The 83,271-nt window shown below is 60.8% G+C and carries 79 protein-coding genes; 63 read left to right on the forward strand and 16 right to left on the reverse strand.

Features of this window, described 5'->3' with window-relative positions; genetic code table 11:
• Positions 1–128 precede the first annotated feature (128 nt).
• The 6 genes from WKI89_RS10185 (at position 129) to WKI89_RS10210 (ending at position 5,563) form a co-directional block, all read left to right on the forward strand.
• Entirely contained in the window at positions 129–254 is a 126-nt protein-coding gene (locus WKI89_RS10185; protein ID WP_337869322.1) for a hypothetical protein, read from the forward strand.
• A gap of 189 nt (positions 255–443) precedes the next feature.
• Positions 444–1,469: a 4-hydroxy-3-methylbut-2-enyl diphosphate reductase gene (gene ispH / locus WKI89_RS10190; protein WP_337869324.1), complete on the forward strand. Its 1,026-nt coding sequence runs from the start codon at positions 444–446 to the stop codon at positions 1,467–1,469.
• A 17-nt stretch (positions 1,470–1,486) separates the two neighbouring features.
• Positions 1,487–2,512, forward strand: coding sequence for a tRNA dihydrouridine(20/20a) synthase DusA (gene dusA / locus WKI89_RS10195; protein WP_337869326.1), 1,026 nt, complete (start codon positions 1,487–1,489; stop codon positions 2,510–2,512).
• Between the two features lie 281 nt (positions 2,513–2,793).
• Positions 2,794–3,450 carry a response regulator transcription factor gene (locus tag WKI89_RS10200; RefSeq protein WP_337869328.1) on the forward strand — a complete coding sequence of 219 codons (657 nt, stop codon included), beginning with the start codon at positions 2,794–2,796 and terminating at the stop codon, positions 3,448–3,450.
• A 3-nt stretch (positions 3,451–3,453) separates the two neighbouring features.
• Positions 3,454–4,782, forward strand: a complete 1,329-nt coding sequence (locus WKI89_RS10205; protein WP_337869330.1) for a HAMP domain-containing sensor histidine kinase — start codon at positions 3,454–3,456, stop codon at positions 4,780–4,782.
• Positions 4,775–5,563, forward strand: coding sequence for a hypothetical protein (locus WKI89_RS10210; protein ID WP_337869332.1), 789 nt, complete (start codon positions 4,775–4,777; stop codon positions 5,561–5,563). The genes WKI89_RS10205 and WKI89_RS10210 overlap by 8 nt, the downstream gene beginning before the upstream one ends.
• 108 nt (positions 5,564–5,671) lie before the next feature.
• Here the strand turns inward: WKI89_RS10210 and dprA are convergent, their stop codons facing one another.
• On the reverse strand, positions 5,672–6,685 hold the full coding sequence (dprA, locus tag WKI89_RS10215) for a DNA-processing protein DprA (RefSeq protein ID WP_337869333.1): 1,014 nt from the start codon (positions 6,683–6,685) through the stop codon (positions 5,672–5,674).
• A gap of 69 nt (positions 6,686–6,754) precedes the next feature.
• Here dprA and era point away from each other — a divergent pair, with 69 nt between their 5' ends.
• The gene (era, locus tag WKI89_RS10220; RefSeq protein ID WP_337869334.1) at positions 6,755–7,669 is read left to right on the forward strand and encodes a GTPase Era; all 915 of its coding nucleotides are present in this window, start codon (positions 6,755–6,757) and stop codon (positions 7,667–7,669) included.
• 3 nt (positions 7,670–7,672) lie between these two features.
• Complete coding sequence (locus tag WKI89_RS10225; RefSeq protein WP_337869336.1) at positions 7,673–7,894, forward strand: DUF2905 domain-containing protein; 222 nt, start codon at positions 7,673–7,675, stop codon at positions 7,892–7,894.
• Here the strand turns inward: WKI89_RS10225 and WKI89_RS10230 are convergent.
• On the reverse strand, positions 7,866–8,285 hold the full coding sequence (locus WKI89_RS10230; protein WP_337869338.1) for a group III truncated hemoglobin: 420 nt from the start codon (positions 8,283–8,285) through the stop codon (positions 7,866–7,868). The genes WKI89_RS10225 and WKI89_RS10230 overlap by 29 nt on opposite strands.
• 243 nt (positions 8,286–8,528) lie before the next feature.
• Between WKI89_RS10230 and WKI89_RS10235 the strand changes: the two genes are divergently transcribed.
• From WKI89_RS10235 to WKI89_RS10295, 13 genes are all read left to right on the forward strand, one after another.
• Positions 8,529–9,068 carry a hypothetical protein gene (locus WKI89_RS10235; protein ID WP_337869340.1) on the forward strand — a complete coding sequence of 180 codons (540 nt, stop codon included), beginning with the start codon at positions 8,529–8,531 and terminating at the stop codon, positions 9,066–9,068.
• Between the two features lie 427 nt (positions 9,069–9,495).
• Positions 9,496–10,014, forward strand: a complete 519-nt coding sequence (locus WKI89_RS10240; protein WP_337869341.1) for a GspH/FimT family protein — start codon at positions 9,496–9,498, stop codon at positions 10,012–10,014.
• 11 nt (positions 10,015–10,025) lie between these two features.
• Positions 10,026–10,601, forward strand: coding sequence for a type II secretion system protein (locus tag WKI89_RS10245; protein ID WP_337869342.1), 576 nt, complete (start codon positions 10,026–10,028; stop codon positions 10,599–10,601).
• On the forward strand, positions 10,602–11,288 hold the full coding sequence (locus WKI89_RS10250) for a type II secretion system protein (RefSeq protein WP_337869344.1): 687 nt from the start codon (positions 10,602–10,604) through the stop codon (positions 11,286–11,288).
• A 13-nt stretch (positions 11,289–11,301) separates the two neighbouring features.
• Positions 11,302–13,041 carry a hypothetical protein gene (locus tag WKI89_RS10255; RefSeq protein WP_337869346.1) on the forward strand — a complete coding sequence of 580 codons (1,740 nt, stop codon included), beginning with the start codon at positions 11,302–11,304 and terminating at the stop codon, positions 13,039–13,041.
• Positions 13,042–13,271: 230 nt separating this feature from the next.
• Positions 13,272–14,249 (forward strand): deoxyhypusine synthase family protein, encoded by a 978-nt coding sequence (locus tag WKI89_RS10260; RefSeq protein WP_337869348.1) that lies wholly within the window; start codon positions 13,272–13,274, stop codon positions 14,247–14,249.
• Positions 14,250–14,334: 85 nt separating this feature from the next.
• Positions 14,335–15,147, forward strand: coding sequence for an IclR family transcriptional regulator (locus tag WKI89_RS10265; protein ID WP_337869350.1), 813 nt, complete (start codon positions 14,335–14,337; stop codon positions 15,145–15,147).
• Between the two features lie 9 nt (positions 15,148–15,156).
• Entirely contained in the window at positions 15,157–16,125 is a 969-nt protein-coding gene (locus tag WKI89_RS10270; RefSeq protein ID WP_337869351.1) for a TRAP transporter substrate-binding protein, read from the forward strand.
• Between the two features lie 84 nt (positions 16,126–16,209).
• Positions 16,210–16,716 carry a TRAP transporter small permease gene (locus WKI89_RS10275; RefSeq protein WP_337869352.1) on the forward strand — a complete coding sequence of 169 codons (507 nt, stop codon included), beginning with the start codon at positions 16,210–16,212 and terminating at the stop codon, positions 16,714–16,716.
• A gap of 2 nt (positions 16,717–16,718) precedes the next feature.
• Positions 16,719–18,023, forward strand: coding sequence for a TRAP transporter large permease subunit (locus WKI89_RS10280; protein ID WP_337869353.1), 1,305 nt, complete (start codon positions 16,719–16,721; stop codon positions 18,021–18,023).
• Between the two features lie 7 nt (positions 18,024–18,030).
• Positions 18,031–18,783 carry a 5-oxoprolinase subunit PxpA gene (locus WKI89_RS10285; protein ID WP_337869354.1) on the forward strand — a complete coding sequence of 251 codons (753 nt, stop codon included), beginning with the start codon at positions 18,031–18,033 and terminating at the stop codon, positions 18,781–18,783.
• Positions 18,784–18,878: 95 nt separating this feature from the next.
• Positions 18,879–20,369, forward strand: a complete 1,491-nt coding sequence (pxpB, locus tag WKI89_RS10290; RefSeq protein WP_337869356.1) for a 5-oxoprolinase subunit PxpB — start codon at positions 18,879–18,881, stop codon at positions 20,367–20,369.
• A gap of 120 nt (positions 20,370–20,489) precedes the next feature.
• Entirely contained in the window at positions 20,490–23,303 is a 2,814-nt protein-coding gene (locus tag WKI89_RS10295) for a hypothetical protein (RefSeq protein WP_337869358.1), read from the forward strand.
• 6 nt (positions 23,304–23,309) lie between these two features.
• Here WKI89_RS10295 and pyrF read toward each other — a convergent pair whose 3' ends face one another.
• Positions 23,310–24,089 (reverse strand): orotidine-5'-phosphate decarboxylase, encoded by a 780-nt coding sequence (pyrF, locus tag WKI89_RS10300; protein ID WP_337869360.1) that lies wholly within the window; start codon positions 24,087–24,089, stop codon positions 23,310–23,312.
• Positions 24,090–24,180: 91 nt separating this feature from the next.
• Between pyrF and WKI89_RS10305 the strand changes: the two genes are divergently transcribed.
• Positions 24,181–25,443 carry an esterase-like activity of phytase family protein gene (locus tag WKI89_RS10305; protein ID WP_337869362.1) on the forward strand — a complete coding sequence of 421 codons (1,263 nt, stop codon included), beginning with the start codon at positions 24,181–24,183 and terminating at the stop codon, positions 25,441–25,443.
• Between the two features lie 382 nt (positions 25,444–25,825).
• Here WKI89_RS10305 and WKI89_RS10310 read toward each other — a convergent pair whose 3' ends face one another.
• Entirely contained in the window at positions 25,826–26,821 is a 996-nt protein-coding gene (locus tag WKI89_RS10310) for an asparaginase (protein ID WP_337869364.1), read from the reverse strand.
• A gap of 98 nt (positions 26,822–26,919) precedes the next feature.
• Between WKI89_RS10310 and WKI89_RS10315 the strand changes: the two genes are divergently transcribed.
• The 4 genes from WKI89_RS10315 to WKI89_RS10330 all read left to right on the forward strand — a co-directional run bounded on the left by WKI89_RS10315 (position 26,920) and on the right by WKI89_RS10330 (position 30,320).
• The gene (locus WKI89_RS10315) at positions 26,920–27,747 is read left to right on the forward strand and encodes a hypothetical protein (RefSeq protein WP_337869366.1); all 828 of its coding nucleotides are present in this window, start codon (positions 26,920–26,922) and stop codon (positions 27,745–27,747) included.
• A gap of 69 nt (positions 27,748–27,816) precedes the next feature.
• Complete coding sequence (locus WKI89_RS10320; protein ID WP_337869367.1) at positions 27,817–29,328, forward strand: alkaline phosphatase; 1,512 nt, start codon at positions 27,817–27,819, stop codon at positions 29,326–29,328.
• Between the two features lie 61 nt (positions 29,329–29,389).
• Complete coding sequence (locus tag WKI89_RS10325) at positions 29,390–29,827, forward strand: Rieske 2Fe-2S domain-containing protein (RefSeq protein ID WP_337869368.1); 438 nt, start codon at positions 29,390–29,392, stop codon at positions 29,825–29,827.
• A gap of 154 nt (positions 29,828–29,981) precedes the next feature.
• Entirely contained in the window at positions 29,982–30,320 is a 339-nt protein-coding gene (locus WKI89_RS10330) for a YegP family protein (protein ID WP_337869370.1), read from the forward strand.
• On the opposite strand, the gene WKI89_RS10335 is transcribed toward WKI89_RS10330, so the two are convergent.
• Entirely contained in the window at positions 30,315–30,656 is a 342-nt protein-coding gene (locus tag WKI89_RS10335; protein ID WP_337869371.1) for a DUF309 domain-containing protein, read from the reverse strand. The genes WKI89_RS10330 and WKI89_RS10335 overlap by 6 nt on opposite strands.
• A 99-nt stretch (positions 30,657–30,755) precedes the next feature.
• On the opposite strand from WKI89_RS10335, the gene trxA reads away from it, so the two are divergent.
• From trxA to WKI89_RS10375, 8 genes are all read left to right on the forward strand, one after another.
• A complete protein-coding gene (gene trxA, locus WKI89_RS10340) occupies positions 30,756–31,088 on the forward strand; it encodes a thioredoxin (protein WP_337869372.1) in 333 nt (110 codons plus the stop codon).
• Between the two features lie 86 nt (positions 31,089–31,174).
• On the forward strand, positions 31,175–32,401 hold the full coding sequence (locus WKI89_RS10345; RefSeq protein ID WP_337869374.1) for a cytochrome P450: 1,227 nt from the start codon (positions 31,175–31,177) through the stop codon (positions 32,399–32,401).
• A 25-nt stretch (positions 32,402–32,426) separates the two neighbouring features.
• A complete protein-coding gene (gene plsX / locus WKI89_RS10350) occupies positions 32,427–33,413 on the forward strand; it encodes a phosphate acyltransferase PlsX (RefSeq protein ID WP_337869376.1) in 987 nt (328 codons plus the stop codon).
• An 11-nt stretch (positions 33,414–33,424) separates the two neighbouring features.
• Positions 33,425–34,480 carry a mechanosensitive ion channel family protein gene (locus WKI89_RS10355; protein ID WP_337869377.1) on the forward strand — a complete coding sequence of 352 codons (1,056 nt, stop codon included), beginning with the start codon at positions 33,425–33,427 and terminating at the stop codon, positions 34,478–34,480.
• 265 nt (positions 34,481–34,745) lie between these two features.
• Positions 34,746–35,972, forward strand: coding sequence for an L-2-hydroxyglutarate oxidase (gene lhgO, locus WKI89_RS10360; protein WP_337869379.1), 1,227 nt, complete (start codon positions 34,746–34,748; stop codon positions 35,970–35,972).
• Between the two features lie 491 nt (positions 35,973–36,463).
• The gene (gene pgm, locus WKI89_RS10365; RefSeq protein ID WP_337869381.1) at positions 36,464–38,110 is read left to right on the forward strand and encodes a phosphoglucomutase (alpha-D-glucose-1,6-bisphosphate-dependent); all 1,647 of its coding nucleotides are present in this window, start codon (positions 36,464–36,466) and stop codon (positions 38,108–38,110) included.
• A gap of 8 nt (positions 38,111–38,118) precedes the next feature.
• The gene (locus WKI89_RS10370; protein WP_337869383.1) at positions 38,119–38,559 is read left to right on the forward strand and encodes a DUF4180 domain-containing protein; all 441 of its coding nucleotides are present in this window, start codon (positions 38,119–38,121) and stop codon (positions 38,557–38,559) included.
• A 91-nt stretch (positions 38,560–38,650) separates the two neighbouring features.
• On the forward strand, positions 38,651–39,883 hold the full coding sequence (locus WKI89_RS10375) for a PEGA domain-containing protein (protein ID WP_337869385.1): 1,233 nt from the start codon (positions 38,651–38,653) through the stop codon (positions 39,881–39,883).
• Between the two features lie 256 nt (positions 39,884–40,139).
• Here WKI89_RS10375 and WKI89_RS10380 read toward each other — a convergent pair whose 3' ends face one another.
• Complete coding sequence (locus tag WKI89_RS10380; protein WP_337869387.1) at positions 40,140–41,294, reverse strand: class I SAM-dependent rRNA methyltransferase; 1,155 nt, start codon at positions 41,292–41,294, stop codon at positions 40,140–40,142.
• 389 nt (positions 41,295–41,683) lie between these two features.
• Between WKI89_RS10380 and WKI89_RS10385 the strand changes: the two genes are divergently transcribed.
• The 9 genes from WKI89_RS10385 (at position 41,684) to WKI89_RS10425 (ending at position 50,329) form a co-directional block, all read left to right on the forward strand.
• Entirely contained in the window at positions 41,684–41,998 is a 315-nt protein-coding gene (locus WKI89_RS10385) for a V-type ATPase subunit subunit G family protein (RefSeq protein ID WP_337869389.1), read from the forward strand.
• A gap of 8 nt (positions 41,999–42,006) precedes the next feature.
• On the forward strand, positions 42,007–43,989 hold the full coding sequence (locus WKI89_RS10390; protein ID WP_337869391.1) for a V-type ATPase 116kDa subunit family protein: 1,983 nt from the start codon (positions 42,007–42,009) through the stop codon (positions 43,987–43,989).
• A gap of 102 nt (positions 43,990–44,091) precedes the next feature.
• Positions 44,092–44,388 (forward strand): F0F1 ATP synthase subunit C, encoded by a 297-nt coding sequence (locus WKI89_RS10395; RefSeq protein ID WP_337869393.1) that lies wholly within the window; start codon positions 44,092–44,094, stop codon positions 44,386–44,388.
• Positions 44,389–44,458: 70 nt separating this feature from the next.
• The gene (locus WKI89_RS10400; protein ID WP_337869395.1) at positions 44,459–45,025 is read left to right on the forward strand and encodes a V-type ATP synthase subunit E; all 567 of its coding nucleotides are present in this window, start codon (positions 44,459–44,461) and stop codon (positions 45,023–45,025) included.
• Between the two features lie 2 nt (positions 45,026–45,027).
• Positions 45,028–46,002, forward strand: a complete 975-nt coding sequence (locus WKI89_RS10405) for a V-type ATPase subunit (protein WP_337869397.1) — start codon at positions 45,028–45,030, stop codon at positions 46,000–46,002.
• Entirely contained in the window at positions 45,999–46,319 is a 321-nt protein-coding gene (locus WKI89_RS10410) for a V-type ATP synthase subunit F (RefSeq protein WP_337869399.1), read from the forward strand. Before WKI89_RS10405 ends, WKI89_RS10410 begins: the two co-directional genes overlap by 4 nt.
• 61 nt (positions 46,320–46,380) lie before the next feature.
• Complete coding sequence (locus tag WKI89_RS10415) at positions 46,381–48,165, forward strand: V-type ATP synthase subunit A (RefSeq protein ID WP_337869401.1); 1,785 nt, start codon at positions 46,381–46,383, stop codon at positions 48,163–48,165.
• Between the two features lie 10 nt (positions 48,166–48,175).
• The gene (locus tag WKI89_RS10420; RefSeq protein ID WP_337869403.1) at positions 48,176–49,576 is read left to right on the forward strand and encodes a V-type ATP synthase subunit B; all 1,401 of its coding nucleotides are present in this window, start codon (positions 48,176–48,178) and stop codon (positions 49,574–49,576) included.
• 87 nt (positions 49,577–49,663) lie between these two features.
• Entirely contained in the window at positions 49,664–50,329 is a 666-nt protein-coding gene (locus tag WKI89_RS10425) for a V-type ATP synthase subunit D (RefSeq protein ID WP_337869405.1), read from the forward strand.
• A gap of 94 nt (positions 50,330–50,423) precedes the next feature.
• On the opposite strand, the gene WKI89_RS10430 is transcribed toward WKI89_RS10425, so the two are convergent.
• Positions 50,424–51,125, reverse strand: coding sequence for an integrase core domain-containing protein (locus tag WKI89_RS10430; RefSeq protein ID WP_337869406.1), 702 nt, complete (start codon positions 51,123–51,125; stop codon positions 50,424–50,426).
• Positions 51,126–51,463: 338 nt separating this feature from the next.
• On the opposite strand from WKI89_RS10430, the gene WKI89_RS10435 reads away from it, so the two are divergent.
• The 3 genes from WKI89_RS10435 (at position 51,464) to rplT (ending at position 52,434) form a co-directional block, all read left to right on the forward strand.
• Positions 51,464–51,760 carry a hypothetical protein gene (locus WKI89_RS10435; RefSeq protein ID WP_337869408.1) on the forward strand — a complete coding sequence of 99 codons (297 nt, stop codon included), beginning with the start codon at positions 51,464–51,466 and terminating at the stop codon, positions 51,758–51,760.
• A 109-nt stretch (positions 51,761–51,869) separates the two neighbouring features.
• The gene (gene rpmI, locus WKI89_RS10440) at positions 51,870–52,070 is read left to right on the forward strand and encodes a 50S ribosomal protein L35 (protein ID WP_337869410.1); all 201 of its coding nucleotides are present in this window, start codon (positions 51,870–51,872) and stop codon (positions 52,068–52,070) included.
• Positions 52,071–52,086: 16 nt separating this feature from the next.
• The gene (gene rplT / locus WKI89_RS10445; protein ID WP_337869411.1) at positions 52,087–52,434 is read left to right on the forward strand and encodes a 50S ribosomal protein L20; all 348 of its coding nucleotides are present in this window, start codon (positions 52,087–52,089) and stop codon (positions 52,432–52,434) included.
• 56 nt (positions 52,435–52,490) lie between these two features.
• On the opposite strand, the gene WKI89_RS10450 is transcribed toward rplT, so the two are convergent.
• From WKI89_RS10450 to WKI89_RS10460, 3 genes are all read right to left on the reverse strand, one after another.
• On the reverse strand, positions 52,491–52,793 hold the full coding sequence (locus WKI89_RS10450) for a transcriptional regulator (protein ID WP_337869412.1): 303 nt from the start codon (positions 52,791–52,793) through the stop codon (positions 52,491–52,493).
• Complete coding sequence (locus tag WKI89_RS10455) at positions 52,793–53,761, reverse strand: sodium-dependent bicarbonate transport family permease (protein WP_337869413.1); 969 nt, start codon at positions 53,759–53,761, stop codon at positions 52,793–52,795. Before WKI89_RS10455 ends, WKI89_RS10450 begins: the two co-directional genes overlap by 1 nt.
• A gap of 479 nt (positions 53,762–54,240) precedes the next feature.
• Complete coding sequence (locus WKI89_RS10460; protein ID WP_337869415.1) at positions 54,241–56,013, reverse strand: tetratricopeptide repeat-containing diguanylate cyclase; 1,773 nt, start codon at positions 56,011–56,013, stop codon at positions 54,241–54,243.
• Positions 56,014–56,302: 289 nt separating this feature from the next.
• On the opposite strand from WKI89_RS10460, the gene WKI89_RS10465 reads away from it, so the two are divergent.
• The 10 genes from WKI89_RS10465 (at position 56,303) to WKI89_RS10510 (ending at position 70,495) form a co-directional block, all read left to right on the forward strand.
• On the forward strand, positions 56,303–56,938 hold the full coding sequence (locus WKI89_RS10465) for a hypothetical protein (protein ID WP_337869417.1): 636 nt from the start codon (positions 56,303–56,305) through the stop codon (positions 56,936–56,938).
• 86 nt (positions 56,939–57,024) lie between these two features.
• Positions 57,025–60,459, forward strand: coding sequence for an AAA family ATPase (locus tag WKI89_RS10470; protein ID WP_337869419.1), 3,435 nt, complete (start codon positions 57,025–57,027; stop codon positions 60,457–60,459).
• Between the two features lie 69 nt (positions 60,460–60,528).
• A complete protein-coding gene (locus WKI89_RS10475; protein ID WP_337869422.1) occupies positions 60,529–60,669 on the forward strand; it encodes a hypothetical protein in 141 nt (46 codons plus the stop codon).
• A 133-nt stretch (positions 60,670–60,802) separates the two neighbouring features.
• On the forward strand, positions 60,803–63,352 hold the full coding sequence (locus WKI89_RS10480; protein ID WP_337869424.1) for a fibronectin type III domain-containing protein: 2,550 nt from the start codon (positions 60,803–60,805) through the stop codon (positions 63,350–63,352).
• Positions 63,353–63,469: 117 nt separating this feature from the next.
• On the forward strand, positions 63,470–64,213 hold the full coding sequence (locus tag WKI89_RS10485; RefSeq protein ID WP_337869426.1) for a DUF6683 family protein: 744 nt from the start codon (positions 63,470–63,472) through the stop codon (positions 64,211–64,213).
• A gap of 16 nt (positions 64,214–64,229) precedes the next feature.
• Complete coding sequence (locus WKI89_RS10490; RefSeq protein ID WP_337869427.1) at positions 64,230–64,412, forward strand: hypothetical protein; 183 nt, start codon at positions 64,230–64,232, stop codon at positions 64,410–64,412.
• A gap of 44 nt (positions 64,413–64,456) precedes the next feature.
• On the forward strand, positions 64,457–65,548 hold the full coding sequence (locus WKI89_RS10495; RefSeq protein WP_337869429.1) for a hypothetical protein: 1,092 nt from the start codon (positions 64,457–64,459) through the stop codon (positions 65,546–65,548).
• Between the two features lie 13 nt (positions 65,549–65,561).
• On the forward strand, positions 65,562–66,668 hold the full coding sequence (locus WKI89_RS10500; RefSeq protein ID WP_337869430.1) for a YncE family protein: 1,107 nt from the start codon (positions 65,562–65,564) through the stop codon (positions 66,666–66,668).
• An 8-nt stretch (positions 66,669–66,676) separates the two neighbouring features.
• The gene (locus tag WKI89_RS10505; RefSeq protein ID WP_337869432.1) at positions 66,677–68,548 is read left to right on the forward strand and encodes a carboxypeptidase regulatory-like domain-containing protein; all 1,872 of its coding nucleotides are present in this window, start codon (positions 66,677–66,679) and stop codon (positions 68,546–68,548) included.
• Between the two features lie 21 nt (positions 68,549–68,569).
• Positions 68,570–70,495 (forward strand): tetratricopeptide repeat protein, encoded by a 1,926-nt coding sequence (locus WKI89_RS10510; RefSeq protein ID WP_337869433.1) that lies wholly within the window; start codon positions 68,570–68,572, stop codon positions 70,493–70,495.
• A 170-nt stretch (positions 70,496–70,665) separates the two neighbouring features.
• Here the strand turns inward: WKI89_RS10510 and WKI89_RS10515 are convergent, their stop codons facing one another.
• The 3 genes from WKI89_RS10515 to WKI89_RS10525 form a co-directional block, all read right to left on the reverse strand.
• Positions 70,666–71,907: a YeeE/YedE family protein gene (locus tag WKI89_RS10515; RefSeq protein WP_337869435.1), complete on the reverse strand. Its 1,242-nt coding sequence runs from the start codon at positions 71,905–71,907 to the stop codon at positions 70,666–70,668.
• Positions 71,908–72,005: 98 nt separating this feature from the next.
• Positions 72,006–72,464, reverse strand: a complete 459-nt coding sequence (locus WKI89_RS10520) for a DUF427 domain-containing protein (protein ID WP_337869437.1) — start codon at positions 72,462–72,464, stop codon at positions 72,006–72,008.
• A gap of 6 nt (positions 72,465–72,470) precedes the next feature.
• The gene (locus WKI89_RS10525) at positions 72,471–72,932 is read right to left on the reverse strand and encodes a hypothetical protein (RefSeq protein ID WP_337869439.1); all 462 of its coding nucleotides are present in this window, start codon (positions 72,930–72,932) and stop codon (positions 72,471–72,473) included.
• A 145-nt stretch (positions 72,933–73,077) separates the two neighbouring features.
• On the opposite strand from WKI89_RS10525, the gene WKI89_RS10530 reads away from it, so the two are divergent.
• From WKI89_RS10530 to WKI89_RS10550, 5 genes are all read left to right on the forward strand, one after another.
• On the forward strand, positions 73,078–74,370 hold the full coding sequence (locus tag WKI89_RS10530; protein ID WP_337869441.1) for a sensor histidine kinase: 1,293 nt from the start codon (positions 73,078–73,080) through the stop codon (positions 74,368–74,370).
• Positions 74,367–75,011, forward strand: a complete 645-nt coding sequence (locus WKI89_RS10535) for a response regulator transcription factor (RefSeq protein ID WP_337869442.1) — start codon at positions 74,367–74,369, stop codon at positions 75,009–75,011. Before WKI89_RS10530 ends, WKI89_RS10535 begins: the two co-directional genes overlap by 4 nt.
• Before the next feature lie 323 nt (positions 75,012–75,334).
• Entirely contained in the window at positions 75,335–75,841 is a 507-nt protein-coding gene (locus WKI89_RS10540) for a peroxiredoxin (protein ID WP_337869443.1), read from the forward strand.
• A 47-nt stretch (positions 75,842–75,888) separates the two neighbouring features.
• A complete protein-coding gene (locus WKI89_RS10545; protein ID WP_337869444.1) occupies positions 75,889–76,389 on the forward strand; it encodes a peroxiredoxin in 501 nt (166 codons plus the stop codon).
• 167 nt (positions 76,390–76,556) lie between these two features.
• Positions 76,557–78,059 (forward strand): NAD(P)/FAD-dependent oxidoreductase, encoded by a 1,503-nt coding sequence (locus WKI89_RS10550; protein ID WP_337869445.1) that lies wholly within the window; start codon positions 76,557–76,559, stop codon positions 78,057–78,059.
• 166 nt (positions 78,060–78,225) lie between these two features.
• Here WKI89_RS10550 and WKI89_RS10555 read toward each other — a convergent pair whose 3' ends face one another.
• The 3 genes from WKI89_RS10555 to mreC all read right to left on the reverse strand — a co-directional run bounded on the left by WKI89_RS10555 (position 78,226) and on the right by mreC (position 81,551).
• A complete protein-coding gene (locus WKI89_RS10555) occupies positions 78,226–79,983 on the reverse strand; it encodes a penicillin-binding transpeptidase domain-containing protein (RefSeq protein WP_337869446.1) in 1,758 nt (585 codons plus the stop codon).
• Between the two features lie 125 nt (positions 79,984–80,108).
• Complete coding sequence (gene mreD, locus WKI89_RS10560) at positions 80,109–80,585, reverse strand: rod shape-determining protein MreD (RefSeq protein WP_337869447.1); 477 nt, start codon at positions 80,583–80,585, stop codon at positions 80,109–80,111.
• Positions 80,586–80,759: 174 nt separating this feature from the next.
• Complete coding sequence (mreC, locus tag WKI89_RS10565; RefSeq protein ID WP_337869448.1) at positions 80,760–81,551, reverse strand: rod shape-determining protein MreC; 792 nt, start codon at positions 81,549–81,551, stop codon at positions 80,760–80,762.
• A gap of 233 nt (positions 81,552–81,784) precedes the next feature.
• Between mreC and WKI89_RS10570 the strand changes: the two genes are divergently transcribed.
• Positions 81,785–82,876 carry a phospholipase D-like domain-containing protein gene (locus WKI89_RS10570; RefSeq protein ID WP_337869449.1) on the forward strand — a complete coding sequence of 364 codons (1,092 nt, stop codon included), beginning with the start codon at positions 81,785–81,787 and terminating at the stop codon, positions 82,874–82,876.
• An 8-nt stretch (positions 82,877–82,884) separates the two neighbouring features.
• Complete coding sequence (locus WKI89_RS10575; protein ID WP_337869450.1) at positions 82,885–83,181, forward strand: Maf family protein; 297 nt, start codon at positions 82,885–82,887, stop codon at positions 83,179–83,181.
• Positions 83,182–83,271: the final 90 nt, after the last annotated feature.

Genomic DNA, 83,271 nt, shown 5'->3' on the forward strand with positions numbered 1-83,271 from the left:
GGCCCGGTCGTTTGCAGGTTTCCTGGCGCGGGTGAACCTGATTCTGCTGGTGCACAACCTCATCCGCAGCCGTCTTCTGCTCAGGATGGCGGGGGTGGAAGGGTAGACTGCAGGTAGCACACGAAGGAATGGCCTGGTTGCAAGAACGGGGTTGCCATTTGCTCCAGGGATTCGGCATCGCCCGTCCCCAGCCCAAAGAAAGCCTGATTATTCCCAGAGAGCCGGTGCTGCTTGGGGAAGAAGTTGGGTTTTAGAGTGATCTTCTAAGCCAACCTCGAGGCCAGAAATCCCGTCAGAGTCGAGGCGGTTGGCTCTGGGCGCGGACTTCTTGTGAGTGAAGAACACCATGGGTTGCACCACAGGGTGTTGGTGATGTTGTGCGCGAACCTACGGCCTCAACTTACAGAGGGTGGGCCCAGCCTGTGCTAAGGTAGGCTTCTGGTATGGTTGAGCGAGTCTATCTAGCCAAACCCAGGGGCTTTTGCGCCGGGGTGGTCATGGCGATTGAGGCGGTGGAGAAGGCGGCTCGAGAGCTGCGCGATGAGGGCGAACTGGTGGTGTACCACGCCATCGTCCACAACGATGTGGTGGTCAAACGGCTGGAAGAACAGCACGGGGTGCACTTTGTCGAAGACCTGGCCGAGGTGGATCAGCTACGCAGCGAGCTGGCTAAAGGCGGCAAAAAGCTGAACGAAACCGTGGTTTTCTCGGCCCACGGGATTCCCCCCTGGCTGCGTACCGAGGCCGCCCAGCGCAACCTGCACCAGATTGATGCAACCTGCCCCCTGGTGACCAAAGTCCACAGTGAGGCCAAGCGCTACGCCCGGGAGGGCTACTGGATTTTGCTGATTGGCGACTCCGCCGACCATCAGGAGATCAAGGGCACCCGTGGCGAGGCTCCGGAGCAGACCATTCTAGTGGCGGTGCACACCCATGTGGGGCGCGATGCCCGCCTGGCCGACCCCCGCACGGTCGAGGTGCCCGATCCCGAAAAGGTGGTGGTGCTGACCCAGACCACCCTCTCGGTGGACGACACCCTGGCCACCGTCGAGATTCTCAAGCAGCGCTTCCCCAAGCTGGTGGTGCCCAGCCGCCACGACCTGTGCTACGCCACCAAAAACCGCCAGGATGCCGTCAAGCAGATTGCGCCCAATGTGGACTTGTTTCTGGTACTCACCAGCCTGGCCTCTTCCAACGGGATGCGGCTGCTGGAGCTGGCCCAGAGCCTGGTGGGCCGGGCCGAGCGCATCAATACCGTGCACGACATCAGGCCGGAGTGGCTCGAGGGGGTGCGCAGGGTGGGCATTACCTCGGCGGCCTCGACCCCGGATGATCTGGTGCAGGAGGTGGTGGCTCATTTCCGTGGGCTCAACCCCAACCTCGAGGTGATCGAGGAAGGCGAGTGGGAGGATATCGAGTTCCGCGAGCCCAAACGCTTGTCGCCCCAGGAAGTTCTAGCTGGCGCCTGAACGCCCGTACGCTTCAAATGATTACTGCCCCGATTGCCAACGGTATAAATCCCTACCGGCTGTCCGTCGCGCCGATGCTGGACTGGACCGACCGGCATTTTCGCTATTTGGTGCGGCTCATTAGCCGGCAAACGCGGTTCTACACTGAAATGGTGGTGGATCAGACGATTTTGCTGGGAAACCGCCCCAAACTGCTGGACTTCAGCCCCGAAGAGCACCCGGTGGCCTTGCAGCTTGGGGGTTCGGTGCCGGAAAAGCTGGCCGAGGCGGCCCGGATTGGCGAAGCCTGGGGCTACGACGAGATCAACCTGAACCTGGGCTGTCCTTCGGAGCGTGTACAGGGGGGTGGGTTTGGGGCCTGCCTGATGCTCGAGCCCGATCTCGTTGCTGAGAGCATGGCGGCCATGCGACAAGCAGTGAAAATTCCGGTCACGGCCAAGCATCGGCTGGGAGTAGATGAGGTGGAGGACTACCGCTATATGGCCCGTTTCGTCGAAAAACTGGCCGGGGTGAGGGTGGAGGTGTTTATCGTCCACGCCCGCAAGGCCTATCTCAAGGGTCTTTCACCCGCCGAAAACCGCGCCATTCCCCCGCTGCGCTACGACTGGGTCTACCAGCTCAAGCAGGACTTCCCCCACCTGACCATCGTGCTGAATGGGGGGGTTCGCACGCTGGAGGAGGCCCAGGCTCACCTGGCCAAGGTGGACGGGGTGATGCTGGGGCGGGCGGTCTACGAGGATCCCTTCGTGCTCGAGCCAGCGGATCGGATGCTGTTTGGAGAGGCCCACGCCACCACCCGCCTCGAGGTGGCCCAGGCCATGCTGCGCTATGCCGAGGCCCAGCTCGAGCGGGGCACACCCCTATGGGCCATCGCCCGGCATATGCTCAACCTGTTCAAGGGGCAGCCCCGTGGCCGCCTGTGGCGAAGGATACTCTCCGAGCGGGCCTGCCGGCGGGGGGCGGGGGTGGAGGTGCTCCAGGAGGCGCTGGAGCAGGTTTGGGCGGGCAAAGAAAATGGAACTCCGTCGCTGATGACCCTATAAGCGCGTTCAAAGATGATTTTTCAACTTGTTCGCTTGGCCGTCCTGGAATCGAGTCGCTGAACCGGGAGCCTTGGGGTAATGCGGCTTAACTGTCCTAGACTCGATTTGTCTTCAGATACTGACTGCTCCCTCCGTAGCCTGGCCCCGTTGCCTGCTGGTGTGTTAATATCCCGTTTATCCATTGGGGCTAGGCTGTTGGATGAGCTCGAGGTGTGAAAGGGCGGGCCAGAGGTTGGCCAGGGTCTGCCTGCAGACTTCAAGCGATACAATCAGGATAAATCATGCGCATTCTACTGGTCGAAGATGAAGCCGGTCTGGCGGGGCCGTTGGTGGCGCTTTTGCGCCGTGAGCGCTACGAGGTGGAGTGGGCCGATAACACCTCCCAGGCCCAGACCCTCGTTGACGAGCACGAGCCGGATCTGATTGCCCTGGACGTGATGCTGCCAGAGGGAGACGATGCGGGGTTTCGCTTCGCCCGGCAGCTCCGTGAGGGTGGGTTCAACGGAGCCATTCTGTTTCTGACCGCCCGCGACACCGTAGAAGACCGGGTACTGGGATTGGATCTGGGGGGCGACGACTATCTGGTGAAGCCCTTTTCGCTGGAGGAGTTTCTGGCGCGGGTACGGGCTTTGTTACGGCGCGGGGGCACCACCCGCCAGACCATCTTCGAGCGCGGCCCGTTGCGGGTGGAGTTTGCCAGTCGCAAGGTGTACTGGAACCAGCGGCTGGTTTCGCTATCCGACAAGGAGTTTGCCTTGCTGGAACGCCTGACACTGCACCCAGAGCGGGTGTTTGGGGTGGATGAGCTGCTGGAGAAGATTTTTCCCAACACCGAGTCGGGCCACCGCATTCTGCGGGTATATGTACATCGCTTGAGGGAGAAGTTGGGGGAGAATGTAATTGCCACCCTCCCAGGGGGCTATGTGCTGGGGGTCTGACCGATGCGAGTCTTGCGGCGCAAAACCGTGCAAACCATTCCCATCACCCTGCCCAAACCCAAAGGCTGGGTGCCGGGGGGGTTTCGCAGCCGCCTGGTGCTTAGTTTGTCGGCAGTGGTGTTGCTGACAGCTTTGCTGGTGGGTGGGCTGGGGTTTGTGCGCTTCCAGGATACGCTGGGCCGGGAAGCCCGGCAGGACCTCGATTCGCTGACCAATGCGGTAGCCCAGGCCCTGGTCATCACGCCCGAGCAGGTTCAGCTCGAGCTCAGCCGCCTGCCCAAGCTGGCCGAACTGGGCAGCAGCCGGTTTCGGGTGATGCGGGAGGGGCAGGTTTTTCTGGAAATTGGGGGCCGGTTTCCTGCCGAGGCCGCGGGCTGGCTCAAAAGCGAGCGGGTGTTGGCGGAGGGCTTCGTGTTGCACGCGGCCCTCGAGACCCGCAACCAGAAAGAAGCCTTGCAAGCCTTCTGGCGTACCGAGCTACTGGCCCTGCCGCTCTCGTTGTTGCTGGCTTTGATTGCGGCTTACCTGCTGTTTGGCTACCTGATGCGGCCTGTGCGCCACCTGACCGAGGCCACCCACGCGATTGCCCAGCAACGCTTCCCCAAGCCGGTTCCAGTACCGCCCGGTCAGGATGAACTCTCCGACCTGGCCGAGAGTTTCAACCGCATGACCCAAGCGGTAGAGGGATTTTTAGAGCGGGAGCGTAATTTTTCCCGTTACACCTCCCACGAGCTGCGAACACCGCTGGCGACGCTTCGCGCACAGGTAGAGGCCCTCGAGCAGGGGCTCTTGCCGCCCGAGGAGTCGTTGCCAGCCATCAAGGGCAGCCTGGAGCGTTTAGAACGTCTGCTGGCCGGTTTGCTGGCCCTGACCCGCAGCCCGCAAACAGACCCTCAGCCGGTTGAGGTTGGCTTAACGTTACGTTCTGTTGTTCAGAACCTTACTCCAGAAGAGCGTTTGCGCATTACGCTAGAAGGAGATTTGGAGGCCCAGGTCCTGGGCTACGAGGAACTGCTCCAGCAGGCCCTGGGCAACCTGGTCAGCAATGCCCTAAAGTTTAGTCAAGGGCCGGTGCGGGTAGAGGTTAGGCAGGATTCCATGATCAGTATTCACGTACAAGACCAGGGCTCAGGAGTGCCCGAGGAGGCGCTGCCACGTCTCGGCGATCCTTTCTTGCGGATGCAGCCCAAGCTAAAGGGGATGGGGCTGGGTCTGGCCCTGGTTCGGCACATTACCGCTTTGCTGGGGGGTACGCTCGAGTTTCGCAACCGACCGGGGGGTGGCCTCGAGGCCATTCTGAGCCTGCCCAGGCTCGAGGTGAACCGTGCTTAGTCTCCGTGGCGCCCTGGTACTGGGCGTCGCTGTTGCCCTGGCGGTGCCCCCGGTGCTGGCGGGTCAGGTTAAGGTTGGCAGCCAGCCCGATTTTGCCCCCGATACTCCAATAATCGTGCAGCGGGGTAATGGCAACGGGAACGGCAACGGAAATGGGAATGGCAACGGCGGGGGCAATGGAAACAGCGGTGGGAATGCCGGAGGCAATGGGAATAGTGGTGGCAACGCTGGAGGCAACAGCGGTGCCAACAACAGCAATGCTGGCGGCAGCAACCAAAACCCCAACTCCAATTCCAGCCCCTCGAGTGCCCGCCAACCCCGTAATTACATGGGCCAGGTCACGGTGAGCGCTGGTGGCCAGGTTATTTCGGGCAATGTACGCATCCAGAGCAACTCTCCCTGGTTGAGCCTGGCCATTCCCGGTATGTGGCTCGAGGCCACCGGCGTCTGGGAAGGCGAGGTGTTTGTCGCGAGCGAGATCAAGCTACATAGCCCTGTTCCCTGGGCTTTCTATCAGGGGCCAGCCAGCCTGGTGGGGGCCAGCCAGTACCAGTTTGTGAGCGCCTGGCTTTCCAACAACCGCAACGACCCCTTTATGGCCCTGCGGGCCGCCAGCGAACAAACCCAGGTGCGGGTAGTGGCCTACTTCGATGGAAACAAGTTCCGTGCCTTGCCCGCCAGCTTCCCAGTCCCGCCGGGGCTCAAGCCCGGCTGGTACGAGCTGATGGGCTCCATAGGGGCCCAGGGGCTGGTCTGGTCTTCGGTCAAGCCGTTTCCGTAGCAATCCCTTGTTTGACCCAAAAAGCGGTGAGGGCGAGCCTCGTGCGCGGTGTGGGTAGCTCGAGGGTTCTGGGGTCGGGGTGTTCTCGTAAGCAGGGTGACGGGCCGGTCAGACAGGGCTGTAGCGCCCTGCGCTGCTCTGTACCATGCCTTTGAGCTCGAGCATCATCAGCACCGAGAGAATCTCGCCGGTGGAAAGGCCGGTGCTCTGGGCGAGGTCGTCGGGCAGGGCTTCGGGGAGCTCGAGCAAAGCCCGGTAGACCTGGGCCTCGCTGCCCTCCAACTGCAGGGCCTGCTTTTTGGGGGCCAGCACCCCCAGGGCATTCAGTATGTCCTCGGTGTTCAGCACCAGCCCGGCCCCATCCTGAATCAGCCGATTGCTTCCCAGCGAAAAAGTATCGCCGGGTCGTCCCGGTACGGCCAGCACGTCGCGGCCCAGTTCTGCGGCAAATTTGGCGGTAATCAGGCTACCGCTTTTTTCTCCGGCCTCCACCACCAGCACCGCCTTGGAAAAGGCTGCCACAATCCGGTTGCGCCGGGGAAACAGCCCAGGCTGTGGCGGGGTGCCCAGCGGGAACTCCGAGAGCACGTTCATTCTCTCGGCCAGGGAGCGGTTCTGGGACGGATAGAAGCGATCCATTGCGCTCCCCAGAACCCCCAGGGTGTAGCCTCCGCCCTCTAAAGCGCCTTTGTGCGAGGCGGCATCTATCCCTAAAGCCAGCCCGGAGATGATACCGATGCCAGCCTCGGCCAGCTCGAGCGCCACCTTGTGAGTCCAGGCCAGGGCCCAGGGGCTGGCCTTGCGGGTGCCCACGATGCCGATATTGCGTTCCGAAGGGGGCAGTTCTCCTTTCAGGTACAGCACCATGGGTGGGCTGTCCAGATGCCGCAGCTCTTCGGGGTAGCCGTCCTCCCAAAGCCCAATCAGCCTCAGGCCTAGCTTGGCCGCTTGCTCGCGTTCTTTGTTGGCCATGCCGTCTTTGAGGGTTTTGGCATAGGCAACCGCAATCTCGGGGCCCAGTTCATCGGCCACCGCCTCTGTGCTCAGGTCGGTCGAAAGGGCTTGCTGTAAACGCCGGGGGCCAATCTGGGGGGTGAGTGCAAGGGCCAGAGGGTCGGGCATAGCTCCGATTAGGATAGCGGATAGGGGTGGGGCTGGGGATCAACCTGTGCTTACCCCTATACTAGAACGGTGACTGAAGGAACCACCTATTCCGGCTTTGTAGCGCTGGTAGGCAAGCCCAACGTGGGCAAATCTACCCTGCTCAATTCCATGCTGGGCGTGAAAATCGCCCCCATCAGCCCCAAGCCGCAAACCACCCGCAAGCGGGTGCGCGGCATCCACACCGAGGGCAACCGCCAGATTGTTTTTGTGGACACGCCCGGCTGGCACGAGGCTGCCGATGCCATGAGCGAGTACATGATCCGGCAGATCACCGAAGCCCTGGCCGAGGTGAATGTGGTGTTGTGGCTGGTGGATCTGCGCCACCCGCCCACCCACGAAGACGAGCTGGTTGCGCGTGCACTCCGCCCTCTAAAGGGGCAGGTACCCATTTTTCTGGTGGGCAACAAGGCCGATGCTGCCAAGTACCCCGAGGCCGCGCTGCAAGCCTATGCCGAGCTGCTGCCAGGTTTGGAAACCCGCATGATTTCGGCTCAGAACGAGCGCGATGCCAAAACGCTGCGGGACGAGGTGCTGGCGCTCCTGCCCGAAGGCCCCTTCTTTTTCCCTGAAGATTACGCCAAGGGCGACCAGACCCCCGAGGAGTGGGCGGCCGAGATTGTGCGCGAAGAGGCCATGAAGCGCCTCAAGGAAGAAATCCCCTACTCGATTGCCACCAAGACCGAAGAGTTTGAGTTGCGCCCCGCCCCCGCCGGCGGGGGCGGAGGAACCTACTATATCCAGGTGAACATCTATGTCGAGCGCGAGAACCATAAACCCATCCTGATTGGGGCTGGGGGGCGGATGCTCAAGGAGATTGGGGCGGCGGCCCGCAAGCAGCTCGAGGTCTTTCTGTCTCGCAAGGTTTACCTGGACTTGCAGGTTAAGGTTTACCCCAACTGGCGCAAAGACCCCGAAGCCCTGCGCGAACTGGGCTACCATTGAGGCATGGAAGTTGGGCGCCTTCTGCTGGCCCTGGGCTTGGTCTTGGTGGTGCTGGGCCTGGTGTGGCTGTATGCCCCAGGACTACTGGCTTGGTTTGGCCGCCTGCCCGGCGACATTCGCATCGAGCGCGAGGGTTTTCGTTTTTACTTTCCCATCACCTCGATGCTGTTGGTAAGCCTGGCCGTTAGCCTGCTACTCAATCTGATTTTGCGCTGGTTTCGCTAGGGGTCTCCCGAATGCCGAGCGGGAGGCCATTTTGCTGGGAGACTCGAGCGTAGATGGTCTGGGCTACCGAGTGAGCGAACCGCTTCATGGTGTTGGCGTTCTCGCCGGCAAAGTGCTCGTCTATGGTTTGCGTAAAGAGCTCGAGCCAGCGCTGGAAGTGAAGGAGCCTGAGGGGCTTTTGGGCATTGAGCATCAGGTGCTTGTACATCATGCCGCCCTTGTAGGCTCCGGTGCGAAACAGAATGTTTTCCCAGAAGTCGTAGATGGTGGGCAGATGCTTGGGAAGGTCCAGTCCTTCGAACAGGTAGCCAATGATGGGGTCTTGCATGGCCTTGGCATAGAAGCGATCTACCACCACGGCGATCTCGGTTCTAGACAGCACATCTTTCACAAACCAAACCTTACGCCAAGGAATTGCCCAGCCGTAGTGAGCAATGCCCCTATTCGATTAACTAAAAAAAACTTAATGCAAGTTTTGTCGCCAGGCAGGGCCCTTCGGTATGAGAAACAGCCGTCTCGACTCATCATACTCGGGTTTTTAATCTAGCTTCCACTGGGCTGCCATCAAAAACGCCCAAGCTGGTTTTGGAGAGCATCCTGGCCAGGACTCCACACTATCACAGGAGGAAAAGCCATGAAAAAAGGTCCAGCGGCACTGTTGGTTTTGGCCTTGTTGAGTTGGAACGCCTTCGCCCAGTCTGATTCTCAACCTGCTGTACCACCTGGCTCGGAGATGATGGAACTGGCCGCGCAAATTGAAGGAATTGGGAAACTCCTCGAGGGCGATACCAAACTTAGCAAAGAGCAAGCCGAAAAACTCTTGCCTTATTTTCGGGCCATTCGTAGTTCTGCGGCTCTTTCTCCGGCTATAGCCAAGTGGTATACCAAACAGATTCAGGCTCAACTCACCCCTGAGCAACTGGCCGCTATACAAACCGCAGAAGCCGCCCCCAAATCTACAGATCAGACCAGCCAAACCGGCGATACCTCGCAAAGCAACAGCGCACAAAACCAGACCAACACACAGACCAATACAGAATCCAGCACCAAAACCCAGCAAACCACGACCACAATGCAGCTCGACCTGAACGCCCCCAATCCTTTTGCCCAGGCTCCAACCGATGCCATGTTGGACGAAGTAATTGCCAAGTTGGCCCAGCTAGCGGAGGCATAGAGGAACCGCGATAAGTAATACCATTTCCGCTTGAATCCTTCACCGTTGGACGGAGTCAGAGGTGAAGGATTCAAGCCGACCGAAGGGAGTAGAAAAGCATTTCGGTAGTATCGTTTAGGCTTGCCGAAGTGAACGATACTGCCGAAATGCGTATAATTCTTCATCCAGATTGGGCCATACACCCAGCTTAAGAGGAGCCATCGGCTCCTCTTTTTGTATCTTGCCGCGGAGCACCTGGTCACCCGAATTAATGCGATGTTAATGTGAAGGGTTACGTAACGTGTATGCTTTTAGGGAAGTTTGCCAAGTTATGAAATGGGGTTTTGTGCGATTTTGAAGGGCTAAATCAACGTTGCGAACCAATTCGATTACCCCCCCAAACAGGGGCACTATATAGGCTCTAAAGGGTCTACAATTAATATCAATTATGAGGCGGGGTAGGGGCTTAAGTTTAATTGAGATCATTGTTGTATTGGCAGTTTTGGGCATACTGCTAACGATTGGGCTGGGCTACTTCAACCCCGATCGTATTGCGGTCTCCCAGGCCAGCCAGGTGTTGTCGTCACAGGTCAACCGGGCACGTCTGGAAGCCATTCGCAACAACACCAGCGGCGGGATTACAATAAACACAGGCGGTAATGGAAGCTACCAAGTCTGGGTGCTGGATAGAACCACCAACAACCAGGTGGTGCTTCAGACCATCACCCTAGGCCAAGGTGACTTTCCTAGAGTTCGCTGTCAATCCGCTACCCTGGCAGCCTCGACTTCCTCTACCACCAACTGCCCCAACGCCGGAACCTACCAGTTTACTTTCGATGCTCGAGGGGTTCCACAAGACCAGGGTCGCCTCAGCATTGTGCTGAGCAATTTCGCCAATAACTACCAACGCACGGTTTGTATCAACCAGCAGGGCCGCAGCCAGGTGGTGAGTGGTACGTGTCCGTGAAAGGTGGGGGGATGCGCAAGTCAAGCGGAATTAGCATCGTAGAACTTCTGGTAGCACTCGCAATCATTGGCATTGCTTTTGTGCCACTGGTGTTGAGCCAGCTTTCCAGTTTACGGGCCAGCGCCCAGACCGGGCTGGCCTCGCAGGTTAAGGCTGATGCTACGGCGGAATTGGAGCGCCAGACCGCCCTGGTGCTGCAAGTGGAGTCTCCTCCCTCCAATAACAACTTGCGAGACGATGTTAATGCCAATAAGAGTTTCTACTTTGTAGATTACTTCTATACCTGCCCCAACCCCGCCATTTCGCTACCTTCACCAGCCCCAAGCAACTCATCGCGTACGGCCTTACGTACCGGCATCAACTGCGACAACGGCAGCGGTACCACCAGCAACCTGATTACCACCCGCTGGAACGTGATCCGCGAGAGTGGCCTCTTGGGTGAAGGGCTCATCACCATTACCGTGACCGCCACCCACAGCCGGGGCCCCACCATTACCCTGGTCAACCGCATCAGTTGCTACGATGTGTTCCCCTCGCCTACTTCCGATGCCCCGGCTCCTTGCCCTAACCCTGCTGGAGGCCCCTAGATGCGTAAAGGCGGTTTTACCCTGGTTGAGCTGCTGATTGCCATGGGCATTCTGGCCGGAATCCTGACCCTGGTGGCGGTTTATTTTGGCGACCAGCGCGACCTGACCCAGCGTACCCAGAGCCGCAACGAAGTGCAGGATCGGGTGCGGATGGTGATGCAGATGGTGACCCAAGATTTGCAGATGGTGGGCTCGAGGGGCTTCCTGGACTCGAACGGCAATCTGGTAACAACGGTCTCGAGTGGATGCAATGGGGTCAATTGCCTCACCTCTACCGATGGAGGTGTACAGGACGGGTTCGGTGCGCAGTATGTAACCAATCTTCGCTCCAGTTCTACACAGGCCTGTCGCGCGGTTAGTTATGCCTTTAGTGGAAATACACTGCAACGTTCGGACGTGCCCTGCGGTAGCGCGGCCTCTCTGGTAGGTCTGGCCCCGGACATCCTGGCAATGGATATTCAATACCAGTGCAGTGACAACACCACCTCCAATATCAGTTCGGGCTGTCCTTCGGGTAGCTATCCCCGCAGTGCGCGGGTAACCGTCATAGGACAATCTGCTACTACCGTTAGTAACATCGCAGCCTCCAGCTATACAACGGCAAGTGGAAGTACCGTCAACTGCCCGGCAGGGCGTATCTGCCTGGCCCTTACGCAGGAGATTTTGATGCCCAACCTCAAGAACTGAGGCAGGAGGAAGTATGCGCTCCAAGTCTGGTATCGCTATCGTAGCTACCCTGGTTATTCTGGTCTTGGTGGGGTTGCTGGTGTTTGGTACCTTCTACACCACCCAAATCGAGCAGTTCGTGACCCGCAACGATTCCACCTCCACCCAGGCCAACTACATTGCCCAGGCCGGGCTGCAAAAGTACAAGACGGCGTTGTTTCAAAACTTCCGCTGGGCTATGGGCCAGTCGGCGGTAAACGCGAACGCTTGCGAGAACCCGCTATACATGGGTATTGATTGGGACCGCAACGGCCCTGGAGCTATGCAATCTTTCGACAGCCAGGGCCGGATGGTGTTTACCGAGAACATCGCGGGCGGTCAGGCCAACGTCATCATCCGGCGCGATGCCAATGACCGCAACTACATGACCATCACCTCAGTGGGTCGGTTTGCTGGGGCGCAGTCGAGTGTAAGGGCAGTGTTTAACCTAGCCAATGCTGGTTTATTGCGTTATGCGGTGGTAGCCGGTTCTGGATCGGGGCAGCGAGCTATTAATGGAAGTGCAAATATTCGTGGTGGTGTTTTTATTGAAGGTGATGAGACGGACCCAATGCGACAAGTATTTGTGGGCAGCGGTAATATGCAGGTGGCGAATTCCTACGACCTGTCAGGTAGTAGCTTGTTGAGCACCCGTGTAACCCCAACTCGGGCAAACAACTTATGCGCCTCCTTTCGAGTGCGTTGGGGCACTATAGGTATAGGTGGCAGTGCAGGGCTTGGCTCGGCCAATACATCGCAAAACCCTAACAATAACCTAGTGGATATCAAAATTGGTGATCCTAGCTTGGTTCCCAGCCATCCTAATCTGGCCCTAGCCTACACCACCAGTGGTAACTCCCAACTAATCACCAATCAGAGTTGCGCACCTTTTTGTGCTCCATTTGTTGGAAGATATGACATTTCCCCTTCCGAGTCGCCCCGGTTTCCTCGTCTTGACGGCCCAGGTAACTGCGGTTCGAACCAGACCTGGCGGCAGTGCATTATTGCCGACGCTCGCAATGTTGTATTCACCAGAGGCAGTTCTTTGCCTGCACTGCCGGCGGGTGCAACCTGGAACAACTCCGCAAGCTGTAGCGCTATCTTGAATCTAACCACAATCAGCCTGGATGCCACTACGATTGATTGTCGCTTTAACCTAAATGGCAGGGCTGCGGGGGGCTTCTACTATGCACCCAACGGGACAGATGGATTACTTGAAGTATACGGTTCAGTAGTGATGCGAGGGTTTAACTTACGGACGATTCGAAGCAATAATCAAGCTCGGGATATTCTTTATCGAGCCTACGGTTACGATCAGAACGGGCGTGCCGCAACTATCCTATTGCAGTCCTTCACGAGTGGTCAGAACCGTGGTGGCGTTTTGACGCTGAATGGTGATGTTCTGCCGGATGGAACTGCGCCTTTCCCCCAACAAGCCCTGTTCTTGATGGCGGAAGGCAATGCAAACGAAGTGGTTTCAGTCGATTATGCGCATCAAAATATGACGGTAGCAGCCATGATTTATTCGGGTAAGCGGTTTATCCTGTCTGGTTCGCAAGCTACATTGGCTGGCATGGTTCTAGCGGATTCTTTTTGTACAAATAGTAACTGCAACGGCGGAGGTAGCGCAGATATTTATTACATTGATCCAGGAATCAATCTGCCTGGTGCGCTGGCGGCAGTTCCTGGAACTCGGGTTGCGGTGTTCCAGATTCTTTCCTACGAACGCTTCTAAGCCTCTAGTCCAGTTCGGTCTACCGGGGTCTTGTATTCTCGGCAGACTTCTGTACACTTTCAAGCGGAGCATGGCAGGGCCCGTTAGGCCCTGCGATATTCTGGCGTTCGGCAGGTGCAGGGCACTGCGTGCTTGCACTCAGGCCCAAGGGGGGAGCCCATTCGCCCACCCCGCGAGAACTAGGAGGGTCGCCTCCGCGACTCCGGCAAGGTCGTAACCTGGAGGAAGACATGTCTCGGGGAGAAATTTCGAAATTCATCAAGCACCATTTTCGCCATTTCAACGCGGCCTCGTTGGTCGAGGCTGCTGAAGCCTACCGCGCCCACCTCGAGCAGGGGGGGGTGATGATGGTTACGCTGGCCGGGGCCATGAGCACTGCCGAGCTGGGGCTTTCGCTGGCCGAGATGATCCGGCAGGATAAGGTGCAGGCCATAAGCTGCACCGGGGCCAACCTGGAAGAAGACCTCTTTAACCTGGTGGCCCATCACCACTACGAACGCATTCCCAACTGGCGCGAACTGACCGTCCTGGATGAGCAAAAGCTCCTGGAGCGCCACCTCAACCGGGTGACCGATACCTGCATTCCGGAGATGGAGGCCATGCGGCGGCTCGAGCAGGCCCTGCTAGACGAGTGGGAGGCTGCCGACAGAGCCGGGGAGCGCTACTTCCCGCACGAGTTTTTGTACCGGATCATCCGCTCGGGAAAGCTCGAGCCCCACTACCAGATTGACCCCAAGGATAGCTGGATGGTGGCGGCGGCGGAGAAGAACCTGCCCATCGTGGTGCCGGGCTGGGAGGACTCCACCACCGGCAATATGTACGCCGGCCACTGCCTCAATGGGCACATCAAAAACGTCCACACCGTGCGCACCGGCATTGAGTACATGATGATGCTGGCCGAATGGTACGTGGAGACCTCCAAGCAACACTCCATCGGCTTCTTCCAGATTGGCGGGGGCATTGCGGGCGACTTCCCCATCTGCGTGGTGCCCATGCTGCACCAGGATATGCAGCGCCCCGATATTCCGGTCTGGGGCTACTTCTGTCAGATCTCCGACTCCACCACCAGCTATGGCTCCTACTCGGGGGCCGTGCCCAACGAGAAAATCACCTGGGGCAAGCTGGCCGTGGACACGCCCAAGTTCATCATCGAATCGGACGCTTCAATTGTGGCACCGCTGATGTTTGCGCTGGTGCTGGGCTGGTAGGCCGCGCCCCGCGCGCTTGACAGGGAGGGGGCCTGGGGATATCATGGCCCCCAAAGGTTCAGTTATCGGTTAGGTGGTTCATTCAATGAAACCAACGGAGGCCATTCCCACCCTCGAGCGCCCCCTATACCTGCTGGGTTTCTTCAGCGAGGAGCGGCCTTTCTGGGGGCTTTCCGAGCTGGCCAGGGCCAGCGGTTTTGCCAAGGCCACCTGCCTGCGCAGCCTGCGGGCCCTGGAAAGCCACGGGCTGGTGGTGCGGGAGGGCGAGCGCTACCGCCTGGGCACCCGGCTTTTGCACCTGGGGGCCCTGGTCAAAGCGGCCTACCCGGCCCGGCAGGTGGCATTGCCCACCATGGCGGAGTTGCGTGAGGCCACGGGACAGTCGGTGCAGTGGGTGGTGCGCGACGGCCAGGAGGGGGTGTATCTGGAGGTGCTCGAGGCCCGCAGCCGGGTGCGGCTGTACATCGCACCGGGCCGGCGGGCCCCGCTCTACGCCGGGGCCTCGACGCGGCTCTTGCTGGCCTTTGCCCCGCCTGCGGTGCACCAAGCGGTGCTGGAGGGTGCGCGCAGGCGCTACACCCCGGCCACCCCGGTGGCGCGGCCCCGGCTGCAGGAACTGCTGCGCCAAACCCAACGGTGCGGCTTTGCGGCGAGTTTTGGGGAGCTCGAGCCCCATTCTGCCGAGCTGGCCGCACCGGTTCGCGGGGCCTCGGGCGAAGTGCTGGCAGCACTGAGCCTGGCCGGGGCCGAGGCCCACTACCGCGAGGAAGCGGTCTTACACAACTACCTACAACAGCTCGACCGGGCCGCCCACGAGGTCTCCCGGCGGCTGGGTTATGTGGGGGCCTGGAAAGCCGATATAGAAGGCTTTTTGGGGTCACTTTTTGCAGTGCGCTAGGAGGAGGACATGAGAAAACCAATCGGTGTCTTGCTGGGTTTGTTGCTGGCCGGGCTGGGGTGGGCCCAGAACCAGGTCTGGAACATGGCCACCCCCTACCCCGACGGCAACTTCCACACCATCAACATCCGCGAGTTCGCCAAAGAGGTCGAGACCACGACCCAGGGCCGCCTGACCATCCGGGTTAGCAGCGGGGGCTCCCTGTTGCCGCACCCGCAGATTCTGCCGGGGGTGCGCAACGGCCAGATTCAGATGGGCGAGGTGCTCATCTCCTTGCTGGCCAACGAGAACCCGGTCTTTGCCCTGGACTCGATTCCCTTTTTGGTGGGGAGCTACGACGATGCCCAGCGGCTCTACCGGGCTTCCCGCGCCGAGATCGAAAACTGGCTGCAAAGGCGCGGTATGACTCTGTTGTTCTCGGTGCCCTGGCCGGGCCAGGGGCTTTATACCAAGCAGCCGGTGAACAGCGCAGCTGACCTGAAGGGCCTCCGTTTTCGGGCCTTCAACCCAGCTACGGCCCGTATCGCCGAGCTGACCGGCATGACGCCCACCCAGGTGGAGGCCGCCGATATTCCCCAGGCCTTTGCCACCGGTATTGTGGCGGCCATGATCACCTCCCCCTCGACCGGGGTGGACAGCCAGGCCTGGGACTTCACCCGCTACTTCTACGACCTTAGGGCCTGGATTCCTAAGAACATGGTGTTTGTGAGCCGCCGGGCCCTGGACAGCCTGAGCCCGGCCGACCGCGAGGCCGTGCTGGCGGCTGCCCGTCGGGCTGAGCAGCGGGGCTGGCAGGCCAGCCAGCAGGAAGCCGCCAGCAAGACCGCCATCCTGGCCCAGCGGGGGATGCAGGTCTTGCAGCCCAGCCCCCAACTGGTGGCCGACGTCAAAAAGGTGGGCGAGACCATGACCAACGAATGGCTCAGGCGGGCCGGGGCCACCGGGGTCAAAATCTACCGAACCTACCTGGGCCGCTAGGACGAAGGCTCGAGCACCGTGAAGCGGGAATCCCTCGCCCGTAACTGTCCGTGGGTGAGGGTTCTCGCGGGGTGAGGGGGGCATATGCGCAAGTTCCTGGATGGCCTGTACCGCCTATCAGGCTTTTTGGCCGGGCTGCTGGTGGTCTTTATCTTCCTGATTATCCTGGCCCAGATTGTGGGGCGGCAGTTTGGGGTGGCCATCCCCTCGGCCAACGAGCTTTCCGGCTTTGCCATGGCCGGGGCGGTCTTTCTGGCCCTGGCCCCCACTTTGCGGGCGGGGGCCCATATCCGGGTGGGGGTCTTGATTCGGCGGCTACAGGGTAAGGCCCGCCGGGGGCTGGAACTGGGGGTGGGGGGGTTCTCGCTGCTGGCCTCGAGCTACGCCACCTTGCAGCTCTGGCGGCTGGTGCTGGATTCCTATAGCTTTGGCGACCTGGCCCCTGGGCTTTTGCCGCTGCCCATCTGGATCCCGCAAAGCCTGCTGGCGGTGGGCATCTCCATCTTTACCGTGGCCCTGGCCGATACCCTGGTGGTGCTTTGGCGGGGTGAAATGCCCTCCTATCTTTCCGAGGGTGGGGGACAGGAGTAGCCGTGGAGTTAACGCAGATTGCGCTTTTTCTGGTGTTGCTGCTGCTGGTGTTGCTGGGCAGTGGGGTCTGGATTGCCCTGGCGCTCCTGGGGGTGGGCTGGGCGGGGTTGCAGTTCTTCACCAACACCCCCCCTGGGGCCAGCGTGGCCAGCAGCCTGTGGGGTTCGGTCTCGAGCTGGTCGCTGGCGGCACTGCCCATGTTTATCTGGATGGGCGAGATCCTCTACCGCACCCGCCTGGCTGCCGACCTGTTCGAGGGGCTTTCCCCCTGGCTGCGCCGGATTCCGGGCCGCCTGCTGCACATCAACGTGCTGGCCTCGGGCATTTTCGCTGCGGTGATCGGCTCTTCGGCGGCCACCACCGCCACCGTGGGCAAAATTGCCCTGCCCGAACTGCTGCGGCGGGGTTATCCGGAGCGGCTGGTGCTGGGCTCGCTAGCCGGCTCGGGCACCCTGGGCCTCCTGATCCCCCCCTCGGTGATGATGATCGTGTACGGGGTGGCCGCCGAGGTCTCGGTGGCCCGGCTCTTTATTGCGGGCCTCCTGCCGGGCCTGCTGGTGATGCTGCTGTTTATGGGCTGGGTGATGCTATCGGGGCTCTTAAACGCAAGGGAGATGCCCCCGCCCGACCCCCCCTTGCCCCTAGGCCAGCGCCTGCGCGGCCTGCTCAAAATCCTGCCGGTGCTGCTCCTGATGGTGGCCGTGATCGGCTCCATCTATGCAGGGGTGGCCACCCCCACAGAGGCGGCCAGTCTGGGGGTGCTGGGGGCCCTTATTATTGCCCTTTGGACCCGCAGCCTGAGCTGGCCGGGTCTGCTGGAGAGCCTGATGGGTGCGGTACGCACCAGCAGCATGATTGGCTTCATACTGGCCGGGGCGGCGGTGCTCTCCATCGCCATGGCTTTTACCGGTATCCCGGCGGCCCTGGCGGCCTGGGTGGCCGGGCTGGGGCTTTCCAAGTACGCTTTGCTGGCCGTCCTGATGCTGCTGTTCTTGGTGCTGGGGGCTTTCCTGGACGGCATCTCCATCATCGTGCTGACCACCTCGGTAATCCTCCCGCTGGCCAAAGCGGTGGGGATTGACCTTTTGTGGTTTGGCATCTTTTTGGTGATTGCGGTGGAGCTGGCCCAGATCACCCCGCCGGTGGGCTTCAACCTGTTCGTGCTGCAGGGCCTCTCGGGGCGGGATATCTTCACCATTGCCCGCTCGGCCCTGCCCTTTTTAGCCATGCTGCTGGTAGCGGCGGCCTTGATCACCGTTTTTCCGCAAATCGTGACCTGGCTGCCGGCCCGGATGACCGGTGGATAGGGGCGCTATGAAGATTGACCTGAATGCCGATGCGGGCGAATCTTTTGGTAACTGGAAGTTGGGGCGGGATGAGGAGCTGTTTCCCCTGCTGAGCTCGGTGAATGTGGCCTGCGGGTTTCACGCCGGCGACCCGCTCACCATGGAGCGCACCCTCGAGCTTGCCCAAAAGACCGGCCTGGCGGTGGGGGCTCACCCCGGCTTCCCCGACCGGGTGGGTTTTGGGCGGCGGGAGATGGCGGCCACGCCCGAGGAGGTCTACGCCGACGTGCTCTACCAGGTGGGGGCCCTGAGCGCTTTTCTGAAGGTGCGGGGCCTGCCCCTGCACCACATCAAGGCCCACGGGGCCCTGTACAACCGGGCCACCAAAGACCCCCCGACCGCCCGCGCCATCGCCCAGGCGGCCCGGGACTTCGACCCCCAGGTGCCGCTGGTGGTGCTGCCCAACACCCCGCTGGAGCAGGAGGCCCAGCGCCTGGGGCTCCGCACCGTCGCGGAGGCTTTCCCCGAGCGGGGCTACAGCCGCGACGGTCGGCTGGCCCCACGGGGAACCCCTGGGGCCTGGATTCACGACCCTGCCGAGGCGGCCCGTCGGGCGGTGCAGATGGTGGTGGAGGGCCGGGTGGCGGCGGTGGAGGGCGGCTGGGTGGAGGTGCGGGCCCAGACCCTGTGCATCCACGGTGATAACCCCAGCGCGGTTGAGATAGCCCGGGCCGTGCGGGAGGCACTGCAGGCCGAAGGGGTGATCATCGAGACCTACTGAGCGCCTAATCGCTGCTCCATGCGTTGTGGGTTGTGCTCCCATTGGGGCCCCCGGCAACGGCTCGATTCTGTTTAGGGGATGTATTCTGACCTTCCATGACCCTGAGCGGCTTCTACCTGCCCTTTTCCGAACAGCTCGATCTCGAGGCCAACGCTAAAATGCTGGCCCTGACGCGGGCCCTGCTGGCCGATCCGCTGCCGGGTGTGACCGATGTGGTGCCTGGCTATGTGAAACTCTACCTCGAGTACGACACCGACCGGGTCTCACAGGCACGGGTTCTGCGCTGGGTGCGCCGGCATCTGGAGGCGTTATCCGATGCGCCAGCAGGCAAAGAGGTTGAGATCCCCGTCCGCTACGATGGGCCCGACCTGGCCTGGGTGGCCGAGCAGACCGGCCTTTCGGTCGAGGAGGTGGTACGGCTGCACAGCCAGGCCCCTTACCGGGTGTTCGCCACCGGCTTCACGCCGGGGTTTCCGTTCCTAGGGCCCCTGCCCGAGCGCCTACGGCTGCCCCGCCGAAGAACGCCCAGAGCCCTGGTGCCGGCCCATGCGGTGGCGATTGCCGGCAACCAGAGCGGAATTTATCCGCTGTCCTCCCCCGGTGGGTGGCACCTGATCGGCACTGCGCTCACCCAGGTCTACAACCCCCACCGCGCCCCGGTGTTTTTGCTGGAGGCGGGCGACCGGGTGCGCTTTGTGCCCAGCGAGGGCCCCACCCCGGCGGTGCCGGCCCTGAAGCCCTTGCTGCCAGCGGCGCCGCGGTATCCGGCGCTGCGGGTGGAGGAGCCAGGTTTGCTGGATCTGGTAATGGACAGCGGGCGACGCATGGCCGGGCGCCTGGGGCTGGCGGCCTCGGGGGTGCTGGATGGTCGGCTGGCGGGCCTGGCCAACCGGCTGGTGGGCAACCCCCCGGATGCGCCGCTCCTGGAACTGACCCTCAAGGGCCCGGTGCTGAGCGCGTTAAGGCCGCTGGTCGCTGTCTTTGTTGGCTATGGGATGCGGCCCCTGGTGGGTGGCGTGCCGGTGGCGGTGGCCCAGACCTTTTTTTTGCGCGCGGGTGATAGGCTGCACTTCGAACCGGCCCCCGAGGGCGCGCGGGGCTACCTGGCCCTGGCGGGGGGCCTCGAGAGCGCCCGTTTCTGGGGGAGCGCCAGCACCGACCTTAAGGGTCTGATTGGGCGGCCCTTGCAGGCCGGCGATGTGCTGGGGGTGGCGGAGGTGAGGGAGGCTCGAGCGGGCTTTGGTTTTGCGCTACCCCCCCTGGGGCCGCGGCGGGTTCGCCTGCTGCCGGGGCCCCAGTACAGCCCGGAAGCGATGCAGGCCTTGTGCAGCGCCCCTTTCGAGCTGGTCTCGGGGGATCGGATGGGGCTCCGGCTTTTGGGGCCGGAGGTGCCGGGGGGCGAGCTGATCAGCGAGGCCACCCCGCTGGGGGCGGTGCAGATTACCACTGAGGGCCAGCCCATCGTGTTGCTCAACGACCGGGGCCGCATTGGGGGCTATGCCAAGCCGGCGCTGGTGCATCCCCTCGATTTGTGGTGGATGGCCCAACTGCGACCAGGGCAGAAGGTGTGGTTTGCACAGACCTAGTCGCGGATAGCGCTCGATTCCTTGCTGACTTACCCTAACCGTGTGCTGGATTGTTTACAGTCTGGCTCCAGCTTGCCACAATACCTTTCTAACTGAACGCCCCTCTCGGGAAGGTGGTTGATGGATACCCGCGTCAGACGTTACTTCCGTAGCCAGTTTCACCTCGAGGCCCCCCTCTCACCAGGGCGCTTTGAAAGTGAACTGGCCAAGCGAATCGGCAGCCCCTCGAGGCGAAGACCGATTCTGAACGCCTGGAAAGCCTATCTGGAGGCTGATGGGGGCAATTTAGAGGCGGTACGAAGTTTTTATGCAGGGCTTCTAAGCCATCCACAGGGGCGTCTGGAAGCGCTGGTTTATGCCATGCATCTGCCCTTTATCGAATTTTACGTAAAGGTTTTGCCCCAGTGCCTTCCCGCACAGGGCAGGGTTTTGGAGGTAGGGGCCTTTACCGGAGCCTTGGTCAAGCTGCTACAGGAAGCCAGACCCGAACTGGAGTGGCATGCCTTGGAGGGGGTGTCGCAGGCGGTGACGCTGGGGCAAGCCCGCACCGGGGATGCGGTGCAGTGGCACGAGGGCTGGTTTCCACTGGTTGGTTCGGGGCCAGAGCTAACCCTGCCAAAGATGGATGCGGTGCTGCTGCTTTCCTGTCTGCCAGAGGGCTACCTGGGCGGGCTGCCAGCGTCCCTCGAGGAGGCCGCATACTTCAAACAGTTCGACTTCTTCGAGCGCTTGCAGGGTCTGCAGGGCTTGCTCAAGCCAGGGGGATTGCTGGCCTATGGGCATGGCCCTTTTCTGGGGAAGAACCCCCAAGCAGCGAGAAGCGCACTGCAGCAATTGGGTTTTACCGAGGTAGAGCAGGTAGGTGAGGGCGAATACACCCTCATCACGGCGCGGATGCCACCGGGGTTGCTACCGCTGGAGGTACAGGTGTCTCTACCTCAACCGATAGACCAGCCCCCAGCCATGGCGGAGCCTGCTGTGCTGGGCGATGCCTTGCCGACTGCCAGTGAAATCTGGGCCTTGCTCGAGGAAGGAGCCTATGCCGAAGTGCTAACGCGGGTACCGGCGGGCACGGTGGGTGAACTGGGCTACTTGCGGGGACGGGCTTTGTGGGCCCTCTCGCGCTTTGCTGAGGCCGACGAGGCGCTGGCCCTGGCCGGTCGCCCGGAGGCCGAGGATTTGCGGGTAGTGTGCTGGGTCGAACAGGACGATTACCGCCGGGCCTTGCCACGGCTGGAGGAGCTTGCCAGCCGTGGCGGGCGTTTCAAGCTGGCCCTGGGGAAGGCCTATCTGGGTCTGGGGCGCTTGTCGGAAGCTTTGCGACAGCTCTACGAATGTGGTTTGCCCGAGGCCGAGGTGTACTTGAAAATGGCCCTAGAGCGCATAGAGGAACGGGCCCTGCGGCTCTCGCGCGAGGGCGACTGGAGCGAGGCCAGCCGCCGGGTGGAGTTTGTCGAAGACCTGTCGCCCGACCTTCTCACGCGTGGGCTGCTGCGGCTGGGTTTGCAAGCTACCTTGCAGCAGGGTTTGTGGAGCCGAGCCAAGCGCTACGCCCAACGTCTGTACGATCTAGGAGAATCCTCCGGTGCGCTAGGGTTGGCGTTGGTGGGTCTAAAAGTGCGGGGACCAGAGGCATTGGACAGGATGCCACTGGGCGACTTGAAAGAGGTTGAGCCCTACCTGACCGACGCTGTGGCGCGGGCCGAAGACGCCACAGCACTGCTGGCCCTGGGCATGCTGCGCCACCGTGAGGGGCGGCATCCCGAGGCGGTGCGCTATTTGGAACGGGCCGCCCGCGAATCCAAAGGGGAGCCTGCCGGGATGGCCTATCACCTGCTGGCGATTTCCAAGCGTTCGCTGGGCCACCCGATGCGCGAAATCCTGGGAGATCACAAACGCGCTCACGCCCACCGGGCCTATCCGGTAACACAACTCTTCGAGCTGGCCCAGGAGGCACGGGAAGCCGGAGAGCCGGTGCTGGCTCGAGAGTTCCTGGGCCGGGTACGGGAAGCAGGCTTACAGCACTTCCACGATGTAGGGCCGGTGCTAAAGCTGGTCGAGGCCCTGGAAGGGCCCTGGGAAGCCTTCCGCATGCTGGTTCAAAGTTTGGAGCGTACCCTCGAGCCCCCCCTCGAACACCTCGAGCTGGCCTACCGCCTTTCCCGCAGCTTCTCCCAGAGCAGCGAGGCCGAGACCGTGCGCGGACAGTATCTGGCTGCCCTCTACGGCGCTGGGCAGGCCTTGGGGGCCGAGGGGCTTCTGCTGGCTGAACATGACCGGAATCCCGAGGCCCTCGAGGTGCTCTACGACTTGGCCGAACACTATGAGCGCACCGGAGCGTACCAAAAGGCGGCCCAGACTTGGCGCAAAGCGCTGGAGGTCGCCTACTACTGGGAAAAAGACCTGGAACTATCGCGCGAAATTCTGCGCAACCTGCTTTTTCTTAATCCTACCGACCCCGACCTACAGTTGTACCTAGAAGAACTCAAAGCCACCTCCAAAGCCCTTTCCCAGCTCGAGAGGGTACCCGATGCCTGGGTTGGAACCACCCCCGACAGCCTGATGCGCGAGGGTCTGCCGCGCTTCCACGGCGAATTCCTGGTTGTGGTGGGGGGGCATACCCAGCTCCGCAGCCGCATGTTGCCCTATCTGGAGACCCAGGGCCTCCGGCTCGACTGGTTCGACTCCGATACCTACACTGCCGGGCGGGAGGTGATACGGCGCATCCAGAGCCGCTTAGAACGTGCCCACGGCCTCATGGTCATCAGCAGCTACGTGGGCCACGACCTTTCCGAGCCCGTGCGGCTGGAAGCCGAGACCCTGGGGGTGCCGGTCTACATCTCCCCTGGCCGGGCCCGTGGCGTGACTGGCTTTTTGCGAGCGGTGGCCGAGTTTGCCCCGCAGATTTATAAGCGGGCGCTCAAGGGCAGCTAGAGCGAGCTATTCCCGCATCGCGGCCAGATAGCGTTCGGCCTGGCGAACTGCCGCCTCCAGGCTGGGCTGTCCGTCGGGATAATACAGCGCCCGGCTGGCAGAGTTCAGCAAGCCCGGCCCCCGCACCACCGCACCCCCTTGTGCCCCCAGGCCTGGCAAGAGCAACAACGAGTGAGGTAATCGCTTGCGTATCTCGGTAATTGGCTCGGGGTAGGTAGCCCCAACCACCGCTGCCACGCGCGACCAATCACCTACCCGCTGCTGCTCGGCTTGTGAGGCCAGATAGTCCGCTACGAACTGGTACAGCCGACCTCCCTGTTCCAAGGGCAGATCCTGGAAAAGCCCCGAGCCGGGGTTGGAGGTCTTGACCAGCACAAACACCGCCCCCCCCGACTGCTGGGCGGCCTTGAAAAAAGGCTCCATGGCATCGCTGCCCAGATACGGGTTGACCGTCAGGGCCGAGCCTCGATAGGCCTCTAGATACGCCTTAGCGTAGGCTTCGGCGGTAGAACCGATGTCGCCCCGCTTGGCATCCACAATCACCGGTAGCGAGAGCACCCTGGCCGCTACCATCAACTCGTGCATTAGGGCAAACCCCTGGGGGCCCATGGCCTCGAAGAAGGCTGCCTGAAACTTTACCGCGCAGACTTTGCAGGCCAGAGCTTCCAGCAGTTCTAGGGTGTAGTGGCGGATATGTGCGATGGGATTGCTTCCATGCAGGGTGGGGCGTGGGTCTATACCCAGCACCAGGGGTGGGCGGTGGGTTACCTCTTCAACAAACTCCATTGTTAGCAGCCTACCTTTTGTCATCCGATTTTCAAGCGTTGCTAGAAAAAAATCTGACTGAGCCTGATTATTTTGGCGAAGGAGGCCATTTATGAAGCGAGTGAAGCGAGTCGTGTTATTGGGTATGCTCCTTACAATTGGGCTAGCCCAGGCGCCAAAAGTCGAACTGGCGGGGTTTGCTGTGTTGCCGGCGGATACCTTTGCCGAAGGGCCACCGAGCGGGGCCTACCGCCAGAACCCGGGGTTTCGCGCTGCGCCTGTCCCTTTCAGCAGCCAGCCGGTGCAGGGCTTTAGTGCAGTCCAGTTTGGGCCGCAAGCCGGGAGCTACTGGGTGCTGAGCGATAACGGTTTTGGCTCCAAGGCCAACAGCCCCGACTACTTGCTGCGTTTGTACCTGGTGACCCCCCGTCCCCGTACCGCCCAGGGTGGTGCCGGCACGGTGGAGATAAACCGCTTCATCCAGCTGCGCGACCCCAATCGTTTGGTACCCTTTCCAATCTTGAATGAAAACACCGCCGACCGCCTGCTGACCGGTTACGACTTTGACATCGAGTCGTTTGTGGTGGCTGCCGACGGTACGATCTGGGTTGGGGAGGAGTTTGGGCCTTATCTGCTGCACTTCGATGCAAATGGAGTCCTGTTGGATCCGCCCTTTGCCACCCCCGACTACGGTGCAGGCAGAGACTCCAACAAGGATCAGGTGCGGGCTCCGCAGAACCCTGCTCTACTCTTAAAGCCGGTGGGCCCGGGACAGCCGGGTGCAGCCAACCTACCTACCACAAGGGGCTACGAAGGACTGGCCACCAACCCGGCCCGTAACCGAATCTTTGCCATGCTCGAGGGCACCGTGGTCGGTGATCCGAGCGGAACGGTACGCCTAATGGAGTTCGATCCGGTAGCCAAGCGCTGGGTGGGTCTGGTAGGTCGCTACCAGTTCGACGACCCTGCCCATGCAATTGGTGAGATGGCCGTAATCAACGAAAATGAGTACCTGGTTATCGAGCGCGACTCCCGGCAAGGCGCGGAGGCCCGCTTCAAGCGCATTTACAAGATTGATCTCAACCGCCGTGATGCTAACGGGATTTTGGCCAAAGAGTTGGTGGTTGACCTGCTGAACATCGCCGATCCAAGGGGACTGGCCCCCAGTACCCAGGGTGGGGTTTTCCGCTTCCCTTATGTCACCATCGAGTCGGTGCTGGTGTTGGATGCCAGCACGCTGCTGGTCATTAACGACAACAATTATCCGGCCACCGGCGGGCGCGGGGCCGAGGTCAAGGATGCCAACGAGTTTATCTGGCTCCGACTCCCCACCCCGTTGCGCCCGGCACCTGGGGTGGGCCAGCCTCGAGGCTAATCTGGGCCTCACGCTGCGTGCTGATGGCGCTATATACGTAGCCTTTGTATCTCCATAAACGTGGAGATATGGTTCCGTAAGACCGATGCGGACGATTCCCTGTGGGACGGAGTGTGCTCCCTACACCAGGGGGACGTTCACTTTTCGAGACATTAGTGCCTTTCACGCCCACTCTGGTTTATCACTGCACACGGGCTATCAGTGAAAGGCCTTTGATCAAGTGCGGAAGAGTTGATTGACTGAGATATAAAGCAGCAAAGGGCTTAGTGGTTTGGTAAGTTAAAGATTGATACGCGGCAAAGCTTCCGGAATGAAGTGCTCAAAGCAACTCCCGGACATTAGAGGGGCTAAATCCATCCCAGAAATTAAGTTACCAGAGCACTTAGGCCCAGCAGAGCTCGAGCCTGGCTTCCAGATGCCCCACCTCGAGTTTGCGTACATTCCGAATGAGCGGTCTGCGCCACTCCAGCTCCACTTCCGGCGAGAGCAGGCCCAGTTCCTCCAACAACCGGATTACCATCGGTTCCCTGGCCTCGTTGGAGCCGCTTTCTATTTTGATTGTAATTCCGATGTGGCCCCAACGGGTATCCCGTAGGGCCATACCGTAGTAGCCGTCGGCCCCGCGTTTGGCCACCAGGTGGGGTATTTTTTCCATAAGCACGGTGTCAATGCTCTGGGGACCGGCCACCAGGTCGGGGTGCTGCCGCATGGCCTTAAAAACTGCTTCTAGACCCTCTCGATATTTTGGAAGTGCGGCCTCAGGTTGGGCCAGCAGGGCAAACATGCGGGCGGCGGGGGCCAAGGGTAGCACAAAGGTGGGTACGCTGCACCCATCCACCCCGTAGGCAATCTGGCTGAAGCTCGAAAGGTCGCGCAGGGTTTGCAGGTTGAGTTGTTGCACCGGGTGCTCGGGTTGCTCGTAGCCTCTGGGCTCGACGCCCATGGCCAGCGCCGCGGCCATCATGCCGGTATGTTTGCCCGAGCAATTGTTGTGCAGTGCGGTAGGCGCCTGACCTGCTTGTTGCAAGGCTTTGCGCGAGGCGGGATCGAAAGGCAGGTGCGCCCCGCAGGCCAGATAACTGGTATCCAGTCCGATCTTGTGCAGATAGTTCGCTGCAATGGCTATATGTTGCTGCATTCCATCGTGCGAAGCGCAGGTCAGAGCGACCTCGGCAGGGGTGATGCCAAAGCGTTCCACCGCACCGCTCAGATAAAGGGCCTGTGCCTGGAAAGGCTTGGCCGAGGAGCGCATATGCGCTGCTAAATGAGGGTTGCCACTATAGGCCAGCAATTGTCCGGTGGGGCTGACAATAGCCAACGAAACCTTGTGGCGGTTTTCGATCAGGCCGCCGCGATAGGCGTAGGTGTAAGCGTTCATCGTCCATAGCCTAATCGTTCAGGGGTGTGGTTGGTAAGCCTTGGCAAGGACACGCAAAAAGCACGTACACCTGAACATTCTTCTGTTACCCTTGGAGCATGCAAAAGGTATGGAGTGTGCTGTTGGTGCTGGGTTTGTCGGTGGCGCAGGCCCCACAAGGTGCGGTTCTGCTGCGTTTGAACGAGGCCCAGCAGGCTGTGGTAGTGGGCGCTTTTCAGGGTGGGCGCTGGATCGAGGCCGAGAAGTTGAGTCGCCTCGAGGCCCGCCGCTATCAGGTGTTTGGCCCGGCTGGACGCATCAACCAGGCCCAGGGAGCCGGTGGTTTGCAGACCCCCGAGATATGCGACTGGAATAGAGAAACCTCCCTCACACTGCTCGAGCGCCGTGCTATCCAGTACCCGGCTTATGCTATTTCGGCCCGCTGGAATCCCCAGCCCCGTGCCGTTGCGGTTCTTTCCCCCACCCCAGTCCACCGCCAAGCCGTGGCAGCGGAACTGGCCCGCCGCAAGATTGGTGGAGCGCCCAACATAACCCAGGCTTTGCGGGTAGACTTGGACGCCGATGGGCGCGATGAGGTAATCCTGAGCGCCAACAAACCAGGCTTTTCCGTCAATGACGGGCGGATTGAGGGCAGCTATGCCAGCGAAGTGGGGGATTACGGCCTGCTCATGGTACGCAAGCTCGTAAACGATACCGATCTGCGCACTTTTGTGCTGGACGTGACCCATCTAGACAAGCCCTTCGATGGCACCGAGGGAATGCCCACCGTGATTACCCGCCGCATTGGGGCTATTCTCGACCTGGATGGTGATGGCAAAATGGAGATCGTTACCGAGGTCTGGGTACACGAGGGATGGGGTAGTACAGTATGGCGCTGGAACGGACGACAGTTTGTAAAGGTGTTGGAGTGGGGCTGTGGAGTGTAGCCTGATCCTCCTTGTTTGCTGACCAGGGCTTGACAGGCTTTGTTAAGCATATAAAACGGAGGTACAGGCATGAAACGCAGAGACCTAATCAAAGCAGGGGTAGCAGCCGGAGCCGCCGCGGCCCTCTCGGCCCAGGCCCAGAGCGCCCAGGCCAACCAGCCGGGCATCCTGACCCGCGCGCGCAACCTGATCTTCCTCGCCTACGATGGGATGGGCTGGGAAGACTACGCCATCGCCCAGTTCTACTCCCGGCGGGTGCTGGGCAAGCCCATGGCCCTGGAACGCTTCCTGGCCAGTGGCGTGAGCGGGTTGCAGAACACCAACAGCCTGACCAGCTTCGTTACCGAGTCCAGCGCAGCTTCCAACGCCTGGAGCACCGGGGTCAAGACCGTCAACGGGGGTCTGGCCATCCACGTGGACGGGCGCAAGCTCACCCCCATCTTCGCCCTGGCCAAGCAGCAGGGCAAGGCGGTGGGCCTGGTCTCCACCGCCACCATCACCCACGCCACCCCGGCGGGCTTCGTGATCTCCAACCCCAACCGCAACGCCGAGGATCAGATTGCCGAGCAGTACCTCGAGTTCGGCGCCGAGGTGTACCTGGGTGGGGGCCAGCGCTTCTTCGACCCGGCGGTGCGGCGCGATAAGAAAGACCTCTACGCCGCCTATGCCGCCAAGGGCTATGGGGTGGTGAAAAACCTGCGGGAGCTCGAGGCCTCCAACGCCTCCAAGCTGCTGGGCGTGTTCAGCAGCAGCCACATCCCTTACGAGGCCGACCGGCGCTTCCAGGGGGTGGACACCCCCAGCCTGGCCCAGATGACCCGTGCGGCCCTGCCCCGTCTGGCCGCTTCCTCCAAAGGCTTTGTGCTCCAGGTTGAGGCTGCCCGCATTGACCACGCCAACCACCTCAACGACCCCGCGGGCTCGCTGTGGGACATCCTGGCCGCCGACGAGGCCCTGGAAGTGGTGATGAACTATGTGGATCAGAACCCCGACACCCTGCTGATCATTGGCTCCGACCACGTCTGCGGAGCGCCTGCGCTGTATGGCACGGGTTCTTCGTACCGTGAGAGCAGCGCCGGAGTGCTGATGCTCGAGGCCCAGAAAGGCACCTTCGAGTTTATGCTGGGCCGCCTCGGCAACAACCCCAGCCCCGAACAGGTGGTAGAGCTCTTCCGCACCGTGAAGGGCGTGACCCTCAAGCCCGAGCAGGCCCAGGTGGTGGTGGACGCCATCACCAAGCGGGCCTACCTGCCCGACGCGGTGCGCTATGGCGTGCAGCCTGCCAACACCCTCTCCTGGGTGATGCGCCAGACCGATGCCCGGAAGCCCGACCTGCCCAACATCGGCTGGAACTCGGGCCAGCACACCGCCGGCCCCACCCTGTTTGGGGTGTATGGCCGGGGGATTGGGGCGGCCCGGATTGGCCTGATTGACAACACCTACAACTTCACCCTGATGACACGGGCCCTTGGCATTCGCTTCCAGAACCCGGTGATGAGCGAGCAGGAGGCCCTCGAGGTGCTCAAGAGCCGGACCGAAGTGCCCTGGAACCACCCCGAAGACACCCTGGCGTTGGCCTAAAAACTTCCACACTACACGGCAGGAGGTTCCTGGCCTCCTGCCTTTGTTACAGGAGGGCAAGGTGAACAGACGCGATGCCGGTAAAACCCTGCTGGCCGGCCTTCTGGCGCTGGGTGGAGCGGGGCGGGGCCAGACACCGGCGCCGGCCCCGGTGCGAATTGCCGAACCCAGCCGCCTGTTCGAGGTCTGGGCCGACCTCGAGTTCCGCTTTGTGGGCCAGCCCTGCTTGCTGGTGAGGGTGCCACCCCCGGCCCAGCCCAGCCCGCGGGTCCTGGAGGCACAGGGTGTTTTTCTGACTGCCTTTTCTCGGGTCTGCCCCCACGCGGGTTGTACGGTGCCTCTGCCGGATCAGCAGCGCTTTATCGAATGCGGCTGTCATGGCAGCCGTTTCCAGGCCGATGGCCTTAGGGTCGCGGGGCCCGCACCCACCGACCTGCCGGGGGTTCGGCTCGAGCTGCGCGATGGGGCGGTCTGGGCGGTGGGATGGCTGGACTCTTAACTTTCGCACAACTCCTGCACACCTATCCTGTAAACTGGCCCCAATCTGAGCTTGCATAGCCCCCAACCGCCACCCTACCGCCTGGGTTGCCTCGAGGGCCTACCACAAGCAGGATTGCTATTATCTAGGCTGTACCCAGTGCAGGAGGAAGCGTATGGCAGGTAAATTCGTGCTCTCGATGACCAAAGACGGGCAGTATATGTTCAACCTCAAGGCCGCCAACGGCCAGACCATCCTCACCAGCGAGCGTTACCAGGGCAAGGACGGGGCCCTGGGCGGCATTGAGTCGGTACGTAAGAACGCCGGTCTGGATGAGCGCTACGAGCGCCGCACGGCCAGTAATGGCGAACCCTACTTTGTCCTCAAGGCCGCCAACCACCAGGAGATCGGGCGCAGCGAGATGTACAGCTCACAGGCCGCGATGGAAAACGGCATCGCCTCGGTCAAGAAAAACGCCCCCGAGGCTACCCTCGAGGATCTCACCACCTCATAACAGGGGAAATGGTGGAATCTGACCAGGGCCTTTTTGTAAGGCCTGGTAGGTTTCCTTAATCAGCTCTGTGACCCGGATACCCTGGTAGTTGGCTGGAAGGTTCTTTAGATGCTCGAGGGCTTTGTGGAAATTGCGCCAGCCACCGGTGGAACTGCTTCGCGCTTTATGCAGGGCCGCTGCCAGCAGGATAATGCCGTGGGTCAGCTCGCGCTCAGGCCCCGAAAGCCGGAGCCAGAGGGGTTCCAGAGCCTCGTGCACCTCCCAAAAATGGCCTTGGTGCCATAACTCCAAGGCTTCGGTGTATTCTGGCGTACCCAACAAACCAGCTTCTCCCACTATAAAAAGTGTATCGGCTTCCCCTAGGTGCTGCCAACAGTGCTAGAGTGTAAAGCCGGAAGGGCCTGATCCCTGGCCCTGTGTGAGAGGTAAACAGCCATGGCAAAACCCATCGAAGTGAATGATGCAAACTTTGACGCGACCCTCAAGGAGAATCAGTATGTGCTGGTGGATTTTTGGGCCGAGTGGTGCGGCCCCTGTCGCATGGTGGCCCCGGTTATGGAAGACCTGGCCAAGGAGTACGAAGGCAAGGTGAAAGTGGCCAAACTGGACGTGGACGCCAATCCCCAAACGGCCATGAAGTTTCGGGTGATGAGCATTCCTACCATCATCCTCTTCAAAAATGGGCAGCCGGTTGAAGTAATGGTGGGCGCGGCTCCAAAAGGTAACTTTGTGGCTCGCCTGAACAAACACGTCTCCGTAAGCGCCTAAAATTTTTCCCCTACAACCCCTCCTGCCAGGAGGGGATTGTTTTGTCCCTCTTATCAAGGAAGGTTGGGAGGATTATTCTTGCAACCATGCAAACCTACCATCTCAACATCAACGATCCAGCTTTTATCTACGATCCCTATCCCACGCTAAAGAGCCTCCGGGAGCACCTTCCGGTCTTCTACGACGAGGTCTGGAACAAAATTTTTTTCCTGCGCTACGAAGACATCGCCAACCTGTTGCGCGACAAACGCCTGGGGCGCTCGATCACCCATATCCTCTCCCGCGACGAGCTGGGCTGGCCGCCGCCCAACCCGCTGACCCGCGACTTCGACCACTTCCAGGAAAACCACATGCTCGACAACGAGCCGCCCAAGCACACCCGGCTCAAGGGCCTGATGATGAAGGCTTTTACGCCGGCCCGGGTGGAGGGGCTGCGCGGGAAGATTCAAGCCATCGTTAACGAGCTGCTCGACCAGGCCGAAGACCGGGGCCAGATGGATCTCCTGCGGGACTACGCCGAACCCCTGCCGGTTACGGTGATTGCCGAGCTACTGGGTGTACCTGAGGAAGATCGCCACCACCTGCGGCCTTGGTCGGCCAAAATCGTCAAACTGTATGAGTTGGGATTTTCCGATGAGCAGGCCACCGAGGCCAACCAAGCGGTAGTGGACTTTTCCAACTATGTCAAAATACTGGCCGATGAGCGTCGAAGGAAGCCTGGCAACGACCTGATTTCAGCCTTGGTACAGGTGGAGGAGCAGGGGGATAAGCTCACCCCCGACGAGCTGGTGGCCAACTGTATTTTGCTTTTGAACGCCGGCCACGAGGCCACGGTCAACGGCACCACCGCCGGCTTCCTGGCCCTTGCGCGCAACCCCGAGCAGATGGAGCAGGCCAAGGAGGCAGCAGCCAAGAACCACCCGGAGTTTTTCAAGCTGGCCGTGGAAGAGCTGCTGCGCTACGACACCCCTTTGCCGATGTTTGAACGTTGGGTGTTGGAAGATTTCGACTATAAAGGTATTCCACTGAGGCGCGGCCAGGAGTTGGCCCTGATGTATGCCTCGGGCAATCGCGATCCGCGCAAGTTTTCCAATCCCGATCAGTTGGATCTGACTCGTGCCGAGAACTATCACCTGACCTTTGGTCTGGGCATCCACTACTGCATCGGCGCACCGCTGGCGCGGCTCGAGCTCCAGACCTCCTTTCAGACCCTGCTCAAGCGCCTGCCCAACATCCACCTGGCCACCGACCGAATCGAGTACGCCGGTGGGTTCGTGATCCGGGGCCACAAGGCCATGCCGGTAGCGTGGTAGGGAAGTTGGCCTTAGGCTATAAACCGTGAAACCGATTGCTCTTGATGCGATGGGAGGCGACCACGCCCCCAAAGTCACGGTGGAAGGTGCCCTCTTGGCCCAAAAACAGGGGATTCCGGTCATACTGGTAGGCCCCAAGGCTGTGTTGAAACAGGAATTGCAACAACAGGGGGGCGATCTGCCCATTGTGGAGGCCCCCGAGTACATCACTATGCAAGACCAGGCCACTGATGTGCGCAAAAAGCGCCGGGCTTCCATCAACGTCTGCATGGAGCTGGTCAAGCAAGGCGAGGCCTCGGCGGTGGTGGCCATGGGGCACACCGGGGCCACGCTGGCCTCGGCCCTGTTCAACCTGGGGCGCATTCGGGGGGTGGATCGGCCCACCCTGCTGATCGAGCTACCCAGCGAAAAAGGACGCACCTTCCTGACCGACGGCGGGGCCAACGTGGACTGCAAGCCCGAGTGGTTGGTGCAGTTTGCGGTGATGGCCACGGCCTATGCCCAGGCCCAGGGGGTGGCGGAGCCCAGCGTGGGGCTGCTTTCCATTGGGGAGGAAGAGCACAAGGGCAACGAACTCACCCTGCAAGCTTTTCCCCTGCTCAAGGCTGCACCGGGCCTTCACTTCTACGGCAACGTGGAGGGGCGCGACATCTTCAAAGGCACCACCGATATCGTGGTAAGTGATGGCTACACCGGCAATGTGGTACTCAAGCTCTCTGAAGGTGAGGCCCGTACCATCTTTAAGTGGATTCGCGAGGCTTTAAGCGGGGGTTCGCTGTTGACCAGGCTGGGGGCTTTGCTGGTGCGCCCAGCCCTGCAAAGCCTGCGGGCCAGGATGGATCCCGCCGAGTACGGGGCCATGCCCCTGCTGGGGGTAGAAGGCCCTGTATTTATCGGGCATGGCTCTGCCGATGGGCGGGCGGTGTGGAGTGCGATTCGTAAGGCCAAGGGTGTGGTAGAAGCCGGCTTGGTGGAGCGGGTGCGGGCCGGAATAGCCCGCTTGGCGGGGTAGTGGGAGGAACCGTGGAGACCTCGAGCCTCTGGCTACGTGTTCTGATCAGCCTCGGCCTGTTGATTCTGGGATTTTGGGTAGGGCGGGCCGGAGCGGGCCTAGTGGGCTGGCTGGCCCGCCTCACCCCCGATACCCGTGATGACCACTACTGGCGCCTCGCAAGCTGGGTGTGGTGGGGCATAACCGGAGTGATGATAGCCTCGCTGGCGGCGCAGGTGTGGCAACTCGAGCTCGAGCCCTTCCGCAGTTGGGGCCAGACCCTGTCTGGCTGGCTGGGGGAGCGGGGCTTGGCCTTGCTGCTGATTATTGGAGCCACTTCGCTGGCCCTTCGCTTGGTACCCCGCCTCTTGCAGCGCGTGCCGCTGGGTAACTCGGACGAGTTCACCCGTGAACGGGTACGGGCCCAGACCCTCAAGAGCGTGCTCGAGTCGGTGTTGCAGGTACTGATTGTGGTGCTGGGGCTGCTCTTTGCCCTGTCCAATCTGGGACTTAACGTCACCGCGCTGCTGGCCGGGGCAGGGGTGGTGGGGCTGGGCATCTCGCTGGCCGCGCAGAACCTGATCCGCGATGTACTCAACGGCTTTTTTATTCTGCTGGAAGACCAGTATGGGGTAGGTGACGTGATTACGGTGGGTCAGCTTTCAGGTGGGGTAGAGCGCTTCAACCTGCGCATCACGGTGCTGCGTGACCTGGAGGGCCGGGTGCACTTCATCCCCAACTCCACCATCCAGCAAGTCACGGTGATGAGCCGCGACTGGGCCCGTGCGGTGGTAGATGTCTCGGTGGCCTACGAGACCCCCGTAGACAAAGCCTTGGCGGTGGTGCAATCAGAGGCCGAGGCTTTTTACAACGATCCCGAGTGGAAGGACAAGTTCACCGATAAGGCTCCTGAAATGCTGGGCATCCAACAACTTGCCGATTCCGGCATCCTCATTCGGGTGCTGTTCAACGCTAAACCCAAAGAACAGTGGGCGATTGGCCGAGAGTTCCGCCGCCGTATCAAGCTGCGCCTAGATGCCGAGGGAATCGCGATTCCCTATCCTACCCGTCGCATTGTAAATGTTTGAGCTGCGCCATCGTAAGTTTGTCAAACCTTGGAGGCCCATCTTTCAAGTTATACCGTTTCCGCTTGAATCCTTCACCGCCATGCGTAGTCAAAGGTGAAGGATTCAAGCCGACCGAAGGGAGTAGAAAAGCATTTCGGCAGTATCGTTTAGGCTTTCAAAAGTGAACGATACTGCCGGAATGCGTATGACTTTTTCAAACGGTCAACCGCGATAGAGCGTCAATTCTTGAACAACGGTTTATCAATCTCAGCATAGAATAGTTGGGATGAAAACCTGTGATTACCTCATTATCGGTGGGGGCATTGTCGGCCTAACGATTGCCCTGGAAATCAAAAAACGCAACAGCTGCGCAAAAATTGTGGTGCTGGAAAAAGAAAAAGAACTGGCCGTACACGGTTCGGGGCGTAACTCAGGGGTGTTGCACGCGGGCTTTTATTACACTGCTGATTCACTGAAGGCTCGTTTTACCCGCGATGGCAACATACGCTGGAAGCAGTTTGTGGAGGAGCGCGGACTGAAAATCAACCGCTGTGGCAAGCTGGTAGTGGCTAAAAATGAACAAGAAGTAGAGGGCTTGCGTGAACTCAAGCGCCGGGGAGACCTGAATGGTGTGGAAACCCATCTGATTTCAGTGGAAGAGGCCAAAAAGATCGAACCCAGGGTCAAATCCACCGAAATTGCCCTGTGGTCACCCAACACCGCCACTGTTGACCCTAAAGAGTGTATGGCTGCTATCGCCGCAGAGTGTCAGACCAGGGGGATTGAAATTCACTTGGATAGCCCCTATCAAGGGCGACGGGGGAACGATGTCATCACCCCCCAGGAAGTCTTTAGCGCAAACTTTGTGATCAATGCGGCGGGCCTGCACGCCGACAAGGTCGCCCACGACTTTGGCATCGGGGTGCGCTACCGTATTCTGCCCTTCAAGGGCTTGTATGTGTATGGTTCGGAGCCAGCTGGCTCGCTCAAAACCAACATTTATCCGGTACCCGACCTACGTAATACCTTTCTGGGGGTACATTTCACGGTTACGGTAGATGGCAAAGCCAAAATTGGTCCTACCGCCATTCCGGCTTTCTGGCGCGAAAACTACGAGGGTCTGAAAGGCTTTGATGCTGCCGAGGCCCTCTCGATCCTGCGCGATGAAGCCATTCTGTTCTTCCGCAACGACTTCAACTTTAGGGGGATTGCCCTCGAGGAAATCAAGAAATACTCCCAAGCTTATCTGGTCTCCCAAGCCACCGCCCTCTTGGAAGGGGTGAAGCCGGAAAACTACCGCACCTGGGGCCGTCCCGGCATCCGCGCCCAACTCTACGACCACCAGGACAAAAAGCTGGTGATGGACTTCATGATCGAGGGTAATAACGAGGGCCTGCACGTGCTCAATGCCATCTCGCCGGCCTGGACAGCCTCCATGCCCTTTGCCGAGTATGTGGTGGATAGGGTAGAAGAGCTGCACACGAATCAGGAGTTATCTGCGACGAAAGCATGAACGAACGTAAAAGCCCTCACCAGTACAGTGTCAATCGTTTATTTTTAGTTGGTGCAGGCGTGGAATCTCAGCCATCCTTGTGAGGTTTTTTGCGTCGCGCCACAGCACTTCACAGGAGCCGCGGCAGTCCACTAACCTACTTAGCAATTTCTGGATCGCTTCGTGTTTTTTTGAAAGATTACCATGATGATTGGTACCTGTAAGGGGTAGTGAACAAACCCAAAAAGCATGGTGTGATACTGGTTCCGCTTGAACCCTTCACCTTTGGTTCTAATCAAAGGTGAAGGGTTCAAGCCGACCGAAGGGAGTAGGAGTGCGTATGAAGCCTTTCAAGCGAACTGTACGGCAAGTGGTTTGCAAAACCGCTCTAAGTTTGTCACGGTGCGGTGTTTTTCCTATAGCCAGGGTCTTCTTTTCGGAATGGAATTAAGCTAGCGCGTTGCTCAACTAGGCTTGGCTGGAATAGACTCCTACGTGAATAAGGAGTCCTTATGTCGCTACATCCTCTGGCGGGAAAACCCGCACCGCATAGCATTCTGGTCAACATCCCCCGGCTGGTCAGCAGCTACTATGCCATCCAGCCCGACTCCCAGAACCCAGCCCAGCGCGTAGCCTTTGGAACCAGCGGCCACCGAGGCAATTCATTGGCTGGAACTTTCAACGAGGCGCATATTTTGGCGGTCTCGCAAGCGGTAGCCGAGTACCGGGCCGAGCAAGGCATTAGCGGGCCGCTCTTCCTTGGGATGGATAGCCATGCCCTCTCCGAAGCTGCCTGGATCACCGCAGTGGAAGTACTGGCTGCCAATGGAATAGATGTTCGGGTCGAAAAAGGGCGTGGCTATACACCTACACCCCTGGTTTCCCATGCCATCCTGGAATATAACCGGGGCCGAAGCAGCGGACTGGCCGATGGCATCGTCATCACGCCCAGCCACAACCCACCACAGGACGGCGGCTTCAAGTACAACCCACCGAGTGGTGGCCCTGCCGACACCAGTGTGACCAAGGTGGTGCAGGAGCGGGCCAATCAAATCTTGTTGGATGGCCTGACTGAGGTGAAGCGCTGGCCGCTCTACCAGGCCCTAAGAACAGTGCAGGAGTTCGATTTTGTCACCCCCTATGTGAGCCAATTGGAGAGCATCATTGATATAGCAGCCATCAAGTCTGCGGGTATCCGGATTGGCGTTGATCCGTTGGGCGGCTCCTCGCTGGCTACCTGGCAAAAGATTGCCGCGTACCTTGGACTGAACCTGACCATTGTGAACGAAAGAATTGACCCCAGTTTTGCCTTCATGACCGTGGATAAAGATGGCAAGATTCGCATGGATTGTTCCTCACCCTATGCGATGGCCTCGCTAATTGACCTAAAGGATCAATTCGATGTGGCCATCGGCAACGATCCTGATGCCGACCGGCATGGTATCGTCACGCCAGATGGCTTGATGAACCCCAATCACTACCTGACCGTGTGCATTTTCTACCTCTATCAGAACCGCCCCCAGTGGCGTTCAGACATGGGTGTAGGGAAGACCCTGGTCAGCAGTAGCATGATTGACCGGGTAGTGCACAGCCTGGGTAAGAAGCTGGTGGAAGTGCCGGTGGGCTTCAAGTATTTCGTGGATGGGCTGGCGAGTGGAACGATTGGTTTTGGGGGCGAAGAAAGTGCAGGAGCGTCGTTCTTACGCATGGATGGCTCGGCCTGGAGCACCGACAAGGACGGCATCATCCTGGGGTTGCTGGCAGCAGAGATTATGGCCAAAACCGGCAAGTCACCCAGCCAGCATTACCGCGATTTGGAAGCGAGGTTTGGTTCATCGGTCTACAACCGTATGGATGCAGAAGCGAATGGTGCACAGAAAAAAGCCCTGTCCAACCTTTCTCCGGAGATGGTTACGGCTACCCAACTAGCCGGTGAACCCATCATTGCTAAGTTGACCCGTGCACCCGGCAACAACGAACCCATCGGGGGTCTTAAGGTGGTGACTGAGAATGCCTGGTTTGCGGCCAGGCCTTCTGGTACCGAGGATGTGTACAAAATTTACGCCGAGAGCTTCAAGGGGCCCGAGCACCTCGAGCGTGTGATGAACGAAGCTAGAGAAGTGGTGAGTGCGGCTTTCCGGGCAGCGGGGGTGTCGTGAGGGTTGGGGTGATTCCTCGAGAGGATCAAAGACTTCGATCCACTCGGGATATTCCCGAAATAATCGGGGTGGGCATGGATGCCGATGGCCTAACCTTGATGGCCGAGGAGTTACCCCAAACATTCTTCGATCTGCACACAGGTTTTGCCGGTGAGCTTTTTCAAAAGCTGGTCAACTATCAGATTCGCTCGGTACTGGTGCTGCCTGACTTTAACGCTTATGGCCAACGCTTTAGCGAGCTGGCCAATGAGCACCAAGAGCGGTTCCCACGAATACCCAGTACGGCGCTTTTTGCTGTGCTGGGTAGATTACTCCGCACCGCGTGCGGAGTAATTGTGGGAGACGCGAAAGAACACCCACAGATACGCTTCGTCCAAACGTTGGACGAGGCCTGGGCCTGGCTTTGGGCTGAGCGCAATCAGTGTGCACATGGCCGAACAGGTTGCTAAAGACTTGCTCAACGCTAAGGTTAACTTTGGCTGAATAGCTTCTCACGCCTACTAGACGGTGTATCCTACCCTGGGGGTGAGGAGGCAATACATGAAGCAAATCTTCTCAACCACGGCACTCGGACTTCTGCTATCGGGCCTTGCACTGGCCGCGCCCGAACTGAGCCCACAGGGCATTATCGTCAACCCAGTGCCCACCGACCTGCAGGTGCGCACCTGGGTCAACAAAGACCCGGGCAAGACCGGCAACCCGGTCTATCAGATTGGGGAGCGTATCCAGGTCTCGGTGCAGGTCAACCAGGATGCCTACGTTTACCTCTTTAGCGTCAAGTCCACTGGGGAAATTGGCCTGATTCTCCCCAATGCCTTCGATCAGAACAACTTCTTGCGAGCGGGAGAAACCCGCACCTTCCCGCCTGCCACCGGCGCACGCTATACCCTCGATGTGGGTGGCCCCGAGGGACAGGATCGTGTGTTGGCTGTTGCCAGCCGTCAGGCCCTTTCACTCTCGCAGATTGCCAACATCCAGACAGGACAGGTCAACGTTCAGGGCGCGGATAACCTAGCCAGGGCGCTCTCGATTGTCGTAACCCCGCTCCCACAGCAGGACTGGGTTTCCAATGTGGCCTTCTTTATTGTAGGACGCGCAGCGGTAACGCCCTCGCCGCAACCCCAACCGGGAACGGGCACGCTCAGCGTCAACTCCACGCCCAGTGGTGCACAGGTGCTCATAGAGGGTCGGGTGGTGGGTAATACGCCCCTCAACCTCGTATTGCGTCCTGGCCGTGTGGATGTGGAGTTGCGCCTGGGAGGATACCAGACCTTCCGTACCTCGGCCCAGATTCGGCCCGGCGAGACCACAGTTGTGAACGCCAACCTGACCCCGGTCGTGCAGAACGGTCTGCTACAAATCAATTCCAATCCGCAGGGTGCCCAGGTGCTGCTGAATGGCCGGGTGGTGGGCAACACCCCCCTCAACCTGACCGTGCAACCGGGCCGCTACGATATCGAGCTTCGCCTGGGTGGTTATCAAGGTTTCCGTACCTCGGTAACGGTGGGTAATGGCCAGACCGTGCCGGTGAATGCCAACTTGCAAGGCCTGCGTGGGTCGTTGGAGGTCTTCACCAACGTAGAGGCACGTATCTTCCTGGATGGTCGCGAGGTGGGCCAAACCCGTAATGGTTTCCTGCGCCTCAACGACCTCGAGAGCGGTAGCATCCAGATAGTGGCCTTGGCCCCTGGCTATCGCGTGGTGTTCCGGGATATCCGGGTCGAACCAGGTCGGGCCCAGCAGGTACGGCTCGATCTCATGCGGGCTAGGTAACAAAAAGCAGCCGTTCATCCGATCCTCCCCTTGCCATGCAGGGGGAGGTTTCGTGTGGCGCGTCAAACAGCAGTCTTCTGGCGAAACGAGCAAACTCCTCGGGAACTCATACCGTTTCCGCTTGAATCCTTCACCGCCATGCGTAGTCAAAGGTGAAGGATTCAAGCCAACCGAAGGGAGTAGAAAAGCATTTCGGCAGTATCGTTTAGGCTTTCAAAAGTGAACGATACTGCCGGAATGCGTATCAGACCTACCTTCATACGATTTCTAGGATGGCGAACTTCAGGTAATGTGTCTCGGGCACATTGAGCAGTACAGGATGATCCCAGCCCTGGCTGCGCTTTTCCACCACCCGCACGGTGCGGTGGGCATCGGCGGCAGCCTCGGCGAGCATCTGGTAGAAAAGCGGTTCGCTCAGATGGTGGCTGCAAGAAGCAGTTGCCAATATACCTCCGCTCAACAGCAGCTTCATGGCCCGCAGGTTGATCTCTTTGTAGGCCGCATAAGCCCGTTCCACATCGCGCTTGCCTTTGGCGAAAGCAGGTGGGTCGAGTACGATCAGATCGTAGTGGGCGCCGCGTTTTTCTTCCTCGCGCAGAAACTCAAAAGCGTTGGCTTCCTTGGGCGTAATGTTGGTTAGCCCGTTGGCTTGGGCGTTCTCGAGGGCGCGGCGCAGGGCAACTGCCGAGCTATCTACCGCCATAACCTGTTCAAAACCTTGGGCCAAGTGCAGGGCAAACGAGCCGTGGTAACTAAACACATCCAGGGCAGTTTTTCCCTTGAAAGCTTGTAAGCGAATGCGGTTGTCGCGCTGGTCTATAAAGGCCCCGGTCTTCTGGCCTTCTTGGAGGTCTACGCGGTACTGAATAGAAGCTTCGCGCACCATGACCGAATCGGGTACTTGGCTCAGCAGGGGCTTGATTTGCAGGGGCAGCCCCTCCAGGCTGCGGGATTTCTGGTCGTTTCTGGCCAGTAGACTTTGTAGAGGGATTTCAGCCCGAATCACCTCGGTTAGTTCGGAGGTGAGGGGTTCCAGGGCTGCTGACCCCACCTGCAAGACCCCGTGTCCAGCGTAGTAGTCAAGCACCAGGGCGGGCACCAGGTCGCCCTCGGCATGTACCAACCGGTAGCCCCCCACTGGCTCCTGGGCAATGGCCGCCTTGCGTCGCTGCAGGGCTTTGCGCAGGTTCTCGAGCAGAACCTCCTGGGGGCGACCTGCATCCGTGAAGCTAAAGACCCGTACAGTGATTTCGGAGACAGGGTTGTACAGCGCCAACCCCAGAACCCCCTTGGTTGATTGAACTGGGTATAAGCCGGGGGAGTTAGGGCCCTCCAGCACATCGCTTTTATAGACCCAGGGGTGGTGTGCCAGCAGGCGAGCCGCGCCTCTGGGAGTCACGCGAATCTTCATCTTATGAGTCTAACAGTACTGCTCACACCTACACCCCATCTGGAAGCGTAAAATATGCGTCGCATACGTCATAATTCGGCTGTACGGTCCATTTGTGGTAAGCGCTGTAACACCGGCACGGAGACCCCAATTCCGCTTTTCTGCCCATTTGAACATAGAAACTTTCTGTAATCTGGAAGAGGAAGTAACGGCTTAAGTGCTGCAGGAAACGCCTAAATGTGTGCTTCCAGACAAAAAGAGAGCGAACGCATCTATTGTATGCTATCTCGCGTTGACATGAATCCTGAGAAATCGCTATGATTCTTGGGGTTCATTTTTGAGCAAGTTTTCACTTGCTCTCTTTCGCGCTGTACAAAAGCCGCGTGGGCGGCACCAAGAAAGGAGGGAACATGGCTGGATCAGGACTTATTAAGAGCCTAGCGGAGCGTGAGCAAGCCCTGGCAAAACAACTGGAAGACGCCAGACAGGCCGCCGAAGCAAAGGTCAGGGAGGCCGAGGCGAAGGCTTCCCAGATTCTGGCAGAAGCAGAGCGGGCCGCACGGGACTTGGAAACGCAATTCCGAGCCCGCACTGCCGAAGCAGTAGCCAAGATCGAAAGCGAAGCCAGGGCCAAGGCCGAAGTCGAGGCCAAGGCCATTGGCGACGCAGCAACTGCCAAGGTGGCCGGGGCGGTTCAGGCGGTGCTGGGGGAGGTTTTGCCTTGATAGCTCCAATGGAAAAGTTGATAGTGGCCGGCCCCAAGCGGCTGGCCCGGGAGCTTCTGAGCGAACTCCAAAAAGCAGGGGTCGTGCATATTGACCCCCTGCGACCCGATGAGCTGGGCGAGTACCGGCTTTCCCCAACCGAAGAAGCCGAGCTCAAGCGCTGGGAAACAGTGGCTTCACAGGCCGAACAGTCGCTGGCCGTGGTCGGCTTGACGGCTGTGGCGGGGGGCAAGTTGTTTGGGGGTTCGCTGGAGGAAGCCGAGGCCACCATCCGACCTGTTGTCAACCGAGCCGAGGTTTTGGGCAAGGAGCGGGCAGCCCTCGAGGAAGAAATCCAGACCATCGAGTTGTTTGGCAAAGCGGCTGATCAGTTGGCGGCGTTGGTGCAGGGGTTGGATCAGAGCCCCCGGCTGGCCGTGATTCCTTTCCTGGTTTCTAAGCCAGAGGAACTCGAGTCGGTGCGCACTGCCTTGCAGCAAGCCATGGCCGACCGTTTTGTACTCGAGGCCGAGCCCCTAGAGAACCAGGTGGCCGCCGTGGTGGTGGTCAAGCGTGGCGAACTCGAGACGGCGCGCTCGAGCCTTTCCCGCCTGGGCCTGGCTGAGCTGCGCTTCCCGGGTGTTTACGGCACCTTACCCCTTGGGAAGGCTGCCGCCCGCATGAAGGAGCGGGCTAAGCTGGCCCCCGAAGAGCTGGTGGGTATCCGCGAAGAGGTCAATAAACTCGCGCGGGAGTCCAAGGAAGCCCTGCTGGCTTTGTGGGTCCGGGCCAAGGACGAAGTGGCCCGCTACAAGGCCTCCGCCGATATGGCCGCTGGCAAGTATGGCGCTGCCCTCATGGGCTGGGTGCCCCAAAAAGCCAAGGGCCGGGTGGAGGAGGCCCTGGCCCGCCTGCGCGACCAGATCGTCTACACCTTCGAGCCCGTAGACGAGCACCACGAGGGCCTCCAGGTGCCGGTAACCCTGGAAAACCCGGCCTGGGCCAAGCCCTTCGAGCTCTTGCACAGCTTCCTCAACACCCCCCGCTACGGCTCCTACGACCCCACCCTGATGATTGCCGCTTTCTTTCCCTTCTTCTTTGGGATGGTGGTGGGCGATATCGGCATAGCCCTGCTTTTCGGCCTGCTGGCCTACTGGCTGGGCTCGCTGGCCAAGGCCCGTAAAAACCTGGTGATCGGCTTCCTGGGGGCCAACTTCGGGCCGGATGTGGTGGGCAGCCTGAGCAAGGTGCTGTGGTGGATGACCGGCTGGGCAGTGGTCTGGGGCTTCATCTACGGCGAGGCCTTTGGTACCTTCCTGGAAAAACTCAAAATCCTGCCGGGGGGTGGCACCATCTTCTATGACCCCAACCACGGGGGCCAGGGGCTCATCCCCATGACCATCAACCGTCTCGACTTCGAGCAGACCGCCACCTTCCTGATGCTGGCCAGCATTGCCTTCGGGGTGTTGCAGGTGCTGTATGCCTTTATCATCCGCATGCAGCAGGGCCTCAAGCACGGGCATATGAGCCACTTCTGGGAAGGACTGGGCTACCTGGCCGGTAGCCTGGGCCTGATCGCCTTTGCCTACAACTACCTGACCCAGGCCAACAACGGCCTGCTGACCGCCATTCTGGTGGTGGGCTTGCTGGTCTTTGTAATCAGCGCCCTGCTGGCCAAAATGCCTCTGATGATTGCCGAACTGCCCTCCAAAGGCGGCCAGATTCTCAGCTACATCCGTATTTATGCGGTGGGGGTGGCCGGTGCCTTGCTGGCCAGCCTGGCCAACCAGGTTGGCTTCGGGCTGGCCGAGCGGATGGGGTTTGTGGGAGGCATCCTGGGCTTTGTGATTGGCCTGATTATCCTGCTGGCGGTGATCATCATCACCACCCTGGGGCACGTGCTGCAACCCATCCGTTTGCTGTGGATCGAGTTCGGCACCAACTTCGGCTTTTACGACGAGAGCGGTCGTCCTTACCGCCCCTTCAAGTCGGTTCGGAGAGAGGACATCTAGGCTGTGCGTACCCATCGCACGCAGAACATGAGGCTAGTCCACAATAGGCCGGTTTTCCCGGCTGGCTGGAATCTAAACCTAAATAGGAAAAAGGAGATGAACATGAAGATTGCTAAGGCTACCAAGTTGGTTTCGGTGTTGGTGTTTGCGCTGCTGGTGACCGTCGCTTTTGCCGCCGAGGGTGAGGCGGCAGCGGGTGCGAACTACGCGGCCATCGGTAAGGGGCTGGCCATTGGTCTGGGTATCCTGGGTACCGGTGTGGCCCAGTCGGCCATCGGCGCTGCTGCTTTGGGTGCTGTGGTGGAAGACCGCCGCAACTTCGGTACGGCCCTGCTGTTCTTCCTGCTGCCCGAAACCCTGGCCATCTTCGGTTTGGCCTTCTCGTTCCTCATCAACTAATGCGGGTGGCCGGTAGCTCTCGGTGCATTGGAGCCATCGGCTATCGGCGAGAAGCTTAGAGAGGAGCCAAATGTCGAAACTCGAGGACATTCTTCAAAACGAAGTTGCCGCCGAAATCGGGGCGATTGCGGCCGAAGCCGAGGCCAAGGCCCAGGCTATTTTGGGTGAGGCCGCGCAGAAAGCCGAGGCCCTCAAGGCCAGCAAAGAACGCCAGCTCGAGGCCGAACACGCTGCGGCTTTGCGCCGGGCGGAGAGTGCGGCGGAACTGCTAATCAACCAGGCCCGTATCGCCGCCAAGGGTCGGGTGGTTGAGCAGGTCAAGGTGGACGTTCTGCAAGCCTTGCAAAACCTAGCTACCCAGCCAGCCTTTGGCGATACGCTCAAAAAGCTGGCCGAGGAGGCCCTGGCCGAGGTAGTACAGGCCGAGGCGGTGGTGCTTAACCCGGCCCACACGGCCCTGCTGGCCGACTGGGCCAAGGCCAAGGGCCTTGAGCTCAAGGCCGACCCCGCTATTCGGGATGGCGTGCGCCTGGTGGCCCAGGGGGGGCGGGCCTACGTGCAAAACGCCCTGAGCGAACGCCTCGAGCGGGCCTGGGACGCGCTTTCTGCCAAGGCGGCCAAGGCCATCTGGGGGTGAGTATGGCTGGTAGCGGCTTCGCTTACCTAAATGCACGCCTGCGGGCCCGGCGGAGCCAGATGGTTCCTGAACTGTTTTTTCAGCAAGCGCTGGGCCAGTCTTTCCCCGATTTCGTGCGCGCACTGGGGGATACGGTCTACGGCCCGGATATGGTCGGTGATGGCCTGGCCGACGTGGATCGGGCGGTAGCCAGCCATATGCAGCGCATGGTGGGCGACCTGCCGGGGCTGGTGACGGGCAATATGCGTGAGGCGGTCAATCTGTTGCTGTTGCAGGCTGACCTGAACAACCTCAAGACCATCCTGCGGGGCAAGGCCGCTGGCCAGAGCCCCGAAGAGATTAAGGGCCGGCTGGTAGGGGGAACCCTGCCGGAAGTGCTGGTCAATGCCATGCTACAGGCCCCGGATGTGGCCAGCGTGGCCCAGGTCTTGCAGCTTCCGACCCACCCCCTGGCCAAGGCCCTGCGGGCGGCGGCCAGCCTTACAGACCCGCTGGCGCTGGAGGTGGCCCTCGACCGCGACTTTTACGCCAACAGCCTGGAGAAAGCCCGCCGCTTGCGCGAACCGGCCCTGGCTTCGTATTTCGGGCTTCAGGTGGACGCCACCAACCTGACCACCGCCTTCAAACTACACGCGCTGGGTGTGACGACCACCGAGGGTTACTTCGTGCCGGGCGGGAGCCATGTCAGCCCGGTGCTGTTCAACCGGGTGGCCGCCGGAGACTTTGCCGCCTTGGAGGCCCTGAGCGGCACGCCGCTGGCTCCGGCCAGTGCGGCCCGTAACCTGGGTGAGCTCGAGCGTGCCCTACGGCAGATTCTACTCAGTAAAGCTGCGCAGGGCGGCAAGGATACCCTGGGGGCCGGGCTGGCCCTGGACTACATCCGCCGCAAGGAGTGGGAGGGCGCGCGCATCCGCCTCCTGGCCCGGCGGGCCTACTACAACCTGCCGGCCGATGCAGTGGCGAAGGAGGTCGCATGAAAATTGGGGTGCTGACCGATGCCGAAACGGCCTCCGGCTACCGTATGGCCGGCCTCGAGGCCGTTGTTGCGGCCCCTGAAGAAGCGGCGAGCAAGCTGACCGAGATGATCCAGTCCAACCAGTACGCGCTGGTGGCGGTAGACCAGAGCCTGCTGCCCGATCCCAACAAGGCTACCGAGCGGGTCATGCGGGGGCGCAATGCGCCGGTGTTGCTGTCGTTGCCCAATCTGCTCGACACCTTCAGTGGTGGCGGCGATGCCAAGGCCTACATGCGCCAACTGGTACGCGAGACGATTGGGTTTGACATCAAGTTGTAAAGGAAGAGTGAAAGAAGGTTAGAAGAGAAAAAGGTAAAGTAATAGAGAAACACAGGACTGTTTGCCGTTACTTTTCACCTTCCATAATCCCACAAAGGAGGAACTTAGCGTGGGTACGATCAAAAAAATCGCAGGGCCGGCAGTCATTGCCGAAAACCTGCAGGGCGCCAAGATGTTCGACATCGTGCGCGTCGGTAACGAAAAGCTCGTGGGGGAGATCATCCGCTTGGATGGGGAGACTTGCTTTGTCCAGGTCTACGAAGATACTAATGGCTTGCAGGTGGGTGAACCCATCGTGACCACCGGATTGCCGCTGGCCTTGGAGCTGGGCCCCGGCCTTCTGAACGGCATCTTCGATGGGATTCTGCGCCCGCTGGACAGGATTCAGGCCGCCTCGGGCATCTTTATCTCCCGTGGCATCGAGGTATCGTCGCTTGACCGAAGCAAGAAGTGGGACTTCACCCCTACCAAGAAAGTGGGCGATGTGGTCAAGGGGGGCGATATCCTGGGCACGGTGCCCGAGTACAGCTTCACCCATAAGATTCTGGTTCCACCTGATAAGAGCGGCAAAATCAAAAGTATTGTGGGCGCTGGCCAGTACACCATTGACGACACCATCGCCGAGTTGGAAGATGGCACCAAACTGCGCCTGGCCCACTTCTGGCCTGTGCGCAAGGCCCGCCCTTTCACCCGTAAACTCGACCCCAACCAGCCCTTCCTGACCGGGATGCGGATTCTGGACGTGCTGTTCCCCCTCACCGCAGGCGGCACCGCCGCCATCCCTGGCCCCTTCGGCTCGGGCAAGACCGTGACCCAGCAGTCCATCGCCAAGTTCGGCGATGCCAACATTGTGGTCTACGTGGGCTGCGGTGAGCGTGGCAACGAGATGACCGACGTGCTGGTGGAGTTCCCCGAGCTGGAAGACCCCCAGACCGGGCGCCCTCTGATGGAGCGTACCATCCTGGTGGCCAATACCTCCAACATGCCGGTGGCAGCCCGTGAAGCCTCGCTCTACACCGGAATCACCCTGGCCGAGTACTTCCGCGACCAGGGCTACAAGGTTTCGCTGATGGCTGACTCGACCAGCCGCTGGGCCGAAGCGTTGCGCGAGATTGCCTCGCGCCTCGAGGAGATGCCGGCTGAAGAAGGCTACCCGCCCTACCTCTCCTCGCGCCTGTCTAGCTTCTACGAGCGTGCCGGTAAAGTGACCACCCTTGCTGGCGAACAAGGCGCGGTTTCGGTGATCGGCGCGGTTTCTCCAGCAGGTGGCGACTTCTCCGAGCCCGTCACCCAGTCCACCCTGCGCATTACCGGCGGTTTCTGGGCGCTGGACGCTCAGTTGGCTCGAGCCCGCCACTTCCCGGCCATCAACTGGGCCCGTTCGTACTCCTTGTTCCTGAACATCCTCGAGCCCTGGTACCGCGAGAACGTGGCCCCGGACTACCCCGAGGTGCGCACCCAGATCATCACCCTGCTGCAGCGCGAGGCCGAACTGCAACAGGTGGTGCAACTGGTGGGCCCCGACGCCTTGCAGGATGCCGAGCGGCTGGCCCTGGAAATTGGCCGCATCGCCCGCGAAGACTTCCTGCAGCAAAACGGCTACGACCCGGTGGACGCGAGCTGCTCGATGGCCAAGGCCTACGGCATCATGCAGATGATCCTGGCGGCCTACAAGCAAGGCGAGCTGGCCCTTTCCAAAGGGGCGACCATCGCGGACTTCCTGAACGACCCGGTGATCGAAAAAATCGGGCGGGCCCGCTACGTGCCCGAGGCCGAGTTCCCCGCCTACAAGGCCGAGTTCGACCAGATGATCAAGACCGCCTTTATGGGTGCGGTCAAGGCGTAAGGAGGTTCTGATGCTCAAGAAAGAATACAACGCCGTAACTTACGTCTCCGGCCCGCTTTTGTTCCTGGAGGGGGCCGCCGATCTGGCCTACGGCGCCATTGTGAACATTGACGACGGCACCGGCCGCATCCGTGGCGGTCAGGTGATCGAAGTCTCGGACCAGTACACGGTTTTGCAGGTCTTCGAGGAGACCTCGGGGCTGAACCTCGACAAGACCACTGTCTCGCTGGTGGAAGATGTGGCTCGTCTGGGCGTTTCCAAGGAGATGGTGGGCCGGGCTTTCAACGGGATTGGTCGCCCGATAGATGGTCTGCCTCCAGTGGTGGCCGACAAGCGCCTGCCCATCAACGGCGCGCCCATCAACCCGGTGGCCCGCGAAAAGCCCGAGGAGTTCATCCAGACCGGCGTCTCGGCCATTGACGTGAACATGACCCTGGTGCGCGGCCAGAAGCTGCCCATCTTCTCCGGCTCGGGCCTGCCCCACAACGAGCTGGCCGCCCAGATCGCCCGCCAAGCCAAGGTGCTGGGCGAGGGGGAGGGCTTCGCGGTGGTGTTCGCGGCAATGGGGATCACCCAGCGCGAGGTGAGCTACTTCATGCAGGAGTTCGAGCGCACCGGCGCGCTCAGCCGCTCGGTGCTGTTCTTGAACAAGGCCGACGACCCCACCGTGGAGCGCCTGCTGACGCCCCGCATGGCGCTCACTGCCGCCGAGTACCTGGCCTTCGAGCACGACTACCACGTGCTGGTCATCCTCACCGACCTGACCAACTACTGCGAGGCCCTGCGCGAGATCGGTGGGGCCCGCGAGGAGATTCCGGGCCGCCGCGGCTATCCCGGCTACATGTACACCGACCTGGCCTCGCTCTACGAGCGCGCCGGCGTGGTGCACGGCAAGAAGGGCTCGGTCACCCAAATTCCCATCCTCTCGATGCCCGGTGACGACATCACCCACCCCATCCCCGACCTCACCGGCTACATCACCGAGGGCCAGATCTTCATCGCCCGCGACCTGGCCCAGCAGGGCATCTTCCCGCCCATCAACGTGCAGCCCAGCTTGTCGCGCTTGATGAACAACGGCATCGGCAAGGGCAAGACCCGCGCCGACCACAAGGAGCTGGCCGACCAGCTCTTCAGTTCCTACGCCCGTGGGGTGAACCTGCGTCGTCTAGTGGCGATTACCGGCGAAGATGCCCTGACCGAGATTGACAAGAAGTATCTACGCTTTGCTTCCAACTTCGAGCAGAAGTTCATCAACCAAGGCCAGAACGAGCGCTCCATCGAGGAGAGCTTGAACATCGGCTGGGCCTTGCTTGCCGACTTCCCTCCCTCGGAACTCAAGCGCATCCGCCGTGAGTACATCGAGCAATATCATCAGAAGACCGGCAAGCTGGAAGAGTTGGTGGGAGCGTAGTGTGGCAGAGGGCAGAGGGCAAAAGGCAGAGGGCTAAAAAAGCTCTTGGCTCTCAGCTCTCAGCCCTCAGCACACCTCGAGGTGCTTATGGCTGAACAAGTCTCACCGACACGCTCAACCCTGTTGGCCAAGCGCGATCAGAAGCGGCTGGCCTTGCAAGGCGTGGAACTGCTCAAAAACAAGCGGGATGCCCTGATCGGGGAGTTTTTCGCCCTGGTGCAGGACTCGCTCAAAGCCCGCGAGGCCCTCAACGACGCGGCCAAGGAGGCCTACTTCAGCCTGTTGATTGCCAAGGCTTTCGATACCCCCGAGGCGGTGGAGTCGCTTTCGGGCACGCCCATGGATGTGCATATGGAAGTGGAGAGCCTCTATGGGGTCAAGGTGCCGCGAATTTCCGCCCCCGAGGCGGGGGGCGGGTTGTCCTTCAGCCCCATCGGGGTGGGGGCCAAGACCCTGGAGGCAGCCACTGCTTTCCGCAAGCTGGGCGAGGCCATCCTGATGGTAGCCAACACCGAAAACCGCTTGCGCAAGATCGGCGAGGAGATCAAGAAAACCAACCGCCGGGTGAATGCTTTGGAGCAGATCTCCATCCCCGAGATCAACGAGCAGATCAAGTTTATTACCGATACCCTCGACCAGCGGGCACTGGAAGAGGTGACCACCCTCAAGCGCATCAAGGCTGCCATTCTGGCCCGCGATGCCGAGGAGCAGGGCATCGTCTCGGCGCATATCGAAAAGGGTGCTGGGTTGTAAGGAACAATGCTGTTTGCAAGCCCCGCCGAAAGGCGGGGCTTTAGCTCACCCTCGAGCCAGCCGATAGAGCCTGTAGCCCACTGTAGTGCTTCACCTAAACGATACCAGTTTCCTGAGCTGACCGAATAACCTCCAGTGGGGTCTTGTAATCCAACGCCTGGTGCGGACGCCGGGTGTTGTAATCCTCGCGGAAGCTCTCCAGCACTCTATTTGGCTCATCCAGACTCTCCACCTCCTCGTACTGTAAGGATTCCACCTCGAGGGTGCGGTGAAAGCGTTCTACTCGACCCATGCCCTGGGGCTTACCTACCGCAGATAAGGTTTGACCCCAGCAGCTAGCCTCCAGAAACTCGGTAAAGGCCTTGGCCTTGAAAGCTGTGCCCTGGTCGCTCTTGACCTCGATGCCTTGCGTGGGGAGCTTGAGCCGCTCAGTCTGAAGAATGGCTTGGCCCAGGGCATTGCTCGCCGCCTGGGCATCTTCGGTCAGGGTGGCTACTGCCGCCAGGCAGTAGCGGCTCTGATACTTGATCACATTGCAAAGCCTGTCTTTACCCCACCTGGTAAAGTCCAAACCCATGGTCAAACCCATACGCTCGGGTCGTGGGGGTGGACTGTAGCGGTAGCCCCCGCGTCTAGGGCTTTGCTGCAGCCGCCCAAAGCGCTTCATCAGGCAATAGACCGTGCTGGGGCTGGCCGGGATACCCTGTTTTCGGCGGTAGTAGGTGGCCTTGGCTGTCCCCGCCAGTTGCAAAAAGCGATTCACCCCCAATCCCATCTCCTGTGGTACGGTTTCCATCTGCTCGAAGCTCAAAGACCCTTGAGTTTTTTTGGATCTCCAGCTTCAGCAGGTGTACGGAGCCTGCTCCGTCCCAAAGGGAATCTACCTGGCCGTTTCGGCCAGGGCCTCCTTGAGCTGGCGGTTCTCCATCTCCAGGGCCGTCAACCCCTCATCTTTGCGTCCTGCCATACCTGCGGCACCACTCAGCCGCGCTGACCTCACCCCGCAGCAAGCTCAACACGAGGGCTACCTTTTCTTCCACGCTGCGTTCCTTTGGCTTGAGTTTTCCTATGCTTCACCTCGGCTTGCCAACATCTCAGGTGGTCTCGCTTTTGTGAAGCACTACAGCCCTTCGAATGCACCGCCAGGTCAGCCAGGAGACCGACTATGCCATCACCTCGCTTGTCCGCATCCCTCAGGATTTCTATGCCCTTTGGCGCGGGCACTGGCAGGTGGAGAACTGTCTGCACCACCCCCGCGATACCGTCTTTGGTGAAGACGCTTCCCGCAGCCGCAAGGGGGCCGCTGGGCTGATGTATTTCCGTGATGTGCTCCTCAACCTTTTACGTCTCAACAACCTATCCCCACTGCGCTCCATTCGCTACTTCTCTGCCAACCCCAACGAACTCTATCGGATGTTGTGCCCTTCGTGATAAAAGCCTACTTTTGTTGGCAAATGCCCCAAGGAGATGCTATACTTTCAAGGCTGCCGAGTTTTAGAGTCCCTCCTGGGGCACTCAGGCCGCAGATACAGGAGCAAAAATGGCCAAGATGAAGACCCACAAGGGCGCCAAAGGCCGTGTCAAGATCACGGCTACAGGCAAGGTAGTTGGCAAGAAGCCGGGAAAACGCCACCTCAACTGGCACAAGTCGGGCAGCAGCCGCCGTCAAAAAGGGCGCGACTTCACCTTCTCCAAAGGCGAAGAGCGCCGTGTCCACCAGCTCATGCCCTACGACGTATAAGGAGAGGTGATACTGAATGCCACGTGCAAAGACCGGTGTCGTCCGTCGCCGTAAACACAAAGCCATCCTCAAACGCGCCAAGGGCTTCTATGCCCTGCGCTCCAAGAGCGTTCGCAAGGCCCGCGAGACTCTATTCAGCGGGGCCATGCGCTCCTTCAACGACCGTCGCAAGCGCAAAGGCGATATGCGCCGTTTGTGGATCGTGCGCATCAACGCTGCCGTTCGCCAACATGGCCTAAGCTACAGCGTGTTCATGCACGGCTTGAAGAAAGCTGGTATCGAGCTCGATCGCAAGATTCTGGCCGACATTGCCGTGCGCCAGCCCGAAGCCTTTGCCGAGCTGGTAAGCAAAGCCAGAGCCTAGAGCAGTTCTGCCAAGACCTCGCATAGCGAAACCCAAGGCTGTGCGAGGTCTGATTTTCAGGTATATTTTTCGCCCCGCACCACCTCCACAGTCTCTACATAGGCGATCACTGCGTAGTTGGCAAAGTAGACCTCGGCTAGGTGGCTGAGAATTTTTTCCGCGACAGCAGGGCTTACGATTGTTTCCAATCGGATATTGCTCCCTTCCCATTCGCTGGCCCGTACCCCACGGCTGCCCTCGCCTCGAGCGGGCGTTATGGTGTAGCCTTTGGCTCCTAGCTTCTTAATTTCTCGAACGAGTTTCTCCTCCAGAAAACCTTCGGCGATGATGGTGACCAATTTGAGAGCGACCAGGGCCATTAGCTACCTCCGTGTAGCCAGCGAGAAAGGGCAAAGTAGATGGGAATTCCCAGGGTCAGGTTGAAGGGGAAGGTGATGCCCAGCGAGGCGGTGAGGTAGTAACTGGGATTGGCCTGGGGCAGGGCAATTCGCACCGCGGCGGGTGCGGCAATGTATGAGGCACTGGCGGCCATGGTACCCAACACCATTGCACCCCCTACCGACATACCGGCTAGGCTACCCAACCAGACCCCCATCGCGCCGTGTATCAAGGGCATGACGATCCCAAAACCAATCAGGAAAACCCCCACTGTACGCAAGTCGCGCAGGCGCTTGGCGGCTACCATCCCCAGCTCGAGCAGAAACAACACCAGTACCCCGCGAAACGGGTCTACAAACACCGGGGCAATTTGTTGGAGCCCCTCTGGCCCGGCCAAAAAGCCCATCAAAGAACCCCCCACAAGCAGCAAGATGCTCTTACCGGCGAAAATTTCCCGCACCGCCTCGCCAATGGAGCCTTCCCCCAGGCTGCGGCGGGCAATTAACAACGCAATTACGATGGCTGGAACTTCCAGAATTGCCACCAGTGTCGGCATAAAGCCCTCCACTGGTTGCTTCGCGGCCTGCATAAAGGCGGTGGCCGCGATAAAAGTAACAGCCGATACCGAGCCGTAGTGGGCGGCGATGGCGGCGGCGTTTACCACATCGAAGCGCCCCAACCGGCGCAGGATGGCGTAGGAAAGCAGGGGCGTGAGCACGCTCAGCGCCAGCGTTGCCAGGGCAGGCTTCCACAACTCGGCAAAGGGTGTGGTGGCGAGCGCCGCTCCACCCTTTAGGCCGATGGCCAGCAGCAGATAAATCGAGAGGGTGGTGTAGAGTGCATCGGGGATTTTGAGGTCGGACCTGACCAGCGTGGCTACCATGCCCAACGCAAAGGCCAGCACAGCAGGGGAGAGCAGATTGATACGAAGCAGTTCCAGCGTATCCACTATTCCGGATTTTACAGCGTGATACAGGTTCCGCTTGAACCCTTAACCTTTGCACAAGAGTTTGAACCTTCTCAAAGCGAGGCCTTCAGTACGGCTTTTTTGATTCTTGCATCAAAGGAAGTTTGGTCAGTAAGGTAAAAACGCAGACATCACTCAGATTTGCATATGGTTGATTGTTTTATCGAGAGGGGATTGGACATCCAGTTTTGCGCCAAGTTCAATCTTTGCGTAGGAATTGGGCCATTCTGAGAGCCGATAGCTTGAAGAATCTCGCCCAGCACGATTTCCCGAAAAAATCTGATACTCACAGCGATTTTCCTATTTGCCGCCGAACAAGAATTTCCATCCAAACGGCGCGTCAGAGGTGAGGTCAAACTCCTGACCAAAGGCTTTTTGTCGGGGGTATTTGTGCGGGCCTGCTCCTCTGGGGGTTCCCTCTTTTCGGTGGGCAAATCCCAGGGTTCGCAGGTACTGGCAAATTAAGAGCCAAAACAAACCTGGTTGCGGCGTCTCTTTTTGGCTTCGTAGAGGTACTGGTCGGCAACCATCAGCAGTTTCTCGTGGTTGGAGGTACTGGGGGCGTCGCTCACACCAACGCTGACCGTGACCGCCAGATCGGGATGGATGAAGCTCCAGTCGTGGGCTTCGATGCGCTGGCGCAGGCGCTCACAAGCAGCAGCGGCTTCGACGGCGGTGGTTTTGGGGAAAGCGATGGCAAACTCCTCCCCACCGTAGCGGGCGATAAGCTCTACCTCCGGTAGGGTCTCGCGGAATAGGGCGGCGGTGGTTTTGAGTACCTCGTCTCCAGCCTGATGGGAGTAGGTGTCGTTGATGGCTTTGAAATGGTCGAGGTCAAGCAGGGCCACGCTGAGGGGCCATTGTTCGGTGCGCGACTGTTCAAACAGGTTGCGAAGCTGTTGCTCGAGGTAGCCTCGGTTGTAGATCTGGGTGAGGGGGTCGGTGCGTACCATCTGCTCGAGCTGGGCCAGCAGGCGGCTCTTCTCGTGGTTGGCTTGCTCCAGGGCTTCGTTGGCCGAGACCAGCTCGACGTTGCGCAAGCGCACGATCTCGGCCTGCTGGAGAGCCTGCTCGGCCTGAAAGCGAATCAGGAGGGCCAGGGTTTTGCGCTCGAGCTGCTCCTTGAGGGTTGCAGTGGTGAGTTCGTGGTACAGCCGGTGCTGCTGAAGGGCCAGGGCAAACTGGCCTTTGTGCTGCCAGACTTCCGAGAGGTAGAGGTGTACCTCGGTATGGGCCTTGCGGTTGCCGCAGGTCTGGGCCACCTGGAGGGCTTCCTCGAGGGTGTTTTGCGCCATCGTATAGCTGCGTTTTTCCAGCCAGATGCGGCCAATCTGCACCAGCAGGTCGGCCTCGCTGTGGCGGTTGTGCAGCCCGCGCTCGAGTTCCAGGGCCCGTTTGTTGAGTTCCAGTGCGGTGTCGTACTGCCCCAGCGCAAAGTAGGTGAGGGCCAGGTTGCCCAGTGCGCTGGCCTCGATGCGCCTATCCCGCAGTTTTTGAGCCAGTTCCAGGGCCTGCTGGCTATACTCCAGCGACGACTGGTAGGCTTCCAGCCGGTAGTGGGTCAGGCCCAGGTTGTTGCGCACCACTGCTTCGCGGTGCTGGCTGCCCACCCGCACATAAATTTCCAGGCCCTTCTGAAAAAGCTCCTGAGCGCGGGTCAGCTCCCCTTGTTCCAGGTAGACCGCACCCAGGTTGCCCAGAGCGGCGCCTTCGGCATCGAGGTTGCCCAGGCTTTGGGCCAGCCCCAGGCTCTGTAGGTACAACTCGGCGGCCCCCTGGTAGTCGAAGAGCGAGAAGTAGGTTCCGGCCAGCCCATTGAGGGCGGTAATTTCCTGGTTCTTGTCCCCCAGGGCGTGGGCCAGTTCCAGGGCCTGGTTGTAGTGCTGGATGGCCGTGCGGTACTCCCCCAGCATTCGGTGCACATGGCCCATCACGGCCAGCGCCTTGGCTTCGAGGCCCTGGTCGGGCTCGAGCGAAAGTAGGGTGCTGAGGTTGGCGCGGGCCTCGAGATACTGCCCCAGCCGGTACTGGCTTTCCCCCATCAGACAGAGGGTGAGCGGTTGCAGCTTGGAAAGCCCATGTTCCTGGCACAGTTGCGCGGCCTGGTTGGCCATGTCCAGGGCTTGGGCTGGGTTGATGCGCAACACTTCGCTGCCCAAATCCACCAGGGTTAGAACCCGTTCGGCAGCCGAAGGAGTTTTAGAGGAGGTTGGCTGGGAAGAGTGATAATTCATAATGGCTTCCTGAGGTTTGGGGTGAATACTCTCCAAGAGCAGATGCGTAGCGTTCTAGGCTGAGCCTAGGGGTATCTGGGGTTAATTCGGGTGACATTTGTCACACCCGAGCGTTAAGAAGTGAGTTATTTTTCATTAATATTCGCTATCAACCCTCAATCCCCATACTACCGTCATGGGAAAACAAACGCTGGATTAAGCACGATTCCAACGGTTGGTTTTGCTTTACTCAAACTAGATTGAACTAAAAACCGCAGTTTTGTTGCTCGGAGTATGCCATCCTGCGCATATGGCACGATGGTTGATGTTGGGTTGCTTTGGTTTTTTGCTGTTTTTGGGGTTGGCAGGTTGGGCGGCCTACTCTTTCTTAATCCGTCCGGCCCAAACCCTGGTCAACGACTTCCGCCAGATTATCGCACTGGACAACAAGGTGGAGCGGCAGACCGCCTACACCCCGCCTGCCAATGGGCAACTGAGCGCCGATCAAGTGCAGCGCTTTTTGCGGGTGCAGCGCAGCGTTAAGCAGCAACTGGGTGAGCGCTATCAGCGCGTCGAGGCCCGGCTCAATCAGTTGGCCAACCAACAGGTGGGGCAGCTTACGCTGGACTACCGCACCGCGCTGGATTTGTTCCGCGAAGGGGGTTCGCTGGTGCTGGACGCCAAGGGCATTCAGGTACAAGCCCTCAACCAGCAGGGCTTTTCTTCGGAGGAGTACGCCTGGGTGCGGGCTCAGGTCTATGCTGCGCTGGGCTACGGGGTACCCAACCTTAACCCGCAGGAAATCCTGCGCCAGATTGGGGCCGGCGACTTCAACCCGAGGGTCGATCTAGTCAAACCCGAGGCCCCGGCGGCCAACGTGCGGTTGGTGGAGCCTTACCGTGCCGAGTTGGTGAGCTACTATCCGTTCACCTGGTTTGGGCTTTAGTGGAGATGTGCTAAAACTAAGAAACTGCTTAAAGCCTTTGTGCGAAACAAACACTGAACCTGATTTGGGTTTTTTACAATATATAAGTGCCGGATCGCAAGCGCCTGGCAAGGGCTTCGGAACTCCTCGAGACCTACCCGGCTCGGGGCCGCCTCGAGGTGCTGGGTGTTCCGACTTTGCACATCCAGAACCGCCAGCTGCGCCCGCTCGAGCGTAAGACGGCGGGTCTGCTGGCTTACCTGAGCCTGGAAGGCTCCACCAGCCGCTCTAAACTGGCGGGCCTGTTGTGGCCCGAATCCACCGAGTCCACCGCCCGCAACAACCTGGCCCAGGCCCTGAGGCGGCTCAAGCAGGCCGCCGGGGCCGAGGTGGTGCGGGGAGGCGATGTGCTCGAGCTGCTGGGCCTGACGGTGGATGTGGCCCTGTTGCAGGTAGCCCACTTTGCGGGACGGCACCAAGAGCTGGCCGAAGCCCGAGGGGTGTTGCTGGAGGGCTGCGATTACGACGACTGCCCCGATTTCGACGACTGGCTCTTGGTGCAGCGGGAGAAACTGGCCGAGCTGCGACGGATGTCGCTGGCTGCCCTGTCCGACGGGCTCGAGCAGGCCGGGCAGTACCGCGAGGCCCTGGCCTACGCCGAACGGCTGCTCGAGCAGGACCTGCTCTCGGAGGTGGCCCACCGCCGGGTCATGCGGCTCTTGTACCTGAGCGGGGACCGGCCCGCTGCGCTCAGGGCTTATGAGCGTTGTCAGACTGTCCTGAAGCGCGAGCTGGGGGTGGCCCCGCTGGCCGAAACCCAGGCGCTGGCGGCACAGATTACCCAGGGTGCGGGGCTCGAGCAAAGCGCCCCCCCGCAAAAAAGCGCCATCCCTCTCAGTTTGTTGCGCCCGCCGGTGATGGTGGGCCGTGAAAAGCTTTGGGCCCAGATGGAGGAAGCCTACCAAAAAGGCCAGGTGGTGTTGTTGCGCGGCGAGCCAGGGGTGGGAAAAACCCGGCTTGCGCTCGATTTCGCAGCATCGAAGGGGCGGGTGGTGCTGTTGGCGGCTCGTCCTGGCGATGCCGGAGTGCCTTACTCGAGTTATGCCCGCAGCCTGCGCGAATCTTATGCCGAGCGGCCCGAACTGCTGCACAACCTACCGGCCTGGGTACGTCGCGAGGTGGCCCGTATTCTGCCCGAGCTGGCACAGGATGCGCCCCCACCCCTGCTATCCGAAGCTGAAAAACTGCGCTTTTACGATGCCCTGGCCGAACTCACGCTGTATTCACACCCTGGAGACAGGCCCAGCATTCAGGTTAGCGACGACGCGCAGTACCTCGACCGGGCCAGCCTCGAGGCCATGCTGTACCAGCTCAACAAATATGGCGGGGTGGGGGGCCAAGGACAGCCCCCCTTCACCATCGAGATTTATCGTCGGGGCGAGATTGCGCCCGAGGTCGAGCAGGGAAGTTTTTTGCCCCTGGTGGAGGCAGGGTTGGCGGTGCTGCTGGACGTGGATCCATTGCAGCCCGCCGAGGTCGAAGCCTTGGTACAAAGCCTCGAGGTGCCGGGTCTGGAGTCGCTCGCGCAGACACTGGTGCGCTACGCTGGGGGTAACCCATTTTTTGTGCTCGAGACGGCCCGGAGCTTGGTGGAGTCGGGGGCCTTGCAGAAAGGAGTTCCACAAAAGCTCCCGGCTTCGGGCCGGGTGCGCACCCTCATCAAGGCCCGCCTCGAGGGCCTTTCTTCGCCAGCCCAACGGCTGGTTCGCACGGCTGCTGTGGCCGGGCCCGACTTCTCGCCCGAGCTGGCCGCTTCGGTGCTGGAGGCCACCCCCTGGGAGCTCTTGGAACCCTGGGCCGAGCTCGAGGCGGCCCAGATGTTGCGAGGCAGCGCCTTTACCCACGACCTGCTCTACGAAGCTGCCCTGGGGAGCATACCGGCCAGCATCAAAGCCTATCTACATCGGCAAATCGCGGCGTATTTGGAAGGGGCAGGGGCCGATCCAGCCCGCATTGCAGACCACTGGCTGGGGGCTGAGCCTTCTCGGGCGGTTCCTTTTCTGGTACAGGCCGCCCGCAGGGCCGAGGAGGCCTACCGACTGACCGAGGCCGCCCAGTTCTACGAGCAGGCCCTCGAGCACACAGGAGAGGCCCAGGCCTTCGACTTGCTGGAGGTCTTAAGCCGGGTGATGGTTCGCTTCGATACCGGCCAGCGCCACGCCAGGTTGATAGAGCGTATGCAGACGATAGCCGATACCCCCGAGAAGCAGGCCAGAGCCTGGCTGTGCGAGGCCATCCGGCAGGCCGAGCATGGCTATGGCCTCGAGGCCGAAGCAGCGGCCCGGCAGGGCTTGCAGGCTGCCGAGCAAGCCGGGCTGCCCGAGCTGCGTATCCGCCTGCTGGACTCGCTGGCCCAGTCGCTCTATGTGCAGCGCAAAACCCCTGCCCTGGTCGAGGCCCTGGAGCAGCTCCGGCAGCTTCATCGGGAACGGGGCGACGTGCTTCAGGCCGCCATCTGCACCTCGCGTCTGGGCATCGCCTACGATCAGCTCGAGCGCCATCGCGAGGCCTTGGCCTACTACCAGGAGGCCGAACCGGTTCTGGAGCGCTCCGAAAACCGCATCATGCGGGTGGGTTTTCACCACAACCGGGCGGTCTCGCTGGCTGCGCTGGGTCTGGCCGAAGCAGCCCTGGAGGCGCAGCTCCAGGCCGGGCGCTTGCTCGAGGGTACGCAGGGCGCGACAGGCCGCGAGGTGCACCACCTCAACAACCTGGCCCTGCGCTACCACGACCTCGAGCGCTACGCAGAGGCCCAGCAAGCCCTGGAACGCGCACTGGAGATTGTTCCGGAGGAGTGGGGCTGGACACGGGCTTTTAGCGAGTACCAGATGGCCCGGCTCCACTGGGTGTGGGGGGCGTGGGATACTGCCTCGGACTGGCTGAACCGGGCCCTGGGCGCACCCGACCTGCCCCAGCGCGACGAGGCCACCTACCGCATCCTGGGTCTTTTGCTGGCGCACCGGCGGGGAGAAGAAGTCGGTTCTTGGATAGAAAAGCTGGGTGAACTTTTTGATGGCCAGCAAGGCCAGGCCTATGGGCGCTTTTTGTTGGCCAAAGCCCGCATACTGCCCGATGAAGCACCTGTGTACCTCAAAGAAGCCCTGGCGCTGGCCCAGGAAAGAGACTTTCCCGCCCTGCAAATATCCGCCCATACCCTTTTGGCCGAGGCCTTGTTGTGTCGGTCTGGTTCGTCCCGAGGTGGTTTGAAGGAAGCTCAAGCGCACGCACAGGCAGCAATAAAGCTGCTGGAAGGCTACTGGCCGACGGGTTGCACAAAACTCGAGGTGCTGTGGGTGCACTGCTGTGCCCAGGCGGCCAGCCAGCCCGCTGACCTATCCTTGTTCGAGCAGGTGCTAGACCACTTGATGAGAATCGTCGAAAATGAAGTACCTTCCCAGTACCGATCCAGCTTCTTGAGCCGCAACCCTCTAAGCCAGGCGATTCTTCAGGCGGCTCGAGCGGCCGGCTTCTCGACCCCTTAGCCCACAGTTATCTACCGGTCATGCAAGTGGGCCTATGGTGAACGAGGTGATACCCATAGGAGGAATCATATGAAGATGAGATGGCTACTGGGTGGGGCGTTGCTGGCACTCCACACGGCCCGTCCCGGCGAAGGGCCGGGTAACATTGGGGGCACCGTTTCGCTGGGCTCGAGCAGGCCAAAACCAAGCAACCCTCCACCCATCGGATAGATCCCTCCGGGGGCCTGTTTCCAGTCATCCTCCAGTCATGCTGCTTGCCCTACCCTACCTGCATTACATGGAAGGGTTGAGCAAGGAGGGACTCGTGCGAGGGATACGAAGGTTGGCTTTTGGAGTTTTGTTTATGTTGGGCCTGTGGAACCCGATTGCACAGGCGGCCCCTGGCTACGTGGACGGAAACGATGTTCCGGTATGGCAGATATGCCCTATAACCAACATTAGTGCGATCGCCTCACAGAACAAAGTCGGCTTTTTTACTGATCCCAGCACGTCTTATCCCAAAACTGGTGATGTGGGCTATGTGCGGGCAGTGGGCTCCAACATAAGTCCGTGTACCAACGATACCATCGGTTTTGATTTTTTCCTTCCAGACGGGGCTACGCTGGCAATTGATAGTACCAACCGGGTGCGCTGCTACGCGATCAAGTTCACGACCCCCACCCAGGTGATTGAGTTTACCGATAACCCACCGGGTTTCCAGGGAGGTTGTTCGCAAACACCTTCCACCGGAACCAGCGGGGGCTTGTTTTTTGGCTATGCAGTAGTTGCTCCCGGTTGGCAGGTGGATATTCGTGTACCGGTGCGTTACAACAGACAACTTTTGGGACTCGCCGGCCCGACCACTCACCGCTTGACTGCAGTGGCCCAGACCGCTTGGGGCAATGTTACACCGTTTGTGCCGGTCACGGTTTACTATCAGGCCAGCTTTCAGAACCTGCAAAGCAGCGGGATTGGCGCTACCACTGCGACCCTTGGGGTGAATCTTTTTAGCTATTTCAAGGGTGGCCTGCTGTATGTGGATTATGGAACCACCAATTCCTTCGGCAACTCGACGCCCCCAGCGACCGTGCCCAACACCGCCCTCAATTTTCCCAGCGTCAGCACCAGCCTAACCGGCCTTACCCCCAACACCACCTATTTCTGGCGCTACCGCTTCGTTACCGACGCGGGAACTTTCAACAGCCCTACCCAGACCTTCACCACCTCGGCTGCTCCCACCTTTGCCCTCACGGTCAATAAGAACGGTACAGGTTCAGGAGCCGTAACCAGCAGCCCAGCGGGTATCAACTGTGGGGCCACCTGTACCGCCAGCTTCGCCCAGGGAACCACAGTAACGTTAACCGCGGCACCAGCGTCGGGTTCGGTTTTCGCAGGGTGGAGTGGAGGTGGTTGTAGTGGTACAGGTACATGCACGGTCACGATGAGCGCTGCCCAGAGCGTCACCGCAACCTTCAACACCGCGCCCACCTCTACCTTCAACCTTACCGTCAACAAAAGCGGCACCGGTAGCGGCACGATCACCAGCAGCCCAAGTGGCATCAACTGTGGAGCTACCTGCTCTGCGTCGTTCAATGCAGGTACGGTCGTTACTCTTAGCGCGGCTGCTGCCAGCGGCTCTACCTTTGCTGGCTGGAGTGGGGGTGGTTGCAGCGGTACGGGCACCTGTACCCTAACCATCAACGCAGCGCAAAACGTGACTGCTACCTTCAATACTGCTCAGAGCTTCGGTACCCTGAACCTGCAAGTGACGGGTCTGCCCAGCGGCAACAGCGCGACCCTCACCATCACCGGCCCGGACGGTTTCAACCAGCAGCGCACTATCCTGACCGGTACCGGCCAGTCGCTTTCCGATGTGGTGACAGGTACATACACGGTTACCGCACCCAGTGTGGTGGTGAACAGCACTACCTACAACCCCAACCCAGCCAGCCAGACCGTGAACGTGACCACCGGTAGCGTCACCGCCAGCGTGAACTACACCCAGGCCCCTGCAGCCAGCTTCGCGCTCACAGTGAATAAAGGTGGTACCGGCAGCGGCACGGTGAGCAGCAGCCCGGCGGGCATCAACTGCGGTGCGACCTGCAACGCTGCCTTTAGCTCGGGGGCTAGCGTGATCCTGAGTTCGGTTGCTGATGCGGGTTCGACCTTTGCTGGCTGGAGTGGGGCCTGTACAGGTACAGGTACCTGCTCGGTTACGATGGACGCTGCCAAGACGGTCACGGCTACCTTTAACACCACACCGGCAGGAAGCCCGACCATTACCGCCGCCAAGCCCGCCAACGCCCCCGCCGATGCCACCCGCAACAAGGGCCAGAGCAACGTCTCGATGCTGGCCTTTACCCTCAATCCCTCGCAGGCTACCCAGATCCAAAGCGTCACTCTGCAGGCCACGGGTACCGGCCACGACGGCCTCGACCTCACCGCGGTCAAGCTAATCCCCGACGCTAACGCCAACGGCCAGGTAGATAGCGGGGAAACGCCCATCGCTACCGGAACCTTCAGCGCTGACAACGGCACCCTCACCCTCAGCCTGTCCAGCCCGCTGGCGCTCAGTCCGGGCAACAGCCAGTTCCTGGTGGTGGCCGATATCGCCAGTACGCTGGCTGCTCGTCCGGCGGTGCTGAAAGCCCAAAGCCTCCCGGCTCTACCTGCGCCACTGCTGCTTACTATGCTGCCCTTGATGCTGCTTGGTGCATGGCGCATGCGCTCTTTGCGGGCGGGCTTCTTGGCGCTGGCCCTGGCCCTCACACTGGCAGCCTGTGGGGGCGGAGGCCAGAACACGGTTCCAGTTAACAAGACCTACCAGATCAACCTGACCGCGCTGTCTGCTCAAGGCAACCCAACTGTGAGCGGCCTGCCCATTAGCGGCGCGACCATCACGGTGCAGAAGTAGAACCTCGAGGTGTCGGTGGAGTGCCTCCTCCTGCCGACACCCAACCTTACATGCAGAAAGGAACCATCAAACTCACTTGCATCAATGAATTTGTGCCCGAGTCTAAAAGGAGCAACTATGCCAAACTCTTTCAAGACCATGCTCACCATCGCCGCCAGCCTCGCGCTATCTCCGGTGCTGGCCCAGTTTGGTGCACCTAGCAGCCTTAGTTTTGCCAACATGAACGCTTACCTCAGCGTGCAGACCAACTCGGCAGCGGTGCGTACAGCTCAGCAAAACCTAGACCGTATCAACCAGCGCAACAATGCCAACGCCAGCGCCCAGACTGCCGCCCGCAATCAAGCCCAAACCGCGCCCCAGACTACCTTCCGCCCCAACGGACAGCGCTTGCTGCTGGGCCAGTTTGTGCGCAGCCTCAGCAACGACCCAGCCATCATCCGCGAGATGAATACAGCCTTCAACGAAGCCTTCAAGGCCTTTGAGGCCGAGGCCAGGCGGCTGGGTAGGCCCAACAACGTGGCCATAGCCTTCACCTATCTGGTGGGCGTGTGCTACATGGTGCACTATGGCGAGGAACCCAGCGAAACCGCGCTGATGAACCTCCAGGCCAACACCGATGCCGCTTTTGGGGCCTCGAGTAGCTTTAAAGCACTTACGGATCAGGATCGGCAAAAGCTCTACGAAGCCTTCGTGCTGATGGCGACGCTGCCGCTGTTGGGTTACACGGTGGCGACCGAGCAGAACGATGCCCAGTTGCTCGAGACCTACCGCGAGGTGGCGGGGGTGGCCCTCGAGAGTGCCCTGGGGGTGCGCCCAGATCGGCTGCGGTTTACTGCAACAGGCCTCGAGCTGCGCCGGTAAGCGAGGCGATTTGGATATGAACCTGAAGCCCAGCCAGGTCTACGTGTTGCGCGTTTGGTATGAGCCGAGCCCCGAGGGCGAGGTCTGGCGGGCCTCGGTGAGCCGGGGTGAGGAGCGCCACTACTTTGCGGATTCCCGCAGCCTCACCGATTTTTTGAAGCAGGAAATGGAAGCCGAGCAAGAGGAGGCTCCAGAGTAGGGGGTTGTGTGGGGTTCGCTACCCCTGGCACAAGGAGGTAAAGCTTGTACAAGGCTATTTTTTTACTGGTAACATCCCTTTTTCTAGCGGCCTGCGGTGGAGGCGACAGCGGTAGCAATCCTCCCGGTGGGGGCAGTCCCCCCACTGGCAGCTTTCCAGCCGAACTCAGCGGCATCTGGCAGGACACCCTGGCCAGCGGTGGCGAGTTCACCAACCTCTATACCGGGATTACCTTCAACATGACCCAGGGCTACTCGGCGCAGCTCAAGGTTAGGCCCAACGGCGAGTACTACTTTGCCCACTACTCGCAGGGTGTGTCGTCAAATTGCGCGCTGGTCAGCTTCTTCGACCAGATGGAAGGGCAGGCTGAATTGAGCGGCAGCCGCCTAATTCTGCGGCCCCGTCAGCGGCGGTTGGACTGGCAAAACTGTACCAGCCCTGCCACTCTCAACCTGCCGCTCGATCCCGTGATCTTTGATGTAGCGCTCTCGAAATACGAGACCTTCCTGGACACCACTGTGCAGATGGTTCTCTCCGGTGGCCCCTATCCCCTCAAGTTTAAGCTGCTCAACCCCAGCCCACCCGCAGACCCTGCCCAGCCCCCCCAGCCCCAAGACTTCCAGTTGGGTACCGATGGCCCATACGACGAGATGCTGGGAGTGTGGGGATACCGGGATACCCAGTTCTACAACCCGCAGACCGGGGCCTACCAGTTTCCTGGGGATACCGGGCATCACAGGTTCATCCGCTGGCTACCAGGTGGCTACGAGCTGGCCTTGGCGTATGTCCGGGTTAACTTCGAGGGGGTCTGCAAAAAAGACCTCATCTACTTCGAAAAGGGCAACGCCCTGTTCAAGATCACCAACCAGCGCGATGAATACACCTACCAGGGGGATGTGCGCCTCGAGGCCACCCAGGCCAGGCTGATCGTGCGCATCCGTGAGTGTGGTTCGGAAGATGGGGTGCAGGAGTACACCCTCAAGCCCCTCACCAGCTACCACCGCTGGAGCTATACCCTGCCGGCGGGTGGTGAGGACTTCATGCTGGGCTGCCATTACCCAGGCCACGCCTGGAGCCCCTACATTTGCTACACCAGCGGGCAGGGGCCCTGGTACAACCTCGAGCGCCGGCAATAGATAAGGGGCTGTTATGCGAAAGGCAATGCTCCTTGGCTGGGTTTTACTGACAGCCTGTTCGGGGGTGCCGGCGGTCAGTCCCCACTATGTGCTGGTGAGCCAGGCCGGCTCGAGTACGTTGGCTGTGGTAGATCCTGTGCAGGGCAAAACCCTCCAGCACATCACCGTGGGGGGGTTGCCACACCGGATGGTCGTGAGCCCGGAGGGAGACAAGGTATACGTGGTGCTGGTGGGCTCGCAGGCGGTGGCCGAGGTGGATGTGCGCACGCTATCGGTTCGCCGCACCTTCCTGACCGCCCCGGTGCCCGAGCGCCGCCCCGACGGTACGGTGATCCAGGCCCACCTCGAGCAGGATGCTTTCTCCCAGACCAGTTGCTTTGCCTGCCATAACCCCGGTGGGGCCAGGCCCTTCATCGTGGGTGAACGACCGGTGGGTATCGCCTTCTCGAGCGACTTTGCCAGGCTCTTCGTCTCCCACATCCGCCAGGGCCGCCTGAGCGAGATTGACCTGGCCAGCGGGCAGGTGGTGCGGGCCGTCAACCTGCCGCCCTCGGGCAGCGCGAACGAGGCCGCCGATGTGGCGCGGGTGAACGCCCGGCTGGTGGTGGCGCTGCGCCCCCGCCAGCCCAGCACCGAGGCCAGCGCGGTGCGCTGGCTCGATGAGGACACCTGGCAAACCCTGGCCGAGGCCCCTACCGGCTCCGACCCGGCCTTTGTGTTGCCGCTGGGGGAGGGGGCTCTGGTCTCCAACTTCGAGTCCAACACCCTCAGCCTGCACGCGCCCGGCGCAAGCCCCAAAAGCTTCACCGTCACGCCGGGGCCGCTGGGGATGCTGGCCGTGGGCAAGGGGAAAATCCTGTCGCTCAACTACTACTCCAACGCGGTCTCGCTGGTGGATCTGGACTCGGGTCAGGTGCAAAACTTCCGGCTCGAGCTCGCCAATAAAGTCTTTGTCAACCCCACCCACGCGGCCCTCTCGCCCGACGGCAGGCGGGTGTACATCGTGAGCAGCGGTACCGAGGGCCACCTGGTGGTCTTCGACCTGGAGCGCAAGCAAGTAACCCAGGCCATCCCGATAGATGGCCTCTCGTTCGATGTGGTGGTGGTTCGTCGGCAATAGGAGGAATTATGCGAAACAGATTATGGCTGGTGGCTCTGATGGGGCTCCTTGGGGCCTGCAACGGCGGCGACAACAGTGGGGGTAATACGGCCCCCAGCGCTCCCAACACCGTGGCGGGGCTGGTAACGGATATTGGCTCGGGGGTGCGGCTCTCGGGCGTGACGGTGCGGGTGGTGGGCAGCAGCCGCACCACCACCACCGACGCGCGGGGCGAGTTCGAGCTGCGCGGTTTACCAGCAGGCCTGGTCAAGCTCGATTTTGAGAAGACTGGCTACGCCCCCGGCCACGGCATCGCCGAGTCGGCCGACAGCGCCCAGACCGTGCTGGTGGCCCTGAAGAAAGACGGAACCGAGCAAAGCTACAACCCCACCCAGGCCCGCACCCTCTTCCAGCGCACCGAGGCCGGGCCCTATGCGGTCATCTTCCAGCCCAACAGCCTCGAGACCACCGATACCAACCTGCGGGTGGTGGTCACGCCGCTCGACCCCACCAAGGAAGACGCAGCCCTGCCCGGCGATCTGGTGGCCGGAGGGGCCAGCCCCACGCCGCTGGCTCCGGTGACCTTTGCCGAGTTCAGCATCCTCGACTCACAAAACCGCCGCATCAACCTCAAGCCGGGCTCGAGCGCCATCGTCGAGTTGCCCATCCCCCCGGAGCTGCGCAGCCAGTATAAGATTGGCGACAAGATTCACTGCTACGCCTACAACCCCCAGACCGGGCGCTGGGAAGACTTTGTGGAGGGCACCGTAGAGCGCTCGAGCGTAGACGGCACCACCCCGGTGCTCCGGGCCAGCATCCGCCACTTTTCCTGGTACGGCGGGGCCCCAACGGTGCAGGAACAGGAGTGTGTGGATATAGAGGTGCGTGGGCGAGATGGGCCACTGGACGGAGCGGTGGTCACGGCACGTCCAGGTCTTCGGGCAGTTACCAACCGGCTGGGGCAGGCCAGCATCACAATACAGAAGGGGGTGCCGGTCAACTTCGTGGCGACCAAGACCTACACCGATACCTTTGTGGACTCGAGGGGAAATCTAATCCCCAAGCCGGGCGCAAAGGTGATTGATATTGGCAAGGTCTACGAGGACGACCTGATCGGCCTGGACGGCCAAAACTACAGCCGCAGGCCAGGGCCCTGCCCTGCCGCATCCAGCCAGTCGGTAAGGGCCGCAGCCACCAACCCGCTCCCCATCCCCGTGGCCCCGGCCCCCGAGGGCTTTTTCGAGGCTTCTGCTTTATTGCAGCCCGGAGGGGCGGTCTTCGTACTGCTCGAGAAAGGTATCCCCAACGCCGACGGCGACCTGGAGGACGCCGAACCAGCTTCCGGCGCCCAGATCACCCTCAGCGACAGTTTGGGCAACACTGTAACCCTTAGCGAGCTGGCACCGGGCACGGGCAACTATATTGCCAGCAACTTCAACATCGTAGCTGGCAGGCGCTATACCCTGAGCATTGATGCCGACGGTAACGGCAGCATAGACGGCAGCGGCTCGGCCTTTGCGCTGGGCAATGTGAACTGGAGCAACCTGGCCGATGGGGGCAGCTACAGCGCTGCCAGCCTGACGGCCACCTGGAACGACAGCGCCGCCAGCCAGCCTGGCTATAGTGCGCTGTATCAGGTGATCTTCCAGCGCCAGGGCGGTTCGGGGGTTTCCGACTTTGCCTTTTACCTTGGCTCCGAACTCAGCTTTGCGCCCCGCGCCCAGACCGACCCGCCCACGCCGCTTGCGCCGGGCACCTATACGGTCATGCTCAACGCTTTTAGCGGCGCCTTTAATGGGGGTAATCTGGACATCACCGACAACATTACCGGCATCGGGATGCAGGGGCAGATCTTCAGCCTTCAAGCTATCAACCCGATCACCATAACCTTATCCCCCTAGTCAAAACCGAGAGGAGGCTAGATGAGAATTCCGGTTCTATTTTTCTGGCTGCTGGCTGCCCTGGCCCTGGCCCAGCCCCCGCGCATGGCCGCGTTGAGCGATTTGCAGATCAACATTGGCGCACAGTGTCCCAAGCCCGATTCGCTGGGCACCAGTTTCTCGGCCCTGACCAACCCCGACCGCGATGTAGAGACCCGCGGCGGCCAGGCAGCTTTGGGACAAAACATAATGGCGGGGCTCGATGAGAGCATCAGGGAGCTGGAGGAGGAACTGCGCGACCTCGAGGCCGACGACCCCAGCCGCCCGATGCTGCAACAGCAGTTGCGGATGCTCCAGGCCCAGCGACAGCAGCTACAACGTGTGGCCCCGCCGAGCTCTGGAACCCAGCCTGTGCCCACCCAGGCTGCTGCCCTGGCCAATCTGAAACGCGCCCTGAACGCAGCCTCGGGGCCGGGTAGTGTGCGGCTGATGGAAACCCAGCCGGAGTACCGCGAGGCGGGCAACGCCAGCCGCACCGCGGCGCTGGCGGCGGTGATGGGCAAACCGCAACTGGCCCTGGGGTTGCTGCTGCGGGCCCAGGCCTTGGAGCCACGCAACCCCGCGCATCTGGTGAACCTGGCGGGCCTCGCCAACTACTACGGCCTCTTTGCCGAGGCCCTGGCCCTTATTACCGCTGCCGAGCGCCTGAGCCCGCCCGCTGCCCTGCGCCCGCTGCTGCTCAATAACAAAGGCCACGCCCTGATGCGCCTGCGGCGGCTGCCCGAGGCCGAGGCCGCCCTGCGCGCGGCGGCCCAGGCCGACCCTAACCTGCAAGAGGCCCGTGTCAACCTTGCCTACACCCTGGGTGCGCAGAACAAGTGCGCCGAGGCCGAGGTGTGGGCACGTCGAGCCTGGTGGCGGCACAGCCTGCCTAGGGCCGAAAACCTCGAAACCCGCCCTCTCGCAGAGGCTTTTTCCATCGTCCCCACCGTACCTGCTTTGCCCAGCCTGGACTTCGTTCCCCCCGGCCAGACCAAAGGGGCGCGGGAGGCGCTCGTAGCCCTGTATCAAGAGATCGTGAACCGCCGGCCCAAGCTGGAAGATTTTCAGGCCGCCCTGGCGGCACAGGGCCGTCGCCGGGTTGAGATCGCCTCGGAGCGGCGGGTGGGGGCCATCAAGGCCAAGTTCGTGGAATTCCTGGCCGATGCACTGGTTTCCGCCGCCCGGTTGAACGGCCTTAACGACTATGCCGCGGCCCTCGAGGCTGCCCAGGCCACCCTCGACCGCACAGTTTCCGAACTCGGTACCCGTTTTGGTGCTAACCTCGGTTGTGCCAGCGCCACTGCCTGGCGCGAGGCAGCCCTGCCCGCCTTCCAGGCTGCCGATCGCGCCCTTCGCGCCCTCTACGCCGAGGCCTGGCGCGCCAGCGCCACCCTCGCCACCCGCTTCTCCGAGCCGACCTACCGCGCTGTTGCCCTGTTGCGGCTGCGAATCGTCTACTACCAGGCTGCCGAGCAGGTTTACATGAACGGTTTACGTTACGTGACGAACCTCGAGCTTGTTCAAGGCCTCGAGAACTGCGGCGGGGGAAGCGCGAACGTCATCGGCAGCCTCGCCACCCCACAGTTGCCCGCCGCCTGCACGCCCGCCGCCGCGCCTGCGACGTCCGCCAAGGGCTGGCGCCTGGCGCTTTACTGCGACCGCACCGATTTCAATTTTGCCAACCCACCGTGGATGGACCGTTACCAAATCCTGCGCGATAGCCTCTCGCCGGTGGTCTTCTCGCAGCTCGACGCCCGCCTGGCCGTCTTTGTCCCAGGCGGTTTCGTGTGCCTCGATGCGGAGGGGGCGCTCATGGATGCCGGCCTCCTGGTTCCAAGTGGAAACCGCAACTGGAGCTTTGTGTGGAACGCGAGTAGTGGGAGCGTGGGGTTTGCCAGCAGCGAACCGCAGTTTGGGGTGAAGTAGTGATACCTTTTTCGCTTGAATCCTTTACCGTTGGACGCAGCTAGAGATGAAGGATTCAAGCCGACCGAAGGGAGCAGAAAAGCATTTCGGTAGTATCGTTTAGCCTTGCCAAAGTTAACGATACTGCCGAAATGCGCGTGAAGACGTTTTGGGTACGCCCGTAAACGCCCCTAGCAGACCGAGTCGGTGGGCCTGGGGTTGGAGAGCCCAAACCAGGGGCGTAGCCTCAGCCCGGCGCCTGTGCCCAGCAAGGCCATGACCAGCCAGACCCAGCCGTGCAGGCTGAAGGAGGCCACCCCGCCGATGTAGGCCCCGATATTGCAGCCGTAGGCCAGCCGGGCTCCATAGCCCATCAAGAGCCCGCCCAGCACGGCTGCCAGCAGGGCTTTCCAGCCCAAGCGGGGGTTTTTGCCGAATACCCCGGCGGCAGCGGCGCTGAGCAGCGCGCCCAGCAGGATGCCCAGGTTGGTCAGGGCGGTGGGGTGGCTCAGGGGGGAGCGCCCCAGGGGCGACTCACCGTTCCAGAAGCCCCAGAAAGCCGGCTGGGCCAGACCCAGGGCCTCCACGGCCTGCGAACCCCACAGGGTCAGGCCGTAGGTAACGCCCCAGGGCCGCCCACTTGCGTAGAGCACTGCTGCGTTGAGCACGGCCAGCACTAAAGCAGCGACCCACAGCGGCCAGGTGCCGCGCAACACTCGAGCCCAGCCCTTTGGGCCTCGAGGCTGAAAAAGCGGTGGGGGCTGCCGTTTGCGGATGACCCACTTGGCCAGCAGGGCCAGCCCCCCCACCAGCGCCAGGGTAAGGGCCAGGGCCCCCCATAGGCCCAGGCGCTCGGCCAGCGAGATGGGCGGTAAGGTGCCTGCAGCCCCCGGCCCGGTTGTCCAGAACTCGAGGTTCCAGGCCCCCAGCACCGAGCCCCCCACAAAACTCACCAGGGCCACCAGGCCCAGCAGACTGCCGCCCCCCGTCGTGTATAGCGTACCCGAGGCGCAGCCCCCGGCCAGTTGCATCCCCACCCCAAACAAAAAGGCCCCCAGCAGCAGGCCAGGCCCGATGGGGGCCAGGTAGCCGCTCAAGGGCTGGCCGCCCAATCCCTGCCCCAGGGCAAACAGAATGGCAAACAGGGTCGCGGTTACGCCCAGCAGCAGCATATGGGCCTGCAAAGCCCGCCCTTGTCCTACACTCAAAAGCTGACGGAAGGTCGAGCTAAAGCCAAACCGGGCGTGAAAGAGGCTAAAGCCCAACCCCAGCCCCAGCAGCAGCAAAAGGCCCTGGGCTGGGGGCAGTTGCACGTACAACCAACCCGCTCCCAGCAGCGCCAGCCCAAGCAGCCCGTACTGGGGCCGGGTGGCCTGTTGAGGCGAAGCCGAAGCAGCAGGCCTGGATGGCGAACCCTTACGCAGTAGCGACATCTATCCTCCCCCTTGGCCGGTATTGCACCAGCCCGTGGAGGCCAGGTTATCAAAGATGACAAAACTTGTAAACTATAGGCGGCTCAAGGGTGGTCGGGCTACCATCCCTGGCTCTCCGGCCCGCCTTTGAACGGCCCCACGAGGTCCTGGGTTATCCAGCCCCCATAAAAGCGGCCCGGTTGGGGCTGGGCCTTTTCGCCATCCACAAAGCCCTCGAGGGGTTCCAGATAAAAAGCCAGATAACCCTTGATGGCTGCAAAACCGGGGGTGGGGTCTTCGTAGCTCCAGGCCACGTTGGGCAGCACGGTGTCGCCTGCTTTAAGCGTCCAGTAGCTGGCCTGGCCCTTGAACTCACAGTAGGTTCGGCGGGGGGTGGCTTCCAGCAGGTCCATGCGAATGTCCGCGGGTGGGATGTAGTAGACCGGCGGGTGGCTGGTTTCCAGTACGCGGTAGGCAAGGGTGGTGTCAGCGATCACCAGCTCACCAAGCTTTACCTGGACGCGCTTTGCGGTGGGCTCGCAGCGCGGTGGGCGGGGGTAGTCCCAAACCGATTCCATAAGTCCTCAGGGCTGCTTCCTGTGCAGAGCCTCGAGGAAGGCCCAGAGGGTACTTTCCATATCCTCGATGGCTTTTTTACTGCCCATCACCAAAAGCGGCACAGGGTTGCCGTCGTACAGGTACAGCACCCGGATGGGAAAGAGCAGATAACTCAAAAAGGCAATCGCTGCGAGGGCCAGGGCGCCGTACTCCAACAGCGCAGGGGCGATTTTTAGGAGCTGGGGGATGTTGAGCCAGCCCAGCGAGCGCAGCCCCAGGCTCGCAAGCCCCACGAAAAGGCCCACAAAAGCCACCGCCAGCAACCAGTCGCGCATCTGGTAGGAGAGCTCGAGCCGAGTCAGCAGCGGAAGGTTAATGCGAACCGAGACCGCGCCATTTCTGAAGCACAGCCAGCCGGTCTCGATGGTGGCTTCGCGAAAGCGCGAACCGCTGGCCGAGTAGCGGTGGGGCAGGGTGATTTTTTGCATGCAACCTCCAGACAATCAATGCTCTTGGGAAGAGCAAGGCGATCAGGACAGGCTCATTTTGTCATGGGAAAAGGGGTTTTGCGTAGGGTGGACAAATGGGTATTCCCGCGCAAACCCTGGGGGCTGGCTGGGCTACAATTTCTTTATGGTCGGGTGGTTCCGGCGCTATTTTGCAGGTCGCCCCGTTGCACAGGTGGTGGTGGTACTCACCGCGCTCAACCTGTTCACGGTGCTGGCTTTTACCCTGCTGGTGCCGGCCAGGCCGCTCGAGGTGCCCACCCTGCTGCCCTGGCAAGACCCAGCCCAGACAGCCTGGCGGCTGGGGGCGGCCCTGGCCTTGCTGGGGGTGGTGGTCTGGGCGGTACGGCCTGGACGGCGTAGGGCCTGGGAATTCGCGCTTCTAATCCTGATTGGGATTGCGGTGGTGGCCTGGCTCAGCCAGAACTACCTGCCTTTTTTGGCGCTGGGCCTGGTGCCGGTGGTGGCCCGCTACTGGTTGCCGCTGTGGGTGGTGCTGTTGATTGTGCTGGGCTTGGGTGGCTTGTCGGTTTGGTGGGCCCAGCAGGAGCCACTCCAGATCACCTTCGAAATTTTGTTGAGCCAGGGGCCGCAGGGAACCACATCCTGGAGTGCACTCCCAACGCCTGCCAAGTATCCTAACCTGAGCCTAGCCTTTTTTATCTTCATCGCATTTTTATACTCGGGTTATGCCCTGTTTACCCTCGAGCTCCTGGTACGGGAGACCCGGGCGCGGGAGGAGCTCGAGCGCACCCGCCGCGAGCTCGAGCAAACCTCCCGCCAGGCCGGGGTTTTGGAGGAGCGCCAGCGTCTGGCCCGCGAGATACACGACACCCTGGCCCAGGGGTTTGCCAGCATTGTGGTGCAGCTCGAGGCTGCCGAGATGGCCTCGGAAAACGAGACTTCCGCCGCGCGCTACCTCGAGCAGGCCCGTACCTCGGCGCGCGAAGGCTTGTCGGAAGCCCGCCGGATGGTCTGGGCCCTGCGCCCGGAGATCCTCGAGAACACCTCCCTGCCCGAAGCCCTGCAACGCTTGCTCCAGCGCTGGCAGCAAGAGAGCGGCATCAGCGCTCAGTTCGCCCTGACCGGCGACCCCCGCCCGCTGCACCCGGAGCTCGAGGTGGGCCTCTTGCGCATCGCCCAGGAGGCCCTGGCCAATGCGCGTAAGCATTCCAAGGCCCGTCACGCAACCCTGACCCTTTCTTATTTGGAAGATGTGGTGTTGATGGATGTACAAGACGATGGGGTGGGCTTGCAACCGCCCAGCTCGGGCAGTTTTGGCCTGCGCTCGATGCGCGAGCGGGTGGAAGCACTGGGGGGCCAGATGGCGGTGGAAAGTGAGGCCGGGCAGGGTACAACCCTGGCCTTCAGCCTCCCCCTTTTTGGAACGCTGGATAGACCAAAGGCGGAAATTTTATGAACCAAGTCACGACGATTCGAATTCTCTTGGTGGACGATCACCCCGTGGTACGGGCGGGGCTCTCGGGCTTGCTCTCTTCTCAACCCGATTTCGAAGTGGTAGGCGAAGCCTCTAATGGTTTGGAGGCGCTGGGCTTACTGGACAGGCTCAGACCGGATGTGGTGCTGATGGATTTGCGCATGCCCCAGATGGACGGGGTGAGTGCCATTCGGCAGATTCGTGCCAAATCTTCCAAATTTCAGGTGTTGGTACTCACCACCTACGACACCGACTCCGAAATTGTTCGAGCCGTGGAGGCCGGAGCTACGGGTTACCTACTCAAGGATGTGCCCCGTGAGGAACTCTTCCGGGCCGTGCGACTATGTGCCAGGGGCGAAACTGTACTGTCTCCCCCCATTGCTGCCCGGCTGCTGGGCCGAATGCGTGGCCCCGCCGAAGAAAACCTCTCCATGCGCGAGTTGGAAGTGCTTTCGTTAGTAGCCAAGGGCTTTTCCAACAAAGAGATTGCGCGCCAGCTCAAAATCAGCGAAGCTACGGTCAAAACCCATTTGTTGCACGCCTTTGGCAAGCTGGGCGTGGACGATCGCACCGCCGCCGTAACGGTAGCGCTGGAAAGAGGCATTCTTCGACTTGAAAGTTGAGTTAATACCTACTCTGCCCATGAGGGGGCGCGTCCGAGGATCTCTTCTATTGCCATCTGGGTCGGTTATAGACAGAACTAGCATCAGTTGAGATTCGCAAGCAGCTTGCGTCGGGGGATTCCTTGCGGTGGGCCAATGCCAGCACAACAACTTAGAGCACTCTTCAGAATTATTGAGCCACATACCAGCTCGATAGCTGTGTCTTGACAGCATAGCGGCCTCCTGGATAGGAGGCAACGTCTGCGAAAGCTGCGATATGTTACTGAATAAACAATTTATTCCATGCCACAAGCACATCTTGGCAGAAGGCCCAAACTAAACATATGCGGCTTGTTGAAGGTGAAACAGCTCCACTCCTAAAGCTCGAGGATTCCTACGGAAAAACCATAGACCTCGCTCAACTCGTCCAGCAAGGGCGCTACATCGTGTTATGGTTTTACCCCAAGGCCAGCTCCCCCGGTTGCACCGCCCAGGCCAAGCGCTACGCCGACTTTTACGACGAGTTCAGGCGACTGGGGGCCGAAGTGTTTGGGGTGAGTGCCGATCCGGCCGCTGCTCAGTGCAGTTTTATAGACCAGGTGGCCCTCAAAGGGGCCATGATTCCCGATCGGTCTGGGGCGGTAGGGCGTGCCTTCGGGGTGGGGGGCTGGCTGGGCTTTGGCCTTCTACTGGGCATGTACAACCGTGATACCATCCTGATCAACCCCGAGGGCAAGATTGAAAAAATCTGGCGCAACGTCAACCCCTTTCAAGATGCCCAGATTGTGCTGGAATACCTGAAATCGAAAGTGGGAACCTCCCAAATCCAACCTGAACCTAACCCAACTTGAAGTCTGGCCCACAACAACCTTGGCCCTGTCCGGGCACACTCTAGTACATGAAACGCCTCTGGTGGATGCTTCTTGCGTTTGCGCTGCCGGTGTTGGCGCTGGCCCCAGGTGACCCAGTAGCCTTACCTAAAGTGCAGGACTCCTACGGCAAACCTATAGACCTAGCAGCCACAGCTAGGGAAGGGAAATACTTGCTGTTTTGGTTCTATCCCAGGGCCAGCTCGCCGGGGTGTACGGCGCAGGGCAAGCGCTATGCCGAGCTTTACGAGGAGTTCAAAAAGCTGGGCGTCGAAATTTTCGGTGTCAGTGCCGACCCCGCCGCCGACCAGTGCACCTTCATCGAGCAAATGGCCCTCAAAGGGGCCATGCTGCCCGACAAAGATGGCACCCTGGCCCGGCTGTTCAAGGTAGGTGGGGTTTTTGGCTTCTACAACCGCGATACCATTCTGGTGAACCCCCGAGGCCGCATCGAGCGGGTCTGGCGCAACGTGAACGCCTTCCGCGACCCTGATACTGTGCTGGCCTACGTGCGCGAAATCAAGCGATAGGCGCCTATTTGCTCTGACAGGGCGCTGTGTTGGGCTGGGCCTGGCCCAAACCGGACTGCTGGGGGGCTTTGCTGTTTTGTAGCGGGGCTTTCCCAATCGAGAAACCACCTCGAGACTGTAGCCACCCCGTAAGTCCCGCGTGGCGGGGAGGCGCAGAATAAAGTTCGATGAAAGTTGTGGTCATCGGCGCGGGGGTGGGTGGGCTCACCACCGCTGCTTTACTGGCCCAGGTGGGCCTCGAGGTCACCGTACTGGAACACCACACCTACCCCGGCGGTTCGGCGGGAACCTTCTGGCACCAGGGCTTTCGCTTCGACGCCGGGGCGACCTTGCTGGCAGGTTTCGACGAGGAAGGGGTTTTTACCCGCCTCGAGCGGCAACTGGGGGTGGCTTTTCCGGTACACCGGCTGCCGCCGGGCGAGGCCCTGATGGAGGTCTGGTTGCCCGATGGCCGGGTAGTACCCCGTCCGGTGGGCCGAACCCCCGAACTCGAGGCCCAGCGGGCGGCTTTTGGCAGGCCAGTGCAGAGGTTCTGGCAATGGCAGGAAAAGCGCGCCCTGGCTCTGTGGAAGGTGGCCCAGGGTTTGCCGTTTCCGCCCGCCGACGGGCTGGAATTTCTGAGCCTGGTTCAGAAAGGGCTCCCCTGGGCGCTAAACAACCTGATGGATCTGCCGGGCATTTTGGCAGACTTGGTACGGCCTACCCTGGCCCATGCACCCAACCATGCGGCCTTCCGGCGCTTCCTCGACGCCCAGCTCTTAATCGCCTCCCAGACCGATGCTGCCGATACGTATGCGCTCTTTGGTGCGGCAGCCCTCGACCTGCCCCACCGTGGCCCCGTGGTTCCCCTGGGGGGCATGGGCGCGGTTGCGGAGATCCTGGCGGAGGCGGTGCGAAAGCACGGTGGGCGGGTGCTTTACCGCCACCGCGCAGAAACGCTGCGAGTAGAGCACGGTCGGGTCAGGGCGGTGGAGGTGGTGATGGGCGGACGTCGGCGTGGGGAGCGCGAGGTAATCCCCGCCGATATCTTCGTTGCCAACCTGACCCCAGGTAATCTGGCCGCGCTTCTTCCCAGCTCCAGGCCCCTACCGGCCCCTGCCGATGGTTGGGGGGCTTTCATGCTGCACGCCGTAGTACCCGCAGCGGTAGTGCCCAGGGGGGCCCTCTACCGCCAGTGGGCCGGCGAGGGCGACTGGACTTTTGTCAGTCTGGCCGATCCGAGCGATACCCTGCGTGGCCCATCTGGAATGCGGGTGCTATCTGCCTCGGTGCACACCCCGCTGGCGGAGTGGCGAGGTCTGGATAAGGAAGCCTACCGGGCCAAGAAGCAGGCCTGGCAGGCCAGGGTAGAGCACCAGCTCGAGCGAATAATTCCGGGCTTTCGTGAATCGGCCCGGCTCATTCTGGGGGCGACCCCCAGAACCTACCAGTTCTACACCCGGCGGCAAGACGGCTGGGTAGGGGGCTATCCCCAGGTGCATCCGCTCCGCACGCCCAGCCCTAAAACGCCCTTTCCCAACCTGTGGCGGGTGGGAGAGACCATTTTCCCAGGGCAGTCGGTGCCGGCGGTGGCCATGGGCGGCGAGCGGGTAGCGGCGTTGATACTGGGCCGTTTGGGCGTCAAACCGTTTCCGCTTGAATCCTTCACCGTTGGACGCAGTCATAGGTGAAGGATTCAAGCCGACCGAAGGGAGTAGAAAAGCATTTCGAGAGTATCGTTTAGGCTTTCAACAGTGAACGATACTGCCGAAATGCGTATCAAACCGCATGGGGTCCAGCCCGATACTCCAGAAGTTGACCCCAAGCTGCAAGGTCTTGGCTCATAGCCATAGATACCTAGTTTGAGGCGAAATCCTGCCCCACCTTCCAGTACGCTGCCATCACTTTACGCGCCGCAGGCAACGCCACTCCGCTGCCTTCCCCGCCGTTTTCGAAGAAGGCCACCACCACCAGGGGGGGGCGGGGATCGGCGGGGTCTACCGGGCCATAGCCCATGTACCAGGCGTGCTCGAGGCCGGGGGTCATGGTCTCGTTTTGGGCGGTTCCAGTCTTGCCGGCGGTGGTTACCGGGAAATTGCCCAGCACATGTTTGGCCGTGCCCCAGGTCACGGTCAGGCGGAGGCCGTCTTTCAGCTCCTTCCAGTGCTTGCCCGCAACCGAGGTACTGGGCCGCTGGATGGGCACATTGCCAATCCGCCGAACCAGGTGCAACTCGGGCTGCTGGCCGTTTTGCGCGATGGTAGCCAGCATGCGGGCTATCTGAACCGGCGTGGCCTTGTTGTAGCCCTGCCCGATGGCAATCGAAAGCGTCTCGCCCGGCCACCAGCGGGGGTCGCGGGGGATGTTCTGGCGCTTCCACTGCAAGGTGGGCACAATGCCGCTTTGCTCGCCGATCTCCAGCCCGGTGGGGCGGCCCACCCCCAGCTCCAGGGCACGCTTGTGCAGCTTGTCCACAATCCCGATGGGGTCGAGCATCGAGACCTGGTAGTACCAGGTGTTGCAGCTCTGGGCGATGGCTTCCTCGACGGTCATCATGCCCATGTCGTAGCGGGCCCAGTTGCGCCGGATACCTCCAAAAACAATGTAGGGGCTACAGCGAAAAGCTGTGTCGGTGGTGACATAGCCGCTTTCCAGGGCCATGCTCGAGGTGGCCAACTTGTAGGTCGAGCCAGGGGGATAGGCGTTGATCGCACGGTTTAGGGTGGGACGGTCTTTGTCGGCGAACAGCTCGCGGATTTTGTCGTTGGCACGCGGTCTACGGCCAAACAGGTTGGGATCGAAGGCTGGAGCGGTGGCCATGGCCAGCACCTCGCCGTTGCGGGGGTCGAGGGCTACGATGGCACCCTTGGCTCTGCTAGCTAGGGGTAGCCGGTTGCGGGTGCGAATTCGATTGATGTCCTCGACCCCTTCGCGCAGGGCCTGTTCGGCCGCCCGCTGTAGCTCTAGGTCGAGGGTCAGGTACACGTCGGTTCCGGCCTGGGGTTCTCTGAGCTCCTCAAAGCGCACCCGCTGGCCCCGGGCGTTCACCTCGGCCAGCACCACCCCCTTGATGCCCTTGAGCTGGGCCTCCAGGGCGGCCTCAAGGCCCGAGGCTCCCACCAACTCCTCGGGGTCGTAGCCTTCCTTAAGCAGTTCTGGGCTGGGGAGGGCAGTGTAGCCGATGACCGGCCCTGCAATGGGGTTGGGATAAACGCGTTCGATACGCTCCAAAAGCTTCAGGTTGGGTTCTCCGGCGGTTAGTTCGGCGAGGGTAGGAATCAGTGTTTCAGGTATATTCACCATCAACTCCACCGGCTCCCGCTCTACCCGGGGCAGTTCCTTCAGCCCAGCTATAGACAGAATACGCTCCTTGAAATGGACTTCCCCACCCGAATAAATCAAATCCACCGCCAAGCGGTTGGTAGCAATCACCTGCCCGTTGCGATCCAAAATGCGCCCCCTGGGGGCCAACGAGGTTTCGGTGCGCAGGTAGTTGCCCTGGCTGCGGGTGGCATACTGTTCGTACTGCACTACCTGCAACTGCCATAGCCGCCCCACAAACAGCAGTAGCAGTAGATAAAAAAAACCTAGCAAGATCCAGATACGGCTGTTCATGACATCACTCCGGATGGAGTACCAACAGATGTTGCCGGGGTGGAATCGCCCCTGTGAATGTTTGAGAATTGCGTGGCGTGCATTATTTATCGCCTCGAGACTCTATGTATACGCAACAGACATTCCTATTTGCTGCGAATCGCATAACGCTGCTGGTAAAGCTGAATAACAATCGGGGCGATGAGAAGCGTCAACAGCATCTCCGGTAGGATAACCGACCACAGGGTGAGAGGGTTGAAGTTGCCCAGCCGTAGCCAGAAGGCCACCAGCAGGATACCCACCCACTTGGCTACAAAACTGCCTCCCAGAATAACTGCTTGCCCCGCCAACTCGTTCCAGTGCACCAGCCGTGAAAGACGATAGTAGGCATAGGCGGCAAACAGCAATCCCACAGCATGCAAACCCGGATACCCTGCCGACAGTAGGTCTTGCAGCAGTCCCAGGGTAAAAGCCAGCGGCAAGCCCACATACGGTGACACCGAAGCCACCAACAGTAAGGTAGCTAAGTAGATCAGATCAGGCGGTACAAAACTATCCCCCAGCAACCCGGAAACAAAGCCCTGGAGGAGAAAAGCTAAAATTATGATCAGAATGATCCGCATAGTCAGGAAAGAGTTGATTCAATCAACACATAGATAACCATAGATGGTAGTATAGCCGGGCCCAAGTGACCTCGAGCGGGCCAATTTTCTTTGTGCGGGGGCAATCGTTCGGCAGCCACCAGTGACGCATGGTAGCCGATAGCCCTTTGGTACGCAGTTCTGTATTGTTTGTACTCATAATGGCTTAAGCACCTGCACTTCCTCCAGCAGCGAGAGCTGCACTGCGGGTCGCACCATCAGAATCTTTTTCAGTGCCCCGGGTGAGAGAGGCAGTACCTGCTCGACGGTTCCCACCGTGATACCGGCCGGATAGAGCCCTTGCAAGGCCCCAGATACCACTTTGTCGCCAGGCTTAACACTGGCTTCGGGGGCAATCTCCACCCGCAGCATACGGGGCGGCGCACCATAAGCAATGCCGCGCCCTGGCGCACTGGCGAGCCGTACCCCTACCCTCGACTCGGGGTCGAGGACGGTACGAACCACGGCATTGTTTGCCGTGACCTCGGTGATCACCCCCACCAGTCCGTTGGCGGTGGTGACGGGCATTCCAACCCGCAGGCCCTGGGCCGCACCGGCCCCTAAATAGAGCCGGCGGTAGAGCCCTGAGGGGTCGTCATCAATCACCGGCGCGACCGCTACTACGCCCACGCCCTGCACGGCCTGCACCCGCAAGGTGGCTTGGAGCTTGCGGTTTTCCAGGGTCAGGCGCTGGTTTTCTTGCCGGAGTTGTTGCAACTCGGCCTGCATTCGGCGCTGTTCGGCCCGCAGGTCGCGGCGGTCAAAGATGGCGGCCAGGCTGGCCTTAGCGTTCTGGCCCAAGCGGAAGGAGAAGCCAAACAAAGGTGCGGTGCGGGCGGCGAACTCGCCCGGCAGGGTAGGGGCCGATTGCCGGGTGATGGTTGCCAACAGAACCCCCAGCAACAACAAACCCACCAGCAAAGCTCTACGAATAACGGTATCGCTCACGATTTACCGCCAGTCGAAGGGTGCAAATTGTAACTTTTGTTTTCCCAAGAAAGCATCCAAAAACCCAACTCCCAAACAAGAGTCTAGCGCAACTACTAACCCTTGGCCCCTAACCGAAGCCCGCTGTACTGTATAGAACACCAGTATGTAGCCCAGATTAGCGTTTGCCCCTGTGGCAGGCCCGCAGCGCAAACCAACCTATCGCAGCCTGCGTTGTAAAGTAAACACCTGCAATGCGCCGCCGTTCGATTTTGAATGTGCTCCGACCACGCCGACGAAGCCGTGACCGTATCTGGCTTTTCCTGCTGTTGTTGGGGGTGGTAGGGTATTTCGTCTGGGACACCTACTTTCGCCCGGTTCCACCCTCGTACAAAACAGCCGGGGGCCTCGAGCTTTACTTCGCACCCCAGCAAGGCCGCGAGGCCAAAAACCGCCTGATTGGCCTGATGGATGGGGCCCAGCGCCGCATCGAGGTGGCTACGCTGGAGCTAGAAGACCGCGAGATTGGGCAGGCCCTGCTTCGCGCGGCTGCTCGGGGTGTGCAGGTACGGATGTTCAACGATTCGGACTACCGCCGCGAGACTCGAGAAAGCCTGGGTGTGCGCAGCAGCAGTCAGGCCCGTTGCGAGACCCTAGAGCGGGTACAGGTCTGCTACGACAGCCGCAATAACGCGCTGATGCACCACAAGTTTGTGCTGATTGACGATCGAGGGGTCTGGACGGGCAGCACCAACCTGACCTGGAACGCCTTCCAGCGCAACAACGAGAATAGCCTGTGGCTGCCGGTGCTGGGCTTAGTGCAGGTCTACCGGGCCGAGTTCAATGCCATCTTCGCCGGTCAGGAAAGTGGGCTGGGACGGTCTGAGCGCTTCCAGATTGGCGCTACCGAAGGTACCGTGTACTTCAGCCCCGCGGGAGGCCGCGAGGGCCGGGGGGCCATCCTCGACCTGATCAAGCGGGCCAACCGGGAAATTTGGATTGCCGCGTTCGTACTGACCGATGTGCGCATGGTGGAGGCCCTGACTAAAGCCCACCAGCGCGGGGTTCGGGTACGGGTGGTGATAGATGCGCGGAACCTGGAAAACTCTCTGGATGAGGTGCTAAGCAAGGCGGGGGTGGACGTGCGCAAGGATGGCAACCCCTACACCATGCACCACAAAGTAATCGTGGTGGACGGGGAGTGGGTGGTCACGGGCAGTTACAACTTCACCAACTCCGGCTTTGGGCGTAACAATGAAAATCTGCTTATCTTGCGCGACAGCACCTTGGCCCTGCGCTACCAGCGGGAGGTGGAGGCGGTTTGGCGTGTGGGAACCAGGCAGTAGGATGTAATATGACCCACCTTCCCACCCTTATCCTGGCTTCCCAAAGCCCCCGCCGGGCCGAGCTGTTGCAGCGGCTCGCGTTGCCCTACCGAACCCGCCCGGCCAACATTGACGAGGAGGCCCTGAGCCATCTGGTCCCCGGCCAGATGGCAGGGGCCCTGGCAGCCCAGAAAGCCCAGGCGGTCTGGCAACCAGGCCAGTGGGTGCTGGCCGCCGATACTGTGGTGGCCATGGGCTCCGAAACCCTGGGCAAACCGCAAAACAAATCCCTTCGTGTGCTACTTGACCTACCCCAGGGGATGTAAAAAAGAGGGGGTGCTATGGAAACCCACAGAGAGCACCCCCTGTACTATCTTGACGCAGAAACCCTCCTGGTGGCTACCTACGTCTGGGTG

The sequence above is a fragment of the Meiothermus sp. genome (genome assembly GCF_037443965.1).
Classification (GTDB): domain Bacteria; phylum Deinococcota; class Deinococci; order Deinococcales; family Thermaceae; genus Meiothermus.

Excerpts from the sequence above, each read along its gene's own strand:
- WKI89_RS10265 (WP_337869350.1), top strand. The coding sequence starts at position 14,335 with ATGAAACCAACGGAGGCCATTCCCACCCTCGAGCGCCCCCTATACCTG.
- pxpB (WP_337869356.1), top strand. The coding sequence starts at position 18,879 with ATGACCCTGAGCGGCTTCTACCTGCCCTTTTCCGAACAGCTCGATCTC.
- WKI89_RS10500 (WP_337869430.1), top strand. The coding sequence starts at position 65,562 with ATGCGAAAGGCAATGCTCCTTGGCTGGGTTTTACTGACAGCCTGTTCG.
- trxA (WP_337869372.1), top strand. The coding sequence starts at position 30,756 with ATGGCAAAACCCATCGAAGTGAATGATGCAAACTTTGACGCGACCCTC.
- rpmI (WP_337869410.1), top strand. The coding sequence starts at position 51,870 with ATGGCCAAGATGAAGACCCACAAGGGCGCCAAAGGCCGTGTCAAGATC.
- WKI89_RS10535 (WP_337869442.1), top strand. The coding sequence starts at position 74,367 with ATGAACCAAGTCACGACGATTCGAATTCTCTTGGTGGACGATCACCCC.
- WKI89_RS10375 (WP_337869385.1), top strand. The coding sequence starts at position 38,651 with ATGAAGCAAATCTTCTCAACCACGGCACTCGGACTTCTGCTATCGGGC.
- WKI89_RS10480 (WP_337869424.1), top strand. The coding sequence starts at position 60,803 with ATGTTGGGCCTGTGGAACCCGATTGCACAGGCGGCCCCTGGCTACGTG.
- WKI89_RS10530 (WP_337869441.1), top strand. The coding sequence starts at position 73,078 with ATGGTCGGGTGGTTCCGGCGCTATTTTGCAGGTCGCCCCGTTGCACAG.
- WKI89_RS10570 (WP_337869449.1), top strand. The coding sequence starts at position 81,785 with ATGCGCCGCCGTTCGATTTTGAATGTGCTCCGACCACGCCGACGAAGC.
- WKI89_RS10460 (WP_337869415.1), bottom strand. The coding sequence starts at position 56,013 with ATGAATTATCACTCTTCCCAGCCAACCTCCTCTAAAACTCCTTCGGCT.
- WKI89_RS10450 (WP_337869412.1), bottom strand. The coding sequence starts at position 52,793 with ATGGCCCTGGTCGCTCTCAAATTGGTCACCATCATCGCCGAAGGTTTT.
- rplT (WP_337869411.1), top strand. The coding sequence starts at position 52,087 with ATGCCACGTGCAAAGACCGGTGTCGTCCGTCGCCGTAAACACAAAGCC.
- WKI89_RS10390 (WP_337869391.1), top strand. The coding sequence starts at position 42,007 with ATGGAAAAGTTGATAGTGGCCGGCCCCAAGCGGCTGGCCCGGGAGCTT.
- lhgO (WP_337869379.1), top strand. The coding sequence starts at position 34,746 with ATGAAAACCTGTGATTACCTCATTATCGGTGGGGGCATTGTCGGCCTA.
- WKI89_RS10395 (WP_337869393.1), top strand. The coding sequence starts at position 44,092 with ATGAAGATTGCTAAGGCTACCAAGTTGGTTTCGGTGTTGGTGTTTGCG.
- WKI89_RS10425 (WP_337869405.1), top strand. The coding sequence starts at position 49,664 with ATGGCTGAACAAGTCTCACCGACACGCTCAACCCTGTTGGCCAAGCGC.
- WKI89_RS10315 (WP_337869366.1), top strand. The coding sequence starts at position 26,920 with ATGCAAAAGGTATGGAGTGTGCTGTTGGTGCTGGGTTTGTCGGTGGCG.
- WKI89_RS10330 (WP_337869370.1), top strand. The coding sequence starts at position 29,982 with ATGGCAGGTAAATTCGTGCTCTCGATGACCAAAGACGGGCAGTATATG.
- WKI89_RS10520 (WP_337869437.1), bottom strand. The coding sequence starts at position 72,464 with ATGGAATCGGTTTGGGACTACCCCCGCCCACCGCGCTGCGAGCCCACC.
- WKI89_RS10505 (WP_337869432.1), top strand. The coding sequence starts at position 66,677 with ATGCGAAACAGATTATGGCTGGTGGCTCTGATGGGGCTCCTTGGGGCC.
- WKI89_RS10550 (WP_337869445.1), top strand. The coding sequence starts at position 76,557 with ATGAAAGTTGTGGTCATCGGCGCGGGGGTGGGTGGGCTCACCACCGCT.
- WKI89_RS10275 (WP_337869352.1), top strand. The coding sequence starts at position 16,210 with ATGCGCAAGTTCCTGGATGGCCTGTACCGCCTATCAGGCTTTTTGGCC.
- WKI89_RS10435 (WP_337869408.1), top strand. The coding sequence starts at position 51,464 with ATGCACCGCCAGGTCAGCCAGGAGACCGACTATGCCATCACCTCGCTT.
- WKI89_RS10205 (WP_337869330.1), top strand. The coding sequence starts at position 3,454 with ATGCGAGTCTTGCGGCGCAAAACCGTGCAAACCATTCCCATCACCCTG.
- WKI89_RS10525 (WP_337869439.1), bottom strand. The coding sequence starts at position 72,932 with ATGCAAAAAATCACCCTGCCCCACCGCTACTCGGCCAGCGGTTCGCGC.
- WKI89_RS10260 (WP_337869348.1), top strand. The coding sequence starts at position 13,272 with ATGTCTCGGGGAGAAATTTCGAAATTCATCAAGCACCATTTTCGCCAT.
- ispH (WP_337869324.1), top strand. The coding sequence starts at position 444 with ATGGTTGAGCGAGTCTATCTAGCCAAACCCAGGGGCTTTTGCGCCGGG.
- WKI89_RS10240 (WP_337869341.1), top strand. The coding sequence starts at position 9,496 with ATGAGGCGGGGTAGGGGCTTAAGTTTAATTGAGATCATTGTTGTATTG.
- WKI89_RS10235 (WP_337869340.1), top strand. The coding sequence starts at position 8,529 with ATGAAAAAAGGTCCAGCGGCACTGTTGGTTTTGGCCTTGTTGAGTTGG.
- WKI89_RS10465 (WP_337869417.1), top strand. The coding sequence starts at position 56,303 with ATGGCACGATGGTTGATGTTGGGTTGCTTTGGTTTTTTGCTGTTTTTG.
- pyrF (WP_337869360.1), bottom strand. The coding sequence starts at position 24,089 with ATGGAGTTTGTTGAAGAGGTAACCCACCGCCCACCCCTGGTGCTGGGT.
- WKI89_RS10250 (WP_337869344.1), top strand. The coding sequence starts at position 10,602 with ATGCGTAAAGGCGGTTTTACCCTGGTTGAGCTGCTGATTGCCATGGGC.
- WKI89_RS10295 (WP_337869358.1), top strand. The coding sequence starts at position 20,490 with ATGGATACCCGCGTCAGACGTTACTTCCGTAGCCAGTTTCACCTCGAG.
- WKI89_RS10430 (WP_337869406.1), bottom strand. The coding sequence starts at position 51,125 with ATGGAAACCGTACCACAGGAGATGGGATTGGGGGTGAATCGCTTTTTG.
- WKI89_RS10515 (WP_337869435.1), bottom strand. The coding sequence starts at position 71,907 with ATGTCGCTACTGCGTAAGGGTTCGCCATCCAGGCCTGCTGCTTCGGCT.
- WKI89_RS10510 (WP_337869433.1), top strand. The coding sequence starts at position 68,570 with ATGAGAATTCCGGTTCTATTTTTCTGGCTGCTGGCTGCCCTGGCCCTG.
- dprA (WP_337869333.1), bottom strand. The coding sequence starts at position 6,685 with ATGCCCGACCCTCTGGCCCTTGCACTCACCCCCCAGATTGGCCCCCGG.
- WKI89_RS10420 (WP_337869403.1), top strand. The coding sequence starts at position 48,176 with ATGCTCAAGAAAGAATACAACGCCGTAACTTACGTCTCCGGCCCGCTT.
- WKI89_RS10345 (WP_337869374.1), top strand. The coding sequence starts at position 31,175 with ATGCAAACCTACCATCTCAACATCAACGATCCAGCTTTTATCTACGAT.
- WKI89_RS10255 (WP_337869346.1), top strand. The coding sequence starts at position 11,302 with ATGCGCTCCAAGTCTGGTATCGCTATCGTAGCTACCCTGGTTATTCTG.
- WKI89_RS10400 (WP_337869395.1), top strand. The coding sequence starts at position 44,459 with ATGTCGAAACTCGAGGACATTCTTCAAAACGAAGTTGCCGCCGAAATC.
- WKI89_RS10270 (WP_337869351.1), top strand. The coding sequence starts at position 15,157 with ATGAGAAAACCAATCGGTGTCTTGCTGGGTTTGTTGCTGGCCGGGCTG.
- WKI89_RS10285 (WP_337869354.1), top strand. The coding sequence starts at position 18,031 with ATGAAGATTGACCTGAATGCCGATGCGGGCGAATCTTTTGGTAACTGG.
- WKI89_RS10305 (WP_337869362.1), top strand. The coding sequence starts at position 24,181 with ATGAAGCGAGTGAAGCGAGTCGTGTTATTGGGTATGCTCCTTACAATT.
- WKI89_RS10405 (WP_337869397.1), top strand. The coding sequence starts at position 45,028 with ATGGCTGGTAGCGGCTTCGCTTACCTAAATGCACGCCTGCGGGCCCGG.
- WKI89_RS10545 (WP_337869444.1), top strand. The coding sequence starts at position 75,889 with ATGAAACGCCTCTGGTGGATGCTTCTTGCGTTTGCGCTGCCGGTGTTG.
- WKI89_RS10490 (WP_337869427.1), top strand. The coding sequence starts at position 64,230 with ATGAACCTGAAGCCCAGCCAGGTCTACGTGTTGCGCGTTTGGTATGAG.
- pgm (WP_337869381.1), top strand. The coding sequence starts at position 36,464 with ATGTCGCTACATCCTCTGGCGGGAAAACCCGCACCGCATAGCATTCTG.
- WKI89_RS10555 (WP_337869446.1), bottom strand. The coding sequence starts at position 79,983 with ATGAACAGCCGTATCTGGATCTTGCTAGGTTTTTTTTATCTACTGCTA.
- WKI89_RS10385 (WP_337869389.1), top strand. The coding sequence starts at position 41,684 with ATGGCTGGATCAGGACTTATTAAGAGCCTAGCGGAGCGTGAGCAAGCC.
- WKI89_RS10540 (WP_337869443.1), top strand. The coding sequence starts at position 75,335 with ATGCGGCTTGTTGAAGGTGAAACAGCTCCACTCCTAAAGCTCGAGGAT.
- dusA (WP_337869326.1), top strand. The coding sequence starts at position 1,487 with ATGATTACTGCCCCGATTGCCAACGGTATAAATCCCTACCGGCTGTCC.
- WKI89_RS10380 (WP_337869387.1), bottom strand. The coding sequence starts at position 41,294 with ATGAAGATTCGCGTGACTCCCAGAGGCGCGGCTCGCCTGCTGGCACAC.
- WKI89_RS10245 (WP_337869342.1), top strand. The coding sequence starts at position 10,026 with ATGCGCAAGTCAAGCGGAATTAGCATCGTAGAACTTCTGGTAGCACTC.
- WKI89_RS10475 (WP_337869422.1), top strand. The coding sequence starts at position 60,529 with ATGAAGATGAGATGGCTACTGGGTGGGGCGTTGCTGGCACTCCACACG.
- WKI89_RS10410 (WP_337869399.1), top strand. The coding sequence starts at position 45,999 with ATGAAAATTGGGGTGCTGACCGATGCCGAAACGGCCTCCGGCTACCGT.
- WKI89_RS10310 (WP_337869364.1), bottom strand. The coding sequence starts at position 26,821 with ATGAACGCTTACACCTACGCCTATCGCGGCGGCCTGATCGAAAACCGC.
- WKI89_RS10185 (WP_337869322.1), top strand. The coding sequence starts at position 129 with ATGGCCTGGTTGCAAGAACGGGGTTGCCATTTGCTCCAGGGATTCGGC.
- WKI89_RS10485 (WP_337869426.1), top strand. The coding sequence starts at position 63,470 with ATGCCAAACTCTTTCAAGACCATGCTCACCATCGCCGCCAGCCTCGCG.
- WKI89_RS10575 (WP_337869450.1), top strand. The coding sequence starts at position 82,885 with ATGACCCACCTTCCCACCCTTATCCTGGCTTCCCAAAGCCCCCGCCGG.
- WKI89_RS10320 (WP_337869367.1), top strand. The coding sequence starts at position 27,817 with ATGAAACGCAGAGACCTAATCAAAGCAGGGGTAGCAGCCGGAGCCGCC.
- WKI89_RS10225 (WP_337869336.1), top strand. The coding sequence starts at position 7,673 with ATGGAAGTTGGGCGCCTTCTGCTGGCCCTGGGCTTGGTCTTGGTGGTG.
- mreD (WP_337869447.1), bottom strand. The coding sequence starts at position 80,585 with ATGCGGATCATTCTGATCATAATTTTAGCTTTTCTCCTCCAGGGCTTT.
- WKI89_RS10200 (WP_337869328.1), top strand. The coding sequence starts at position 2,794 with ATGCGCATTCTACTGGTCGAAGATGAAGCCGGTCTGGCGGGGCCGTTG.